Origin of the sequence: Coleofasciculus sp. FACHB-542, assembly GCF_014695825.1 — a bacterium.
Lineage (GTDB): Bacteria > Cyanobacteriota > Cyanobacteriia > Cyanobacteriales > FACHB-T130 > FACHB-T130.
Genome location: NZ_JACJPB010000060.1, coordinates 1 through 85,236 on the forward strand (window position 1 = coordinate 1; position 85,236 = coordinate 85,236).

Consider the following 85,236-nt stretch of genomic DNA (forward strand, 5'->3'; position numbering starts at 1 on the left):
TTTGGCTCCCCCCTTATTCACCCGAACTCAACTTAATTGAAATCTTATGGAAGTTTATGAAATATGAATGGATAGAGATAGAGGCTTATCGGGACTGGAAAAGTTTAGTAAAGTATGTCAAAAATGTGCTAAAAAAAGTCGGGACCGAATATGTAATTAATTTTGCTTAAGCACTTAGTATTAATTAAATAATGAAAATATGTGCATTTTTTTAAAGCAAATTAACTTTCCATTATGAAGAATTAAATTTAAGTTTATTGAATAATTTTACCAACAAATAGCTTAACTTATGACAATTTTTTGTTCATTGTTAAATTTTAAAATCCCGAAATAAGATGCAGCGACATCTCTACAAATTCAAAGCTATTTAAAGCGTTTTTGTTCGCTGCGGTAGCGGAGCAATTCAGCAACAAAAGCGACAAAACCTGACACAATCATCAGCATCACGCTGAGAGCGTTGATATCCGGTTTAACGCCAGTGCGGATGCGGCTAAAGATTTCTAGGGGTAATGTTGTGGCACCCGTACCGGCAGTGAAGCTAGCAATGAGAAAGTCGTCCATGCTGAGGACAAAAGCTAACAGGCAACCGGAAATAATTGCTGGCATTAATTCTGGAAGCAACACCTGGATAAAAGCTTGTACTGGCGTCGCTCCTAAATCGAGGGCAGCTTCTTCTAAATGGGGGTTTAAACCGCTAATTCGAGAAGAAACCACCAAGGCGACGTAGGCAAGACAAAAGACGACATGAGCTGCCACAATTGTCCACAAGCTCAACGGCATACCAATAACGGCTAAAAATACCAGCGTGGCAACAGCGATCGCAATATCGGGAATAATCAGCGGCAGGTAAGAAACGCCGCGATACAAGGTTTTCCCCGGAAAGGTATAACGGGCTAAACCAACTGCCATTATGGTGCCTAAGACGGCAGCGATCGCTACTGCACACAAAGCCACGGTTAAGCTATTTTGCAGCGCCGTCAGGACGCGGGTGTCCTGAAACAGCTTCAGATACCATTTGAGGGTGAATCCTTCCCAACCGGCGCTATAGGTAGATTCGTTAAAACTATAAAACGTCAGTACCAGAATGGGCAGGTACATATAAAAGAACATCAGCAGTGTGAAAATAACCTGCCAAGAAATACGAGGTTTATCCTGGGACTTCAACATAATCTCTAAAGGGATTTCCTCCTGCTGATGGCTGACGGTGCCTGTCATTCAATTTCACCATTTGTCGGATTTGCGATGCTGAACAGAGCAGCCACTTCGCTACACGCTCTATGCCAACTTTCTTCACTTTACTGGATGCGATCGCGTGTTTGGAAGAGTGCGATCGCGTCTCAAGTCTTATTGTCTCCGTAAAATTTTGATTTTTTGGTATTATTTTATACTGCGTTCTCGTGGGTTAGGGTTATACTTATAGAATGGGAATCTGTGCGTTCAGGTAAATTTATTGCTACGAACCGCGAAGACGCAAAGAGCGCTAAGCAAGAGGGGAAGAGAGTAAAGGCTAAAGAATCTACGCCGACGAACAGACAACCCGAAATCCGAAGAAGTTGAATCTGTCGCCCGTATGATTGTCGTAGCGGCTAGCACAACGGCAGTAATCAGGATTAAACATCCACGAACCTCCGCGTAGCAGCCGGAAAGAATTATTTCCGCCAGATTCCCACGCACTCCCATCAGCAGGCGCACCATGATAATTTTCATGCCAAACATCAGCACACCATTCCAAAACGTTGCCGTGCATATCGTATAGTCCAAAGGCGTTCGGTGGATAACTCCCTACTTCCGTTGTCTGGTGACGATGATGTCCTTTTGGTGCGTAGGCGTAAGTAGAATTTCCGTTGTAGTTCGCTAAATCAGTAGTAATTGTGTCGCCAAAGTGGAATGGTGTATTTGTTCCTGCACGACAAGCATATTCCCATTGGGTTTCACTGGGTAAACGATAGCTCTTGCCAGTTTTTTTCGACAGCCGCGCACAAAATTCTACAGCATCCTCCCAAGATAAGTTTTCTACGGGTCGATTTGTACCTACATATTGAAAGTCAGAGGGATTAGGTTGCATCACTCGCTTGATTGTTGGCAGATTTGCTACTGCTTCCCACTGCGCTTGAGTAATAGTGAATTTCCCCATAAAAAACGGTGCTATAGTTACTTGATGTTGCGGACTTTCTCTACTACTTCGCCCCTTTTCCGTGCCTGGAGAACCTATACGGAAAGTACCACCGGGAATTTCTACCATTTCTAGAGTTACTCCACTGCCTAAGTCTTCAGAGAAATATGTGGCTTGCATTTGACGTCGGTTAGTTTCCCTTCCGTAGGCGTTTACTGTCACCACATCAAAATCAAACGTTTTTAGCGGTGAAGTTAGGGGAATATTCAGATTTGTTGACGCTACAGATGATTTTTGCGGAGTTAATGCATTTATTACGTCTTCAGCTGATTGATACCGCCGTTTCGCACCTCTTTGGATCATCTTATCTAAGACGCTACGCAACTCATCGCTTAGAGGATTTTGTAAGTAACTCTGCCAAACCCAAGCATCCTCATCAGTATCAAATAACTCTAAAGGCCCAACATTAGTTAGCAAATGAATGCAGGTGACGCCCAAACTATATAAATCGCTGGCAAAAACTCCTTTCCCGACTGCTTGTTCTGGTGCAATATATCGAAAGTCACCAATTACTGTCCCAGTTCTAGCTAATGCGGTTCCTGTCGCAAATTTAGCTGCACCAAAATCTACTAACACCAGTTGATTATCAACCTGACGACGAATGATATTCTCTGGCTTAATATCTCGGTGAATTACCTGCTTACTATGCACAAATTCTAAGACGCGCAGCAAGTCTGCCAACAAGCTGCGAATTTCGGTTTCGCTAAAAGCGCCTTGTTGTTCTAATATATGGGCTAAGTTCTGTCCGTTGATAAATTGTTGCACCAAATATTGACGGTTTTCTTCCTCAAAATGGGCTAACAATTCCGGAATCTGCGGATGATTGCCTAATTCTTCTAGCCGTACAGCTTCTTGATGGAATAACTCTGCTGCTTTATTAGCTGTATCCGTACCCTGTTGTATCGGAAAAAATTGCTTAATTACACAAGCTGGTTTGGACGGTTTGGCTTCATCAATTGCCCGAAAAGTCCTACCAAAACCGCCTTTTCCAAGTGGTGCCAAAGCCCGGTAACGCCCTAAAAGTACCAGCTTCGTCCCGCAGTTTTTACAAAATTTGTCATTGTGGGAGTTTTGGCACTTCTGACAGGCGGGATTTAAGCAATAACTCATAAATAATTGGAAACTTGATTTAGCGTAGATTGGGTTAAGGTAAGGAAATCCAACCCCTCTAAACAATTTGATGAGGTTCGTTCCTCAACCCAACTTACAGTTATTCCATACAGTGAATTAGTCAGCGCTTACTGACCAATCAATCATTATTAAATTCAAAAAATACTTTATATGGGCGCACAGATTGCCATTATATAAAACTAGCACTTGCGCCAATACTTGTCTAGTACCTATGGCAAATATTTAACAGAAATTTTAGAGATTTTCTGAAAATAATGGTGCGTTACGCTATTGCCAACGCACCTTCTATATAAGCCTTATTTTTGCGGTGTGCTATCGCCGTATTTAATTAAAAGCGCGATCGCTATACTGACGGCAAAAATTAATACCATACTCAAAGACGAGCCAAATCCCCAATTCTGAGTTGCGCCTAAAAACTGGTTATAAATCAAGCGAGATATCGTCATACTGGAGGCACCGCCCAGCAATTCCGGATCGACAAAATCCCCTAATGTGCTAATAAATACGAGCAAAGAACCCGCAGCAATTCCTGGTAGCGTTTGCGGGACAGTCACTTTCCAAAAAGTGTCAATCGGATTTGCCCCCAAATCCGCAGATGCCTCTAGCAACCGCCGATCCAGTTTTTCTACAGAAGCGTAAAGAATTAACACCATGTAAGGCAAATAGCTGTACCCCATCCCAATAAATACGGCTGAACTCTGGTTCAGCAACTCCAAAGCCGGAAGTCCTAAAGTCGTTAACATCGTGTTCAGGACACCCGTAGGACGCAAGATTGTAATCCAGGCGTAAGAACGCAGCAGCGATGATGTCCATAAAGGCAAGACAAAGCCTAGCAGCAGCAAATTTCGCCACTGTTTCGGTGCCATTTGACCAATCCAGTAGGCAACCGGGAATCCGAGTAAAAGACAAACGATTGTAGTGCCAATTGCAAAGAATAGCGATCGCCCGATTACCTGCAAGTAAACTGGTTGAAACACCAGCGTATAATTATCCAAACCGCTGGGATTCACCACATCCCCAGGCCGGATTCCTGGCACTAAACTCAGCTGAAAAATCACCAGCGTTGGCAGCACTAGCAACAAACCCAACCAGATACCAGCAGGACCCAGCAGCGCCATTGGTTCCAACCACTTCAAGCCTGGGCGTCTGCTGCCCATTAGCACTGGCGATTCTATTCCATCAGAGGAAGTGGGATTGGGGATAGAGGGAGGGGAAGTTGGGGTAGACACGACAGAAAAGAGTTTTGAGTTTTGAGTTTTGAGTTTTGAGTTAGTAATGAAAGATGATTGATATGAAGTATCAATTATTGCTTCAATTCATCATTCAAAACTCAAGATTATTTAATGTTAGCTGCTCGTCAACCGAGTCCAATAGGATTCATAAACTTCGGCAACTTTTCCAAGCGGCGCAACGCCTTCACATTGGGCAAGTACCGCCTCTGCGGGAAATAAAATCTGATTGTTACGGATTTCATCAGGTAGCTGATTGTAGCCAGCTTGATTGGGTGTCGCGAAACTTAAACGTTCGCAAATCTGAGCGGCGACATCAGGTTGAAGCATAAAGTTGATCCAGGCATAAGCTCCTTCTGGATTGGGAGCTGTTATCGGAACGACCAGTGTGTCAGTCCACACCGAAGAACCACTCCGAGGAATTAGATATTGTAAGTTTTTGTTTTCTGGAATAATTTCATTGGCATCGGATGAAAATCCCATTGCCAGCAGCAAATCCCCAGTTAAAATTTGAGTTCTCCAGGCATCAGAGGTGAAAGAAGCGAGGGCCGGTTTGAGCGCCATTAACTTTTCATACGCCTGTTTAATCTGCTGCGGGTCTTTTGAGTTGTAAGAGTACCCCAGCATTTTCAACACCGCACCCATTACTTCCCGAACATCATTCAGCAAGGTCATCCTTCGAGAAAGTGCCTGCTGATTGTCCCAGAGATAATTCCAATCTGCTGGTGGTTGCTTCAGCTTCTGGGTGTTGTAAATGAGACCCGTTGTTCCCCAACTCAGAGGTATGCTGTAGCGGTTTTCTGGGTCATAGACGGGATTCTGGAAGCGGGGAAACAACCGATCCAAACCTACCACGCGGGAGCGATCGATTTCACTGAGCAAGCCCAGTTCCACCATCTTCCTCACCGTATAGTCAGATGGGTAAATAATGCTGTAGTCCCCGCCTCCCAATGCTTGAATCCTGGCTAGCATCGCTTCGTTGGAATCATAGACATCAGCAATGACCTTGATTCCAGTCTCTTTGGTAAAGCGTTTTAACAAATCCTCATCGGTATAGCCAGCCCAAGTGTAGAGATACAATAACTTGTTGTTGGATGCATCAGAGTTGGCGGGTGCCGAGCGCACTTGGGCAAGCGTCCAGCCGCAACCAGACATTGCCAGTCCGAGGGTAGCAGCAGCTGACGTTTGTAAAAACCTACGTCGTGTTGAGTGTTGTGGGTTCGTCCGTTGAGCAGTTGGAGGCACGGGATTCAGCAAAATTGCACGTCAATCGTCAAAATTTAGAAGAGGAAATTAAAAACTATCAAGGTGATTTTTTAGTTTTAATTTTTAATTTCTAATTTCTCTTTAACAGTATCTTACAGATTGCTCTATAAGGAGCGGCTCACCTAGTTTGGGCGTCAGTATTTTGACAGGCAAACATTGGATTTGTAGGGGTTTCTCAAATTTCCAGTCGTCATCCTGACTTTGAGGAGATAGCCCCGGAGTGATTGAATCGGTCGCTGAGTCAATTTGTCAAGTTCTGGGGGAAAGGAGCGCAAAATCAGTGCAGCAAAGGGCTGGCAGTCATCGATGGGAATGAATACTTTTTAATGTTTGGTGGTAGCCGGAAGCGATCGCTTCCGGCGTCTCTAGCCAACGACCAATGGGTTGACCGGGTTCCCCGAAAGCAAGCGATCGCACTGGTCTGACCATGAGATTCTAACGCTTGTTGAAACTGCATTCAGCCCGGTCGCTGCTGGGAATGTCGGGAGACGTACGGGTAACGATCGCTGCATTGGCTCTAGGCATTCATTGCCAGACAATCGGTAGCTGCCCAGTGAGCATAGATAGGAGTATGCAAGGCAGGCTCAATTCCCACAGTATTCATCTGCCGAACCGTTAAGCGATCGCCTGAAAGTAACTCCACCACATAATGAACATGAGTTCCCATGTACATCACGTGCTTCAGACGACCTTCAAAGCAGTTGATTGGCATCGCTGGCGGATAGAGACTTAGCTGAATCTTCTCTGGACGAACGCATACCACAACCTCCTGGACACCAATCTCATCCCAAGGCTCTAACGGCTGCACCACAACTGGCAAACCGCTTTTGGTGACAACTTTGAGCGTTGAGTAGTCAGAAGCTTCAATCCGCCCCTCAAATAGATTGGTATCCCCAATGAAATCCGCCACAAATGGTGTTTTGGGATGCTCGTAGATTTCAGTAGGCGAACCAATTTGCTCAATCTTGCCCCCACGCATGACTGCAATCCGGTCGGAGAGACTTAGCGCTTCCTCCTGGTCGTGCGTCACCATTACAAACGTCAAACCGAGGTCTTGATGTAAATTGGATAATTCCACCTGCATTTGTTTACGCAGCTTCAAATCCAATGCCCCCAAGGGTTCATCCAGCAAAACCACCGCTGGACGATTCACTAGCGCCCGCGCTAAAGCCACTCGTTGCTGCTGTCCCCCAGAAAGCTGGGAAGGAAAGCGGTTAGCATAGGTTTCCATTTTGACCAGCTTCAGCGCTTCTTGCACTCGTTCGGCAATTTCGGTCCTGGGTCGCTTTTTAATCCGCAATCCGAAAGCAATATTTTCCCAAACGCTCAAATGGCTAAACAAAGCATAGCTCTGAAAGACGGTGTTCACCGGACGCCGGTGGGGCGGGACATGGTTCATCGTCTGCCCCTGAATCAGCACCTCTCCTGCCGAGGGAGTTTCAAACCCAGCCATTAAGCGCAAAGTTGTGGTCTTGCCACAGCCAGAGGGGCCTAAAATACTGAAAAATTCTCCTCGGTGGATCTCCAGATCAACCCCCCGGACTGCTGTTTCTCCATTGAATACCTTAAAAACCTTGCGGAGTTCCACATCCAGTTCATTTGTAGTCTCCGGAGAGCGTTGTTCTGCTAAAGAAGTTTGAGACATAGTTGATGATTCCCAGTGGCGATGCCCCACAGAGGTTTGAATTGCTCAACACACGCCGTCGCGTCTGTTTTGTGAAGGCTGAGCCGGTGATGCTTGGTTGAGCGTTGTTGGTTGAGCGTTGATTGCTAACTTTGGTTTATTTTAGCTGTCGGACTCAGTCCGATTGCGATTCGCTTAAAAATTTGCCATTCTTTGATTCGTTGAACCTGAAAAAGTACATGACAAAGTACAAGTGATTCCCGCTCTGTGCTGGATGCTATTTCCACGGCACCCATTTTCAGGACACCTCCAGTTCATCTTATTGAAGTGTGACGGTACACTATGTAGGAGCAATCCCTCTGTGAATTGCCGCCCACTCAAAATACCTTTTGTTTCCCTGTTTAGAGCCAATTTATTCAGCCTCCTGCTATGACCTTAATCGCTCGGTCTTCCTCAATTGGGCGTCAATCCACCCCCCGAACTGTGGGCCGACGTCTCCAATCTGTAATTATCATGTTGCTCGTTACCTTACTCTTGGCGGGTGGGATTGGCGCTCGTTTAGTTTTTTTACAAGTGGTTCAGGGGGAACGTAACCGACAGCTGGCAGAAAACAATCGGATTCGTTTGATTCCCAAACAGCCAGCCCGAGGCACCATTTTCGACCGCAAGGGAAGAGTTTTGGCGAGCAGTCGGCTGTCTCACTCGGTTTTTTTGTGGCCCATCGCCCGCAAGCAGAAGGATTGGCCTGCTACCCTCAGCCGCCTTTCGGAACTGTTAAATGTTCCTGAGAAAGAAATTCAAAAGCAACTAGAAAAAGCCGGTTATACCTCGACCTCGCTGTTACGAATTGCTCGTGACATCAATCCTGCCCAAATTACGGCACTTGAAGAGTACAGGAGCCAACTAGAGGGCGTAGAGGTGGATATTGAAGGGGTACGAAACTACCCCAACGCTGAGGTGGGCGCTCACGTCTTAGGGTATACGGGGGAAATGAACGATGAAGAGCTAGCCAAGATGAAAGATCAAGGCTACCGCTTGGGTGATGTGATTGGTCAGATGGGTGTGGAGGCAGCTTTTGAAAAACCGCTACGGGGAGAATGGGGCGGTCAACAAGTTGAGGTAGATGGTGCGGGTCAAGTGCTGCGGATTCTTGGTCAGAAAAAGGCGAAGGCTGGGAAGGATGTGCAGTTAACGCTGGATCTGGATTTGCAGAAGGCTGCGGAGCGGGCATTGGGCGATCGCAAGGGCGCAATCGTGGCAATGGACCCCAACAATGGGGCAATTTTGGCAATGGTCAGCCGCCCAGGCTTCGATCCCAACGTTTTCTCTAAGCGGATCACCCCAGAAACTTGGAAGAAAGTACAAAGTAAGGGCAACCCCTTCGTCAACCGCGCTTTAAGAGTCTTTCCACCAGCGAGTACCTTCAAGATTGTCACGGCTAGCGCTGCGATTGAATCGGGTAAATATTCTCCGAATACGGTATTAGCAACCTATCCTTACTTAACCGTCGGTGGGATTCGGTTTGGGGAATGGAACCATGCTGGATTTGGCCCCTTGGGATTTGTTGGGGCGCTAGCGATGAGTAGCGATACTTTCTTTTATCAGATTGGTAAAGGAATAGGTGGTCCCACCTTGATTGACTGGACTCGGAAGTATGGCTTTGGTCAAAAAACGGGGATTGAGTTAGCTTCAGAAGAATTGCCGGGGTTGGTTGCGGATGCAGCCTGGAAGGAGAAGCGATTGAAGCAGGAATGGACTATCGGAGACACGGTGAATATGTCCATTGGTCAGGGCTTCTTACAAACGACGCCGCTACAAGTTGCCGTGATGTTTGCGGTTCCGGCAAATGGTGGCTATCGAGTTAAACCCCACCTGCTCAAAGATAATGAGGCGTCCAAAAACTGGCGAGAGTCCTTGAATATGAAACCAGAAACGCTAAGGGTGGTGCGCCAAGGACTCCGGAGCGTTGTGACTAGCGGCACTGGAAAAGCGGTGAATGCGCCAACGCTACCCCCGGTTGCCGGGAAGAGTGGTACGGCAGAGGCTCCACCAGGACTGTCTCACGCCTGGTTTGGTGCCTATGCGCCTGCGGACAAGCCAAAGATTGTGGTTGTGGCGTTTGCGGAACATTCTGGAGGCGGCGGCGGTAAGGTAGCAGCCCCAATGGTGTTAAAAGTTTTGGAGGCTTATTTTCAGGTCAAGAAACCTGTTAAACCCGTTAAGTAAATTGTGAGGGGTTAGTTGTTAGTGTTTAGAGGAAAGGCTAACAACTGACTCCTCACAACTGACTCCTCACAACTGGTTCCTGACTATTGACTGCTCTCAATTTCTCTGCAACGACCTAACTTCGATGGTGCCGTTGGGTGCGAACACCACTCTGAATTGGGCGAGGGGTTCCTGTGGGACAGCGTCTGGCGAGTTGCTCGGCTGGAAGAGTTTAGGCAGGGGAGTTTCATCCTCGTAATCAAAAGCTGGTTGATTCTGTGGCTCGTAATCGGCGACGACACCGTCTTTGTTTACGGCGACACGGTATTGTAAGCTCCGTGGAAAACTGGGAGTGGCTTGCCAATTTTGCTTGAGTTGTTCGGAAAGCCGAGCTTCTAAACTCTCTATCTGAGCTGAGTCGGTAATTTCTGGACCGAGGCTGGGCTTTTCTTTATACCCATACCAGGGGCTAACTTGCGGGACGCCTCGCCTAGTAAATACCACCCGGAACTGAGCAAGCGGTTCTTTGCTGATGTCGCTACCAGTGGCAGGGATATAGAGCAATTCTGGGAGCGGAGTTTCTTCTAAGCGATCGCGTGCGGCTGAGTTAACTGGCTTGTAACCCACCACAGCTCCGTCTTTCCCTACGCCCACCCGATAAACTAAGTCTTGCCGAAACTGGCGGCGGGTCGTCCACTTCTGATAAATGTTGTTTTGCAGTTTCCGTTGTAAGAAGTACAACTGGGTGGGATCGGTCAGCTCTGGTGCTGCTGTCACCAGGGTTTCCAAGTCGGTAGCTTCAGCGCTAGATGACGTGGGGCTTGCTGTCGGCTGCTCGGACGAGACAGGGCTAGCAGGCGTCGTTAAGCTGTTGGGCTGGGGCAAGGGATCTTTGAGGTTCTTGACTTCGGGAGGGGGAACCCTAGAAAACGCGATCGCTGCCAACGCCAAACTCGTGACCCCAACTGCTGCTGGTGCGGCGCGTTGTGCCACCGGCACTTCAGCTTTCGCATAGCGCTTCGGAACTGGCGCGATTGACAGCATGATGTCTGGCAGCGTGCGACCATCAGCTAGGAACTGATCCACCGCCTCCACCAAATCAAACAGCTGTACCGTCGTGATATCAACTTGCCTCGCTTGGAGGGTTGTGGCTGTCCCACTGGATGCGCCACTATGAGTCGAGTCTCCACCACTTCCCGGCGACTCAACAATTAACCGATGCAGATGGGCATCTATTTTCTGAAACTGCACTAAACTCGGCTTGTCTTTCAGACTATGGGAGTGAGGCACCCCACTCAAGAATTCTTGAGCATAGTTGCTGGCTGCTGTCACCAGGCTTTCAAAAAAGTCACGTCCTCCCGTTAATGGCTTCTCCTTACCCGCAAAATGGCACTCAGCATTAACCAGGATAGACATTAAGGGTCGGGTGTCCACCTGACCAGCAGCTGTAGCATCGCTTAACCCTTCTAGGATCAGCGTGCAGTTAGGCAGACTGTACGGACGGCGAATAGTCATTTTCAGTTGGTGATTGGTAATTGGTAACTGGTAATTCGGGGAAAAACTAATAGGTAATTGGGAATTGGTAACTGGTAATTCGGGAAAAGTTTTAAGTTTTGAGGATTGAGTTTTTAAGTTAAGAACTTTCTTCTCGTCTCAAAACGCAACATCAATGCTCATCACTCTTATTCTTGATTACCGATTACTCCTTTTCTATGAAAGTTACACTTCTCCATCAAAAAGGCTGCTCCAAAATCTTTGCATTCCAGACGTTCCCGTACAAAATAGCAGCTCGCTTAACAGCTCAATAGCCAGATTGTTTAACTTCTCATCAGAGTTATAGGCGGCGACACCAGCGCGTCGTGGATTCATTCGGCTCCGGAAGTGAGCGCGGAACCTTTCTAAATACTCAGACAAGCGAAAATGATGTTCTAATGGCACCTGCTTGTCACGCAGTTGTTGATAAGCCAGTAGCAGCTGCCGGATCAACACGGTTAACCGCCGTGCTAGATGGCAGACTAGGATCACCATCGCTTTGGCTTCATCCAGGGTTAGCAAACGGCGTGTATAAGATCGTCGTAGCGGGTTGCTGCTTCGGATTCGCCAAAGGTGTACCCGATTTTTGATAATTCCCTGGAGTTCCAAATCCTTCGCCACTGTCAGCATTGCTTCAGACCCTCCCAATTCCAGGGCTTCTATTGCTAGTAGCATCAGGTCAATTTGTAGCCGAGTTCGACGCGGACACCCACTTGACGACGAAATCGGTGGGTCAGGGAGATTGTCTAAAATCAGCGGCATTGACTCTCGTGGAGGACTGTTTAATGGCATTACGCTCACAGAAAGATTCATTCCAAATAGCAGGACAGTTGAACTGGTTGATGGCTCGCACGGGCTACAACGAATTGCATATGGAAATCAATGACTTTTGACGGTTACATTTGTGTCCATCTGCTATCCGATTATTTATATGCCCAGCTGGATTTTACTAAAATCAGGGTGTCGCGATCGGGATTGAAGCTTCGGGCAAGTGGATGATTTTGGAGGTGGTTGTACTTGAATCATATAGATACGACTACTCACACGCCTCAATAGCTGCCCGCTGGCTCTTGAGTGTTAGGAATGCTCCAAAACCGTGCAGCCTTCTAGTGTACGATTTTCCAGGTATATCCTTGCACATCCGGGGTATATCTTGCCTCTGTGATGCAACGGATACCGAGTTTACCTACAACCCTCTTTTTACGAGCTGCTATGGATCTCAAGTCTCTGATACGCGACATTGCAGACTTTCCTAAACCAGGAATTCTGTTTCGGGATATAACGACGCTACTGCGAGATCCGGAAGGACTGCGCTACACCATTGAAACCTTAACCGAAAAGTGCGCCCAGTTGTCTCCAGAGTACGTCGTTGGAATGGAGTCGCGGGGTTTTATTATTGGGGCACCTCTGGCATACAAACTGGGAGTTGGGTTTATCCCCGTCCGGAAGCCTGGAAAGTTACCAGGTGCCGTTCACACGGTTGAGTATGAATTAGAGTACGGGATGGATCGCCTAGAGATGCATCAAGATGCTCTACATCCCGGAAGCCGTGTTTTGATTGTGGACGATCTGATCGCGACGGGTGGAACGGCAACGGCAACGGCTGAGCTGGTACAGAAAATTGGCTGCACCTTAGTAGGATTTGGATTTATCATCGAGCTAAGAGATTTAGGTGGGCGTCAACGACTTCCTGATGTGCCGATTGTGACGCTGGTTGAATATTAGGGAGCAACTGCTCATGGCTAATCGCTAATCTCTAATGGAAAACCAGCTATTAAACAATTAGCGATTAGCAAGTTACAAAAATTTTGGCGATATGGGATTCTATATTTCATGACTTCTACTAGAAATTCTTCAGGTCACAATGGGTTAACGGCTAGTTTGAATTGGCTCAAAAGGCTGGTCACGAGTGAAACTTTTCTCTACGTGGCGAAACGGCTATTACAAGCAATTTTAACTTTGTTTCTAGCCTCGACGCTGAGTTTTGCAATTAGTCAGATGGCTCCGGGAGATTATTTAGATACTTTGAGGCAGAATCCCAAAATTTCCCCGGAACGAATTGAGGAACTCAGGCAACAGTTTGGTTTGGATAAACCAGCGATTGAACAGTACCGACGGTGGCTGTGGCAGATTTTGCGCTATGGCAATTTTGGTACGAGTTTTGTCTATCAGCGTTCGGTGTCATCGCTGTTGTGGGAGCGTATCCAAGCGACATTAGAACTCGCGATCGCATCGGTGATTCTGACGTGGGCGATCGCGATTCCACTGGGGATCGTCGGTGCGGTTAACCAAAATCGCGCTAGCGATCGCCTCCTGCAAGTGCTGAGCTACGCCGGACAAGGGTTTCCCAGCTTCATCACGGCGCTAGTGTTGCTAATTTTCGCCCAGTACACTTCACCCCTATTTCCAGTTGGTGGCAGAACCAGCATCAATCACGCTGATTTATCCTGGTTCGGCAAAATTTTGGATATCGGTTGGCACATGATTTTACCCACCCTAGCGCTGAGTGTCACCAGTTTTGCAGGTTTGCAGCGAATTACCCGGGGAGAATTACTCGATGTTCTCCGCCAAGACTATATCCAGACAGCTCGTGCCAAGGGACTCCCCGAAGACCGGGTGATTTATGTTCATGCCCTCCGCAATGCGATTAATCCCCTAATAACGCTCTTAGGATTTGAGTTTGCCAGTTTGTTAAGTGGGGCATTTATTGCCGAATTTTTCTTCAATTGGCCGGGATTAGGACGGTTGATTTTACAGGCAGTTACTATCCAAGACATTTACTTAGTCATGGCAAGTTTAATTATGGGAGCGGTGATGCTGATTGTCGGCAATCTTATCGCTGATTTGTTGCTAAAAGTAGCCGATCCGAGAATTAAGTTGGAAAATCTTAAATGAGGAAATGGCTAATGGTTTCTTCCCGTCCAATTCTCAATTACGGATTAGCCTATTATCTTTGCATTTTCTATGTTTTCCCAAGTCTATTACCTAATTCGTTCGAGAGCTGATGGTCAATATCTTTTAGCTCAACCCGATACAAGTTCTTCAACCAGTAGCTCTGGCTATTTGTTGATGTTTGGCGAACATTTTGATGCCCTAAGCTATCTCAACGCCCATGCTCCAGATGTTAGCGATCGCTTTGCTGTCGAGTCTATCTCTGGAAACCAAGTAAAAGGGTTGCTGCAACGCTGGGGGTTTAAGGGAATTGGGATGGTTGAAGACCCACTATTACCCAAAATTCAGTTTTTATCGCCGAGTTAAGCCAAATTATTGACTTCTATTGCCTTTTCTAAAGATTTATTGCAAGTATACCTAGGTACAGATGTCAGAAGCTCCAAAATTTGAGCAAATAAGAGAGGTCGTTCAGGCAGTTGTTTCGTCTGATCCGATCAACAAATCTTAATAGTGCTAATTTCGACAAATTAGGAGAGAGGGACTCTATGAAATCGATCCGTTTCAACCTGTCTGCTTGGGTACGTCCAGTGCGTATGGCGATCGCTGCTTGTTTTTGCGCTTTACTATTGTTCAGCTATGCAACTCCAGCCTACAGCAGCACAAAAACCCCCGCAGGATATAGCGGCACCAACAGTCGCCCCGGAGACGGAGAAGCCAATCTGACGAAGATTGAAGAGAAATCACAAAAGGCGGTTCTGAAAGACCCCTATTCGCTTAAAGAGACTCAGAAGGAAGCCAGCCAGGGTCTGAATGAAATTCAAGGAGCCGCTGATGCTGACAAGATGAGTACCAACGAAAACTCGCAAGGCGTCCAATCAGTTGAACAAAAAGTTCAGAAGGCGCTGGAAGGCATTACAGGCAAAGACTAAGGAGCCAGTATTTGCTCAAGAGTGAGCGCCCTAGTATCTGCTGAGTGCGGATGCAGGGTCTCATCATCAGGGCAACTCCGCAGGGGTTGTTCTTGATTTTATGTAGGGCAGGCAGGAGTCTGCCTTGTTTTTTTAGGCTGGCGATGCTGAAACGCTGGCTCGTTGGAGCGTGTAACGGCAATAAATGCCCTAGAACTGGAGTTCTCCTGTGGTTTGCGGTCTACGTTCAGTCTTCAAGGCGTGGATATGGGTAAATTTCCATGCATCCTGAACGCTGACAACAATGAATCCTAAAGCCTCTAGGTCAGTTTGGAATTGAGGGCGATCGCTAAATCTTGAAGTTGCTTCGATAATATGAAGCTGACCATCCAGTTTCAGAGTGCGGTTCGCCTCCCGCAGGTAATCGGTGAAGTTCGCTCCCATCAGTGACAGGCAGAAAATCGCTACATCAAGCCTTTGATCGTCAAGGGGAACATGAGCCATGTCGCATGTAAACTGTATGGCGATCTGAAACCGCCTCAGCCAGCTTTGCCTCACCACAACCGAAGTCGCTGATAGTGTAGCCGCTACGTTGTTGGCACCGAAGCGTAGGCTGTGCGGCTTTTCCCTAGTGGAGCCTATTCAACGATAAAGAAGGGTGAAAACAAAATACTGTTACTGTTATGATGGCAAGATAAATAGCAAAGTATAAAATATTTTTTGCAGGTTAAGGAAGTATGAGGATTTCTAATTACAACCAGCTCAGTTTGTGGGATGAGCCTAAAACCGACAGGATAACATCCCCTGAGTTATTGTGTATGCCTGATGCAGAAGTAACTTTATATTGCAATTTTTTTGATAAAAATGAAAGCGATAAACTTTACTCGCAATTATACAAAGAAATTCATTGGAGGCAAGAAAAAATAAAATTGTATGGCAAAGAGTTGAATATACCAAGGCTCACAGCTTGGCATGGAGATAGTGGCAAGTCATACACTTACTCGAAGATACCAATGTCTCCTGAACCGTGGACACCCACCTTGTTTTTAATAAAGTCACGGATAGAAAGCTTAGCAGGCATAAGTTTCAACAGCGTTCTCCTCAACTTATACCGCAACGGGAATGATAGTGTAGCTTGGCATAGTGATGATGAACCTGAACTTGGCGAAGAACCTGTAATTGGGTCTGTTAGCTTTGGAGGTACTAGGCGTTTTATGTTCAGGCATAAAGTCGCAAAGGAGCAAGTTGAAGTAGAACTGACACATGGCAGCCTTCTTGTTATGCAGGGAACAACACAACAATTTTGGCAACATCAAATACCTAAAACATCGAAGCGGGTCGAGCCTAGAATAAATCTTACTTTCAGAGTAATCCACTAGCTCGCCAACAATATGTACGATTTAATTCTAGAGGAACTCTATCGCTCAAAGGGCATTACTGATGAAAATGAAAAATTGAATTATCTGAGGCAATTGCAACCATATGTTAGAAATCTGCGGTCTAGCTACACCACCGCTGGACAGCAAGTAACAGCGAGTTATCTAGACCACAACCCCCAAGCAGCTTATCTCATAGCATATTATCCTCACTACTACCAAATTGTTTATAGTCTGCTTAAAGATTTGGCTGCCAGAAAGGTTGTACTACCTTTTAACTCAACAGAAGTGCAAGCTTGCTTTTTTGGAGCAGGACCAGCACCAGAAATTTTAGGCTGGTTAGCTTACATGAGGGACAAATTTTCAGGTGTTCAAAATGCGATAGCCAATACTTTTGATATTGCTGCTAATGATTGGGAATTTAGCCGCAATATTACTAAAAATATAGTTCCTAAAGGTTGGAAACCTCCTCGCAAATTTCAACTAAATAGTGAAAATAAAAACCTTGATCTTATTGATTCCAATTGCATGGAGCCAATAACTGATGTAATTAACAAGACGCATTTATTTGTAATGCAAAACTGCATGAATGAGTTTACAACAAACAAAACTGAGATAATCAATAATATTATTTACCTTATTGAGGAAATGCCTTCTGGCAGCATATTAGCAATAGCAGACTTGATAAACTATCCTCAAGTTAATATATTAATGGATTCAATAGAGAATCGTATTACATGCCAAGGTTTAGCGACGCTGGTGCGAAGAAGGCAAGAAGGCGTTATTGAGTTTCGTTCTAAGCAAGCTGATAACTTGCCGGAAATGATTAGAAATAACCTTCTTACAGGTGAGGATGGGCTAAAGCCAAAAGAAAAAGTAAGATTTCAGTATTTAGCTGTTCAAAAAAAATAAATTTCATTTCTAGTTAGAATAGGCGATCTCCTTATTGCCTTTAGCAGTAAATTTAGGCAATACCAAATCTGGTACGAGCCTTGAGTTCTGGGTGAAGCAAGCCAACACACCAAAAGCACCACGTATAATCCAACTTCAAAAATGGTGTGTGTGAAGTGAAGCTATCGCGTAATGGCATCAGCTTTGCCGATAATATAACTGTAAAGTTCAGACTCTCTTTCTTGGCTAATTAGAGGTTGACGAGATTCCGGTACCCAGATGAGATGGTAGTAGGTGCGCCAAAATGCCATTAATTTAAAAATTTGGATTGGAAGTGGCGATCGGGCAGATTAGTGCCTGAAAATAAATTTCCGGCTCAAAGCGACATTAATTTGACAACGACGACAAATAATGTGGCAATCGACAACTGGAAAAGCGGGTGGCGAGAATCGAACTCGCATCATCAGCTTGGAAGGCTGAGGTTTTACCACTAAACTACACCCGCAAATTGAGGTATGGTCAAACCATAACTAGATTACTATACCACAATTTTTCATAGCTTGAGTAGGGGAGGCGTGCATTTTTTCACTGGGAGAGAGGAGAAACTCGGATAGAGACTTCCAGCAAGCTGTCAACGGCTCCACCTCCCATGTAAGCAGGTTGAAACCTCCAGCCTTGAATTAGCTCATTGACAAACTGCGAATCGTTTAAATTTCCGCTTCCTTGCAGCACTCGCTGAACTGACGGTTTGCCCGTGTTATCAATCAACAATAAAACTTCCAAGACGATAGGCTGGTCGGGAGCTTGCCCAGTTAGCAGCGGATAATCAAGGTCGGGAATTTGTTTCTGCTGTTGCTGCGGTACGGCTAATTGGTTCGGCTCATCAGTGCCAGCGTTACCAGAGCGGACATTGAATAAAGTTGCCACAACGCCTCTACCTTGGGCTGCGGGCGCTGCGGGTGCGGGCGATGGTGCGCTTTGTGCCTCCTCAGCAGGCGGTGCGGGTGCAATGGGAGCTAGAGCTGGTGGGGCTGGGCTTGCCTGTACGGGAGGAGCTGGCGGAGGGGTGACAGGAGCTGGGGATGGTTCGACGGGTTGGGACGATGATGGCTGCGGTTGAGATGGCGGTGCAGGTGCGGGGGTTCCTGCATCATGGGAGGATGACCCCAAGGGACGACCCGTTTCAGGGGGTTGCTGCGGCACCAATGGCGGGCGCGGAGCAGGTGTAGGGATGATGGGTCTGGTCGCAACAACATCAGAGTTCGGCTGCTGTCTTTGCGGGGTAGAAGGCGAGTTAGCGGTAGGGTTTTGCGCTTGAGGGAAAGGATTGAGACGGATTCTGAAAGAGCGTTGAATTCTCGGTTGAGAATTTACAGGAGGATTTTCTTGCGGCTGCGCGGGTATTGGCTGCTGTACAGGGCTTCTACCTGGAACGTTAAAATTGCGATCGCTCTCTTGTCTTTGTTGGGGAGTTGCCGCTTGTGGCTCTAACCTCTCTTCGGAATAGGGAACGGAGGTAATTAGCTCAACAGGAACGGGTTCCGTAGCCACATCGACGCTGGCAGATCCCATGATTACCCGCTGCAACATCCACATCCCCAATACATGGACAATTACAGAAATTAGAGTGTAAATACTCCACAGCGTGGATGATGTAGACCGATTCCGGGCATCGACTCGCTGCTGGGAGGCGATCGCATCTGGCTTCTCTAAGGGAGGTGGAGCTGATGCACTAACGAGATGTAAGTGCCGAGTCGGAGGACTCTGAGCCGGATCGTTGGGGCGCTGGTTTGGTAGTGCCATTCTCAAAACTTGAAGGACTCTTATTGTTAGAAACAGTAGACGTTCACCTGAATCCGCTACGTTCCAGAAAATTTGTCAGAAAAAGAATGAACAGAGACAGCGAACTGAGAATAACCACCAAAATCAAGGCGGTGTTGTCGCGTCCCGACTGAACGGCTTCGTAGATTGCCATTGGCATCGTTTGCGTGACACCGGGAATATTCCCCGCAATCATTAAAGTTGCGCCAAATTCCCCTAAAGCGCGGGCAAAACTGAGGACAATTCCTGCAAGGATACCTTTCCAGGCTAAAGGCAACCAAACCCGCCAAAGTATTTGTCCATTCGATTGACCCAAGGTAGCAGCGGCTTGTAAGTAAACGGGGTCAACACTTTCTAAAGCTGCCTTTGTCGTTTTTACCATCAGCGGTAACGCCATAATGCTTGCCGCTAAGACTGCGCCTTGCCAGGTAAAAATGGGCGTCCAACCAGTCGCTTCGTAGAGAGGGCGTCCGATTAACCCCTGGCGTCCAAAGAGAACCAGCAGATAAAATCCCACCACCGTCGGCGGCAAAATTAGGGGCAGCGTGACGATGGCATCCACCCAGTTTCGACCGGGAAAGCGGTAACGTGCCAACAGGTAGCCCAGCAGTCCCCCTGCGATCGCAACAAAGACGGTGGAAATCAGCGCCACCCACAACGATAAGCGCAAAGCGGAGAACAGTGCTGAGGACTGAGGACTCAGCACTTTATTCAGTCCCCAGCACTTTCTTTAAGTTCAACCGCAAAGGTGAGAACGGTCTCATCGATGCCTTTGAGCTTGAGTGGGCTGCACTTGGTCATTTCCTGCTCGTCCAGGTAATCGGCAACGGCAGCAGAAACCAGGATGCAATTCGGCTCCGCTGCTTCTTGAAGGCGAGAGGCAATATTCACGCTAGGGCCGATAGCCGTGTAATCCGACCGTTGATTGCCTCCGAACATTCCCACCACGGCAGTTCCTTGGTGAATGCCGCAGCGGAACTGGACGGGTGCGCGATCGCTCGTGCCAACAATGCCTGCCTCCAACCATTTCTGGTTGAGTTGCTCCAAAGAAGCGTGCATTTGTCGCGCCGCACCGATCGCCCGTCGTACCTGCTCGTTGGGTGTCAGTTCCTCTGGGGCACCAAACAGCGCTAAAATTGCGTCCCCCATAAACTTATCCACCGTGCCACCGTTATCAAACACGGCTTTGGTCATTGCCTCCAGGTATTCATTCAGCAACTCAGCCACGCGTCGCGCTCGCAAGGTATTTGCCAAACTGGTAAAACCCACGATGTCGCTAAATAAAACCGTAACCAACCTAGGTTCTGGACTCAAATCCAGCTTCAGTTCGCCTTTTGCCGCCTTCTGCACCATCGTTGGAGGTAAAAAGCGCTTCAGCACCGACTCAGTCAGGTAAGAATTCAGCTCCACCACCCGGCGCTCATTTTCCTTGAGTGCTAGCAAATTGTGGACTAACGCTAACAATTCCCGGTCGTTAAATGGCTTAGCCAGATAAGCATCGGCTCCCCTCTCAGTGCCTTCAATCCGAGTATCTTCGTCTACTTTGGCGGTGAGCAAAATAATCGGCGTTCCCTTGAGTTCTGGGTTTTCTCGGAGCATCCGAATCATATCCAAACCGGACACAAAGGGCATCATCAAATCCGTCACGATCAGATCGGGTCGCCTTTCCTTAGCGACGGCGAATCCTTCGTTGCCGTTGCGAGCCATGCAAACTTGATAGCCATCATTTAGCAAAATCCGAGACACATAAGCTCGTAAATCTGGATTGTCGTCCACCACTAAAACGGTGTGAATGACGGAGGAATTGACGCTGGAGGCGGATAGTGGTTGCGACTCCGTAGGTAGTGAATTCGGAGAAGATGCTGCTTCATCCTGTCTCAAAAGTTCCCAGTCTCCAGTTTCTTCTTCCACCTCCAAATCTGCCAATTCCACAGCAGCGCGATTGGATTGGACTTCAGTTGGCACTTCCAACACCTGATCCAGCGGTAGGTGCGCGGTTCCAGTTTGCAGCCAAACGGTAAAGGTGCTGCCTTCTCGGTAAACCGACTCGACAGAAATTTGACCGCCGTGGAGTTCCACCAATTCTTTCACCAGCGCTAAACCCAAGCCACTGCCTTCATAGGAGCGGTTGACTGACCCTTCCGCTTGACGGAAGCGCTCGAACAGATGGGGGATTTGTTCCGGGCGAATGCCAATGCCAGTGTCTGAAACCTGGATTCGGACGTGATCTCCAGCGGGTTGCACTAGCACGGCTATCGTACCTCCCGCTTCGGTAAATTTCATAGCATTAGATAAAAGGTTGTAGAGTACCTTGTCAAATCTTTCTAAATCTAAATAAACTGGCTGACAGGGTTTCATTTCGAGTGTCAGCTGCAAGCCTTTTTTCTCGCAGTAGGGGCGAAAAGCTTCGACAATGGTTTCGATAAATTCTACTAAGTTACAAGGACGGAAACTGGCTTGCATTCGACCGGCGTCGAGTCGTTGGATATCCAGCAGTTGATTGACCAGTCGCAGTAAGCGGCGGGAGTTGCGTAGGGCGATCGCAGCTTGATCGTAGGGCATATCCTGATGCTGATTGACCGCTGACTCTAGCGGCCCTAGCATCAGAGTCAGCGGCGTGCGAAATTCGTGAGAAACGTTCTGGAAAAACTCGGTTTTCTGCCGGTCTAATTCCAGTAACCGCTCCGCCTGCTGCCGAGTTTTTTGATACAGTCGGGACTGCGTGACTGCGATCGCTGCCTGTGCTGCCACCGCCTGCGCTAATTCAACCTCTGAAGCGTGCCAGCGGCGAGGTCGGTTCGTTTGGCGCAAGGTAATGCTACCAATAATCTGACCATCGGAGAGTAACGGTACCACCAACAGCGCCCGCGCCGGACTCCGCAGCGGGAGATCGAACCCGTTCATTTCGGGGTTCCGATCCAGATCGTGGACTGCCACGGGGTTTTGTGTATTTAGCAGCTCTTGCAACACCGGATTTCCGGCAATTGGGACAACCGAGTGGGGTAATTGAGGATTCTTCGCTTGCAGCGAAGTATGATTGCCGAGATGCGGAGCTAATTGCATTTTGGTGACAAATGCTTCGCTTGTACGGTCGAAAATCGGGTCCTCGCTCACCGATGTATCCAGCACCAGGCTTTCTGCCCCGTCATACAAGCCCACGCATTGAACAAACTCATCCTCTCTCCGCCACAGCGACAGGGCACAGCCATCCACTTGCAAGGCTTGTCCCAACTGTTGCGTAATTGCTGCAAAGATGTCCTGCGGGTCAAGGCTAGAGCGGATTGCCGTTGTAATCGTATTGACAAGTGCCTCTCTTTGTGCTAGTCGAGAAACCTGTTCGTAAGCCCGCGCCTGGGAAAGAGCCAGAGCCGCTTGATCCGCCACCATCACCACCAACTGAATCTCATCATCCTGCCAGACGCGCGGCTGTCCGCACTGGTGCAGCGCCAGAACTGCCATCAATTCCAGTTGGCAATACAGCGGCACCACCAAGCTAGAGTGGATATCCGCCTGTCGCATTGCCTCTAGGCGTTGCCTAATTACAGGGGTATCGCCTGGAAGTCGCTCATCCGTTTCGACATCATTAATGACTTCTACATCGTGCGTTTCCCACACCAACTGGCTGAGAACTGAGGACTGAAGACTCAAGACTGAGTGGGGATCTTCATTGTGCTGCCCAGTCTCGCTCTCTCCCAAAGAAGACTCAGGGAGCAAAACTGAAGACGGAGCCGTATATTCTAGTGACTCCTGACTCCCGCCTTCTTCCTCCGTCCTCTGTCCTGCCGTTCTCTGTCCTGACGATGGACTCAGTTCGGAAATGATGAGTCCTGAGGATTGCCGCTTGCCTTTTGCCTCTTGTCGTTGATAAATGAATCCTTCATCTGCCATCCCGTCCTCCTGGAAGGGACGCAAAATGCACACGCTGACCTCCAGCATATGACCCACGGTTTCCACAATCGTCTGGAGGACTTGCTGAAGGGGCGAACCGCCCCGCCGGTACTGGGCGTTGCGAATGGTATTCGTGACTGTATTGAGCAGCGATTCGCGGCGCAGCGTCCGGCACAGTTCCTCAGTCCGAACCTTCAAAACGTTGTGGGTATCCATTGCCTGCTGCACCAGCGCTTTTAGCTCAGCTGCATCCCAGGGTTTGGTGACGTACTTGAAGACCTTTCCGGCATTGATGGCTTCCACCAAATCTTCCACATCGGTGTAACCCGTCAAAATAATCCGGATAATATCTGGGTACTGGGTGGCGGTGAGGCTGAGAAATTCTGTGCCGCTCATCAGGGGCATCCGCTGATCCGAGATGATCACGGCAACATCCCCCTCATGCGCCAGAATCTCCAGCGCCGCAGGGCCGTTATCTGCCCTGAGTACCTTATATTCTCGATGAAAAGTGCGATAGAGCAGGTCGAGGTTATCGGGTTCGTCATCGACGACCAGAATTTTGGGCTTTTTACTGGCTTGGGATTTCATGCCCCGCTCTCCTGCTGTAGTATGGTGCAGCTCATGCCTACGCCCATGCAAATGCAAAACAGTCTCCATTTCATGCACAGATTATTCCAGCGATTGAGATGGAAAAGCAGATGGGAGATAAAGATAGACGCTCCCTATCCAAGCTACTATCCGCATCCCACTGTTTCCGAATCCGGAAGCTGTGGAAATTGCCTGGTTGCACCCTAATTAATCTTAATTTTTCAGTTTCAGTACTGCTGTACCTTCTGGTGTCGATTTTCGAGAAACACCCCGGTTCTGGCTCATGCTCCCCGCTCCCCTTGCGGGGAAGCCTTGGTCCTACCCAACAGCGGTTCCTGAGAAATCGGGGTAGGGTGTAGGCAATGCTTATGGTCGTCAGACGACTGACAACGAACCTACCCAGTTCAATAACTTTTTGGGGAGAAAATGCACTTGTCACTTACTTTTTATTTAAAATACCCGCTCTTCATTTCTGACTTTAACGTTTGGGCGTGGATCTCAGTTATAACTACTGCGATCGCGCTTCCATATCCCCTGCTCCGAAATTGATCGATAACAGGCTGTTAGAGAAATACCTGGACGAGCGCTGCTGCTCCGGACAGGATAGCGATGCTGGCTCTACCGTCCGATGCCAATTTTCCCTAGGCCGATGCACTCCTTGTACAATAGTATCCTTGCTGGAACAAAAGAAGCTTTGCCTAAGGTAGGCATTCTTCCAGGCTAGGGCAACCTAGAAACTCTCCAGCCCAGCAACTTGTCAATCTTCCCAGTTAATTCATTTTGCTCCAGTACCCCGATCTTAAACCTGCAAAAATCACTGCAAAATGATCTAGGATGAAACCTGCTAGATATCCAATTTACGCTCGGCTGTGAATCCCTGCTTTCCACTCTTGCACCGCCAACCTGAAAGAGCCGCACAACCGAATGGTGCCTCTCACTTTATCATCCGGGCAGCCCACCAAAATGATGTGACCAGCCTCACCGAGATCCTGGCAGATAGCTTTCACCCTCGGTCAGGAATTTGGGCTTTGGCCTATCCGTTATTTCGACTAGGAATTTACGAAGATTTACGCAATCGACTGCGCTTGATTCCTCCGAATTACATCTGTTTAGCCGCTGTCGCTCCGGGTAGTACCAATCAGGGGAGAGGAGAGGATTCATCCCCGTCCCTAAAAGCACAAGAACGCCAAGGAACAAATGCTGATTCCGTGGTAGGGACGGTTGAAATGGGGCTTCGTCCCTGTTCCTGGCAACCGTGGAGTTCTCAATATCCTTACATCTCGAATTTGGCTGTCCACCGCTCGTGTCGGCGACGGGGAGTCGCGCAGCAGTTACTGCTGCGCTGCGAACGAACCGCAGTGGAATGGGGATTCTGCGACCTCTACCTGCACGTGTTAGAAAACAATCATCAAGCACGGCAGCTTTATCTGAAGGCGGGATATCACCTACACCATAGCGATCCCAGCTGGAGTGACTGGCTGCTGGGGCGTCCTCGACGGCTGTTCTTGCACAAACACTTGCCTTGTGGAAGCTAAAATAACCCTCCCCTCGCCTCCCTGAGATTCTCTAGATTTGAGGATGATTGGGTTGAAAATTGCTAGCTAGAAAAGACGTTTAATCAATTCAATCAGTCTTTAAATCAGTCAGTGACTCTTGCTTGTCGCAACTTCACATTAACTTTAAACAATTGTCACTTTTGGGGGTAGATTATTGAAGAATACCCAACATAGTAAGGTTGTGGGCGACTACTGGCTGGTAGATTTCCTGCGCTCGGACAAGATGCCATAAAATAAAATTAAGAATTACCGCTTGGTGACTTATACTAATGTCAAATGTTTTGATAATGTAATTATTGTTTACATAGATAATAGATGGCAAACTGAATCTCAAGCTTGCAATCCATCCAGAACTAACAGACTTGGGTTTGCCTCTGTGCTTCCGGTTCGGGTGCATGCCCAAAGAAAAAATATAGCAGTAAGAGTTGACATGGATAGCGACAACCAACAGCGCTACCAGACTGTCCTATACAAAGCGGATGCCAATCAAAGCCCTACCTGTGTCGCCCGCTCTCAAGGCTCTAATGGCATGAATAATGAAAGCCCGAACCCTGACGAGGAATCGTCTGATATCCTTAATCAGCTGCATGATAAACATCTGTTAATCGTGAATAGTCGCCGTCGGAATGGCTTGATCCTCTACAAACACTACCATGCAGAGTTTGCTGGGCCAGGAGCGGCTGTGGGCGGATTGTTTGATGTGGATGCGAAATGGGTGTTGCCAGTGGGCAATTTGTCATTGGTAACTCCTGAATCCGCTCAGGAACGGCAGAATGCTTATTTGATTCGGAGACAGTGGATTCGACTCACGAAACAAATTACGGATAACCCCGTGCCGCTGCAACGAGCACAGAAGATCCTCGAACAGTTTAAGCAGTTCTTTGGCACGGAGACGCTGACGCAAGTACCTGACGATGCCTTTGCGCTGTTGGTGGGGGTGTTGCCAGATACTATCCGCAGGGCACGGGATTTGGAGGATTAATTAAAAATTAAAAACTTCCTAGTTTTTAATTTTTAATTAATCCTGCTTAGTTGATTGCTTTTAAGGCTGCCAGGAGATGCTGGCGCGATCGCTCATTTTCTTCTTCACTGCCTACCGTCAGACGAATGCCGCCGCCGGTGTGACGAACTAAGGTTCCCTGTTCTTTGAGTTGCTGCGCCAATCGAGTCAGGGCTTCCTCTGTCGGGAGACGCAGGTAGATGAAGTTTGAGGCACTGGGCCAAACTTGTAAATCCTGTTGCTCTTTGAGAAAATCGAGTAACTTTTCTCGTTCGCTAAGAATTTGGGGAATGCAGCTAAGTAGCAGTTGCCGCTGGGAAAGGGCAAGTAAAGCGGCAGCTTGGGTGAAGCTGGGGAGATTGTAGGGGAGACGGACTTTTTCGAGGGCGACGATGAGTTCTGGGTGAGCGATCGCATATCCTAGTCGCAGTGCTGCCAGCCGAAACGCCTTGGAAAATGTTCTGAGTACCACCCAGTTTGGATGCTGCGACAATTCACCCACCACGGTTGTCTGGCTAAATTCAAAATAAGCTTCGTCAATGACCACCAAAATATGCTCTGGCAAACTCCGCAGCCATTCCAATTCAGCGGTAGTTAAGGCGTTGGCGGTGGGGGAGTTGGGATGAACGACAAATACCACTCGGATTGGCGGATTCTGGGTTTCCTCAATGGCTTTTTGGGCAGCGGCAAGATCCATTTCAAAATTCGCTTCCTTACGCCCGACATTCACCACAGGAATGCCCAGCGTCTTCGCCAGAATCGCGTACATGGAGAAGGTGGGATCGGCTACCAAAATTGAGCCTTCGTTGCCGAGACAGGTGGCAATCAGGAGGGAACGAATTAGTTCATCCGAACCGTTACCGACAGAGATATTGGCTGGGGTAATGGAGGCGTCTAAGGATTCGTTCGCGTATTGGGCGATCGCTTCTTTGAGTTGGGCATGACTGCCATCAGGATAGCGATTCGTCTCAATTAGCTGCTGATAAGTCCATGCCAATTTTTCTTTTAATTCTTTTGGTAAATCAAAAGGGCATTCATTGGTATCCAGCCGATCGATTGAAATTGAACCCGTGACTGGACTTCCTGATGCGCCGCCTGGGTGGGGCATATAGGCGCGTAACTGAGATAAATCTGACCGGATGAACGAGAACATAAATTCTTGATCTAACAACTAAAAACTATTTTTGATCCACCAGCGCGATCGCCGTGACTTCTGGCGGACAAAATAGGCGTCCGGGCCAATAGGTTCCCAGCCCCCGATTCACATATAGCTGGTTTTTTCCTACCTGATGCCACCCCTGCGCCCATTCCCAACGCTCTACCACTTTATTGCATTCCTTCATAAAAGGCACCCAACGCTGCATCGGTTTGGGAATCAGGTGACGGAAGTTTTGCAGCAGTTGCGGCGCTGGACCATATCCAGGAATTACTACTTGACCGCCATGAGTATGACCCGACAGTTGCAAATCCACCCGCCATTCTTGCAAAATCTCGGCAGTATCTGGGTTGTGAGATAAGACGATTCGGGGTGTATCCCGATCGAGTTGATTCATCACTGGCGCTGGATTAAAGTCCCGCGACCAAAAATCAGCCAGTCCGACTAAGGGTAATTCTTTTCCCAATGGATAAGCAATTTCATTGCAGAGTACATGAATCCCAATGCTAGTCAGGGCGTCTTGCACCACTTGTTTTGAATGACGATAATAATTATCGTGGTTGCCCAGTACGGCATAGACACCAGCGCGACCTTGCAAGTGTTTTAGCCGTTGCACTAGGGCGTGAATGGGAGATGGGTCATCAGTCACGAAGTCGCCAGTCAACAAAACCAGGTCGGGTTCGAGTTGATTGCTGACTTCAATTGCCTCTGCGAGTAGTGTTTCGGATAATCGCTTGCCATCGTAGTGCAAATCAGACAGTTGCACTAGCTTTGTGCCTTGCAAAGATGCCGGTAAACCCGCGATCGCTACTGTTAAATTTTCTACGCTTAAAGATTCGGTTAATATCCAGTGCATTTTGTCAACTTTTGCTATCTGGCGATTCCAGGATAGCTCAGCGATGCTATTTGTTGCCTTGCCACCTGATTAAGGAGCGAAAGCAAAAGAATGGATTAAATCTTTTCAAGATTGCTTGACTAGGCTGGGTTATGGGCTTCTTGATTCGCTAGCGTCCTTGCAATAAATACAAAAGCGATCGCTAAATGGTTCTTTTTACAATAGTTCAGAACAAGGTCAGAACATTTATCTGTGAATTTACTGACTTTTTCGTAAAGAACGGACAAGTAGTCAATGTAAATACGGTTTTATAATTAGTAAATGTATCCTATGTTTATTAGGAATAAATTTAAGTTTAGCCTATATTTAGGCACAAACGATAAATTGTATTATTTTGGTAATTTGTATAAATTTATCTAGCAAAGCTCAAAAGATTTTTTATATTAAAAGTTAATAATTGGTCAGTTATTGATATTTGAAAGAGTCCGATTTTTATGATTAAAAAGACGGAGTTTATCGAATTTCCACAATCCTACTCCAGAAAAGCCGGTATTATTGTCACCCTAATTGGATGTGTTGTTTTACTGGGCTGGATATTAGATATTACAGCCCTTAAAAGCATTTTGCCAGGGCTGGTAAGCATGAAAGCCAACACAAGCATAGCCTTTATTCTGAGTGGATTGTCTTTGTGTTTGTGGCACGACGCGGAACACAGAAGACAAAAGGCAAAAGATAACCGGAGAAAGTCTTCGTTTGACCTTTCTCAAGTGTTGGCGATCATCGTCATTTTAATCGGTTTATTGACACTAATTGAGTATGGGTTTGGATGGAATCTAGGAATTGACGAACTGCTGTTTAAAGACCCAGCAGGAGCTGTTGGCACCTCTGCACCAGGGCGAATGTCTCCCAATAGTGCCCTGAGCTTTTTCATGCTTGGCTCTGCCCTTCTGCTGTTATCTAAAAGAGCGTACCGTCCGGCTCAATGCTTTAGCTTAGGCGGGTTTTTGATTGGTTTTCTGGGTCTTTTGGGCTATATCTACGGCATCACCTCGTTGTACGGCAAGAGTTACAACACAGGTGTGGCGTTGCACACAGCGATCGCATTCATCCTGCTTTCCATCGGCGTCCTGTTTGCTTGTCCAGATCGAGGACTAATGACAGTTGTTACAAGCGACAAAGCAGGCGGATTGATGGTGCGACGGATGTCGCCAGCCGCGATTGGCATTCCCTCAGTGCTGGGCTGGTTCATTTTATGCGGCTACCAATCTCAGATTTATGACAGCGAACTTGGGCTGGGTCTTTTTGGCGTTTTCAACGTAGTTATTTTTGCCTTTCTAATCTGGTGGAATGCCAGATTCCTGAATGCGGTTGACAGCCAGCGCCACCAAGCAGAAGCAGCACTGAAACAGGTGAATCAAGAGCTAGAAGATAGAGTTGAGGAGCGCACGATCGAGCTGAGTCAACTGAACGAGCAATTACACCAGCAGATTGCCGAACACCAGCAGACAGAGGAGGCGCTCCAAGTAAGCTATAACCTCTTGAATGCAGTCATTGAGGGAACGACTGATATCATTTTTATCAAGGATCTTCAGGGTCGGTACTTAATGATCAACTCCACTGGTGCCAACCTACTTGGCAAGTCTGTAGAGGAGATGATTGGGAAGGATGACTCCGAGGTATTTCCACCTGAGGTCGCCCCTCAACTTATGGAGACCGACCGCAGAATTATGGCTTCTGGGACAACTCAGACGTTAGAGGAAATCGTCTATATCAATGACATCGCGGTAACGTATCTCTCAACAAAAAATATCTACCGCGATCCCCAAGGAAACGTTATCGGTTTGATTGGGATGTCGCGAGACATTAGCGATCGGAGGGCGTTGGAAAAAGAATTAGCGCGGCGCGAGCAGCTTTTGAACTCATTTATTAACGTTGCGCCGGTCGGACTCTGTATTCTTGACGACCAGATGCGGTATCTGCAAATCAACGACGCGCTAGCACACTTCAATGGCTTGTCTGTAGAAGAACATTTAGGAAGATCCCTGGCTGAAGTATTGCCCGACGCTGCACAAGCGATCGAATCGACATTACGTAAAGTACTGACGACAGGCGAAGCGATTCTCAACATGGAGACGTGCGGTGAATTACCTGGCAATCCAGGCGTCCTGATGCACTGGTTGACTTCTCAATTTCCCATACCTGGAGAAGATGGCAAGCCGATGGCTCTTGGTGCCACAGTGATGGATATTACCGCTCGCAAACAAGCTGAGGAAGCCCGTCGGGAGAAAGAAGTTCAGTTAAAAGAAAAAAATCAGCAGCTAGAACATACTCTCCAAGAACTCCAACGTACTCAAGGTCAATTAATTCAAAGCGAAAAAATGTCCAGTTTAGGGCAATTGGTTGCAGGGATTGCTCACGAAATTAATAACCCAGTTAACTTTATCTTTGGGAATCTCACCCATGTCAGAGAATACAGTCAAGACTTATTAAATTTATTGCGCCTCTATCACCAGCAGTACCCTAATTCAACGCCAGAAATTCAGGAAGAGATAGAAGCAATTGATCTAGATTTTATGATGGAAGATTTTCCGAACCTGTTGTCATCAATGAAGGTGGGGGCAGATCGTATTCGGGAGATTGTTCTGAGCTTGCGGAATTTTTCTCGAATTGACGAAGCTGAAATGAAGGCGGTTGATATTCACGAAGGAATTGATAGTACCTTAATGATTCTGCACAACCGCCTGAAAGCAAAACCGGATCATCCCAACATTCAGATGATTAAGGAATATGGTCACTTACCCAAAGTCGAGTGCTACGCAGGACAACTGAATCAAGTATTTATGAATTTGCTCGCGAATGCTATTGATGCGTTGGATGACTACAACAAACAGCGATCGCTTCCAGATATCAAGGCAAATCCCAGCCAAATCAAAATTCGCACTGAGGTACTAGACGGCGATCGCGTCATTATCAAAATTGCGGATAATGGCTCTGGAATGACAGAGGCGGTGAGACAACAGCTCTTTAATCCCTTTTTTACTACCAAAGCCATTGGCAAAGGCACTGGACTGGGTTTGGCAATTAGCTACCAGATTGTTGTAGAAAAGCACAACGGTCAATTGCAATGTCTCTCAGCTCCGGGAGGAGGAGCGGAGTTTATTATTGAGATTCCACTTCGGCAGATGGTTTAGGCACATCTAAACTTCAGAAAAAGTAGGAGCGATCGCACTCTGGACTAGAGAAAATGAGGAAGCGATCGCTTTTGCATTAGCCTATTACTCTAAGCGCCAAACTTTCTTGAGAACACCGATCAGCTTTTTCTGCCGCGCCTCAATGACTTCGGGTGTCCATTCCTGTTCCATTAGCACTTGAGTTGTTAGCGCAAAAGGAGAAACACCTTTTTTAGTGGTGAAATACTTTTGCTTTTTCACATCAAAGTCATAGTTTTGCGCTTCACTGTTTTTATAACAAGAGAGTAAAGCCAAATTTCCTAAACGATGCACATATCTTTCGCGTTCTTCCAAGCTTGTAAAGGACTTCACCCACAGACTATCATGGGCAGGATTTTGCGGTAATATATGCTCGACAGTAATGGTGGGAAAGTTGTATGAGGCTTCACCTTCTGACAGAGCCGCATCTAGACGCAGCAATACAAATAAACGAATTTTTTGAGTCTGGTAGAGGTCGCCATCCAACATTTTGAGAATATCATTCTTTTCTTCTGATGTAATTTGGAGTGGTGAATCGGGTGTATATAAATCTTCCTCATGCTCAATGGCAGTTAACAAGCGACGATACCGTTCAATTCGTTCGTTAATATTTGCCCGTTTAATCATCAAACCAGCCGCAAGACGTTCTAATTCAGTAAAGAATTTCACCAATCGCTCAGGATGGCTGTAGTTACGAGAGAGATAGAGAATAGCTGGAGGTATCCAGTCAGAATTATCAATATCATTTAACTGCTTAAACAGTTTATTTACTTTTTCGGCGTGTTTATCGCTTTGATAGCTTGTATTCTTAATTTGGTAGAAGGCATCAGCTAAAGGACATAAAATTGTCTTGATAAACTCCTGAGAATTATTCCAAGGTTTAATATGTTCGCGGTATTCCTTGAGGATGCTACCAGTGAGTTTTGCCTTACGATTAATCATGCGAATGTATGAAAAAAGGTCTTCAAACGTCTCCCGACCTAGTTTCTCTTGGATATCTTCCCATTTGCAAGTGTATGCTTCCTTTTGAGCATCAGGAATTTGCCCGATAATCTCAGCTTTTAAAATATCGGGAAGTGACAGGTCTAGACCCCGACCGTTCAGCACAGAAAATATCCGATATGCAGATTCTAAGTCTGGTGTTGAAACTACTACCAGAAAACATCTTGTAATAATGAATTGCAGGAGCCGAATCCGCTGAGATTCGGAAAGTTCCTCTAACTTTTTCAGGAATAACAGCGCGTTTTCTTTAATATTTTTACGACTATCTGAAAGCGCAGTTGAGTGTAAAGATTCCAGTTTGCTAATACCGCCTTCATCCTGAATGTATTCCTTGAAAAACTCTGCATCTCGCTTTGCCAAAGTCAAACGGTATCGGTTAGGGTAGCCAAGGATTGGGTCGCTTTCTTCGTAGAGCAACTTAGTTAAGGCATTGGCATATTTGGGCTGTACTAACGTCCGCAGAGCTGAAAGTAGTATAGTTAGCGTTGACAGACGTTGTTGACCATCAACAACTTGAGCGTCTGGTTTATCTGCCTTTATTAGTACAATGCTGCCCAGGAAGTAGGGATTTATATCATCAATTGGCTCGTTACCATCACCTAAGGATACAATTAGGTCTTGAAGCAATTCGCCAGCTTGCTCAGTAGTCCAGGCGTAGGGACGCTGGTACAGGGGAATGGTGAAGACAAAATCATTGCTAAATACTTTCTGAATAGGATATTCAGTAGCTTGAATTTTGACGGTACTCATGGGTAGCTCCTTAAGCGACTATGTGGGCAAAAGCTTCGCTAAGGTTAGTGTTCCCTGCCGTCGCTACTAAATTGAAATGTTGCCGGATTCTCTGAGTTTTTTGATGGCTTAGCTGATTTAAGAATGAAGGGTGTTAATTTTGGAGAGCGTGCCAATAAAGCAGGCACGATCGCTTGGGATAGATCCAGAAAGCTAGAAGCGCCGCTACACTATCGCAACCAGTTGTTGAATCATCACCGCCAGCGCCGCCAAACCTAAGAGCGTCATTAATCCCGCAGGCATAAATTTGCGAGTTTTAAACAACCGGATGGCAAAGACAATGATGAGAACAGCGGTGACAACAGTTGCTAAAATCAGCCCCCACGCTTGTCCCTGCAATAGCATCACGCCGCCGAGAATGAGTAATAAGCCGCTGATACTGCCAGAAATCAGCGACGCTTTGCTTTGAGCTTGAGAGTAGCCCATGATGCCGCCGACAATGGCTAAAATTCCGTAAGCGATCGCGGCGATAGTACCCAGATTCATCTCGTTAAAACCTCATTGCTTGAGTAGAACTTATTTCTAGCGTCGGGAGACAATTTACCATAGCTGAGATACACCACTCAGTTGATTAATGGATACTCAAGCGATCGCTTCAATCGAATTTCTGCAACGTCAAGCTGCTTCTCTGTTACTTTATCAATCCGTCCTCCGTGGGGAAGTCGGCACGGCTTTCCTGAATCTGCTACAAGCCTTAAGCAGCAGCAACACCAATGGACTGGCTTGCCTGCAAGCTTACGGCACTTGGTTTCAAGCTTTAGCCGCCAGAAATCAAGGTTGGCAAGACTACCTAATTACCCAAATTCTCAGAACTGACAATCCTTTTAGCAAGCAAGTCCAGCAATCGTCTTTACTGCCTCCGGCGCTGGTAGCTGCTGCCCAGCACGATTTACAAGCCTTGCAGAGCCTCTACAATTGCAGTAGCGACCAGTTGAGCCGGTGGGTGCAAGCCACAGCCAAGTTACTCGCGGCACCAGTCGCCTGGAACCAGCAGCAGGATAGGGTAGGTGCAATTCACGAATTGCCCATTTGGGAGAAATTCCAAATGTCAGAAAATTGGGTAGATGTGCTGGAATCTTTAGCCGCTCATTATCAGCAATACGGAACGGGGCTGTTTGCTTCTTATCGGGCGTTACGCTGGCAATCTAGGCAGTTAGTAGGCATTTCCTATGCCGATCCCGTGCAGCTTCCAGAATTAGTCGGCTACGAGTCGCAGAAAGACTCTTTGCTGAAGAATACAAAATTTTTACTTGCTGGTTATCCAGCCTTGCACGTTTTGCTCTACGGCAGCCGGGGGAGTGGCAAATCTTCTTTAGTGAAGGGGTTGTTAAATGAGCCTGATACGGGAAACCTCCGCCTCGTCGAAGTTGCCAAATCTGAACTGAAAGATTTACCGACCATTGTCGAGCAGTTGCGGGGTGTGCCTCAGAAGTTCATCATCTTTGTTGACGATCTCTCCTTTGAGGAGGATGACGACGCTTTCAAAGCTCTTAAAGTAGTGCTGGAAGGCAATTTAACCGCACGTCCTCAAAATGTGGTGGTTTATGCGACTTCCAATCGGCGGCATCTGATTCGAGAATTTTTTAGCGATCGCCCTCGTCCCAAGGACAATGAAGAAATTCACGCCTGGGATACGGTTCAGGAAAAGCTATCGTTTAGCGATCGCTTTGGTCTGACTTTAACCTTTGAACCCGCCGATCAGAACACCTACCTAAACATTGTTCGCCATCTCGCAACCCAAGCCGACATTTCCCTCACTCAGGAAGATTTAGAGTATCGTGCCTTACAGTGGGCAACTCGCCACAACGGGCGTTCTGGACGTACAGCACGGCAATTCATTGACTTTCTCAGGGCAGATTTAGCTGTTACTGGTTCAGAATCTCGTAGATTAAACACATAATTAGAATTCTGTTCGTATGAATTAGAACTTGGGAAATGCTGACTTTATCTCACAAAAAATGATATGCGATCGGTTAAGGTAAGCAATCGGATTTTACTGGGTTTAATTGCCTTCGGTGTGAGCTTTTTCCTGAGCTTTATTGCCAACCGAGATTTCCTGAAAGCCTTGGTTACAGGTTTAATTACTCTACCTGCTACTTATGCAGGAGCTATTGTTGTACAAATTAAACAAAGAAAGCAGAAGTTTTTTCTACAAAATGAAATTCAAGCGATTTCCGATGAAAGACAAAACTTAGAAGATGATCTCTATTATTTGGAGTCAAACCTAAACCAATTGCACGGACAAATAGCAGAAAGCTATAACCGAAGAGAGGTCATTAATCGGGAAGTGTCCACTTTAGGAGCTTATAGATACCAACTAGAAGAACAAGGGTTTATTCTCCAAACTCAACTTGAGGTTCTGGAAAGGCAAAAAGCAGAACTCAATGAATCTTTGTTGGCTGCAACATCGGAAAAGCAGAAGACAGAAACTAGCTTAAGTTCCCTGAAAACGGAATTCAAAAAACTGCAAGATCAAGTTGCAGATAATCAGAATCAGAAAACAATCCTTGAACAGGAAATCACTAATCTCAAAAAACAAAAACGTCCTTTACAATCAGAAGTAGATAATCTGCAAGCTCAGCTTCAGACCCTGGAAGCACAGAGAGCGGTGCTGAATCAATCTCTGGCGTCTTTGAAAGTAGAATTAGGTCAGTTGCAAGGGCAAGTATCCTCTTTAAAGTTGGAATACGAGCAGTTAAAGAGTGGTAACTTAAACTTCCAAAAACCTCAAAAAAGGCAGTCCCAGGCAATCCCTTTTTTAGAAATACAAAGAAAACAATCAGTAGAAAACTTATCAGCGGAATGGACTGCTCTCAAAACAAAACTTACGAATGATGATATTCAGATAATCAAAGCCATAGTAGAGCAAAATAATCCAGGTGCAACTCTCAAGAAAATTGCTGAGACAAATATAACTATGCCTCAACTATTGATAGATGCAATAAACGAACGTGCTATAGATACCATTGGCGATTTTATCATTGAACCAGGTTCGGCATCGATTCCGCCTGCGATCGCAGAAGAACACTTGACAAAAGTGAAGAAGATGCTCGAAACTTAGTTTTATAAAACTAACAATTTATCAAAATTTATTATAAAACCTAAGTAAACCGAATCAAAAACTCACCTCATTCCTTGTAGGTGAGACAGAATGAGAAACGTCAAAGCTTTGTCCGCCTATATAGCAACAAATAAATTATTTTAAATCATGACGAAAATCAAAATTACCAAAAGAATATCGAATGCTTTAATCAGTTCTCTTGGTGCAGGTGTTGTTCCTAGAATCGGTCTGGAACATATTGCTGTCGGACGCGAAAAAGAAGTCAAAGCTATTTTACAGGATTTCGATAATATTGGCGAAGGCGGTGCCGGGTTTCGCTTCGTTGTAGGACGCTATGGTTCCGGTAAAAGCTTTATGCTACAACTGATTCGCAACCACGCGATGGAAAGAGGTTTCGTAGTAGCTGATGCTGATTTATCTCCCGAACGGCGACTCGCAGGAACTGACGGAAAAGGGGTTGCAACTTATCGGGAATTAATGCAGAATCTTTCCACCAAAATTCGCCCAGAAGGTGGCGCTTTCACACCCATTTTGGAAGGATGGATTAATAATATTCAAAACCAAGTTGCACAAGAAAGCGGGATGCGACCCAACGACACTGGGTTTGACGATAAAGTAGAAGAGAAAATTCGGGAAGTCGTTAAGGATATAGAAGGCTTAGTTCACGGGTTTGACTTTGCGAATGTCATCATCGCCTATTGGCGCGGCTATCGTTCTGATGATGATGATAAAAAGGAAGCAGCGCTACGTTGGCTTCGAGGGGAATTTGGGACGAAGACTGAGGCAAAAACCGCGCTGGGAGTACGTGTCATCATTGACGATGAAACTTGGTATGACTACATCAAGCTAGTTGCAAAGTTTGTTTCAGATATTGGCTACAAAGGGCTTTTAATTTTGGTGGATGAAGCCGTTCATTTGTACAAAATTACTCATACCGCTTCCCGTCAAAAAAACTACGATAAGCTATTGGCAATGTTCAACGATACGATGCAGGGAAGAGCAGAAAATCTCGGCATTTTTATCGGAGGAACGCCAGAATTTGTGGAGGACAAACGCCGGGGGTTATACAGTGATGAAGCATTGCGATCGCGCTTAAGTAGCCGTGTCAAAGGAGGTCATCAGGATACCTCAGCACCCGTCATCCAACTAGAAATATTAACTCCGCAGAATATATCCGAGCTTTTGCATCGATTGGTGGATATTCATGCTACCCATTACAACTATAATAAAACCCTGAAACCGAGTGACTTGCAAGAGTTTATGCAAGAAGTTGTCAATCGCTTAGGTGCAGACAAATTCTTGACCCCCCGTGAAGTTGTCCGCGACTTTATCAGTATTTTGAATATCCTCCAGCAAAACCCCAGCATCTCTTTTAGAGAACTCATTCATGGTTCTAGTTTTAAACCGACTTCTCCCGGCAAAAACCCAGAAATAGATGGGAATACTGAATTTGCAGAATTTACCTTATGAACGAACAGGCTTTTGATAAATTAGCGCCTTTCATTCAAGAATACATCTACACCCAAGATTGGACTGAATTAAGAGACGTTCAAGTTGAAGCGTGCAAGGTTATTTTTGACACAGATGCTCACTTGTTGATTGCCGCCGGAACCGCATCCGGGAAAACAGAAGCAGCTTTTCTTCCAGTTCTTACTTTATTACATCAAAAACCATCTACAACGATTGGGGCACTTTATATTAGCCCCATAAAAGCATTAATTAACGACCAATTTGAGCGTCTAAATGACCTTTTAAAGGAAGCAGATATTCCAGTCTGGCACTGGCACGGCGATGTTTCCCAGGCTCGTAAGAAACAACTCCTAAAAGACCCAAAAGGGATTCTGCAAATAACGCCAGAATCTTTAGAGAGTCTCTTAATTAATAAAAATACTCAACTGTTTCGCTTGTTCGGAGATTTACGTTTTGTCATTATTGATGAAATCCATGCTTTTATGGGTTCCGAACGGGGTTGCCAAATTCTCTGCCAGTTGGCACGCCTTTCAAAATTTGTAAAAAATCCCACCCGTCGGATTGGTTTATCGGCTACCCTTGGCGATTACTCACTCGCTGAAGACTGGCTACGACTGGGAACCGAAACGCCAGTAATTACTCCGGATATCGAGGGAGGAAAACGAAAAATCAATCTGGCTTTAGAGCATTTTTTTGTTTCTCCCGTTGAAACAGATGAGACTGATGATTTAGTTGTTAGTCCTTACTACAGGCATATCTTTGATATCACTAAATCTCGAAAAAGCCTGATTTTTGCTAACAATCGCTCAGATACAGAATCAGTGATTGCCAGCCTGCGTGAAATAGCTGAAACTGAAGGATTACCAGATATTTATCACGTCCATCATGGCAGTATTTCTACCTCCTTAAGGGAAGCGGCTGAGGATGCGATGCGCGATACCAAAGTTCCATCTGTTACTGCTGCAACTATCACGCTTGAATTAGGAATCGATCTCGGTCAATTAGAGCGAGTCATTCAATTAAACGCGCCTTTATCTGTATCCAGTTTCTTACAGAGATTGGGACGTTCGGGAAGGCGAGGAAGTGCGGCAGATATGCGGTTTGTTTGCGCGGAGGAAGAACTATCAACAGAGGAATCGCTTCCTAATCAAATTCCTTGGCAACTGTTGCAAGCTATCGCGATTATCCAACTTTACTTAGAAGAACGCTGGATTGAGCCAATCAAGCCGGTTAAATATCCTTTTAGCCTTTTATATCACCAAACAATGAGTATTTTAGCAGCGCTGGAGGAACTCTCTCCCGCAGCTTTAGCTCAGCAAGTTTTAGCCTTACCACCCTTTGCAGCTATATCTAAAGATGATTTTAGGCAATTGCTCCGAAACTTGATAGGAATTGACCACATTCAGCAGACTGAGGGAGACAAATTAATTATCGGATTAGCTGGGGAGAAAATTGTAAAAAATTTTCATTTTTACGCCGTTTTTTCCGACACGGTTGAGTATGCTGTTAGGGATGAATCGATGGAAATTGGCAGTATCCTGATGCCTCCACCTGTTGGCAATTGCTTTGCCTTGGCAGGGAGAACGTGGGAAGTTTTGGATAGCGATGTTAAAACAAAAACGGTTTTTGTCAAGCAAGCGCAAGGTCAAGCTAAAATTTCTTGGCATGGTGGCAGTAGCAATATTCATACAAAAGTTCTTGAACGGATGCGAAAGGTTCTTTTTGAGGATATGCAGTATAGCTATTTGCAAAGTAATGCTAAAAAGCGCCTGAATGAAGCTCGTCAATTAGCTCGATTTGGGGAATTTGAAAGAAATAATATTGTTTCATTAGGAAGCAAAACTTGCTGCATATTTCCTTGGATGGGTACTGTCGCTTACCGCACCTTGGAAAGGTTTCTAAATTTCTTTGGTAGAGAGTCTCTGGATATCAAGAAGATTGGGGGTCAAGCTCCATACTTTATGACCGTTAAACTTGGAAAGGATGGGGTTGAAGAGCTTGGCTTGGAAATCCTGGCGTTTGGCAATAAAAGGATTACGGCGTTAGATTTAGTTGCTGTTGAAGAACCTTTAAAAATGCAAAAGTATGATGAGTTTATTCCTAGCAAGCTGCTTCGTAAAGCTTTTGCTTTCGATTGTCTAGATGTTGGAGAGCTGAAGAAAATTATTAGTGGTTGGTAGATGAGAGAATAGAAAGGCTAGAAGAAGCGTAAAACAAAGTTTAAGGCGAAGCGATCGCATCTATCTATAAATGTCATTTACTTATACCCGAACGATTCGTTTTCAGGATACCGACGCCGCCGGTGTTGTCTACTTTGCTAATGTCTTGGCAATGTGTCACGAAGCTTATGAAGAATCCCTAGCGGCTTTGGATATCAATCTCAAGTTGTTTTTCAGCAACCCGAATGTTGCGATTCCTATTGTTCATGCCAGCGTTGATTTTTTCAGTCCGATGTATTGTGGTGACAAAGTAGTTATTCAGTTAATTCCTCAACATCTTTCATCTGAAAAATTTGAAGTTAATTACCAATTTATTGCAGAGAATCGGGTAGTCGCACAAGCAATTACTCGGCACGTTTGCATCGATGCAGCTACTAGAAGTAGAAAAGAAATTCCAGCGGAGATGATTCGATGGCTTCAGCAATTGAAGGAAGAAGAGGAATAAACCGCATTAGCGTTCGCGTAGCGGCGCGGATGCGCGAGAGGGATGCGCGAGTAGACGCAAAGGATGCGAAGAGAGAGTTTATAGAGTGCGCTAGACTTCGTTATGCTGTCACTAAAATACCCTACTATAAGCAATTTTTTGTAGCTGTTCGCGGTTCACTTTTCCCTGAGCGTTTCTTGGTAATGTTTCTACTCGCACCCAGTATTTAGGGCGTTTAAATTTGCTCAATTTATCTTCAATTTCTATTTGTAGAGTATAAGTAGAAATGTCTGATTTACTGGGAACATAAACGGCTGTTACAATTTGTCCCCAGTGAGAGTCGGGTAAACCAATTACACAGACATCAGCAACTAAACCTGTAGCTTGAATTGCAGCTTCTACTTCAGAGGGGAAGACGTTTTCGCCACCTGTGATAATTTTGTTACTGCTACGACCGATAATATTTAAATTAACCTGTTCGTCAATAAAGCCTAAATCATCTACTTGGAAATGTTGTTGACTAGGAAATTTTTCTGGATAGTAACCAAGTGCCAAAGAACCAGATTTAATGGTAACAGTTCCTACTTGATTAATTTCTAATATCTCGCTGCTAGAACTACAAATTGTCACTTTGGCATGGGGGAGAATCTGACCGCAATTGTTAGTACCGTTGAGAAAAGATTCTGGTTTGAGGGTGGCAATTTGTGAGGCGGTTTCTGTCATGCCATAAGTGGGTGCTAAGCGGATGCTGTGGCGTCTCGCCTCTTCCAGAAGTTCTATCCACGCAGGGGCACCTCCCAAAAGCACTGTCTGAAAGCGGGATAACCAGGCGGTTAACTCTGGATTTTGTAGGAGACGTTGCAGTTGAGTAGGTACTAAGGATAGAAAAAATTCAGATGGCTCAATCTCGCACTTTTCACTAGCTTCTAATTCTTTAAATGGCACAATTGCTAATCTTCCTTCAGAGGTGAAGGAACGCATAAATTGCATCAAACCGCTGACATGATACAGGGGCAATACACAAAAAGAATTTACTTGATTTATTTGAAAATACTGTCTAAAACCTTGTACGGATGCCATTAAGGTTTCCCAGGTGTGGATGGCAAATCGAATCTGCCCTGATGAACCTCCGGTGGGAATCATAATCCAGTTGTTGATAGTTGCAGGGACGCGATTTTTGTCTCTACAAGATGGGAAGGTTAAAAAATAAGGGCAATCTCCCCAAATTAGGTCTGGTTGGACTAAATCAAAAACTTGTTGCCATTCGTGTTTAACCCAGTTGGGATTACAAATAAAAACTGGACAACCAGCGGCACAGGAAGCGATGAAGCTAGCAATAAATTGGATTGGTTCTCGCTCTGCTAGTAATATTTTTGGTTTATTTTCCGAGTTCGCAAGCGGGGTTAATTGATTAAATAATTGCTCGGCAATATCAATAAATTTGCGACTGTCGTAACCAATCAGCCAGTCATCATTAGCACGTTCTTTAAGATAGTCTAGTGGCGATTCCATCAATTCTTAAATCTGATTTCTTCATCTTCGTCAAACCAGTGGTTGATGCCAAAACCGACTGCTCGATTGTGACGGGATAATTCTGCTGCTAGCTTTAATGCTGCCTGCCTACCAATCGCGGTTTCAAAGACGGAGGAGAAGACGGCATCAATTTCATGTTGTTGGCAAAATTGGCGCAAACGGGATGGGGAACCGGCGATGCACGGTTTAATCACAAAAATTCCCCGCCAACCGTCACGGTACGCAGCTTCCATCTGGTCAATTGTAGCCACTGATTCATCTAAGGCGATCGCAGTGGCGTAGCACATACTTAATTCCGCCATCCCCTGAAATTGAGCCACAGACAGCGGTTGTTCGAGAAATTCAATTTCTACAGGTAATTCCTCCGCCTTAACATTGTCGCAAGTCCACAGCCACAGGTTGGCTTCCTCGTAACTGAGTCCGCCATTGGCATCCAGGCGCAGTTTTACCCCTTCTGGCAGTGTTTGGGTAAGTCGTTGGAAAATTTTTAGTTCATCTGCAATTGGGTAAACGCCGATTTTCCATTTGAAGGTGCGATATCCTTGGTTCCAAAGTGTCTGCCATTGATTTAAAGCGGCCTCGCCAGTGGGGAGTAAGCCGCTGTACGCATATTCTCTTGTGAGGCTTTCGCTGAACCTCTCCCCCAACCCCTCTCGATCCCCCCTTTCCCCCCTTAAAAAGGGGGGTTGGAGAGAGGCTTTCAATTCCCCCCCGTCCCCAGCAGGGAAGGGGGGCTGGGGGGTTAGGTTTGCCTTATCCTGAAAATGAGAGATATCTTCCCAAGCGGACTCGAAGCCAAATTGACAGGCGGGAAGGGCAGATGGGATGGAGAAAATCGTCTCAGTAGTAATTTCCTGCGGCTGCTGACGACAAAATGACAGCGCTTGCTCTAAGGTTTCGGAACCAAACCAGCTCAGGGGGGCGATTTCGCCCCAGCCGACTTGCCCGTTCTCATCAGTGAGGCGGAGGATGATGCCCTCTCGAATGTCCCAGATGCCGTGACTGGTTTGCAAGGGACGCACAAATCTCCGCCGGTAAGGACAAAACTCAAACCGATATTGCATCAGCTATAACGGCAGTACAAACCCCAATCCCAACAGCAGTCCACTCCAAAAATGTAGGGATACTGCGATGAATTTGCTGTTACTGACCTTCTCCGGTTGATCGTGATACTGGTGGACGTGGCGGCATAATTTGATGGCGAAGGGCAAACTTGCAAAGGTTAGCAACGTCCAAACGGGGAAAATTTGCAAAACGACAAACAACCCAGTCAGCGCATAAATACTGCCGCTAAACCAAGACAATAATTGCGATCCTCTCTGAGTGCCTAGGCGGACGATGGGCGATCGCTTCCCGGCTGCCAAATCGTCCGCAACCTGGTGAAAATGGGAGCAAAACAAAATTAAACTCGTGGCAATCCCTACAATAATAGACACTGCAAGGCTGGTCATCGACCATGTGCCGGTTTGACTATAATAAGCCGCCGCCACTGCTAGGGGACCAAAGCAAATAAAGCAGATAATTTCCCCCAAACCCTGGTAGCCTAAGCGAAAGGGAGGTCCCTGATAGCTGTAGCCCAACGCACAGCTCAGGAGTACCAATCCGATGACTGTGAGGTCTTGTTGCCACCATGCGATCGCTAAGATTCCCAGTACACCCAGCCCTAAAAACAGATTTGCTAGCCAAAAAATTAATGATTTGTTACCTGTCAAATTCACCAAGGAGTGGGCTTTGTTCTTATCAATACCCGTCTCCGAATCAAACACATCATTGCTGAGATTCAGCCATGCAATAATCAAAATTGCTGACATTAAAAATGTAGAAAATATTGCTCCCTGAAGCACTTGAGTGTCAGCAAAAGCAACAGATGTTCCCACCCAAATTGGAATAATAGCAACGCTGTACATGGGCGGCTTAATCGCTGCCATCCAAAGACCGGAGTCGCTGATGTTTGCCCCTCCACTGGTGGGATGATTAATCAATTTTGTATTCATTAGTCTCAATCTATGCTACTGCCAAGAAGCTACCAAATTTTACAACTCTAAAGCCGTGATAGGATATTTGCTACAGACTTTGTTACAAGCCCTTTAGTAGGGAGACAGAGGTTTCCAGTTGTGTCTTGACCTATGGAAGACTAGCCTATGTCAAATCTTAAGCAGGTTCTTTCAAAACTAGCTACTTGTTATGACCTCCCGCATATTCTGCTCGGTCAAATCACACATTGTATCTAAACAGTGTAGATTTAGATACAATGTTTAAGAGTTTTTAAAATCTAATCAATGAAGATGCCCCTGCGGTAATCATCCTGAAATTTAAGGTAAGGAATCATTGAAAGTATGACGACAATCTTAAAAGCAGGCGAAAGTTGTAAACTAGAAATACTACAGAGAAACCAATACATAGGCTTAGCCTTATTCCTCAAGAAATATTTTTGGAGAATTGTTAAGAATTTCAATAAGGTTATTGGTAAGCACACCTTACTTTTAGAAAATAGGGGAAGACTGGCAGATACGACCAGTTTTCAACGGACTGTCATTATTCTATTGGCTCTTAGGATAGGTTTGTTCGATTACTAACAATAAACCAGGAGCCACAGCTAGTTGTATTAACATCAAATTGCCAACCTATCCTTCCTTCCATGCTAGTCACACCCTATCTTAAAAACCTTTTTCAAGACACTCACGAACTGCATCAATTTCTTTTAGCCTTTAAGCAGACTGCTGTACAAAAAAAACAGACACAGCTCCTCAGTATTTCTCAAGAAATCCCAGCAGTCGATCCGTTGGTTGTCCTTCAGGCGATCGCTAGACCCGATCAATTACACTTTTACTTTGAAAAACCAGCACAAGGAGAAGCGATCGCTGCCATCGACACCGCAGCTGCGCTAACACTAGAAAGCCCCAATCGGTTTAACAAATCCCAGGAGTTTATTCAATCTTGCATTGCCAATACCACGAGTATTGGTGAAGTTAATTTACCTTTTTCGGGCGCTCATTTTTTCTGCGCTTTTACATTTTTTAATGAAAATCTAGGAGCGGATTCTCTTTTTCCTTCTGCCACAGTATTCTTACCCCGATGGCAAATCTCTCTAAAAAATCAGACTTCGGTAGTAGTCGCAAATATTCTGATTGATTCAGAGATAAATATTCAAGATTTAACTGAAAGCTTATGGCGTACATTTCAGGCAATCAGAGTTACTGGTTTAGAAAGATTTCATAGTGCATCTTTTCTAGATATCGCAATTGATGCCAGAAAACTATTTAAGAAACACGATGTTGCAGATGTAAACCATTTTAAATCATCGGTGGTTAAGGCTTTATCATCAATTCAGGAAGAAAAAATTCATAAAATTGTTTTGGCTCACGCCCTTGATGTTATCTCCCCGATTCCTTTCCAGTTAATTCCCTCCGTCAATCATTTACGAACTCGCAATCCTGATTGCAATATTTTTTCCACCAGTAACGGCAAGGGACAAAGTTTTATTGGTGCAAGTCCCGAACGTTTAATTAGTATTCATGACCATGAATTAGTAACGGACGCTCTGGCAGGTTCAGCACCCAGAGGAAAAATAGCAAGTGAAGATGCGGAATTAGCAAATCGGTTACTAACCAGTGAAAAAGAAAGGCGCGAACATCGAGTAGTCATTGATTTTATTCGCGATCGCCTTTCCCAGCTAGGTTTAAATCCTCAAGTATTGTCCCAACCACAGCTATTGAAACTCTTAAATATTCAGCATTTATGGACACCCATTCAGGCGAAAATCCCGGCAGGCGTTCATCCCTTAGAAATCCTGGCTGAACTCCATCCGACACCAGCCGTTGCTGGTGTCCCCAGCGAGAGTGCCCAGAAAGAAATTTGCCGCTATGAAACCTTCAACAGGTCATTATATGCCGCGCCGCTCGGTTGGGTAGATCGCCAAGGAAACAGTGAATTTGTTGTGGGAATTCGCTCCGCACTCATAGATGGCTGTCGTGCCAGACTCTACGCTGGTGCCGGTATCGTTGCTGGTTCCGATCCAGACAAAGAATTAGCAGAAATTCAACTTAAACTCCAGGCACTTCTAAAAGCCTTAGTCTAGACGGAACTCTTTCTTTCTTAGCATCTTTGCGGTTCATTCTTCTTTTAAATGCCCGTCGATTTTCGTAACACCAACTCCCTCTGGGCTTCTATCCTAACCGAAACATTAAAGCGACTAGGATTAACCACAGCCGTTATTTGTCCAGGTTCTCGTTCAACACCCCTTACTGTTGCTTTCGCTCAAACTGATGAGATAGAAGCCATTCCTGCTTTAGACGAACGATCCGCTGCATTTTTGGCATTAGGAATTGCGAAAAAATCTGGATTGCCGGTGGCGTTAGTTTGCACTTCTGGAACTGCCGGGGCAAATTTTTACCCAGCCGTAATTGAAGCTAGGGAAAGTCGAATTCCGCTTTTAGTTTTAACCGCCGATCGCCCCCCAGAATTGCGAGATTGTCATTCTGGACAGACGATCGATCAGGTGAAATTATTTGGCAATTATCCCAACTGGCAAGCTGAGTTAGCGTTGCCTTCTCTAGAGATGGGAATGCTGGGTTATCTGCGGCAGACAGTGATGTATGCGTGGGAAAGAACGCTCTTTCCAACTCCAGGCTCCGTTCATCTTAACATCCCCTTCCGCGACCCCCTCGCCCCAATTCCCGACGGTGCTGTAGAGATGCAAAATGGTGCGTCTATACTAGAAGAAGATTTCTTTGCAAATTGTCAGCCATTAGGAGCAACTTTCAACCTGCAACCTACCACTTTCAACCCCATACAGGAGTGGCAGCAATGTGACAGAGGAATTATTATCGCTGGGACTGCACAACCGAAAATACCGGAAGAGTATGCGATCGCGATCGCGCACCTCTCCAAATCTTTAAAATGGCCTGTATTGGCTGAGGCGCTATCTCCATTAAGGAACTATAGTCAACTGAACCCTTATCTAATTTCTACCTATGACTTAATCCTGCGTAATCAGCAGTTAGCGCAAAAACTGACACCAGAAATGGTAATTCAAATCGGTGAATTACCTACCAGTAAAGAACTGCGAAACTGGCTAGATAAAACTCAACCGCGCCGATGGGTAATTGACCCCAGCCACCACAATTTAGATCCCTTGCACGGCAATACAACCCACCTGCGAATCTCCATAGAACACCTATTTCAAACCTACCCAAATGAACTTGTAGAGACGCAAGCGATCGCGTCTTATCTCAGCAGTTGGTGTGAAGCCGAATCAAAGGTCAGGAAAGCCATCGACCAAACGATGGCAACAATGGACACACTTTTTGAAGGAAAAGCCGCTTGGTTACTTTCCAAGACGCTACCACCGGGCACTCCTCTGTTTATTTCTAATAGTATGCCGGTGCGAGATGTAGAGTTTTTCTGGGCACCCAACAATTCCGGGATTCAGCCCTTTTTTAATCGAGGCGCGAATGGCATTGATGGCACCTTATCGACTGCTTTAGGCATTGCACATCGCAATCAAAGCACTGTGATGCTGACAGGTGACTTAGCTTTATTGCACGATACTAACGGCTTTTTACTGAGAAGTAAATTTATAGGGCATTTGACCATAATTTTAATTAACAACAATGGCGGCGGCATCTTTGAAATGTTGCCGATTTCCAAATTTAACCCACCCTTTGAAGAATTTTTTGCCACACCACAGGATATAAATTTTGCTCAGCTTTGTGCTACTTACAATGTAGAGCATGAAGTGATCACATCCTGGGAACACCTGAAGCAACGATTAAACCCATTACCATCGCAGGGACTCCGGGTTTTAGAGTTGCCAACCAATCGCAAGGTAGATGCCAAATGGCGGAAAGAGAATTTAGGAAAATTTGCAGCAGATATCCTGTGAACCTTAACTCTGGTGAATCATTCAGCCTTTCATGCTAATGGATCGTCAGAATCTTTCTCCTGCTGACTCCTGTCATATTCTTCAATAAATTGCGCGATCGCATTTTTCTGTTCTTCTGTTAAACAATCCTTTTCAAGAAGGCTCCTAAGCCGGTTAATCGCTAAACATACGTCAACGTAGGGTTCAAGTAAATTCGGCTCAAGCCCGTAGCCGGTGGTTTGACCCATATTAGACTCAGATTTTCTAAATGCTTTTTCAAAAAACTTCTCAAAGAAATCAACTAGCCCTTCGTCGTTTTTAATCGCCTCTTTAACCCACTGTTTGACTTCATCCTCGCTTGTTTGCTCCCGCCAATAATACAGGATATGTGCTAAACCTGGCGTTTGTAATAGGGAGTTTTGCTGCACGGCATCTTGCACCTTATTTAAGGCAATTTCTTCAAGTTCATCAAGGTGCTGTGCGCTGATAAGTCTTTCTTCTTCTAGATTTGATTCACTAGCTCCAAACTTACCGTGTTGTTGACCTAGGACGACTACTTTGTCCACAATTGTTAAAACTGCCTTACCATTTGACATCGCCTGTTTCAACACCTCAAACCGTGCTGGTTCCTCAAGACGACGCAACAGATGTGAGATGATGCGCTCGATTCTGATATCATTTCCAAAATCAAACATTCCGCACGGTTCGTCTTCAGGACGCAAAAGGCGATCGCCCACATCCAATAAAGCTTGCACAATTGAAGGAATGCTATTTAAAGGAATTTCTTTTTCAGTGTAATCCTCAAGTTGTTCCAAAAATATCCGAACTTGCGTCGTACCCTCAGGACGTTTTTGATTAGCGAGTTCTACAAGAGTTTCTCCAAATGCCTTCGCATCGCCTGCCAAAGCAAGGATGGCTTTCATCTCGGTATTCGATAATTCACCTTCTGGTAACGCCAGACGGAAGTAGACTGGAAATACTTCTAAGCTGCACACGCGCAGTTGTCTGCGCCATGTTAACTCTTGTTGTGCAACGTATTGGGTATTATTACCCCAAATCGCTGATAACTTAGGAAAGAGGATCAATAGCAACCGTTTAACTGGCTCTTTATCCTCATCTTGAAGCTGAGCAAGCCAAGAATTGTAAAGAGATTTTAGTTCGTCTGCTGTAGCACTTACAAAACCTTTGGTATCCGTGTCTCCTGCAAAAGCTTTAGGATTTTTGCGAATGATGTCATATATCGTTGGGCAAAAGACTCGCAGCGACTCAACAGCGATGAAATCCACTGAGTTTACTTCACCTTGAACTGCCGGGTACGTCATGCTTAAGGTGTTTATCAAACGAGTGATATCGCGAGTGTTGGTAATAAATTGGTCTATCCCTTGATAGTAAATATTTCCCCAATAATTTCTATCTAATAGCTGTGTAGGGGTGTCAGCAAGTACGAAATTCAGTTTTTCAAAAAGTAGCCTGCGGAGTAGATTTTTATTGGGAATTGGTAACTCAAAAGGAACTTGAACAAGTTTATCAAGATAGGCTTCTCCAGTTGTCCCCTGCGTGTCTGCAAGTGCTTTGAGGGCAATTTCTTTATCGCAGGCTAGGACATAGACAACATTTGTAAAATTTGGAATGGCTTTGACAACGCGAAACAACTGTCTAATTTCGTCAGTGGCAAGCCTGTCAATATCGTCAATTGTTACCACGATTCGCGGATGCTGCTTTAGCAGTGTGTTTTCGACTTCTTCTTTTAAGTCGGAAGTATCCTTTTGCTTATCGTCAAATATTTTTTCTACTACCTTACCCGCTGGAGCGTAAGGAATAGGAATTTCAGAAAACAGTTTACCGAAATCGGCTAGTCGATCTTTTAACCCTTTCGGTACAGATTTGAATTCACTCAAAACAGCCTGTAATTGGTCAATGAAGCGCCTTGTGATATCTTCGTGTCCCGAAAACAACCAGGGATTAAAGGGTACGATAATTGGTTGCTCGTCCTCTGGTTTTTCCTTTAGATAGTGAACTAAAAAATTCAACAGCGTCGATTTGCCAGAACCCCAGGAACCGTAGACTGCAATCACGAAGCCTTCCGGAAAGCTCATTTTGCAAATACTGTCTGCTAGATATCTTGCAAAGGTCGCATATCCTAATCGATCTGCTTTCGGATTGGTTAAAGCGTTATCTGACGATAAAGCATTAAAATTCTCAGATTCGACTTCGGAATTCTTCTCAGTCTGTCCCATAAAATGCCTTTTCTTAGCCCTGTCGTCATGATGACACAGCGATCGCTCAAGCCTCCTCTCTCTTGAGGTTCTACCTAGTCACCGTAATTTCAAACACTGGGTTAAAATTCTCAAGCCGAAATACTGCACAACTCGAAATACTTCACAACTCTCTATGCAAATCAACTGGCAAACCGCCAAAACCTACGAAGACATCCTCTATCACAAAGGCGACGGTATCGCCAAAATCACGATTAATCGCCCGCACAAACGCAACGCTTTCCGCCCCAAAACCGTCTTTGAACTTTACAACGCCTTCTGCGATGCTCGCGAAGATACTAGCATTGGCGTCGTATTATTTACTGGCGCTGGTCCTCACACCGATGGCAAATACGCCTTCTGTTCTGGTGGCGATCAAAGTGTGCGGGGACAAGCTGGGTATGTAGACGATGAAGGCATCCCCCGCCTAAATGTCCTAGACTTGCAACGCCTAATTCGTTCCATGCCCAAAGTCGTCATTGCGCTTGTGGCAGGTTATGCCATCGGTGGCGGACACGTCCTGCACCTGATTTGCGACCTCACCATCGCCGCAGATAATGCTGTTTTTGGGCAAACTGGCCCTAAAGTCGGCAGCTTCGATGGTGGATTTGGTGCCAGCTATCTTGCCCGAATTGTTGGGCAAAAAAAGGCGCGAGAAATTTGGTTTCTCTGCCGCCAGTACAGCGCACAGCAAGCACTAGAAATGGGCTTAGTGAATTGCGTCGTGCCTGTAGAACAGCTGGAACAAGAAGGCATCCAGTGGGCTAATGAAATTTTAGAAAAAAGCCCGATTGCCATCCGGTGTCTAAAAGCTGCTTTCAACGCCGATTGCGATGGACAAGCTGGTTTGCAAGAACTCGCCGGTAATGCCACCTTGCTTTATTACATGACTGAGGAAGGAGCCGAAGGCAAGCAGGCATTTTTGGAAAAACGTCCACCCGATTTCCGTCAATATCCTTGGCTGCCTTAGTCGTTCGCAAATGGAAAAACCCGTTTTCTGAAAAAAAACGGGTTTAAAGAGTCATCTTTTGTAAAAAAGTATCCTAAAAGGCTCTTAAATCAAAAATCGCACCTTGACTTAAATAAGGTGCGATTCTAAAGCAAATCTTTATTTTTTTAAGAGTTGAAGCAAGTTGCCTTGACAAACTGCAAGGTGAGCTTACTATTCTTTATTTTATTCATACGAGCAGCGCCTCTTCTTCTACTGACTGTTGGGCAGTAGAGACATTCTCGTTAAGCGAGGTAGATTCTTGAGAAGAGTTCAGCGAACATTTGATTGAGAGCGCCTCCGGTGTTTTCAGGGTTTCATCCTGCCAGCGCATCATTACTTCGAGACGTTCCCAAGACGGCGCAAATGCCGGAAGTGCTAAAGAACAGGCTCCCCAGCCGCCTCGAACGGGCACGCCGAGTTGCTGACAAAGACCCCCACGACGCCCTTCGGGCTTGTAATACTGACAATACCGGCAGGCAGAAGTTACAGTATTTAAGGTCTTCATGGGAGTCCTCTTTAGGAGAATTTTTATCTATGCTTTATATTAAAATTCTCTATTAACGGTTGTAGAGTTTGGAATGTTGTAATCTATATTCCCCGTCTATGTTCTAGCGATCCCCAAGTACAAATACTGATTTAGATTTTCTTTAGCTTTGTGTAATAGACAGACACATGAAACATTAAAAACGGACACATCTATCTATAGTAAGTAATCTCATGAACAATACCATTTTTTAACAAAACCCTATGGGGATCAAGACAAACCTTAGGCGTATCCGTTTCAGAAAAGACTAAATTTAGCTCATTTATTCAGTCGTTTATCTCTTGATTTAAATGACAAACTTTGCATTGCTCGACTAAATTGAGATTTTTGCCTCTAAAATTCTTTGAGTCAGCCTTAGTAAGCAATTAAAATCATTACATTCCCTGTAACTACTTAGGAAGTAAGGATGTCAGCATACGGGCGAAGCAATCGGGAAATAGTATTGATGCCATAAATTCAGGGCATTAGTGGCATACAAGCTTCGCCTGAGAAGACTTTTGTCCAGAAGGCTACGCAGGCGTCCAAGTTACAAGATGTAACGGAGAGGAAACTAGCATCTGTAACATAGGATACAAAGCAACTTCACATTCCGGTTTGAATTAGGAACTAAGCAGATAGACCTAAATAAATTCAAGTGATGCAGATGATTTGTGGGGTTTGAGGGGTGCCGCCAGAGAAAGTAAGCGTTGCCCGCAACCTAGTAGCAATCCCTGTTTCGGCTTAATGGCACCGAATCTACTGAAAGCTAGCCTTTCCATTGCCTGACAGCACACAGGGCACACACAGCCCAGCGCTGGAGTTCTCCTGGAGGGGTGGGACACTGGCACTGGGGACAAAGCGGTGAATGTTGCGATCGCTCCCGCACACCCTCCGCCCAATGTTGAAAAGCTTGGTGGGGTTCTTTCAGTTGTGCCTTCTGGTTCAACGACGGTGAAGATGTCCCCTCAACAACTCGACTGGGATGCTCTTTCCATGCCACCGATTGTTCCTGTGCATACCAGGAACGATTAGAACCAGGCTTCTTCTGCCACTGAGCCGTCGAAAAGCGAATATCAACCAAATTGCTACCTAGATGGGCATTCAACTTTTGCAGGATTCGCTGACGCTCAAAAGTCAGCGTTTGTGCCCAAGCAGCACTGGATGTAGCAACCGACAAAACGCCCCTCGATATGGAAATCGGTCGCGTTTGAGCCTGCACCGCCACTCCCACCACCGAAGGCCAACACTTGAGTAACCGCTGAAATTCTTGGCTAGCCTGCCACGCCGCCTGATTTTCGATAGCCCCTAAGATATGATGAAGAGATTTAAAAGACATCCAACAAATCCCCAGCTAAATGGCAGAACGATCGATCCTCTTGCTCGATCGTACTCAAAACCAAGACAGCAGATTCGGGTTACGGTTGCCTTCAAGCAGAAAACAACGTGTAATAAAGAGAGCCGTCAGCTCTCCAAGATTCGTCAGTAGCTAAAGCTATGAGTCAAGGTCATTCGGTTGAGTCTTCTACTCGCCCCTCCCCCGCCCAGTCCATCAATCCAGCCTTGCAGGCAGCTCTGGGCAGTCTCGACGTGCAGTTAGAAGAAGAATTATCTCGATACCGACGCGAACGAGGGGGACGTGGGGCGTCGCCTGCCCCCCGCATGAATCACGATCGGGTTCGCAACAAACCTATCGACTTAATTTCCGTGAGTGCTACGGGAGGCAGGAATCAATCACCCGCCCCAGCAAAGCCTCCCGCATCCCCACCGCCACCGCCACCGCCGCCAGCCAGCCCACCACAGGCAGCAAATCTGGAAGGCAAGGGAGTTGAGACAACCATCCAGAATGAAACAGGGTATACACCGCCCGCACCCGCGCCATCTTTTGACTTATCGGCTCCTGGAGCGGAACTAGCGACCTTCGCCACGCCGCCCCAGGAGCCAGCTTGGCATCCAGAACCAGCAGCAGAGCCACCGGAGTTTGTCAATCCAACTTCAACGCACGTCCCTCCCAATGACTATCTGGAATCTTCCGAACAACTTCTGCGAAGTTTGGTGGAAGAAGAGGCGTCAGCTCCTCGTCGCTCAGAACGCAGTTTTCTGGATAGCCTGCTGACTCCACTAGGAGTTGGTTCCTTGTTGTTGTTGCTATTTTCAACTGCCACCTTGGGCTATTTAGTGACGAATCCTGGCAGCCTCAGTTTTCTAGGTTTAGATCGCTTCCAGGAGTCAGGCACTCCCACCGTTGCTCAAAATCCAACGGCAACAACTTCAACGGCAACAAGTCCAACGGCAACAAGTCCAACGGCAACAACTCCAACCACCAATGCCCCAGCAGCCGGAGCTGCGCCAAGTGGCCCAAACCTGGCGACTGACGAGTTTGTGGACGTAAATTTGGATACCTTAAGCACTTTGCCATCTTCCAGTCCAGCTTCAAGATCCAATGTGGCAGGCTTACCCAAAACCCAAGTAGTGGTGCCAACAATTTCCCCTCTACCCAGTTCACCTGCCCCCGCAAACTCCTCATCTGGGCAATCTGGCTCGGTGCCGCTTCCAGGGCTGCCGCCAGCCGCAACAGTGCCCCTTACACCCGCCAGCCCTCTCCCAGGATTGCCGCAACGCCCCGCCTCTGGACAACCGAGTATACAACCGAGTGTGAAACCCTCCCCGACTGCGGCAACTCCTGCGCCGAATCCAGAGGGCTTCTATTATGTGTTTGTAAAATACAATGGCGAAAGCTCTTTGCAACAGGCGCGAAAGGTTGTTCCCGATGCCTATTTATCGCCAGAAGGCACTCAAATTTATCTCGGTGCATTCAAGAAAGAATCTCAGGCTCAAACATTGGTAAAAGAGCTTCAGACACAGGGGATTTCTGCGGCGGTCGATCAGCCTTAAGCTGGAGGTGGTTGAGTTGGAAAGTAACCTAGCATTCTGTTAACGTTGCTACTGGGACTGCGATGCCCTAAGAGGGCGACTGCTTTTAGGGGTTCGCTGCCGTGTTCGCGATCGAGTGACCGCGCTCCACTGAACCCGTGCGTTGTGAATGGAGAACTGACATGGGATTGATCGACCGCATCTTGCGAGTAATTCGAGCCAACATCAACAGTCTGATTGGACAAGCGGAAGATCCAGAAAAAATCCTGGAAGAAACGGTCATGGAAATGCAGGAGAATTTGATTCAACTGCGACAGGCGGTGGCTCAAGCGATCGCTACCCAAAAACGGACTGAGCGACAATGCAACCAAGCGCAGTCTACCTCCCAAGAATGGTACAATCGCGCCCAACTGGCACTGCAAAAAGGTGACGAAAACTTAGCTCGCCAAGCCCTCACCAAGCGAAAATCCTATCAGGAAACCGCAGAGGCAATGCAGGCGCAGATCGAGCAACAAAATCAAGTCGTCGGCAGGCTCAAGCAAGATATGCGATCGCTAGAGAGCAAAATCTCGGAAGCCAAGACGAAAAAAGATATGTACATCGTTCGCGCTCGTTCGGCTCAAGCATCTGCGAAAATTAACGAGATGTTAGGTGGTGTTAACACTGCTAGTTCTCTGACCGCCTTCGAGCGCATGGAAGAAAAAGTCTTGCAACTAGAAGCGCAGTCAGAAGCGATCGCTGAACTCGGAAGCGATGACCTGCAAAAGAAATTTCTCTCCCTGGAAGATGCTGGAGATATTGATACCGAATTAGCTACCATGAAAGCTCAGCTGAGCCAAGGCACCGAAGCACCGCAACTGCCGTCTAGTCAGCAGGCACTTGACCCTAGCCAAGATGCCGAATTACAAAAAATTCGCTCCCAACTGGAAAGTTCTTGATCTGGAAACTACCGCTTTGGACTAGAAGTTTCTAGACTAGGAAGAAAAGTGTTGGGTCTTTAACGATTCCTGAAGGTTGCCCAAGTCACTCTTGCCTAGCGCCCTAGACTAGAAATGGTGTTTGGGGCAATTGCCGATTACTGCACCGATGGAAAACCTGACCTCCTAAATTGAACTTGCTCAAGGCTACTTTCAAAGCCTGGAAATACCTACATTAGTACACGCCAAGAGGATAAACAGCGTCATGGGATTATTCGATCGCATTAGCCGAGTCGTCCGAGCCAATCTTAACGATGTAGTCAGCAAAGCTGAAGACCCAGAAAAAATTCTGGAGCAGTCCATCATCGATATGCAGGAAGACCTGGTGCAGTTGCGTCAGGCTGTTGCTAGATCCATTGCCACCCAAAAACGAACTCAGCAACAATACAACCAAGCCCAAACCGAAGCGAACAACTGGCAAAACCGCGCCCAGTTAGCTCTGCAAAAAGGCGATGAAAATCTCGCTAGAGAAGCGCTGGTACGCAAGAAGACAAACGCTGACACTGCCGCTACTCTGAAAACTAGCTTGGATGGACAAACCACTCAGGTAGACACCCTCAAGCGCAACTTGATTGCCTTGGAAAGTAAAATTTCCGAAGCCAAGACCAAGAAAGATATGCTTAAGGCACGGGCACAAGCTGCTAAGGCTCAGGAGCAGCTACAAAACACCGTGGGACGCTTGGGAACCAGCACTGCAATGGGTGCATTCGAGCGCATGGAAGAAAAAGTTTTGGAACTAGAAGCCCGTTCCACAGCAGCCGCCGAGCTTACTGGCAATAATTTAGATCAGCAATTTGCCATGCTCGAATCCGGCAACGATGTTGATGACGAATTGGCAGCAATGAAAGCGCAGTTAACTGGTTCTTCCACCACCCAAGCGCAACTACCGGCAGGAAACCCAACCACTTCCTCTACTCCTAAATCTAATTCCGCTAATTCCGCAGTTGATAACGAATTAGAAGACCTGAAAAGGCAATTGGATAACCTATAGATTCCTGCACTTTTCGATAACTTATCTACGAATCAAAACTTTGATAGACCGCTCTGCATTCATCTGACACTCGTTGACGATGGGATTAAGAGGGTCTATCTTGTCATAACTGGCTGACTTAAGGAAAACTGTACTGACGCAAGCAGCCTGAAAATAAATTTCTAGCTTAAAGCTAAAGCTTCCTTTAGCTTCCTGGTAAGCCTTTGAACCCGTTTAGATGGGTTTTGAACTTTATCCAAAACTTTAGTTTAGTGCTGAAGTTAGCAAAATTTCTCTTAAGTTCAGTGCTATTTGACGCAGATAAGTTTCGTACGATTAAAAGCGTGGCTAGTTGAAGATTTTAGGATAAATTTTCGCTTGCTGGCGTAGGTTTTAGCGAAAGGGAGCAACATTGATGCCAAAGACATAAGGATTGGTGATGCTGAGCGGGCCTAGGTCGATTATTGAATTTTGAAAAAGCCGTGAATCAGGTGTTAGTAATTAGACAAAGTTCGCTTAAAAAATAAATTTTAAACTACTTAAAATAAGAAAACATAGATAAAATGCCTGGATTAAAACTATAAATAAAGCTTTTATACTCATCAAGTGCGATCGCAAATTTCCTTGATGTACCCCCATTCCCAACGAACCGCCTGAGGTACTGTATTACAATCAGTAAGGCGTAAACCTTGATTGCTTTCCTGCCCACTGGCAACGGTTTTGAATACCGTGTTAAGTAGGTAAAGCAATAATATAAATGTCAATCGGGGGTGACATGAGCAGCACAATCTCAATTAATGATGCAGAGTTTGAAACAGAAGTCCTGAAAGCCACTCAGCCAGTATTAGTGTATTTCTGGGCGTCTTGGTGCGGCCCTTGCCGCCTCGTATCGCCAGTCGTACAAGCCGCTGCGGAAACTTATGGCGATCGCCTCAAGGTCGTGAAAATGGAAAGCGACCCCAATCCCGAATCTGTGGCAAAGTACAAAGTAGAAGGTCTTCCAGCTCTCAGGCTGTTTAAGGACAGTGAGGTGATTGAATCTTATGAGGGAGCGATTGGGAAGCAGAAATTAATGAGTATCCTGGAAACTCACCTGTAAACAGTCAGTAGTCATTAGTCATTGGTTATCGCTCGGTGAGAGACAAAAAACACCGGACAACAGACTAAGGACTAAGGACTAAAGACTAAGGACTAAAGACTAAATATGCAGTTCGCCAAGCGTTTACAACCCCTGCAAACCAATGTGTTTGCCGATATGGATCGGGCTAAGGCAAAAGCCAGGACGGCGGGACAAAATATCATCGATCTATCGCTGGGTTCCTCCGATTTACCGGCGTCAGATCGGGTTATCGACGCGATCGCCCAATCTTTATCTGACCCCAAAACCCACGGCTATTTGCTGTTTCACGGCACTCAAGCTTTTCGCCAAGCTGCCGCTTGCTGGTACACCCAGAAATACGGGATTCAGGTTGACCCGGAAACCGAAGTGCTGACCCTGATTGGTTCCCAGGAAGGCACCGCTCATTTACCCTTAGCAGTGCTGAATCCAGGGGATTTTGCCTTACTGCTTGATCCGGGTTATCCATCTCATGCTGGGGGAGTTTACCTAGCTGGTGGTCAAATTTATCCAATGCCACTACGGGCGGAAAATGGGTTTTTGCCAGTGTTTGAGGAGATCCCCTTGCCGGTTTTGGCTCAGTCACGAATGATGGTACTGAGCTATCCTCACAACCCCACAACTGCGATCGCGCCCCTATCTTTTTTCCAGACAGCGGTTGATTTTTGCCAGCGTCATAATCTAGTGCTGGTTCACGATTTTCCCTACGCCGACCTGGTATTTGAAGACGTTGCGGTTCCCTCAATCTTACAAGCCGACCCTGAAAAAAGCGTCTCGATTGAGTTTTTTACTTTATCGAAGTCTTACAACATGGGCGGCTTTCGCATCGGCTACGCGATTGGGAATGCAAATCTGATCCGCGCCTTGCGCCAGGTGAAAGCGGCAGTTGATTTCAACCAATACCAAGGAATTTTGAATGGAGCGATCGCAGCCCTAAGTGGCTCTCAAGAGGGTGTTAAAGCGGCAGTTGAAATCTTCCGCCAACGCCGGGATGCCTTTGTCAAAGCGCTTCACAGAATTGGCTGGGAGGTTCCTACCCCATCTGCCACCATGTATGTTTGGGCTAAATTGCCAGAACCGTGGGCACAGGACTCCATCAACTTTTGTACCTATTTGGTAGAAACCACTGGCGTTGCTGCCTCACCCGGTGCCGGTTTTGGTAAATCTGGAGAAGGATATGTACGGTTTGCGCTGGTACACGATCCAGAAGTATTAGAAATGGCGGTTGAAAAGATATCCCCGGTCATGTCTAAGTGAGAATACCAGCGCTCGCTGCCTAAAAGGGCTGCAAGTCTTATCTTGCGTGTGCCAAGTAAATAGTCAAATCAAATGCACAAGGACTGATTAGCTTCGCCTCAAAAAGAGAGTGGAGCTATTTTTTCTGCAATCAACATAACCGTAAATCTACGATCAGTTCACTAACTTATCCGTAAATTTCTCGGAATAAGAAACAACTGGAAGCGCAAAAACCAGTTAGAAGCAGTAAGTTTTTAGACATTTAATACCACCTAGATTCAAATAGATGCTTTGCTGTCAGCAGTCAGCCGTAGGAGAAAGCGGTTGCCACTAACGTATAGATGCGAGCGATCGCCTCTGTAACAACTAATGAGAGGCAATGTCCCTAAAGGTTAGGCAGGTTAAATGCCCCATAGCTTAAAACTCATGGAAACTACTCTTGACAGAATTCATATTTTGGATAACCTTCCTATTTCTAGGTTTAGGTCTCCTATTACTGTGTATTACTACGGTCAGTATACGGGGAAATAAAATTGTTTTTTGCCTTCAATCTTTTACTCAAACTTTACTAAAAATCATCAAAAGTTTACCGAGTAAAACTAGTTATTTGACTATATTAGATAGAGACAAGCAAATAACAAAAAGCAGGCTAAAAAGACGGGCGCTTGATTGTTGTCCCTGCTTATTTGGAACTGTTAACCCCGATCGAAAACTGACCGCGCCCTAGCTACTGTGCGCGTTATCAAGCAAAACTCATCTAGACAGACAACTTGTGGAGACACACAAAATGACAGGTACTATCAAGAAAATTTTGCTCAGCGCTTCAGTGTTGGCAAGCCTCAGTGCGATCGCTAGCGCCCCAGCATCCGCTGCATCCATCAAAAATGCTACCGTTACTGGAGCAGCACCCTATCTAACCTACGACGCCGACGCTACAAACACGTTCCAGGTAAACAATACCCCCGGCACTTGGGTTAATGAGCAAAAAGTTCTAGGCGGAAATAGCGCTAATCCAACTGGAAACATCGAGCTATTTTCCAATAGTGAAACCCTGAGCAACTCCGCATACACAAGCTACACCGGCGTCTCCAGCTTACAAGGCACCATCGGTGGTAAGAGCATTACCCTCAGCAGCCTCACCGCAGCGGACTGGAATACCGATGTTGGTGGCACAACTTTGGCTCAGAAATGGTTGAATGATTTAATCGTTGCCAACAATCTCAGTCCCTTACTGGGAGCAAATACCCAAACTGAAATTTTGGATGCTTTTGTAGCAGGTGGGGGACTTCAGAGATTTAGCGACCCGAATCTCTCCTACGTCAACCAGGACAATGATGGTACTATCCGCGTTGGGTTGGCTGGTCACCTGAATGGGGCATCTTTGATTCAACAGTCACTTCAACCTACCCAAGCTAAGATCCAGAGTGGCTACAATACACTGGTACAAACTCGCACTCAGGCACAAACGGCACTAAATACAGCAACAATCTCACTTCCTAAGCTGAAAACGACACTCAATGATCTGAATATTCAATTAAACAAGGCCACCACAAGTACTCAAAAAACTCTGATCCAGAATGAGATCAAAAAAGTGAACGGTCTAATTAGTGACGCTAACACTGCCATCGCTACATTACCTGGAACAATTAAGACATTAGATGCCCAAATATTAGGTGTCTCAGCTAAATTAGACCCGCTGACCGCTTTTATCAACAATACCAATCTAGTCATCCAAGCTAGTGAAATCGTTAAGGTTGCCTATAATGGTGGCCCAGCTCAATACCTTTACAGCTTTAGCGCCACAAACTCTGGGCTAGTTGAAAAAGGCGATGGTATCTCTCATAGCGGTAACTATGAAGTCACGCTCAAAGGCGAAGTTCCTCCTTCAGAATCAGTTCCCGAACCCTCAGCCATGCTGGGTCTACTCGGTGTAGGTAGTTTCTTTGCCGTCAAGCGTAAGATGCTGAAAAAAGCCTAAATTGTGCAGTCACTGCGGTTTTACATAAAAAACTAGCAGTGTCAATAGTCAGCTAAAAATCGTAAATTTAATCGGCACCGTCAAGAGAAAGAGACGAGCCGATTTTTTCTTTATACAAACATCACAGTAAATTTACGGTATCTTTACCAACTTCTCCGTAAATACCACTAAATTATGACAGTTGTAGTAAAAAATAGACAGACATATCTGAGGGTGCCAAGAAGTCCAGTACCACCTGAAGCTCAAAACCGACAACACGCTTGATAATCCGGTTGGGGTGGCTGTACGAAAGCACAATCCTAGAACTGATGGAGACACCAAAATGTTAGGAAATGTAAAGTTATCAATCGCTACTGCGGGAGCAGCAGTTGTCACTTTGGGCACAATTGGTATGGCTCCTGTTGAGGCAGCCCAATTGACAAAACTCGATTACTCTGGGAAGGTCAGTGGCACTGTTTCCTTGTTCGGGGATTTCACCGTGGATGTAGACAAGAGCTACGTTATCGATAATCTCAGCGGTAGGCTGCAAGATGCAGGAGATTCAGAACTAACCCTCGATCATCCTTTCGGTTATTTAGGAGATTATTTTGGTAGTTACCTCAGTAATTTGGGTTCCATTGATTCTTTTAGCGGTTTTGGCTCCATCTTCAAGGGTTTAAGTTATAGTCCAACCGATCTTCTTTCTACGTTTAATTTCTCTTACAGCAAGATTACCGATATCTTGACTGTAAAAGGCTATGAGTTCGATAAGATTAAAGTGTGCCTGAGTGGTACCTGTAATATTTCTGGTGAAGGTTTGGCGTTAGGTTCTGTGTCAAGCCCTATTTTTGGAAAAGTCCCTGTTAAAGCATCTGTAAATTTCAAGGTTTCCCAGACAGCAACGCCCCTCGACGTACCCGAACCTTCCGCATTGTTAGGTTTAATTGGTTTGGGTGGTTTCTTTGCTGCTAAGCGCAAGTTGCAAAAAGCAGCATAAATTTTGCATCTTCCACAGTCTTAGCCTAAAAAAGTAGGGAGCTATCTGCTCCCTTTTTTTGTTGCAATTTAAGCGTTGTTGCAATCCGGAATGTCACCTAATCCCTTACCGTAAACAGTGAGGAAGAAATTCTATTTTTCCCCCGCTTCTTTTAAGCATTTTTCCAGGTGATACCATTTCACCAATTACGTCTAACAGATACTTCTGTGATGGAGGAACCCCCTCAATCCCCCGTTCGCCGAGCAAGGCAAGATTTACTCTCTCCGTACCCCCTTCAATCTCCCCACTTTTCGGAGCCAAGACAAGGAAGAATTCTGATTCACGGGGATTAGAGTAGGGCTCTCAATGATAAATAATGTTTTTAAAAACGAGATACACCCGAAGGCAGTGTCCCTAGAATCCTTGCTCTTGGAGCTTCTGGAGCATTGTGGGAACGAAATAGCTAACTTGTTGAGGAGTCTAGTTTGAACAACTGAGGGTTGAAAAGATGCTTTTCAGGAGTCACTCGTCTTGTACTATGCCCCGCTTAATCTAAAGAGTTGGTTTACCCTAGAGACGCCATTAATGACCTCTGGAACAAATCATCAAAATTGTCTTGCCAGAGTACTCGCCTATCTGAATTCATTCCGACTTTGCTGGGAGTGCCATACATTGCAACGCTGCTGAAAGTTTTTCAGGCATTAGGAATTCCCTTAGCCAGAGATACACTAAGCCATGCTGAGAGGATCAGTATCCTGCTAATACCCCAGCACGTCAATTTTTAAGTTCGCCTAAACCTGAACTTCACTCGAATGGCACTGATATAAGAGCCTTGCGATAAATCTCTCACCTTAAAGCTCGCAACCTGTTTTAACAGGTTGCGAGCTTTTGCTCCGGCAGTATTTTGGGTCAGTTAAAACTGACTTTAGCTCTTAGCGCGTTCCCAAAGAGCGCTGCCGTTCGCCATAGGCGTTCCCGTTCGCGTTCCCGAAGGATAGGATAGGGTATTTTAGTTCAGGACAAAAGTTAAGTGCCATTCAACTTTGATCTATTGTTAACCGGATAACTTATTAATAAAGTTATAGCTACACTGAGTGCAATGGATTCGGTTAATGCTTATATCACTTTTAACTATCTTCCCAGGTCAATTTAACGGGAGCGGTGAGACTGAACGTTCACAATTCAACCCGAATTCCGACTTTAGTGCTGAAGCATCTCCTAAGCGAATTTTGCTCGTTGAGGATAACCAAACGAATCGACAGCTGCTAAATGACTATCTTGGTTATCTGGGATACCAAGTTTTCTCCCTAGCCGGGGGGGCTGATTTTTTTCAGACGATGGCTGAGTTTCAGCCGCACTTAGTTTTGCTAGACTTAAAATTACCAGACATTGATGGCTATACGCTACTCCAGCAAATCCAAGAAAGGCCAGACTGGCTCCACATCCCCGTGTTTGTCGTTTCCGCCTATGCTTTTCAAGCAGATGAAGAGCGTGCCCTTAGTTTAGGGGCACGTCGGTTCTTTGTTAAACCTGTGAATCTAGTTTCTTTGAGACAAGCTATTGCAGAAGAAATTCATTAACGACTTCGTGAATTTCTGGCAATTAAATCAATCGTTATTCACTTTTATTTTCGTTAATGTATTTTTCCACGGTGAGGCTTAGATTTTGCACAGAAGAACTTATTCCCCTAACCTGAGCTTCTACTTGTGCCAATAACAAGATCACTGTCTGGAGTTGGTTGAGCGTGTCATCCATAGCGTTCCGATATTGATTCTCAAACTCTTCCAATTTCATAATTTTAACCAGGGGGAGGTAGTTAGCAAAAAATGTTGTAGCAGCATTTTAAAACCAATTTCAACTTAAAAGCTGAAAGATTAGCATTATTCGTTATAACTTTATCTAACCTGGTAATGACTTCAAGAAAGCTTAACTGATTTCCGGAAAGAGATCTCGCATTTAAAAATTAAAATTAATGCGAACTTTTACTGAGTTGTGAAGTTAGTAAAAAACGTTAATTACGAATTTGCACTGATATTTAGAATTAAATAAAAATGGTGGCTACGAAATTTTACCAGATAGAAAATCCGTTACTGTTTGTTCAAGGGCGCGACTTAAAAATTAACAATTGCTGCTGTCTAGGAGTGTATTAGGATGACAGATCCGCAAACCCTAAGAAATGGGAACGAATTATTTCCCGCCACAACTCAAGCTGGTTATCTATCGGCTGAAGGAGCGATCGCATCTACAAAAATCCTGCCGCTCCTCAAAGAGCCAGAACGCCTGGAAAGCCGTCTGAAAGAGATTCCGCCAGAACCAGGGGTCTATTTTATGAAGGATGTTAGCGATCGCATCCTCTACATTGGCAAGTCGAAAAAATTGCGATCGCGAGTTCGCTCTTATTTCCGCGACTCCCAAAAATTGAGCGATCGCATTATGATGATGGTGCGGCAAATCGCAGAGATTGAATTCATCGTCACCGACACAGAAGCCGAAGCACTCGCGCTAGAAGCCAATCTAGTTAAGCAGCATCAACCCTACTTCAACGTGCTGCTCAAAGATGATAAGAAGTATCCTTACGTTCTGGTTACGTGGTCGGAAGAATATCCTCGCATTTTCATTACTCGGAACAGGCGTCTGGGAAAAGAAAAAGATAAGTATTATGGCCCTTTTGTGGATGCAGGTTTGTTGCGAACCACGTTACGAATCGCAAAACGGCTCTTCCCAATCCGCCAGCGTCCGCAACCTTTATTTAAAGATCGTCCTTGCCTGAACTACGATTTAGGGCGGTGTCCAGGCGTCTGTCAAAAGTTGATTTCACCAGAAGAATATCGCAAAACAATCCAAAAAATCGCGATGGTTTTCCAAGGACGAGCCGGAGAACTGATTGATATTTTAACGGCGAATATGGAAAAGGCAGCCGAAGAGCTAAACTTTGAGGTAGCAGCGCGGATGCGCGACCAAATCGCCGGGTTAAAGTCTTTGAGTGCCGACCAAAAAGTATCTTTGCCAGATGATACCGTTTCGCGGGATGCGATCGCTCTGGCTGCTGATGCCCAACACGCCTGCATCCAATTGTTCCAGATGCGTGCGGGAAAACTGGTTGGTCGTTTAGGCTTTGTGGCAGAAGCGCAATCAGGTACGCCGGGAGCCATCTTGCAGCGGGTGTTAGAGGAACATTACGCAAATGCAGAGTCCGTAGAAATCCCGATAGAAATTCTGGTGCAGCACGAGTTGCCAGAAGGGGAAATGCTCACAGAATTCTTAACAGAGCGAAAAGGGCGAAAAGTAACGCTACTTGCTCCCCAGCGGCAAACCAAGGCAGAATTAATTGAGATGGTGGAGCGCAACGCCCAGTATGAACTGGCGCGGATGCAACGATTAGGCGATCGCAATACCCAAGCAATGGAAGATTTAGCCGCCATTGTTGACCTACCCGACTTACCCCACCGGATTGAAGGCTACGACATCTCTCACATTCAGGGAGCGAATGCTGTCGCGTCTCAGGTAGTCTTCATCGACGCTATACCGGCAAAGCAGCACTATCGCCACTATAAAATAAAAAATCCCACCGTTACTGCCGGTCACTCGGACGACTTTGCCAGTCTTGCGGAAGTTATCCAGCGGCGTTTTCGCAAGTATGCTGAAGATCCGCAAATGCAGCGAGTCGGGAATCCTGATTGGCCCGATTTAGTAATGATTGACGGCGGGAAAGGTCAGCTTTCGTCAGTTGTCGCCGTCTTGCAAGAAATGAATTTAATGGAAGATTTGCGCGTGGTTAGTCTTGCCAAGCAGCGAGAGGAGATTTTCTTACCGGGTGAATCTTCACCGTTACAGACGGATGCAGAACAACCAGGGGTGCAATTGTTGCGACGACTGCGGGATGAGGCGCACCGATTTGCAGTCAGTTTCCACCGTCAGCAGCGCAGCGATAAGCTGAGGCGATCGCGTTTAGATGAAATTCCAGGATTGGGCTTTCAGCGACAGAAACAACTCTTGGCGCATTTTCGTTCCATTGATTATATCCGCGAAGCGACTCCAAAGCAGCTAACTGAGGCTCCTGGCGTTGGCCCTAAGTTAGCCCAGGAAATCTACGATTATTTCCATCCCGCTTAACCGATGCCAAAATCAATCTTCAATCACTTGTGATTCTCTTGCTCTCTTCCTCTCTTGCTTCGCGTCCTTTGCGTCCTTGGCGGTTCGTTAAAAAAATCTCTGACAAATCAAAGAAGATAGCGATAGACAAAATTTAAACCGCAGAGGACGCAAGAATTGAAAAGCCGTATCTTAATCGGTCTGCTGATAGTTCTAGCGCCCTTCAAGGTACTAGCTGACGAAGCACACCCGCGTTTATTTCTAACTCAAAGACGGATCGAACAAATCCGATCGGCAATTCGGGTGCCGCGATCGCATCATCAGCAAGCATTCAATGCCCTGAAAGCGCGAGTAACCCAGAACAACTGGCGCATTTATGATGGCAACCCGAATGACGGCAACTGGAACTATGCCCGTTCCTATCTAGCACGGGAAGCAGCGCTGCTGTACTTATTGACAAATGAAAATAAGTATGCATATATTGCCTACCAAGCCCTCCATCTCATCCACCGAGATCCAGACCCAGATAACCGCCTGCCGGAAGCGCAATATGGGCTATCTAGGGCGACGGTGGGGCAAAATTTTGCGATCGCCTATGATTGGGCGTATCGCGGTTGGACTCCACAGCAGCGAGATTACATTAAAAACAAAATTAACATCGCCCTCGATACTTGGGAGAATTTCCGCCACCCTAACCTCACTAATCCAGCAATGGCTTCTAACTGGGTAGCAGTCTGTCGAGGCGGGGAACTCGTGATGATGTTGGCTGTGTACGAGGAAGGCAACCGCGCCAAGCGATACAGTCAGCTCAAGGGGTGGCTGAAAACTCACCTACTCAACGCTTACGGTCAGTTGGGTTTAAGTCAGGAAGGGATTGGTTATGACAGTTATGCAGGGATTTTTTTAGTTCCAGCGGTTTATGCCCTCCGGAGTGTTGGGGATACTGACCTTGACGCCGATTTTGCCGCGCGACATTTCTGGAAACTGGTCATGTACGCCGGTGCATTTATGATGAATGAATCGGGCGATCGCTACTTTCTTCAATCTGGCGTATCCGGTGCAGGCATCGGTGATGAAGGCTGGACGAGTCTCCTCCTGGGATCGGTACCCCCACGCTTATTGCCCTTCTACCGCTACTTTTACGATCGGCACATGGGGATAGATGCCCCAGGCACCCCAGCCGAGAAATTTGACAAACACCGGGGCGCAACGATCTGGTCGCTAATCTATTACCCAGAAAGCGCCCCTTCCTTTAATCCAACAGGTGTGTTTCCCTCGTCTATGGGGGATGAAAAAAGAGGCGCTTACTTTTTCCGCGATCGCTGGCAAGATGAGAACGATATCCTCGTGTCGGTGATGGCAGATAGCGATCGCCACCAGAATGCTTGGGATCAGTCAGAAGCCTTCCAACTTGGCTTACTCGCTTACAACCATCATTTCATCGGAGGGCCTGCCAAAATTTCTGGCAACCCTGCCACTTTTAGCACCCTCTTGGTGGACGGAAAAGCACAGCGCGATCGCGGTACAACGGGAAGGCATGAATTTTTCAATTCCACCCCAGATGGCGGTTACGTCATCATCGACGGTGGGGAGAAATACGCTAGTTTGGGCTTAAGCAGCGCCAAGCGCCACCTCCTGGTCAACTTTTCTGAAACTGATAATACCGCTGTATTGGCAACGCTCGATCGAATTCGGGATGAGGAGGCGCATACCTACACCTGGCAACTCAACCTCGGAAACGAGAAAGGTGATGGTGGCGTCACTGCAACGGTTGGAATGGAAGGCGGGTTGTCAACTTTTTTGCTACGCGGCGGTAGTGACAGCTACCTCAAAGGCTGGGTGCTGCACCCAAAAGCAGCAGTAGTAACTGCGGGCGATCCGTTGCAAGTCAGTATTTCCGGTGCAAATGCCGAAATCTGGATCGCTACCTTTGTAGGCAGGGGAATCCCGCCTGTAGCAACTATCACGGGTATGGGGATGGCAGCCGTTCTGGAAGTGGGTAATGTGCAACTCCGCTACGACGCTGATACGAATCGAACGATCGCCGAATCCAGAGACGACGTGAGAGAGGTCGGCAAGACATTTCCGAAACAATAGCTGCCAGTTGTCGCAGCCACTGGTCCTATGCCACCCTTCTGCGAAGCACTACGATAGACTCAACCTGCTGAATCCTGCCTGGGTATGATCTACTGTCCAAATCCCAATTGCCGCGATCGCCTAAATCCTGACAATTATAAATTTTGCCAAAATTGTGGCTGCCATTTATTACTGAGAAATCGCTACCGTATCCTCAAACCGATTGGTGGTGGCGGATTTGGCAGAACCTATCAGGCAGCAGATACTGACTGTATGAATGCGCCCTGCGTGGTGAAGCAATTTTTACCATCCTCAGAGATTCAAGCCAATCCGAAGGCGCTGGAAAAAGCAACGGCAATGTTTAACCAGGAAGGCGTGCGGTTGTTTCAACTGGGAGAACATCCCCACATTCCCAGACTGCTTGCTTACTTTGAAGAAGATAAGCGCCTGTATCTGGTGCAAGAGTTGATTGCGGGACTCACTTTACGTCAAGAATTGGCTACTCAGGGAGCTTTTAGCGAACAAAAGATTAGACAGCTTTTGGCTGAGTTACTGCCAATTCTCAAATTTATTCACGAACGTGGGGTGATTCACCGGGATATCAAGCTAGAGAATATTATGCGTCGTTACCGAAACGGCAGGTTAGTCCTAATTGATTTCGGCGTCTCCAAACTGGTGACAGAAACGACAATGGGGCAAGTGGGGACAACGGTCGGTACGGTAGGATATACGCCGATGGAACAAATGCACGGTCATGCCTACCCCGCTAGCGATCTCTACAGTTTAGGAGTCACTTGCGTTTGTCTGCTCACCCAATCTCTTCCTACATTAGGTGGTTCTGATGGTCTTTATGAACCGCTAGAGTGTCGCTGGATGTGGCGAGAGCGTCTGCCTGATGGCACAACTATTAGTCAAGAGTTAGGGCAAATCTTGGATAAACTGCTTCAGCCTTTACCTAAGGATCGCTATAAATCAGCTTCCGAGGTGCTGGAAGCCTTGCACTCTAAACTTACTAGACCTCCTGATGTCAGTGTCACGATACCCACGATGGCTTCCTCTCCCGCTCATCTCAGGGCATTGGGGATAAATTACAGCAAACTGCGGGATTTCCTGACCGCCCGGAACTGGAAGGAAGCAGATCGGGAAACACGAATGCTCCTGCTGAAAATTTCCCATCGAGAACCAGAAGGCTGGCTGAGAGTTGAAGATTTTCAAAAGTTTCCCTGCCAACACCTCAGTACGATCGATCGACTCTGGGTAAATTACAGCGACGGACGCTTTGGCTTTAGTGTCCAGAAGCGCATTTGGGAAAAGATTGGCGGAAAACCTAACTTTGACTATGCCACTTGGTGTCGTTTTGGCGACCAAGTGGGTTGGCGTGTCAAAGGCAATTGGTTAAATTACTCGGATCTCACTTTCTCCGGAAATTCTGCCCCATCGGGTCATCTTCCGGCTGGAGGATTAGAAGAGACTGGATTGGGTCGCTGGGATTTGGTGTGTTCTTCTCTGGTGGCGAGACTCGCCAAGTGTAAAATTTGCTAATGGCTTATTGGATTTTGATTCATTCTTAGGAACGTCGATTAAAGAACTTAGGCTCGTTCGCGTTCTGTAGGGGCATACCCAGAAAAAGCCCCTACAGTCATGCCCCTACAAAAGAAATCGGGGGTTAATCAATCCACACTCCTTAATAAAGCCGACTCAACACGTACTCAGCCATGTCAATGAGCGCTTGACGGCACTCCGAGTGCGGTAAATCTGCTAATTGTTGAACGGCGAGTTGGGCATGATGGGCAGCTAATTCGCGCGATCGCTCAATGCCCTGACTTTCTTCAATCAAGGCGATCGCTGCTTCTAAATCCCCCTCCTCTGTAAATTCCCGCTCAATGAGCGCCTCCAGGTAAGGTTTTTCTTCCAAGGCAAATAACACGGGTGCTGTTAGATTGCCACTTTTTAGATCCGATCCGGCTGGCTTACCTAAAGCTTCTGTCGAACCCGTGAAGTCAAAAATATCATCCACAATCTGGAAAGCCAAGCCGAGATGACGTCCGTAGCGATACAAATTTTCTGCCGCCTCCTCCGAGACATCACTGAGTAGTCCAGCCGCCTTCGCACTGTTAGCCATCAACGAGGCAGTTTTGTAGTAACTCTTCTCTAAGTAAGCTTCAAGGGACATACTGGCATCAAAGCGATTCAGCCCTTGCTGAATTTCTCCTTCTGCCATATCCATAATCACTTCTGAGAGCAGTTTCACTACTTCTAAATTATTCAAATTTGCCAAATACCAAGAAGATTGGGCAAATAAGAAGTCTCCCGCCAACACAGCGATGCGATTGCCAAACCGGCTATGAACCGTGGCAATACCGCGTCTTACCTCGGATTCATCCACCACATCGTCGTGTACCAGACTAGCGGTGTGAATCATTTCCGTAATTTCTGCGAGACGTCGGTGACGTGGGGTAATGTCTTGATCCAGCATGGTTGCCCGCGATATCAGCAGGACGATAGCGGGTCTAACGCGCTTTCCTCCTGCCCCAAATAAGTGTTCTGCCGCCGCATACAGGATGGGGTGACGGGCACCAACCAGCTTTTTCAAATTCTCCGTCAGAACACGTAGGTCTGATTCAACAGGGGCAAAGAGGGAGGTCACTGAGGTCATGGATCAGCTGACTCTGGCTTAATAGTTACGAAATTTTACATTCCTGTCATTTATTTTAAGCTAATGCTCCCCTACAGGGAAGTTTTGTTCCTTAGAAGATGCCCCCGCAGCCTTTTTTTGAAATTGTATCGACTTGTAAAGTATCTAAAAAAATCCCTCCTAACCCTTGGGGATCTTGTGTTACTCTAATATGTAAGGATTTGAAAAGCTTAATAGAGTTATTGAGCCAAAAAATTACAGAAAACACTTACGTGTTTGTAATGAATTGGTAAAGGATGGCAGATTTTTGGTAGGCGGTAGCATTTCCGGCTTCCTGCATCTTTTTCTAGCGTTAAGGCTCTAGGAAAACTAGCCATCCAAACATAAAGGACTTTCAATAGGCACTGTAGATTAGCTTGCTATCTACGGGATTGCCGAAAAAATCTCAGATTATTTTTATTAATTTTCTGGGGTTTTAGTTAAATCAAGAATTTTTGGGGCGACAGCGACCTCCAGAATTCCTATGGGCAGCCATATTCTCAAGCATTGACTCAAGTCTTGACTTGGGGCATTGTCTTAGGAAAAGAACTTGTATAAAAATTTACATTCCGCTACTTGTGATTGTGCGACACTATGACGTATAATGATATGCCTCTGATTATCCCATTTTTAGCCACTGGTTATTTATTGACGGTTTACCTGCTGTTGATTCTGGCACAGCGAACTGTGAAAGGTGCGGGTAGGACGAAGTCCATACCCTAGCGATCGCGACAGAAGTATTAGCCGTTTGCACCACGCTCACCTCATCGATCCGCGAGTAGCAGTCAAATCTAGAATTTTGGATTGAAGAACCCATTCTTGAATTGACTGCTACTCGCTCAGCTCTAGCGGTAATTGCCGATGTAGCACTGTCGGTAAATAAACTTTTTCTACCGCAGGCGTACACCCTAGCCACTGTACTGACAGTTGTGCAAACTGTTCGGGACAACCGCTCACGGCAAACCGAGTTGCTAGCGGCGGGCGGGTGTTTCTCAGTCCTAGTAAATCCAGCTCTTGTGCAGCCGCAGCCACTACATGAACTGCCGGATCGCATAGCTTCACCGACCGGGGCAGAATTTTCCTCAGGACGGGTGCTAAGTGGGGATAGTGGGTACAGCCATAAACAAGCGTGTCAATACGATGGTGCAGTAACGGTGCCAAGTACTCCCGCGCCACTTCTAGGGTGTAAGGCTCATGGATGCGGTTTTGCTCAATCACCGGCACAAACTCTGGGCAACCGACTTGCCAAACTTGGGCAGTGGCGTCAACTTCTAAAATCGCGCGACGATAAGCGTTGCTAGCAGCAGTGGCTGGGGTAGCGATAACTCCAATCCGGTTGCCTAGCTCAACAGCCGCGCGGGCACCAGGCAAGATAACTCCCAAAATCGGGAGAGGAAACTCAGACCGCACTGCCTCTAAAGCGAGGGCAGAACTGGTGTTGCACGCCATGATCGCCATTTTGACGCCCTGCTGCATCATCCAGATGAGAATTTCGCGCACAAAGTGCAAAATTTCTGCCTGAGAGCGAGTGCCGTAGGGCAGTCGAGCTGTATCGCCAAAGTAAAGAACGGATTCGGATGGCAGCTGCCGGTAGAGTTCCCTCAATACCGTCAGCCCGCCGACTCCGCTATCAAAAATCCCAATTCTGGCTCGTTGAAGAGCCTCATTTGTTTTTTGTTCCTTATTCATCATTAATCAACCACTCCCCACAAACCGGCATTTAGAGACTTTGTTGAATGTACTGTAGAATACCGCGAGCGATCGCTCTTGCCATCTGGCTCTGGTAATTTGGCGAAGCCAACTTCACAGCCTCTTGTGGGCTGGACACAAAACCAACCTCCACTAAAACAGCGGGCATCGAACTCTTCCTCAGTACATAAAATCTCGCCTGCCGCACTCCTCGATCTCGGATATCAACGTTCTGCAAAATACTATTGTGAATGGTTTGCGCTAAACGCCCACCACTAGAGTAATAGTAAGTCTCCAGCCCCTGCACATCAGGACGCCCACCAATTGAATTGGCGTGGATACTGACGAATAAATCGGCATTGGCTCGCTCAGCCATCGTTACTCGTGGTTGCAAGTCTACAAAATAGTCATCCTTTCGCGTCATCACCGCCTGGATGCCCTGTTGCTCTAGCAATGCCGCTACCTGCTGTGCAATCGGCAAAATTACATCGACCTCTCGCAAACCTCTATAACCGATGGCTCCAGGGTCTTTGCCTCCATGTCCGGCATCTACAACCACAACCAATCGTCCAACACGGGGGCGGGGTCGCGAAGGCGGATTGTTATTCTGAGGCGGCGGCACGTTAACAGAACCCGTGGGCGGAACCCGAATAGGGCCTGTGGGAGGAACAACCGAGCCAAGGCGACTTCGTTGCAGTTGCAGTGCTAAAAGTTGGTCGCTCACCTGATTGAGTTCTCCAACCTGTACCCCTGAGGCTGGTTGCACCAGAATGACGACAGTCCGCGAGTCTTGCTGCTGCAAACGCACCCGCCGCACTGAAGTGGTGGCATCCAGTTGAGGTCCCCTAACTCGGTCAGCTAGTTCAGCGGAAGGAATCGTAATTCGATAAACTCCCTCTCTTGCATCCCATCTGCCGGTGTATCTTACAGACGCATCCGCCCGAATTAATAACTGGGTTCCGGAAGAAGCGAGTTCAACCGATTGAATTGTTGCTAACTGATTATTCGGACGGTTGGTGGGGACGGGTTGGCTGGGTGCAGTTGAAGGCGGTCTAGACCCCCCCGAAATGGGAGAGGGTTGATTTCCAGCTAGTGGTGGGCTTTCAATGTCGCCAGCACTCGTACCCTTCGGCAAGATGACAATACCGCCAAAATCGCTAACACTTGCCAGCCAGTCCGGGCTTTCTCTCCTCACGTTCATCGTGACGCGAACGATTGAGGGTGAAGTATCAACTTGGGACAATAAGATGCGACTGACGCCATAGCGATTCACCGTCGAAGAAGGCGATGTAAGACTGCGGGAAAGGGTCGCTCCTCGCAGGTCAAAAGTAATGTTTTTGCGATCGCTACTCCGGTTCACCTTAATAATCTGCGGGCGACCCCCATTCGTCTTTAGGAAAAACCCATCCCGCGTTACCTGCACATCTTCGATTTGAGCAAGCGACCCAACCGTTACGTTTGGAGGTGTCTGACGAATCGGTGGGCGACTCAGCACTGGAGGCGGCGAAGGATTTCTAGGAGCTTGATTGGGAAGCGGTTGCAAAGGGGGCGGCGGAGAATTTCCCAAATCTAGATCTCTGGGTGCTAGATCTCTGGGTGAAGGATTTGACACCTGTGCTACTCGTTCGGGCTTTGGTAATTGCACCGACCACTGGCTGGGGGAAGCTCCTCGAACTAGCACTTTTTCTGGATCGAGGGTGTAACCAGGGTCTAATTCAATCACCATCCGAGTAGTATTACCTTCAAACTGTCCTACTCGCAGAGAACGCAGCGATCCAGCCAACTGCTGAGTCACCGTTGAGCGCCCCAAGCTGGTACCGGGCAGATCGATTACCACACGGGTCGGGTTGGCAAGCAGTTGCGCTCGCGGTTGAACTCCATCATCCGTCCTAAAGTCTAGTCGGTTCTGATTGGCATCAAAACGCCAATACACCAGTCTTGCCGCATTCGCGGGAAGTGAAACGAGAAAAATGCTCAAAAAACTGGGTAATAGCCAGTAAAATCTCACTATCGTTGCTCCTGAAAAAGGCAAAGACCGTAATAATCGGCCTGTACGCTGTAGACCTGTTTCGGATGTTTTCGGTTCACATCCGGTGCATTGTGGTAAACAAAGTAAACGATTTTAGACTGGGTTGAACAATATCACGACTTTGGTCGCAATGCAGAATAATCGACTAGGCATGACTTTTTTCGCTGGAAAAAGCCAATTACCATCGGGAAGATGCCTGGTGTATGGAGTTTCTCATCAGAGATTTTTGTTCTCAGGGCTTGGCAATGATAACGTCTTGATGCTGCCTATTCCCAAGCCGCGCGAGCCAACACTTTTCTCAAAGCGAGAGAAACCTTTTAAATCCGATTAAATCCGATAACCAACCCCAAGGGACGTAGATAAAGTGACTTAAGTTTCACAAAAACCGTTTGCTGTTAGTTTTTTGTCAGTAGGTACTACGGAGTAGGTAGTCGGTGTTGATTGTATACCACCACTACCCACTACCCACACATGAATTAATAACTAATCGCTTTCCTTAGCAGGAACCGATGCAGGCTCTTGAAACACAAACCGTAATAAGGGAGGTGCTAAAAAAGTTGTCAAGATGACCATCATAATAATCGCGGCTTCTGTGGCTTCAGACAAAGCACCGCTGGCAGAACCAACACCGGCAAAGACCAACCCGACTTCGCCTCGTGGAATCATCCCGACGCCAATCGCTAATCGGTTGATCTGAGGTTGACCAAATACGACTAGACCCGTAACAACCTTTCCGAGAATTGCCACGACAATCAGGAACATAGCCATGAACAACCCTTCCCGGTTACTGGGAACCGCTGGATTGAGAACTCCTAGGTCAGTTTTAGCCCCAACCGTTACAAAGAAAATCGGCACCAGCAGATCGGCAATAGGCACTACCTGCTTTTCCAGTTCTTTACGCTTATCCGTTTCGTCTAAGACTAAGCCAGCTGCAAAAGCTCCCAAAATGGCTTCTAGGTGAATAGCGGCTCCCACATAGGCCATCAAGAATGCGAAGATGAAAGCCGGTATGACTAGCCCGCCGCGCGTCTTGAGCTGATCGGCGATCGCTACAAAGGATTTGTTAAAAACCTTACCTAGCAGAATCGCACCTAGTAGAAAACTACTGGCGCTGACGATCAGATAAATGACGTTGCTGACATCTACTTCACCCGTTTTTGCCAAACTTGCTACCACTGCCAAAACGATGATACCCAGAACATCGTCTATAACCGCAGCGCCCAGAATAATCTGACCTTCTCTAGAAGTGAGACGCCCCAATTCTGAGAGAACTTTGGAAGTAATCCCAATGCTGGTTGCAGTCAAAGCCGCACCCGCAAAAATCGCCGGAACCGCTGGCACGCCAAAAAAGAGCATCAGCCCCGCAGTGCCAGCTGCAAAGGGCACCACTACCCCCACCACTGCGACGACGACTGCCTGGATACCGACTGCCATCAGTTCCTTTAAGTTCGACTCCAGACCAATTTCAAATAGCAGTACGATTACGCCCAGTTCTGCTAAAACGGAAATGACTTCGCTCTGGGTTTGAAATACTTCACCAATCGTGTCGAGACTTAAGCCAGAAGTGCCTTGCAGGAAGGACATCAGGACAGAATCAGAAGCGACTGACCCGCTTTCTGGAAATACCAGCAGATGCAGGGCGGAGATACCCACCACTACACCGCCGACTAGTTCGCCTAATACAGGCGGGAAGCCCATCCAGTTTGATATCTCCGCCCCCATTTTGCTAGCGAAGTAAATGATGACTAAAGTCAGTAACACTGCCGCTAAGACCACTGGACTTTTTTCTGCTTCTTGTGTTGCTGTCGCTAAGACAGGAATGGTTTTGCTCGAAAGTGAGAGTGAGAAAGTTGGGCTTAGTAAACTAAGCCAGTGAGCTGCATCTATCGGCATGAGTTCTGCACAAAATCATTCTTTTCAATGTACAAGCTTCTTTACAAAATCAAGCTTTTATCTGGGGATTTAACAAGAGTCAAAGACCTGTCAAGATGATGGCTTAAAAGGGGCGCAGTCAATTTCGCGGCGCGATCGCATAGTTGAATCTAATCCCTGAAAGCAAAGTATAAATACTTACCATACCCGATAGGACTGGCGATCGGGCGATACCCCTTGCATTACAACTAGCACTATCGCCTGAGTTGCTAAAACGGTAACTGCTGAGATTTTTTGGCTGTGGTAGTGGCAGATTAGGAACATTCCACCGGCACAATGAAAAGCAGCTGGTGCAGTTCTAGTATGAGACAACACGATCTAATGAATCGAACTCCATCTTTCGCAAGTTCCTGGTATCAGCGTCAGGCAATATCTTTCGCCGTGGGTCTTTTAAGTGTAATCATGACGAATCCAGCGATCGCCCAAGAGAAAATGTTGCGAACCATCACTGTCACTGGCAGGGGAGAAGAATCGATTGCAACAACGTTAACGCTGGTGCGGCTGGGGGTTGAGGTTCAGGGTAAAGTGGCGGCGGATGTGCAGCAGGAAGCAGCACGACGCTCTAGCGCAGTGGTGGATTTGCTAAAATCTCGCAATGTCGAAAAATTACAAACCACCGGCATTAGCCTCAACCCGACTTACAGCTACGAAAACAACGTCCAGCGTCTGACTGGGTATACCGCCACCAACATCGTTAGCTTTCGAGTCAATAATCAAACAGCCGGAACGCTTCTGGATGAAGCGGTGAAAGCTGGGGCGACGCGGATTGACGGCATTAGTTTTATTGCTGCTGATAGTGCGATCGCGACCGCTCAAAAGCAAGCTTTGCGCGAAGCGACTCAAGATGCCCAAGAGCAAGCGGATGCTGTTTTGAGTGCCCTAAATCTTACTCGCCGGGAAGTGGTAAACATTCAAGTTAATGGTGCTTCTACGACGCCGCCGCCCCCAATGCCCCTAGCTGACATGGCTTTGCGATCTGGAAAAGTAGAGGCGTCTACACCCGTGATTGGTGGCGAACAACAGGTAGAGGCATCCGTGACTCTACAAATTACCTATTAGGAATATCTGTGGGCTTTTGCCCACTTGATATTTCTGAGGAATTCGATAACGGATTTTAGGACAACTTGCGATCGCTCCTCACCAACAACGCCTTAATGCTGGTGCTGGTATCCCGCAAGGAACTGAGTGTTTACGCAAGTGAGTATCGCTTTGTCTATGCTTGTTTTTCAACCTAGGTCACGTTCTCAAGTTGGGTGAACTGACTACAGAGTAGGACTTCTAAAAAGGTAATCAGGCAATTTGAAGCGTACTGGGTTCAGGGATGGATTCACCTTCTGCAAGCCATGCTTCTAAGTACATTTCAATCACTTCTTCGCCCTTGTGAATTGCTTCCTCACGAGTTTTGCCGTGAGTGCAAGGCATGACAACGCGATCGCCAAACTCTGGGATAGTGACTAGGAAAAGTTGATCTTCATCTGACCACTGAATAACCATGCTGTATCGATTCATGAATCTTTGTCCTCCCTTAACTCCTCCAGTTCAGCTAATAATCGCGCTAACTGCTTCTCTAAATAGAGGGGTACATCGTCTCCATCCTTACCTGGAATTGTCAGTGTTTTTCTAAGTAAAGGATGTCGCCAACGCTCGTGACTACCTTTGCCGCGCTTGGGCAGATATACAAACCCTTCACGCGCAATCTGAGCTTTTAACTCTCGAATTTTCCTGGGCATGGATTTTGTTTACGCCGATCCATTGAATCTTCATTGATAAGCGAGTTCTTTGAAATCGTATCGGGTTTTTAAGAGACTGCGCGTCCGCTCTAGCAGAAACTTAGGGTCCTGTGCTGACAACGAACCCCTCAAAACGCCTTACAGACAACCGATGATGGTACATCATTATTCGGGAACGGGATCTGCCTGCAACGCTAGTGCATCAGCTTCAAACTCGTCGATGCAGAACCCCAATACACGTAACATGAACTCAATATCGAAGCCCATTATCGGGGGCGTAGCATAGATCGCGCTACGGTATGTGGGTCTTTCGGCGAATCCGTGTAACTTGAAGCTGTGCGTACCCTTTCCCGGTCGCCCCTCATGGATGTATGCACACCGCATTTGCTTGTAGGCGATCGCGCCGTATCGAGAAAAAGTTAGCCATTCCTCAAGCTTAGTGCGATCCATTTCCGGGTAATTTGCCAGAGTCCTAGTGATGGTCGCATCCAAACTCCAGTCCTCCGAGGAACAACGGGTACGTTGTTCCTGAAGCACAGTTGGAGTACAGCGTCCCCCAACTGTGCCCAAAAATGTGCGTATATTCTCAGGTAGATCCGCAGCTTTCCCTTTATCGACTCGGTTCCAGATGTCCGGTAATGAGACAAGCTGGAATAGCTCACCACCGTAGCGTGCAAGGAAAGCGTCGAAAATATTGCGTTTACCCATTTTCTTGCCGCATTGCTTACTTCCGATGTTGCCTGCCCATAGGTTGGAAAGCTGGTCAAGTTCTCCCCAGAGCAACACGTTAGCTTCATGGCTGTGCTTGCTGAAGTCTAAATCACGGATAAATGCGTGTCGTTCTCTCCAATAATCAAAGAAACTCGTGATCCGCCATTGCAACTCTTCGCTCATATTTTCTGCCATTTAGGTAATTGGTATAAATCGTTAATTATGGAGAAACTTTCTGTATATTTCCCCGATTGAGGTGGATAAACTGAAAGCTTACAGCTTATTCACCTAACGTAGTGCAAACATCTACCTTTTGAACTTTGCTGTTCAGTGGTTCCCACGAGCCGAAAGAGCTTTCCAACTACTGGAGCGACTATTTGATTAACACTGGTAGCTTGCGGGTGATCTACTTAGAAGAGGAATCCGCCTGTGAGTTAATCCTACAGCCTGTAGAGGACTTCACCAATATTTGCGATCGCGCTGCTGTAGATACCATTATTCATCTCACTCGCTGCGGAGGTGGGGATTTCTGGGAAATGTGGCGAAGTTTGAAAGATAGCGATCGCAACTTACTACAGAGTCTAGTTTACAAAGAAGCGATCGCACACCAAGACACAATGATTTTGCAGACAACAGAGGATGGCTAATGCTTCCAAGCGCCTTTGGTAGAGAAGTTTATCAAACGTGTAGTGATAGAAATTTGATATCTTCTCAACCCTCTAGCCAAGTCAGCATCCTTATAGTTGAGATGACGATCTCAGATGTCTAACCAATCCCATAATTCTTGTTGCTTTTTCTTCATACTTCTGAGATGACGAAGGAGAACAGCCAAGGGATTGATTCCCTGTAATAATAGCAAAGTCATCCAACAGAGAGCCTTGAGTTGACTGAAGGGTGTCGGTCGAGTTAGCGCCTCATGAATGGCGATTCGGGCTTCATCAAGAAAACTGTCATACTCTCCAATAATCGTAGATTCATGGAACACGCCAGCGTTAATGCCATGAATACCACTCACCCAGTCTCTTCCCATTAGAATTCTCTCCAATAGACTAACCTCAAGGTGATATAAGTCGTGGTAGTGAATCCACCTATCTCGGACTCGGACAGGCTGATCGCCGATTTTGACCAGAATTAGGCTGATACAACCCAGCATTTTCTTGAGGCTGACGATTCTGGAGTTGTTTACGCAATAGCTGAAGTACAACCTCACGAAGGTAACTCGAAAAGTGCGATCGCCAAATGAACCAAATTTGTGTTTCTTGTCAGCACAAACTCGGTTGGGAGTTTGAGAGACTTTCCCTGTGGCTGGTGTTGGCGTGTCAGTGCTGGAAAGGGTCGGACTACAAGCTTCGTCCAGAACTAGAAACAAGTAATAAGGAACTTCAGAATAGCGCTTTTTTAATCTCCACCCTAGCTTATTATCCGCCTGTGAACCGAGACACTGCTTTAAGCGGCGCTTTAGGTCACAGCGATATTCTTGTAGAGTGCTAGCCGGTAGGTGTTGGCGATACTTGTGAATGACAAAAGCCCGCAGCAGCAATTGCTTGAGGCGGGCAGCAAAAACGGTATCCTTAGAAACGGAAGCCCCTCCTCCCCACAACGCTTGGTTTAGAGCCATTTTTTGTCGTTTCGAGAGTTGATTTTGTTGAAGCCGCGTCCCCAATGTCTTCTTCATGTTCCGCAATTGGTATCCGAATGCTTAATCACATCTGTATATTTAGTTCGTGACAAGTTCAGATTTTTTTGGGAATTTGAGAAGCATTATTGATATGGCAATACCAGCAAATTAGTTTTTCGGGGTAGCACCTGAGGGACTTACTCCATTCAGGGCGAGTATTATCGGGAATTGTGAAGAAGTTTGTAAGATAGCGAGTGCAACTTCCTGCGGTGTCTAGTTTCAGGAGAAACTCCCACAAACTAAAATCCCAGGATTGTCCGAAAACTGGTTAGGAAAGAAGTGTTGCATCAACAAGGCGATAGCGAAGCACTAACTTGTCAGTTCGCATTTTTGTGCCTTTAGTGCAAAAATTTATTGAACAGATGGTAGAAGAGGAAGAATAGGCAAGGGTTTCAGCAAGTTCTCCTGGGTACTTTTATCGATGAGAAGTACCATAAGCGATCGCTTGTGTCAGAAATTATTACTAATCCGTGGAAGATTATCCAACTACATTTTAAGTTAATTAAACTCTGCGTTATCCTCTGCATACCTTTGCGTTAAAAAACAAAAAAGGTGGGCATCGCCCACCCTACATAAATTAACCCTTAATACAGACAACCTGCTTCAACGTCGCCACAACTTCAACGAGATCCGCTTGATTAGCCATAACTTGCTCGATCGGTTTATAAGCGCCAGGAATTTCATCCAAAACGCCCTCATCCTTGCGGCACTCTACACCATTTGTTTGCTGAATCAAATCATCCAATGTGTAGACATTCTTTGCCTTATTTCGAGACATCAAACGTCCAGCGCCGTGACTGCAAGAACAGTAGCTTTCAGCATTACCTTTACCCTTAACAATGAAGGATTTTGCCCCCATTGAACCGGGAATAATGCCGTAGTCTTCTTCACGTGCCCGGACTGCACCTTTGCGAGTGACATACACATCTTCGCCAAAATGCACTTCTTTTTCGGCGTAGTTGTGGTGACAGTTCACTGACAGCAGCGGCTTTGTTTGTTTACCCCCAGCGAGATGCTTTTCTACAATCCGCTTGAAACGCGCCATCATCACGTCACGGTTGAAACGGGCGTAGTCTTGCGCCCACTGTAGATCGTGCCAGTAGGTGGCAAATTCAGGCGTACCAGCGACAAAGTAAGCTAAGTCTGGATCGGGTAAGCGATCGCCTGCTAGTTTTGCGAGTTCTTTAGCCGTGCCAATATGGTTTTGTGCCAGCATATTGCCGATGTTGCGCGAACCAGAGTGCAGCATTAACCAGACAGAGTTCTCCGTATCTAAGCAAACTTCAATAAAATGATTCCCACCACCGAGAGAACCCATCTGCTTCATGGCTTTACTTTCTAGGCGCTTGACTCCTGAATGTAATTCCTTGAAATCTCGCCAACCTTGCCAGTTAAGGACTGCTTTTTCAACATCTTTGTTTTCATTGAAACCAACCGGAATCGCTGCTTCTAAATCCAGACGAATTTGCTTTAGCTTACCCTCCAATTGTTCGGCAGTAAAGGGTGTTTTAATTGCCATCATCCCGCAGTTGTGGACAAAAACGCCAGCACTTAGGGCAAAGTTACCATATTCTGGCACTGTCAAGCAGTAAACATCTTCTCTTTCTGCCAAGGGAATAATTTCGACTACTTTATGGTTGTAGCCGTGTTGATTCTTTCTGTGATTATGAAGCCCGATTGGACTTTTGACTTCATCTCCACAAGTTTCACAGATGTAAATCCGATTAGCAATTTCCTTGCTCTTGTATCTTCCCTTTTCGCTGGTGTTGTATTGAATTAAAAACTGCTTTCCTCTGGCCCCATTTCCCGATACGGATGCCCTGAAATGTTCTGGACGTTCCTGCATATATTGAAGAATATGTTTCGTCCCTCTTTCAGAATAATATCTGTATCCATCCGGAGTAGTGGCTTTAGCCGCGATCGCTTGCTTTCTTTTTTCCTCAAACTCTAACGATTGCCAATGGGTATTCCTGTCTACTAATGAGCGGTGATAGGCAGAATGATCTTTATCACCCATAAACTCTAGATTTTCTGGACGATTGTCAGCTTGCTCAAAGTTATTGTGGTGAATAACAGTTCTCTGACCGTTAAATGAAGGAACTTTCCCTAATAACCCAGACCGAGCAATAACCCAGTGCGCTTTTTGCCATCTACCTGAATAGGGTTGCTGGATTAAAATATATCCATCTTTATCTACTTGGGAATAAAAAGGCATCAACGAAGCACCAGCTTTGAGGTCGCCAGCTTCCTGATAAGTGCCGTTTCTGAGCATGAATTGATGGTCAGGGGTACATTTGATTTCCTCTCCGTTGTCGAGAACTACCTTTAAGAGTTCTGCATTACGACGAGTTAGCTTAGCTGTAGCCTTCGCGGCTACAATTCTTTGAGTCTCGGTGCAGGAATAGACAACAAACTCTTGCTGAGCTTTGGCTAGTTCTCCGATTGGGTAGGATTTACCATCAGCTAAAGGAACCAGAGTGTCACCAGTAAAGCAACCAATATCCACACCGACAGCAGCTGGCATAATTGCTTCTTTAGTCGCCACAACAGAACCTACCAAGGCACCTTTGCCAAGGTGAACGTCTGGCATCAGCGCTACGTGTTTGAATACAAATGGCAGGGAGGCAACATTCTTTGCCATCTTGGTTTCATCGGAACCAAGGGCATGATTTGCCCAAGATAGCACTGGCACTGGGGTTGAAATTTCTAGCTTTTCGTATGGCATAAACGTTTGCCGCTGATATTTGATATTAAAGATCCGTGACGCTGCAAGCCTACTATCGGTCGCGATCGCAATCTGCGCTGAGGTAGCTCTGGCAATAATACTTTATGTATTACTTTTATAATACATAAAGGAGTGCGGGTTTGTCATCTCCCAAAGACATCCGCAGGAAGAGTTTCTGCGTTATAAATAGCATTAAGATTTGTAAAGAGGAGAACGCTCCTCAGGTAATCTACAACAACGCAGATAAAATCCTATGGCGGTTGGCAAGAACTCAATCTATGAGCGCTTCTTAGCACCTGTGGTTCGGCTGTTGATTGATGAAGAGAAGCTGCGGAGTTTCTATGAGAGTGTGGATTGGGAGCAAGAGGGCGATCGCTTCCGGAAACCCAATCTTTCCTATCCTTCCTACTACAGTAGCCAAAACTTCCACGGCATTGAGCGCGGTTATCTCAACTCCGGTGCGGCAGTTTCCTACGATCCGATTACCCAGTACGCCCTGCCTCCCAATGAAACTTGGGTACGCGAAAGCTTAATTAATGCGATTGGAGGGCAACCGCGACGGATTTTAGACTTAGGCTGCGGTACCGGTTCCACAACGCTGATGTTAAAGCAAGCTTTCCCGCAGGCGGAAGTCATTGGTTTAGACTTGTCGCCTTATATGCTGGTGATGGCTGACTACAAAGCCAAAAAAGCACAGCGAAACATCCAATTTTTGCACGGGAATGCCGAAGAAACTGGCTTTCCTGATGCATCCTTTGACCTGGTAACGGCTTCTTTGTTGTTCCACGAGACACCACCCGCCGTATCTCGCGCCATTTTGCGGGAAAGCTTCCGCCTGCTGACCTCTGGGGGAGAGGTATTAATTCTTGATGGCAATCAGAAAACGATTCGCCAAGTAGATTGGCTAAGTGATATTTTTGAGGAGCCGTACATCAGAGCTTACGCGGGTGATAGCGTAGATGCCTGGATGGGAAGCGCAGGATTTGAAGCGGTGCAAACTCAGGATGTGTTGTGGATACACCAAGTCACTAGAGGCATCAAACCCATCCCAGTTAAAAACTCTAACTCGGTATCAACATCCCGTACAGCGACCAGTAGCACGGCAGACAATGAGGATTTAGAGGGCTTTGGTGCCCCAGCTTTTGGCACAACGGCATGACTTTGAAGGCAGTTCTGTTTGATTTTAACGGTGTCATTATTAACGATGAGGCAATTCACCGCGAACTAATTGATGAAGTTCTAATTTCAGAGAATCTGCGGTTTAAACCAACAGATTACCGGCAATTTTGTTTAGGCAGGAGCGATCGCGCCTGTCTAAATCAGCTGCTGAAAAATCGTGGTAGGTTTGTCACCGAAAACTATTTAACCGAATTGGTGAACCGCAAGGCGCAAGCCTACCAGCAACGCTTAGAGGCGCTGGAAAAGCTACCTATTTATCCAGGCTTGGAAGACTTCATTAACCGATTGCGGATGCGAGAATTGAAACTGGGTGTAGTCAGTGGCTCCATCCATTCTGAGGTAGAACTGGTATTAACTCGCACCGGGGTTGCTGAGTTCTTTAGCGTCATTGTTGCCGGTGACGACATCAGCGCGAGTTCGCCAGAACCCGATGGATATCTTCTGGCAGTGGAACGCCTCAATCAGCAATATCCTCATCTCAACCTACTGCCATCGGAGTGTCTGGCGATTGAAGATACCCCAGCCGGAATTCAAGCTGCAAAGATTGCTGGTGTGCCAGTAGTGGGAGTAGCGCATACTTACCCGTTTCATATGCTGCAACGCTGGGCTAACTGGGCTGTTGATGAGTTTTCTGACTTAGAATTAGAGCGGGTGGAACAAGTCTATTCTCGAAGTACACCCCAGCCAACGATCGGATAAACCACTGACTCTGTACGGATAACGCGATAGTTAGTTGTTTCTGGCTGGATGTTAGAATATTTTAGAATATTGAAGTTCAATAGCTCATAGCTTATGGCTATTAGCTCACAGCTTGGGGAATTAGCTCAGTTGGTAGAGCGCTGCGATCGCACCGCAGAGGTCAGGGATTCGAGTTCCCTATTCTCCATTAATGTACGTTCGCAAATTAAATGTCGCGATTTGCAGATTAATGTCGTTTTTCGCACAATCATGTCGTTATTGACAGTTTAATGTCGCTTTCCCCCCTTGAGCATCTGTTCGCAAATTATTGTCGTTGTTGATTGTGAACAGTCGGTTTGTGTGATCGCAGCGCTCCTTTCAACCCCCCTAAATTTGTAACACTATCTACAACTACCCCTCTTCTGTCACTTTCCGAGTATTCTGAATAAAAGGATTAAAAGAAAAAACTCTGGAAGGTAAGTAGGGCAATGGATGTAGAATTACAAATTCTGAAACATTTAGCAAGAG

67 protein-coding genes and 2 tRNA genes are annotated in these 85,236 nt (G+C 46.4%); 36 read left to right on the forward strand and 33 right to left on the reverse strand.

Features of this window, described 5'->3' with window-relative positions; genetic code table 11:
- Positions 1-170: transposase (locus H6F52_RS24590; protein WP_190531097.1), on the forward strand; the 170-nt coding region annotated here is incomplete at its 5' end.
- A 193-nt stretch (positions 171-363) separates the two neighbouring features.
- Here the strand turns inward: H6F52_RS24590 and H6F52_RS24595 are convergent.
- From H6F52_RS24595 to H6F52_RS24610, 4 genes are all read right to left on the reverse strand, one after another.
- A complete protein-coding gene (locus H6F52_RS24595; RefSeq protein ID WP_190528883.1) occupies positions 364-1,215 on the reverse strand; it encodes an ABC transporter permease in 852 nt (283 codons plus the stop codon).
- Between the two features lie 301 nt (positions 1,216-1,516).
- The gene (locus tag H6F52_RS24600; RefSeq protein WP_190537036.1) at positions 1,517-3,283 is read right to left on the reverse strand and encodes a bifunctional serine/threonine-protein kinase/formylglycine-generating enzyme family protein; all 1,767 of its coding nucleotides are present in this window, start codon (positions 3,281-3,283) and stop codon (positions 1,517-1,519) included.
- Positions 3,284-3,600: 317 nt separating this feature from the next.
- Positions 3,601-4,461 carry an ABC transporter permease gene (locus tag H6F52_RS24605; protein WP_190432150.1) on the reverse strand — a complete coding sequence of 287 codons (861 nt, stop codon included), beginning with the start codon at positions 4,459-4,461 and terminating at the stop codon, positions 3,601-3,603.
- Between the two features lie 189 nt (positions 4,462-4,650).
- Positions 4,651-5,688 (reverse strand): spermidine/putrescine ABC transporter substrate-binding protein, encoded by a 1,038-nt coding sequence (locus H6F52_RS24610; RefSeq protein WP_190415041.1) that lies wholly within the window; start codon positions 5,686-5,688, stop codon positions 4,651-4,653.
- Positions 5,689-6,023: 335 nt separating this feature from the next.
- Between H6F52_RS24610 and H6F52_RS24615 the strand changes: the two genes are divergently transcribed.
- The gene (locus H6F52_RS24615; protein ID WP_190414965.1) at positions 6,024-6,224 is read left to right on the forward strand and encodes a hypothetical protein; all 201 of its coding nucleotides are present in this window, start codon (positions 6,024-6,026) and stop codon (positions 6,222-6,224) included.
- Positions 6,225-6,316: 92 nt separating this feature from the next.
- On the opposite strand, the gene H6F52_RS24620 is transcribed toward H6F52_RS24615, so the two are convergent.
- A complete protein-coding gene (locus H6F52_RS24620) occupies positions 6,317-7,444 on the reverse strand; it encodes an ABC transporter ATP-binding protein (protein WP_190414964.1) in 1,128 nt (375 codons plus the stop codon).
- A gap of 408 nt (positions 7,445-7,852) precedes the next feature.
- On the opposite strand from H6F52_RS24620, the gene mrdA reads away from it, so the two are divergent.
- A complete protein-coding gene (gene mrdA / locus H6F52_RS24625; protein ID WP_190414963.1) occupies positions 7,853-9,649 on the forward strand; it encodes a penicillin-binding protein 2 in 1,797 nt (598 codons plus the stop codon).
- Between the two features lie 96 nt (positions 9,650-9,745).
- Here mrdA and H6F52_RS24630 read toward each other — a convergent pair whose 3' ends face one another.
- Both H6F52_RS24630 and H6F52_RS24635 read right to left on the reverse strand, forming a co-directional pair.
- Positions 9,746-11,143 (reverse strand): DUF4335 domain-containing protein, encoded by a 1,398-nt coding sequence (locus H6F52_RS24630; RefSeq protein WP_190414962.1) that lies wholly within the window; start codon positions 11,141-11,143, stop codon positions 9,746-9,748.
- 204 nt (positions 11,144-11,347) lie between these two features.
- Positions 11,348-11,974 carry a DUF3038 domain-containing protein gene (locus H6F52_RS24635; RefSeq protein WP_190414961.1) on the reverse strand — a complete coding sequence of 209 codons (627 nt, stop codon included), beginning with the start codon at positions 11,972-11,974 and terminating at the stop codon, positions 11,348-11,350.
- Between the two features lie 399 nt (positions 11,975-12,373).
- Between H6F52_RS24635 and H6F52_RS24640 the strand changes: the two genes are divergently transcribed.
- The 4 genes from H6F52_RS24640 to H6F52_RS24655 all read left to right on the forward strand — a co-directional run bounded on the left by H6F52_RS24640 (position 12,374) and on the right by H6F52_RS24655 (position 14,982).
- The gene (locus H6F52_RS24640) at positions 12,374-12,886 is read left to right on the forward strand and encodes an adenine phosphoribosyltransferase (RefSeq protein ID WP_190426067.1); all 513 of its coding nucleotides are present in this window, start codon (positions 12,374-12,376) and stop codon (positions 12,884-12,886) included.
- A gap of 108 nt (positions 12,887-12,994) precedes the next feature.
- On the forward strand, positions 12,995-14,056 hold the full coding sequence (locus tag H6F52_RS24645; protein ID WP_190537037.1) for an ABC transporter permease: 1,062 nt from the start codon (positions 12,995-12,997) through the stop codon (positions 14,054-14,056).
- Between the two features lie 69 nt (positions 14,057-14,125).
- A complete protein-coding gene (locus H6F52_RS24650) occupies positions 14,126-14,419 on the forward strand; it encodes a hypothetical protein (RefSeq protein ID WP_190431952.1) in 294 nt (97 codons plus the stop codon).
- 179 nt (positions 14,420-14,598) lie between these two features.
- The gene (locus tag H6F52_RS24655) at positions 14,599-14,982 is read left to right on the forward strand and encodes a low temperature-induced protein (RefSeq protein ID WP_190414957.1); all 384 of its coding nucleotides are present in this window, start codon (positions 14,599-14,601) and stop codon (positions 14,980-14,982) included.
- Between the two features lie 189 nt (positions 14,983-15,171).
- On the opposite strand, the gene H6F52_RS24660 is transcribed toward H6F52_RS24655, so the two are convergent.
- On the reverse strand, positions 15,172-15,522 hold the full coding sequence (locus tag H6F52_RS24660) for a hypothetical protein (protein ID WP_347276250.1): 351 nt from the start codon (positions 15,520-15,522) through the stop codon (positions 15,172-15,174).
- 257 nt (positions 15,523-15,779) lie between these two features.
- Between H6F52_RS24660 and H6F52_RS24665 the strand changes: the two genes are divergently transcribed.
- Both H6F52_RS24665 and H6F52_RS24670 read left to right on the forward strand, forming a co-directional pair.
- A complete protein-coding gene (locus H6F52_RS24665) occupies positions 15,780-16,340 on the forward strand; it encodes an alpha-ketoglutarate-dependent dioxygenase AlkB (protein ID WP_242029133.1) in 561 nt (186 codons plus the stop codon).
- Positions 16,341-16,352: 12 nt separating this feature from the next.
- On the forward strand, positions 16,353-17,249 hold the full coding sequence (locus H6F52_RS24670; protein WP_190430125.1) for a hypothetical protein: 897 nt from the start codon (positions 16,353-16,355) through the stop codon (positions 17,247-17,249).
- Positions 17,250-17,662: 413 nt separating this feature from the next.
- On the opposite strand, the gene H6F52_RS24680 is transcribed toward H6F52_RS24670, so the two are convergent.
- From H6F52_RS24680 to H6F52_RS24695, 4 genes are all read right to left on the reverse strand, one after another.
- Positions 17,663-17,733, reverse strand: a tRNA-Gly gene (locus tag H6F52_RS24680).
- 80 nt (positions 17,734-17,813) lie between these two features.
- A complete protein-coding gene (locus H6F52_RS24685) occupies positions 17,814-19,031 on the reverse strand; it encodes a hypothetical protein (RefSeq protein ID WP_190537038.1) in 1,218 nt (405 codons plus the stop codon).
- 43 nt (positions 19,032-19,074) lie between these two features.
- Positions 19,075-19,755 carry a molybdate ABC transporter permease subunit gene (gene modB, locus H6F52_RS24690; RefSeq protein WP_190414953.1) on the reverse strand — a complete coding sequence of 227 codons (681 nt, stop codon included), beginning with the start codon at positions 19,753-19,755 and terminating at the stop codon, positions 19,075-19,077.
- A 5-nt stretch (positions 19,756-19,760) separates the two neighbouring features.
- Positions 19,761-23,525 carry a response regulator gene (locus tag H6F52_RS24695; RefSeq protein WP_190537039.1) on the reverse strand — a complete coding sequence of 1,255 codons (3,765 nt, stop codon included), beginning with the start codon at positions 23,523-23,525 and terminating at the stop codon, positions 19,761-19,763.
- Between the two features lie 869 nt (positions 23,526-24,394).
- On the opposite strand from H6F52_RS24695, the gene H6F52_RS24700 reads away from it, so the two are divergent.
- Both H6F52_RS24700 and H6F52_RS24705 read left to right on the forward strand, forming a co-directional pair.
- Positions 24,395-25,060, forward strand: coding sequence for a GNAT family N-acetyltransferase (locus H6F52_RS24700; protein ID WP_339380786.1), 666 nt, complete (start codon positions 24,395-24,397; stop codon positions 25,058-25,060).
- 451 nt (positions 25,061-25,511) lie between these two features.
- Positions 25,512-26,063, forward strand: coding sequence for a hypothetical protein (locus H6F52_RS24705; protein ID WP_190414951.1), 552 nt, complete (start codon positions 25,512-25,514; stop codon positions 26,061-26,063).
- A 46-nt stretch (positions 26,064-26,109) separates the two neighbouring features.
- Here the strand turns inward: H6F52_RS24705 and H6F52_RS24710 are convergent, their stop codons facing one another.
- Positions 26,110-27,234, reverse strand: a complete 1,125-nt coding sequence (locus H6F52_RS24710) for a histidinol-phosphate transaminase (RefSeq protein WP_190537040.1) — start codon at positions 27,232-27,234, stop codon at positions 26,110-26,112.
- 25 nt (positions 27,235-27,259) lie between these two features.
- A complete protein-coding gene (locus H6F52_RS24715; RefSeq protein WP_190537041.1) occupies positions 27,260-28,093 on the reverse strand; it encodes a metallophosphoesterase in 834 nt (277 codons plus the stop codon).
- A 473-nt stretch (positions 28,094-28,566) separates the two neighbouring features.
- Here H6F52_RS24715 and H6F52_RS24720 point away from each other — a divergent pair, with 473 nt between their 5' ends.
- Positions 28,567-31,263 (forward strand): PAS domain-containing protein, encoded by a 2,697-nt coding sequence (locus H6F52_RS24720; protein ID WP_190537042.1) that lies wholly within the window; start codon positions 28,567-28,569, stop codon positions 31,261-31,263.
- Between the two features lie 84 nt (positions 31,264-31,347).
- Here the strand turns inward: H6F52_RS24720 and H6F52_RS24725 are convergent, their stop codons facing one another.
- On the reverse strand, positions 31,348-33,033 hold the full coding sequence (locus H6F52_RS24725; RefSeq protein ID WP_190537043.1) for a DUF262 domain-containing protein: 1,686 nt from the start codon (positions 33,031-33,033) through the stop codon (positions 31,348-31,350).
- A 204-nt stretch (positions 33,034-33,237) separates the two neighbouring features.
- Positions 33,238-33,558, reverse strand: a complete 321-nt coding sequence (locus H6F52_RS24730; RefSeq protein ID WP_190430133.1) for a TMEM14 family protein — start codon at positions 33,556-33,558, stop codon at positions 33,238-33,240.
- Between the two features lie 88 nt (positions 33,559-33,646).
- On the opposite strand from H6F52_RS24730, the gene H6F52_RS24735 reads away from it, so the two are divergent.
- From H6F52_RS24735 to H6F52_RS24755, 5 genes are all read left to right on the forward strand, one after another.
- Entirely contained in the window at positions 33,647-34,972 is a 1,326-nt protein-coding gene (locus H6F52_RS24735) for an ATP-binding protein (RefSeq protein ID WP_190537044.1), read from the forward strand.
- A 165-nt stretch (positions 34,973-35,137) separates the two neighbouring features.
- Entirely contained in the window at positions 35,138-36,133 is a 996-nt protein-coding gene (locus tag H6F52_RS24740; protein ID WP_190537045.1) for a tellurite resistance TerB C-terminal domain-containing protein, read from the forward strand.
- 147 nt (positions 36,134-36,280) lie between these two features.
- On the forward strand, positions 36,281-37,603 hold the full coding sequence (locus H6F52_RS24745; protein ID WP_190537046.1) for an ATP-binding protein: 1,323 nt from the start codon (positions 36,281-36,283) through the stop codon (positions 37,601-37,603).
- Positions 37,600-39,783 carry a DEAD/DEAH box helicase gene (locus H6F52_RS24750; RefSeq protein WP_190537047.1) on the forward strand — a complete coding sequence of 728 codons (2,184 nt, stop codon included), beginning with the start codon at positions 37,600-37,602 and terminating at the stop codon, positions 39,781-39,783. Before H6F52_RS24745 ends, H6F52_RS24750 begins: the two co-directional genes overlap by 4 nt.
- A gap of 70 nt (positions 39,784-39,853) precedes the next feature.
- Positions 39,854-40,267: a thioesterase family protein gene (locus tag H6F52_RS24755; protein WP_190431914.1), complete on the forward strand. Its 414-nt coding sequence runs from the start codon at positions 39,854-39,856 to the stop codon at positions 40,265-40,267.
- A gap of 111 nt (positions 40,268-40,378) precedes the next feature.
- Here the strand turns inward: H6F52_RS24755 and H6F52_RS24760 are convergent, their stop codons facing one another.
- From H6F52_RS24760 to menA, 3 genes are read right to left on the reverse strand one after another with little or no spacing between them, the layout of a single operon-like run.
- Complete coding sequence (locus tag H6F52_RS24760; protein WP_190537048.1) at positions 40,379-41,758, reverse strand: 2-succinylbenzoate--CoA ligase; 1,380 nt, start codon at positions 41,756-41,758, stop codon at positions 40,379-40,381.
- Complete coding sequence (locus H6F52_RS24765; RefSeq protein ID WP_190537049.1) at positions 41,758-42,843, reverse strand: o-succinylbenzoate synthase; 1,086 nt, start codon at positions 42,841-42,843, stop codon at positions 41,758-41,760. Before H6F52_RS24765 ends, H6F52_RS24760 begins: the two co-directional genes overlap by 1 nt.
- 3 nt (positions 42,844-42,846) lie before the next feature.
- The gene (gene menA, locus H6F52_RS24770; RefSeq protein ID WP_190537050.1) at positions 42,847-43,773 is read right to left on the reverse strand and encodes a 2-carboxy-1,4-naphthoquinone phytyltransferase; all 927 of its coding nucleotides are present in this window, start codon (positions 43,771-43,773) and stop codon (positions 42,847-42,849) included.
- Positions 43,774-44,417: 644 nt separating this feature from the next.
- Between menA and H6F52_RS24775 the strand changes: the two genes are divergently transcribed.
- Complete coding sequence (locus H6F52_RS24775; protein WP_190537051.1) at positions 44,418-45,857, forward strand: isochorismate synthase; 1,440 nt, start codon at positions 44,418-44,420, stop codon at positions 45,855-45,857.
- Positions 45,858-45,905: 48 nt separating this feature from the next.
- Complete coding sequence (gene menD, locus H6F52_RS24780; protein WP_190537052.1) at positions 45,906-47,663, forward strand: 2-succinyl-5-enolpyruvyl-6-hydroxy-3-cyclohexene-1-carboxylic-acid synthase; 1,758 nt, start codon at positions 45,906-45,908, stop codon at positions 47,661-47,663.
- Positions 47,664-47,692: 29 nt separating this feature from the next.
- On the opposite strand, the gene H6F52_RS24785 is transcribed toward menD, so the two are convergent.
- Positions 47,693-49,879, reverse strand: coding sequence for a P-loop NTPase fold protein (locus tag H6F52_RS24785; protein ID WP_190537053.1), 2,187 nt, complete (start codon positions 49,877-49,879; stop codon positions 47,693-47,695).
- Between the two features lie 154 nt (positions 49,880-50,033).
- Here H6F52_RS24785 and menB point away from each other — a divergent pair, with 154 nt between their 5' ends.
- Positions 50,034-50,867: a 1,4-dihydroxy-2-naphthoyl-CoA synthase gene (gene menB, locus H6F52_RS24790; protein WP_190414934.1), complete on the forward strand. Its 834-nt coding sequence runs from the start codon at positions 50,034-50,036 to the stop codon at positions 50,865-50,867.
- A 208-nt stretch (positions 50,868-51,075) separates the two neighbouring features.
- On the opposite strand, the gene H6F52_RS24795 is transcribed toward menB, so the two are convergent.
- Positions 51,076-51,393, reverse strand: coding sequence for a hypothetical protein (locus tag H6F52_RS24795; RefSeq protein WP_190414933.1), 318 nt, complete (start codon positions 51,391-51,393; stop codon positions 51,076-51,078).
- Positions 51,394-52,177: 784 nt separating this feature from the next.
- Positions 52,178-52,747, reverse strand: coding sequence for a DciA family protein (locus tag H6F52_RS24800; protein ID WP_190414932.1), 570 nt, complete (start codon positions 52,745-52,747; stop codon positions 52,178-52,180).
- Positions 52,748-52,905: 158 nt separating this feature from the next.
- Here H6F52_RS24800 and H6F52_RS24805 point away from each other — a divergent pair, with 158 nt between their 5' ends.
- From H6F52_RS24805 to H6F52_RS24855, 11 genes are all read left to right on the forward strand, one after another.
- Complete coding sequence (locus H6F52_RS24805; protein ID WP_190431900.1) at positions 52,906-54,303, forward strand: hypothetical protein; 1,398 nt, start codon at positions 52,906-52,908, stop codon at positions 54,301-54,303.
- Positions 54,304-54,464: 161 nt separating this feature from the next.
- Positions 54,465-55,220, forward strand: coding sequence for a PspA/IM30 family protein (locus tag H6F52_RS24810; RefSeq protein ID WP_190414930.1), 756 nt, complete (start codon positions 54,465-54,467; stop codon positions 55,218-55,220).
- 244 nt (positions 55,221-55,464) lie between these two features.
- A complete protein-coding gene (locus H6F52_RS24815; protein ID WP_190431898.1) occupies positions 55,465-56,250 on the forward strand; it encodes a PspA/IM30 family protein in 786 nt (261 codons plus the stop codon).
- A gap of 754 nt (positions 56,251-57,004) precedes the next feature.
- Positions 57,005-57,328, forward strand: a complete 324-nt coding sequence (locus tag H6F52_RS24820) for a thioredoxin family protein (RefSeq protein WP_190528941.1) — start codon at positions 57,005-57,007, stop codon at positions 57,326-57,328.
- Positions 57,329-57,433: 105 nt separating this feature from the next.
- Positions 57,434-58,603 (forward strand): LL-diaminopimelate aminotransferase, encoded by a 1,170-nt coding sequence (locus tag H6F52_RS24825; protein WP_190537054.1) that lies wholly within the window; start codon positions 57,434-57,436, stop codon positions 58,601-58,603.
- A 766-nt stretch (positions 58,604-59,369) separates the two neighbouring features.
- Positions 59,370-60,560, forward strand: a complete 1,191-nt coding sequence (locus H6F52_RS24830; protein WP_190430265.1) for an NF038130 family PEP-CTERM protein — start codon at positions 59,370-59,372, stop codon at positions 60,558-60,560.
- Between the two features lie 322 nt (positions 60,561-60,882).
- Positions 60,883-61,536 (forward strand): PEP-CTERM sorting domain-containing protein, encoded by a 654-nt coding sequence (locus H6F52_RS24835; RefSeq protein WP_190537055.1) that lies wholly within the window; start codon positions 60,883-60,885, stop codon positions 61,534-61,536.
- Between the two features lie 1,091 nt (positions 61,537-62,627).
- Positions 62,628-63,095: a response regulator gene (locus H6F52_RS24840; protein ID WP_190537056.1), complete on the forward strand. Its 468-nt coding sequence runs from the start codon at positions 62,628-62,630 to the stop codon at positions 63,093-63,095.
- A gap of 571 nt (positions 63,096-63,666) precedes the next feature.
- Positions 63,667-65,628 carry an excinuclease ABC subunit UvrC gene (gene uvrC / locus H6F52_RS24845; protein ID WP_190537057.1) on the forward strand — a complete coding sequence of 654 codons (1,962 nt, stop codon included), beginning with the start codon at positions 63,667-63,669 and terminating at the stop codon, positions 65,626-65,628.
- A gap of 156 nt (positions 65,629-65,784) precedes the next feature.
- Positions 65,785-67,704 (forward strand): hypothetical protein, encoded by a 1,920-nt coding sequence (locus H6F52_RS24850; RefSeq protein ID WP_190537058.1) that lies wholly within the window; start codon positions 65,785-65,787, stop codon positions 67,702-67,704.
- Positions 67,705-67,788: 84 nt separating this feature from the next.
- Entirely contained in the window at positions 67,789-69,225 is a 1,437-nt protein-coding gene (locus tag H6F52_RS24855) for a serine/threonine-protein kinase (protein ID WP_190537059.1), read from the forward strand.
- 142 nt (positions 69,226-69,367) lie between these two features.
- Here H6F52_RS24855 and sds read toward each other — a convergent pair whose 3' ends face one another.
- The 6 genes from sds to H6F52_RS24885 form a co-directional block, all read right to left on the reverse strand.
- Positions 69,368-70,339, reverse strand: coding sequence for a solanesyl diphosphate synthase (sds, locus tag H6F52_RS24860; protein ID WP_190528952.1), 972 nt, complete (start codon positions 70,337-70,339; stop codon positions 69,368-69,370).
- Positions 70,340-70,976: 637 nt separating this feature from the next.
- Positions 70,977-71,174, reverse strand: a complete 198-nt coding sequence (locus tag H6F52_RS24865) for a hypothetical protein (protein WP_190537060.1) — start codon at positions 71,172-71,174, stop codon at positions 70,977-70,979.
- A gap of 14 nt (positions 71,175-71,188) precedes the next feature.
- On the reverse strand, positions 71,189-72,049 hold the full coding sequence (gene murI, locus H6F52_RS24870; RefSeq protein WP_190537061.1) for a glutamate racemase: 861 nt from the start codon (positions 72,047-72,049) through the stop codon (positions 71,189-71,191).
- A 28-nt stretch (positions 72,050-72,077) separates the two neighbouring features.
- A complete protein-coding gene (locus H6F52_RS24875; RefSeq protein WP_190414917.1) occupies positions 72,078-74,054 on the reverse strand; it encodes an N-acetylmuramoyl-L-alanine amidase in 1,977 nt (658 codons plus the stop codon).
- Positions 74,055-74,558: 504 nt separating this feature from the next.
- On the reverse strand, positions 74,559-75,968 hold the full coding sequence (locus H6F52_RS24880; RefSeq protein ID WP_190537062.1) for a cation:proton antiporter: 1,410 nt from the start codon (positions 75,966-75,968) through the stop codon (positions 74,559-74,561).
- Between the two features lie 177 nt (positions 75,969-76,145).
- Entirely contained in the window at positions 76,146-76,319 is a 174-nt protein-coding gene (locus H6F52_RS24885; protein WP_190537063.1) for a hypothetical protein, read from the reverse strand.
- Positions 76,320-76,328: 9 nt separating this feature from the next.
- On the opposite strand from H6F52_RS24885, the gene H6F52_RS24890 reads away from it, so the two are divergent.
- Positions 76,329-77,066, forward strand: a complete 738-nt coding sequence (locus H6F52_RS24890; protein ID WP_190414914.1) for an SIMPL domain-containing protein — start codon at positions 76,329-76,331, stop codon at positions 77,064-77,066.
- 231 nt (positions 77,067-77,297) lie between these two features.
- On the opposite strand, the gene H6F52_RS24895 is transcribed toward H6F52_RS24890, so the two are convergent.
- From H6F52_RS24895 to H6F52_RS24905, 3 genes are all read right to left on the reverse strand, one after another.
- Positions 77,298-77,516, reverse strand: a complete 219-nt coding sequence (locus H6F52_RS24895; RefSeq protein ID WP_190438202.1) for a type II toxin-antitoxin system HicB family antitoxin — start codon at positions 77,514-77,516, stop codon at positions 77,298-77,300.
- Positions 77,513-77,737, reverse strand: a complete 225-nt coding sequence (locus H6F52_RS24900; RefSeq protein ID WP_190537064.1) for a type II toxin-antitoxin system HicA family toxin — start codon at positions 77,735-77,737, stop codon at positions 77,513-77,515. The genes H6F52_RS24895 and H6F52_RS24900 overlap by 4 nt, the downstream gene beginning before the upstream one ends.
- 165 nt (positions 77,738-77,902) lie before the next feature.
- Complete coding sequence (locus H6F52_RS24905; protein ID WP_190430447.1) at positions 77,903-78,643, reverse strand: hypothetical protein; 741 nt, start codon at positions 78,641-78,643, stop codon at positions 77,903-77,905.
- A 182-nt stretch (positions 78,644-78,825) separates the two neighbouring features.
- Here H6F52_RS24905 and H6F52_RS24910 point away from each other — a divergent pair, with 182 nt between their 5' ends.
- A complete protein-coding gene (locus H6F52_RS24910) occupies positions 78,826-79,095 on the forward strand; it encodes a hypothetical protein (RefSeq protein WP_190537065.1) in 270 nt (89 codons plus the stop codon).
- Between the two features lie 110 nt (positions 79,096-79,205).
- Here the strand turns inward: H6F52_RS24910 and H6F52_RS25400 are convergent, their stop codons facing one another.
- On the reverse strand, positions 79,206-80,123 hold the full coding sequence (locus tag H6F52_RS25400) for a hypothetical protein (protein WP_199300712.1): 918 nt from the start codon (positions 80,121-80,123) through the stop codon (positions 79,206-79,208).
- 580 nt (positions 80,124-80,703) lie between these two features.
- Positions 80,704-82,851: an RtcB family protein gene (locus H6F52_RS24920; RefSeq protein ID WP_190537066.1), complete on the reverse strand. Its 2,148-nt coding sequence runs from the start codon at positions 82,849-82,851 to the stop codon at positions 80,704-80,706.
- 253 nt (positions 82,852-83,104) lie between these two features.
- Here H6F52_RS24920 and H6F52_RS24925 point away from each other — a divergent pair, with 253 nt between their 5' ends.
- The 3 genes from H6F52_RS24925 to H6F52_RS24935 all read left to right on the forward strand — a co-directional run bounded on the left by H6F52_RS24925 (position 83,105) and on the right by H6F52_RS24935 (position 84,916).
- Positions 83,105-84,010: a class I SAM-dependent methyltransferase gene (locus tag H6F52_RS24925; protein ID WP_190537067.1), complete on the forward strand. Its 906-nt coding sequence runs from the start codon at positions 83,105-83,107 to the stop codon at positions 84,008-84,010.
- A complete protein-coding gene (locus tag H6F52_RS24930; RefSeq protein WP_190537068.1) occupies positions 84,007-84,729 on the forward strand; it encodes an HAD family phosphatase in 723 nt (240 codons plus the stop codon). The genes H6F52_RS24925 and H6F52_RS24930 overlap by 4 nt, the downstream gene beginning before the upstream one ends.
- A 114-nt stretch (positions 84,730-84,843) precedes the next feature.
- Positions 84,844-84,916, forward strand: a tRNA-Ala gene (locus H6F52_RS24935).
- Positions 84,917-85,236 lie beyond the last annotated feature (320 nt).

Excerpts from the sequence above, each read along its gene's own strand:
- H6F52_RS24595 (WP_190528883.1), bottom strand. The coding sequence starts at position 1,215 with ATGACAGGCACCGTCAGCCATCAGCAGGAGGAAATCCCTTTAGAGATT.
- H6F52_RS24600 (WP_190537036.1), bottom strand. The coding sequence starts at position 3,283 with ATGAGTTATTGCTTAAATCCCGCCTGTCAGAAGTGCCAAAACTCCCAC.
- H6F52_RS24605 (WP_190432150.1), bottom strand. The coding sequence starts at position 4,461 with ATGGGCAGCAGACGCCCAGGCTTGAAGTGGTTGGAACCAATGGCGCTG.
- H6F52_RS24610 (WP_190415041.1), bottom strand. The coding sequence starts at position 5,688 with ATGTCTGGTTGCGGCTGGACGCTTGCCCAAGTGCGCTCGGCACCCGCC.
- H6F52_RS24620 (WP_190414964.1), bottom strand. The coding sequence starts at position 7,444 with ATGTCTCAAACTTCTTTAGCAGAACAACGCTCTCCGGAGACTACAAAT.
- mrdA (WP_190414963.1), top strand. The coding sequence starts at position 7,853 with ATGACCTTAATCGCTCGGTCTTCCTCAATTGGGCGTCAATCCACCCCC.
- H6F52_RS24630 (WP_190414962.1), bottom strand. The coding sequence starts at position 11,143 with ATGACTATTCGCCGTCCGTACAGTCTGCCTAACTGCACGCTGATCCTA.
- H6F52_RS24635 (WP_190414961.1), bottom strand. The coding sequence starts at position 11,974 with ATGAATCTTTCTGTGAGCGTAATGCCATTAAACAGTCCTCCACGAGAG.
- H6F52_RS24640 (WP_190426067.1), top strand. The coding sequence starts at position 12,374 with ATGGATCTCAAGTCTCTGATACGCGACATTGCAGACTTTCCTAAACCA.
- H6F52_RS24645 (WP_190537037.1), top strand. The coding sequence starts at position 12,995 with ATGACTTCTACTAGAAATTCTTCAGGTCACAATGGGTTAACGGCTAGT.
- H6F52_RS24650 (WP_190431952.1), top strand. The coding sequence starts at position 14,126 with ATGTTTTCCCAAGTCTATTACCTAATTCGTTCGAGAGCTGATGGTCAA.
- H6F52_RS24655 (WP_190414957.1), top strand. The coding sequence starts at position 14,599 with ATGAAATCGATCCGTTTCAACCTGTCTGCTTGGGTACGTCCAGTGCGT.
- H6F52_RS24665 (WP_242029133.1), top strand. The coding sequence starts at position 15,780 with ATGCCTGATGCAGAAGTAACTTTATATTGCAATTTTTTTGATAAAAAT.
- H6F52_RS24670 (WP_190430125.1), top strand. The coding sequence starts at position 16,353 with ATGTACGATTTAATTCTAGAGGAACTCTATCGCTCAAAGGGCATTACT.
- H6F52_RS24685 (WP_190537038.1), bottom strand. The coding sequence starts at position 19,031 with ATGGCACTACCAAACCAGCGCCCCAACGATCCGGCTCAGAGTCCTCCG.
- H6F52_RS24695 (WP_190537039.1), bottom strand. The coding sequence starts at position 23,525 with ATGAAATCCCAAGCCAGTAAAAAGCCCAAAATTCTGGTCGTCGATGAC.
- H6F52_RS24705 (WP_190414951.1), top strand. The coding sequence starts at position 25,512 with ATGGATAGCGACAACCAACAGCGCTACCAGACTGTCCTATACAAAGCG.
- H6F52_RS24710 (WP_190537040.1), bottom strand. The coding sequence starts at position 27,234 with ATGTTCTCGTTCATCCGGTCAGATTTATCTCAGTTACGCGCCTATATG.
- H6F52_RS24715 (WP_190537041.1), bottom strand. The coding sequence starts at position 28,093 with ATGCACTGGATATTAACCGAATCTTTAAGCGTAGAAAATTTAACAGTA.
- H6F52_RS24720 (WP_190537042.1), top strand. The coding sequence starts at position 28,567 with ATGATTAAAAAGACGGAGTTTATCGAATTTCCACAATCCTACTCCAGA.
- H6F52_RS24725 (WP_190537043.1), bottom strand. The coding sequence starts at position 33,033 with ATGAGTACCGTCAAAATTCAAGCTACTGAATATCCTATTCAGAAAGTA.
- H6F52_RS24730 (WP_190430133.1), bottom strand. The coding sequence starts at position 33,558 with ATGAATCTGGGTACTATCGCCGCGATCGCTTACGGAATTTTAGCCATT.
- H6F52_RS24735 (WP_190537044.1), top strand. The coding sequence starts at position 33,647 with ATGGATACTCAAGCGATCGCTTCAATCGAATTTCTGCAACGTCAAGCT.
- H6F52_RS24745 (WP_190537046.1), top strand. The coding sequence starts at position 36,281 with ATGACGAAAATCAAAATTACCAAAAGAATATCGAATGCTTTAATCAGT.
- H6F52_RS24750 (WP_190537047.1), top strand. The coding sequence starts at position 37,600 with ATGAACGAACAGGCTTTTGATAAATTAGCGCCTTTCATTCAAGAATAC.
- H6F52_RS24755 (WP_190431914.1), top strand. The coding sequence starts at position 39,854 with ATGTCATTTACTTATACCCGAACGATTCGTTTTCAGGATACCGACGCC.
- H6F52_RS24760 (WP_190537048.1), bottom strand. The coding sequence starts at position 41,758 with ATGGAATCGCCACTAGACTATCTTAAAGAACGTGCTAATGATGACTGG.
- H6F52_RS24765 (WP_190537049.1), bottom strand. The coding sequence starts at position 42,843 with ATGCAATATCGGTTTGAGTTTTGTCCTTACCGGCGGAGATTTGTGCGT.
- menA (WP_190537050.1), bottom strand. The coding sequence starts at position 43,773 with ATGAATACAAAATTGATTAATCATCCCACCAGTGGAGGGGCAAACATC.
- H6F52_RS24775 (WP_190537051.1), top strand. The coding sequence starts at position 44,418 with ATGCTAGTCACACCCTATCTTAAAAACCTTTTTCAAGACACTCACGAA.
- menD (WP_190537052.1), top strand. The coding sequence starts at position 45,906 with ATGCCCGTCGATTTTCGTAACACCAACTCCCTCTGGGCTTCTATCCTA.
- H6F52_RS24785 (WP_190537053.1), bottom strand. The coding sequence starts at position 49,879 with ATGGGACAGACTGAGAAGAATTCCGAAGTCGAATCTGAGAATTTTAAT.
- menB (WP_190414934.1), top strand. The coding sequence starts at position 50,034 with ATGCAAATCAACTGGCAAACCGCCAAAACCTACGAAGACATCCTCTAT.
- H6F52_RS24795 (WP_190414933.1), bottom strand. The coding sequence starts at position 51,393 with ATGAAGACCTTAAATACTGTAACTTCTGCCTGCCGGTATTGTCAGTAT.
- H6F52_RS24800 (WP_190414932.1), bottom strand. The coding sequence starts at position 52,747 with ATGTCTTTTAAATCTCTTCATCATATCTTAGGGGCTATCGAAAATCAG.
- H6F52_RS24805 (WP_190431900.1), top strand. The coding sequence starts at position 52,906 with ATGAGTCAAGGTCATTCGGTTGAGTCTTCTACTCGCCCCTCCCCCGCC.
- H6F52_RS24810 (WP_190414930.1), top strand. The coding sequence starts at position 54,465 with ATGGGATTGATCGACCGCATCTTGCGAGTAATTCGAGCCAACATCAAC.
- H6F52_RS24815 (WP_190431898.1), top strand. The coding sequence starts at position 55,465 with ATGGGATTATTCGATCGCATTAGCCGAGTCGTCCGAGCCAATCTTAAC.
- H6F52_RS24820 (WP_190528941.1), top strand. The coding sequence starts at position 57,005 with ATGAGCAGCACAATCTCAATTAATGATGCAGAGTTTGAAACAGAAGTC.
- H6F52_RS24825 (WP_190537054.1), top strand. The coding sequence starts at position 57,434 with ATGCAGTTCGCCAAGCGTTTACAACCCCTGCAAACCAATGTGTTTGCC.
- H6F52_RS24830 (WP_190430265.1), top strand. The coding sequence starts at position 59,370 with ATGACAGGTACTATCAAGAAAATTTTGCTCAGCGCTTCAGTGTTGGCA.
- H6F52_RS24835 (WP_190537055.1), top strand. The coding sequence starts at position 60,883 with ATGTTAGGAAATGTAAAGTTATCAATCGCTACTGCGGGAGCAGCAGTT.
- H6F52_RS24840 (WP_190537056.1), top strand. The coding sequence starts at position 62,628 with ATGCTTATATCACTTTTAACTATCTTCCCAGGTCAATTTAACGGGAGC.
- uvrC (WP_190537057.1), top strand. The coding sequence starts at position 63,667 with ATGACAGATCCGCAAACCCTAAGAAATGGGAACGAATTATTTCCCGCC.
- H6F52_RS24855 (WP_190537059.1), top strand. The coding sequence starts at position 67,789 with ATGATCTACTGTCCAAATCCCAATTGCCGCGATCGCCTAAATCCTGAC.
- sds (WP_190528952.1), bottom strand. The coding sequence starts at position 70,339 with ATGACCTCAGTGACCTCCCTCTTTGCCCCTGTTGAATCAGACCTACGT.
- H6F52_RS24865 (WP_190537060.1), bottom strand. The coding sequence starts at position 71,174 with ATGGGTTCTTCAATCCAAAATTCTAGATTTGACTGCTACTCGCGGATC.
- murI (WP_190537061.1), bottom strand. The coding sequence starts at position 72,049 with ATGATGAATAAGGAACAAAAAACAAATGAGGCTCTTCAACGAGCCAGA.
- H6F52_RS24880 (WP_190537062.1), bottom strand. The coding sequence starts at position 75,968 with ATGCCGATAGATGCAGCTCACTGGCTTAGTTTACTAAGCCCAACTTTC.
- H6F52_RS24890 (WP_190414914.1), top strand. The coding sequence starts at position 76,329 with ATGAATCGAACTCCATCTTTCGCAAGTTCCTGGTATCAGCGTCAGGCA.
- H6F52_RS24895 (WP_190438202.1), bottom strand. The coding sequence starts at position 77,516 with ATGAATCGATACAGCATGGTTATTCAGTGGTCAGATGAAGATCAACTT.
- H6F52_RS24900 (WP_190537064.1), bottom strand. The coding sequence starts at position 77,737 with ATGCCCAGGAAAATTCGAGAGTTAAAAGCTCAGATTGCGCGTGAAGGG.
- H6F52_RS24905 (WP_190430447.1), bottom strand. The coding sequence starts at position 78,643 with ATGGCAGAAAATATGAGCGAAGAGTTGCAATGGCGGATCACGAGTTTC.
- H6F52_RS25400 (WP_199300712.1), bottom strand. The coding sequence starts at position 80,123 with ATGAAGAAGACATTGGGGACGCGGCTTCAACAAAATCAACTCTCGAAA.
- H6F52_RS24920 (WP_190537066.1), bottom strand. The coding sequence starts at position 82,851 with ATGCCATACGAAAAGCTAGAAATTTCAACCCCAGTGCCAGTGCTATCT.
- H6F52_RS24925 (WP_190537067.1), top strand. The coding sequence starts at position 83,105 with ATGGCGGTTGGCAAGAACTCAATCTATGAGCGCTTCTTAGCACCTGTG.
- H6F52_RS24930 (WP_190537068.1), top strand. The coding sequence starts at position 84,007 with ATGACTTTGAAGGCAGTTCTGTTTGATTTTAACGGTGTCATTATTAAC.